This is a genomic window from Flavobacterium sp. GSB-24, assembly GCF_027924665.1.
Taxonomy (GTDB): domain Bacteria; phylum Bacteroidota; class Bacteroidia; order Flavobacteriales; family Flavobacteriaceae; genus Flavobacterium.
Genome location: NZ_AP027043.1, coordinates 2,421,581 through 2,536,923, shown reverse-complemented (window position 1 = coordinate 2,536,923; position 115,343 = coordinate 2,421,581). Strand labels below are relative to the sequence as shown.

The 115,343-nt window shown below is 32.4% G+C and carries 100 protein-coding genes (2 of these 100 running past the window's edge); 63 read left to right on the top strand and 37 right to left on the bottom strand.

Going from position 1 to position 115,343, the window contains the following annotated elements; genetic code table 11:
• Positions 1-635: the 3' portion of a glutamine synthetase beta-grasp domain-containing protein gene (locus QMG60_RS11125; protein ID WP_057118926.1), read on the top strand. The gene continues 382 nt to the left of window position 1, outside the view; only the last 635 of its 1,017 coding nucleotides appear in the window; its start codon lies off the left edge, out of view; the stop codon is at positions 633-635.
• 343 nt (positions 636-978) lie between these two features.
• A complete protein-coding gene (locus QMG60_RS11120; RefSeq protein WP_057118928.1) occupies positions 979-1,950 on the top strand; it encodes a TerC family protein in 972 nt (323 codons plus the stop codon).
• A gap of 66 nt (positions 1,951-2,016) precedes the next feature.
• Here the strand turns inward: QMG60_RS11120 and QMG60_RS11115 are convergent, their stop codons facing one another.
• From QMG60_RS11115 to QMG60_RS11105, 3 genes are all read right to left on the bottom strand, one after another.
• The gene (locus QMG60_RS11115; protein ID WP_134140786.1) at positions 2,017-2,535 is read right to left on the bottom strand and encodes a hypothetical protein; all 519 of its coding nucleotides are present in this window, start codon (positions 2,533-2,535) and stop codon (positions 2,017-2,019) included.
• Positions 2,536-2,625: 90 nt separating this feature from the next.
• The gene (locus QMG60_RS11110) at positions 2,626-3,495 is read right to left on the bottom strand and encodes an alpha/beta hydrolase family protein (RefSeq protein ID WP_281867863.1); all 870 of its coding nucleotides are present in this window, start codon (positions 3,493-3,495) and stop codon (positions 2,626-2,628) included.
• A gap of 329 nt (positions 3,496-3,824) precedes the next feature.
• Positions 3,825-4,697, bottom strand: a complete 873-nt coding sequence (locus tag QMG60_RS11105; RefSeq protein ID WP_057118937.1) for an AraC family transcriptional regulator — start codon at positions 4,695-4,697, stop codon at positions 3,825-3,827.
• Positions 4,698-5,146: 449 nt separating this feature from the next.
• Between QMG60_RS11105 and QMG60_RS11100 the strand changes: the two genes are divergently transcribed.
• The 4 genes from QMG60_RS11100 to QMG60_RS11085 all read left to right on the top strand — a co-directional run bounded on the left by QMG60_RS11100 (position 5,147) and on the right by QMG60_RS11085 (position 8,097).
• On the top strand, positions 5,147-5,512 hold the full coding sequence (locus QMG60_RS11100; protein ID WP_134140784.1) for a T9SS type A sorting domain-containing protein: 366 nt from the start codon (positions 5,147-5,149) through the stop codon (positions 5,510-5,512).
• Between the two features lie 550 nt (positions 5,513-6,062).
• Positions 6,063-6,467 (top strand): T9SS type A sorting domain-containing protein, encoded by a 405-nt coding sequence (locus QMG60_RS11095; RefSeq protein WP_281867862.1) that lies wholly within the window; start codon positions 6,063-6,065, stop codon positions 6,465-6,467.
• 468 nt (positions 6,468-6,935) lie between these two features.
• Entirely contained in the window at positions 6,936-7,337 is a 402-nt protein-coding gene (locus QMG60_RS11090; protein ID WP_281867861.1) for a DUF3244 domain-containing protein, read from the top strand.
• Between the two features lie 373 nt (positions 7,338-7,710).
• Positions 7,711-8,097 (top strand): hypothetical protein, encoded by a 387-nt coding sequence (locus QMG60_RS11085; protein WP_057118948.1) that lies wholly within the window; start codon positions 7,711-7,713, stop codon positions 8,095-8,097.
• 78 nt (positions 8,098-8,175) lie between these two features.
• Here the strand turns inward: QMG60_RS11085 and QMG60_RS11080 are convergent, their stop codons facing one another.
• Entirely contained in the window at positions 8,176-8,583 is a 408-nt protein-coding gene (locus tag QMG60_RS11080; protein WP_057118949.1) for a helix-turn-helix transcriptional regulator, read from the bottom strand.
• A gap of 192 nt (positions 8,584-8,775) precedes the next feature.
• On the opposite strand from QMG60_RS11080, the gene QMG60_RS11075 reads away from it, so the two are divergent.
• A complete protein-coding gene (locus QMG60_RS11075; RefSeq protein WP_281867860.1) occupies positions 8,776-9,090 on the top strand; it encodes a hypothetical protein in 315 nt (104 codons plus the stop codon).
• 223 nt (positions 9,091-9,313) lie between these two features.
• Here the strand turns inward: QMG60_RS11075 and QMG60_RS11070 are convergent, their stop codons facing one another.
• Entirely contained in the window at positions 9,314-10,864 is a 1,551-nt protein-coding gene (locus QMG60_RS11070; RefSeq protein WP_281867859.1) for a reverse transcriptase domain-containing protein, read from the bottom strand.
• Between the two features lie 510 nt (positions 10,865-11,374).
• Complete coding sequence (locus QMG60_RS11065; protein ID WP_281867858.1) at positions 11,375-14,815, bottom strand: methylmalonyl-CoA mutase family protein; 3,441 nt, start codon at positions 14,813-14,815, stop codon at positions 11,375-11,377.
• Between the two features lie 292 nt (positions 14,816-15,107).
• On the opposite strand from QMG60_RS11065, the gene QMG60_RS11060 reads away from it, so the two are divergent.
• From QMG60_RS11060 to purU, 6 genes are all read left to right on the top strand, one after another.
• A complete protein-coding gene (locus tag QMG60_RS11060) occupies positions 15,108-16,667 on the top strand; it encodes a L,D-transpeptidase family protein (RefSeq protein WP_281867857.1) in 1,560 nt (519 codons plus the stop codon).
• A gap of 196 nt (positions 16,668-16,863) precedes the next feature.
• Positions 16,864-17,205 (top strand): hypothetical protein, encoded by a 342-nt coding sequence (locus QMG60_RS11055; protein ID WP_057118966.1) that lies wholly within the window; start codon positions 16,864-16,866, stop codon positions 17,203-17,205.
• Between the two features lie 113 nt (positions 17,206-17,318).
• On the top strand, positions 17,319-18,188 hold the full coding sequence (locus QMG60_RS11050) for a hypothetical protein (RefSeq protein ID WP_281867856.1): 870 nt from the start codon (positions 17,319-17,321) through the stop codon (positions 18,186-18,188).
• A gap of 69 nt (positions 18,189-18,257) precedes the next feature.
• Positions 18,258-18,725, top strand: coding sequence for a DUF2004 domain-containing protein (locus QMG60_RS11045; protein ID WP_281867855.1), 468 nt, complete (start codon positions 18,258-18,260; stop codon positions 18,723-18,725).
• A gap of 176 nt (positions 18,726-18,901) precedes the next feature.
• Positions 18,902-19,621: a DUF4197 domain-containing protein gene (locus tag QMG60_RS11040; RefSeq protein ID WP_134140762.1), complete on the top strand. Its 720-nt coding sequence runs from the start codon at positions 18,902-18,904 to the stop codon at positions 19,619-19,621.
• A 101-nt stretch (positions 19,622-19,722) separates the two neighbouring features.
• On the top strand, positions 19,723-20,577 hold the full coding sequence (gene purU / locus QMG60_RS11035) for a formyltetrahydrofolate deformylase (protein WP_057118972.1): 855 nt from the start codon (positions 19,723-19,725) through the stop codon (positions 20,575-20,577).
• A 663-nt stretch (positions 20,578-21,240) separates the two neighbouring features.
• On the opposite strand, the gene QMG60_RS11030 is transcribed toward purU, so the two are convergent.
• Both QMG60_RS11030 and pyrF read right to left on the bottom strand, forming a co-directional pair.
• A complete protein-coding gene (locus tag QMG60_RS11030; RefSeq protein ID WP_281867854.1) occupies positions 21,241-22,041 on the bottom strand; it encodes a helical backbone metal receptor in 801 nt (266 codons plus the stop codon).
• A 160-nt stretch (positions 22,042-22,201) separates the two neighbouring features.
• Positions 22,202-23,029 carry an orotidine-5'-phosphate decarboxylase gene (pyrF, locus tag QMG60_RS11025; protein ID WP_281867853.1) on the bottom strand — a complete coding sequence of 276 codons (828 nt, stop codon included), beginning with the start codon at positions 23,027-23,029 and terminating at the stop codon, positions 22,202-22,204.
• Between the two features lie 156 nt (positions 23,030-23,185).
• On the opposite strand from pyrF, the gene QMG60_RS11020 reads away from it, so the two are divergent.
• From QMG60_RS11020 to QMG60_RS10970, 11 genes are all read left to right on the top strand, one after another.
• Entirely contained in the window at positions 23,186-23,659 is a 474-nt protein-coding gene (locus QMG60_RS11020) for a DNA starvation/stationary phase protection protein (RefSeq protein WP_281867852.1), read from the top strand.
• Between the two features lie 207 nt (positions 23,660-23,866).
• The gene (locus tag QMG60_RS11015; protein ID WP_057118980.1) at positions 23,867-24,052 is read left to right on the top strand and encodes a CsbD family protein; all 186 of its coding nucleotides are present in this window, start codon (positions 23,867-23,869) and stop codon (positions 24,050-24,052) included.
• Between the two features lie 157 nt (positions 24,053-24,209).
• On the top strand, positions 24,210-24,761 hold the full coding sequence (locus tag QMG60_RS11010) for an AraC family transcriptional regulator (protein WP_057118982.1): 552 nt from the start codon (positions 24,210-24,212) through the stop codon (positions 24,759-24,761).
• Positions 24,762-24,782: 21 nt separating this feature from the next.
• Positions 24,783-25,232, top strand: coding sequence for a response regulator (locus QMG60_RS11005; RefSeq protein ID WP_057118985.1), 450 nt, complete (start codon positions 24,783-24,785; stop codon positions 25,230-25,232).
• A gap of 12 nt (positions 25,233-25,244) precedes the next feature.
• Positions 25,245-27,029 (top strand): CHASE3 domain-containing protein, encoded by a 1,785-nt coding sequence (locus QMG60_RS11000; RefSeq protein WP_057118988.1) that lies wholly within the window; start codon positions 25,245-25,247, stop codon positions 27,027-27,029.
• Between the two features lie 327 nt (positions 27,030-27,356).
• A complete protein-coding gene (locus tag QMG60_RS10995) occupies positions 27,357-27,926 on the top strand; it encodes a DUF4142 domain-containing protein (protein ID WP_057118990.1) in 570 nt (189 codons plus the stop codon).
• Positions 27,927-27,964: 38 nt separating this feature from the next.
• Complete coding sequence (locus QMG60_RS10990) at positions 27,965-28,612, top strand: porin family protein (protein WP_057118993.1); 648 nt, start codon at positions 27,965-27,967, stop codon at positions 28,610-28,612.
• Between the two features lie 34 nt (positions 28,613-28,646).
• On the top strand, positions 28,647-28,799 hold the full coding sequence (locus QMG60_RS10985; protein WP_109192514.1) for a lmo0937 family membrane protein: 153 nt from the start codon (positions 28,647-28,649) through the stop codon (positions 28,797-28,799).
• 52 nt (positions 28,800-28,851) lie between these two features.
• Positions 28,852-29,136, top strand: coding sequence for a YtxH domain-containing protein (locus QMG60_RS10980; protein WP_057118996.1), 285 nt, complete (start codon positions 28,852-28,854; stop codon positions 29,134-29,136).
• Positions 29,137-29,185: 49 nt separating this feature from the next.
• Positions 29,186-29,545 (top strand): hypothetical protein, encoded by a 360-nt coding sequence (locus QMG60_RS10975; protein WP_134140755.1) that lies wholly within the window; start codon positions 29,186-29,188, stop codon positions 29,543-29,545.
• Between the two features lie 35 nt (positions 29,546-29,580).
• Positions 29,581-29,979, top strand: coding sequence for a hypothetical protein (locus QMG60_RS10970; protein ID WP_057118999.1), 399 nt, complete (start codon positions 29,581-29,583; stop codon positions 29,977-29,979).
• Between the two features lie 559 nt (positions 29,980-30,538).
• Here the strand turns inward: QMG60_RS10970 and prfA are convergent.
• Complete coding sequence (gene prfA / locus QMG60_RS10965; protein ID WP_113678025.1) at positions 30,539-31,615, bottom strand: peptide chain release factor 1; 1,077 nt, start codon at positions 31,613-31,615, stop codon at positions 30,539-30,541.
• Between the two features lie 324 nt (positions 31,616-31,939).
• On the opposite strand from prfA, the gene QMG60_RS10960 reads away from it, so the two are divergent.
• From QMG60_RS10960 to QMG60_RS10950, 3 genes are all read left to right on the top strand, one after another.
• Positions 31,940-34,390: an ATP-binding protein gene (locus tag QMG60_RS10960; protein ID WP_281867851.1), complete on the top strand. Its 2,451-nt coding sequence runs from the start codon at positions 31,940-31,942 to the stop codon at positions 34,388-34,390.
• Between the two features lie 99 nt (positions 34,391-34,489).
• A complete protein-coding gene (locus QMG60_RS10955; protein ID WP_281867850.1) occupies positions 34,490-35,656 on the top strand; it encodes a PD-(D/E)XK nuclease family protein in 1,167 nt (388 codons plus the stop codon).
• A gap of 37 nt (positions 35,657-35,693) precedes the next feature.
• Entirely contained in the window at positions 35,694-35,957 is a 264-nt protein-coding gene (locus QMG60_RS10950) for a hypothetical protein (protein ID WP_281867849.1), read from the top strand.
• An 86-nt stretch (positions 35,958-36,043) separates the two neighbouring features.
• On the opposite strand, the gene QMG60_RS10945 is transcribed toward QMG60_RS10950, so the two are convergent.
• Positions 36,044-36,373, bottom strand: coding sequence for a hypothetical protein (locus QMG60_RS10945; RefSeq protein ID WP_281867848.1), 330 nt, complete (start codon positions 36,371-36,373; stop codon positions 36,044-36,046).
• 152 nt (positions 36,374-36,525) lie between these two features.
• Between QMG60_RS10945 and QMG60_RS10940 the strand changes: the two genes are divergently transcribed.
• From QMG60_RS10940 to QMG60_RS10920, 5 genes are all read left to right on the top strand, one after another.
• Positions 36,526-37,002, top strand: coding sequence for a DUF3592 domain-containing protein (locus QMG60_RS10940; protein ID WP_281867847.1), 477 nt, complete (start codon positions 36,526-36,528; stop codon positions 37,000-37,002).
• Positions 37,003-37,052: 50 nt separating this feature from the next.
• Positions 37,053-37,547 carry an SRPBCC domain-containing protein gene (locus tag QMG60_RS10935; RefSeq protein WP_281867846.1) on the top strand — a complete coding sequence of 165 codons (495 nt, stop codon included), beginning with the start codon at positions 37,053-37,055 and terminating at the stop codon, positions 37,545-37,547.
• A gap of 266 nt (positions 37,548-37,813) precedes the next feature.
• The gene (locus QMG60_RS10930) at positions 37,814-40,117 is read left to right on the top strand and encodes a type IA DNA topoisomerase (protein ID WP_281867845.1); all 2,304 of its coding nucleotides are present in this window, start codon (positions 37,814-37,816) and stop codon (positions 40,115-40,117) included.
• Between the two features lie 400 nt (positions 40,118-40,517).
• Complete coding sequence (locus QMG60_RS10925; RefSeq protein ID WP_281867844.1) at positions 40,518-40,994, top strand: DUF6265 family protein; 477 nt, start codon at positions 40,518-40,520, stop codon at positions 40,992-40,994.
• Positions 40,995-41,085: 91 nt separating this feature from the next.
• Positions 41,086-41,589: a DUF6265 family protein gene (locus QMG60_RS10920; protein ID WP_057119021.1), complete on the top strand. Its 504-nt coding sequence runs from the start codon at positions 41,086-41,088 to the stop codon at positions 41,587-41,589.
• A 48-nt stretch (positions 41,590-41,637) separates the two neighbouring features.
• Here the strand turns inward: QMG60_RS10920 and QMG60_RS10915 are convergent, their stop codons facing one another.
• Positions 41,638-42,798: an MFS transporter gene (locus QMG60_RS10915; protein WP_057119023.1), complete on the bottom strand. Its 1,161-nt coding sequence runs from the start codon at positions 42,796-42,798 to the stop codon at positions 41,638-41,640.
• A 252-nt stretch (positions 42,799-43,050) separates the two neighbouring features.
• Here QMG60_RS10915 and QMG60_RS10910 point away from each other — a divergent pair, with 252 nt between their 5' ends.
• The 4 genes from QMG60_RS10910 to QMG60_RS10895 all read left to right on the top strand — a co-directional run bounded on the left by QMG60_RS10910 (position 43,051) and on the right by QMG60_RS10895 (position 50,414).
• Positions 43,051-45,372, top strand: coding sequence for a TonB-dependent receptor (locus QMG60_RS10910; RefSeq protein WP_281867843.1), 2,322 nt, complete (start codon positions 43,051-43,053; stop codon positions 45,370-45,372).
• A 295-nt stretch (positions 45,373-45,667) separates the two neighbouring features.
• On the top strand, positions 45,668-46,393 hold the full coding sequence (locus QMG60_RS10905) for a DUF4198 domain-containing protein (RefSeq protein WP_281867842.1): 726 nt from the start codon (positions 45,668-45,670) through the stop codon (positions 46,391-46,393).
• Between the two features lie 240 nt (positions 46,394-46,633).
• Complete coding sequence (locus tag QMG60_RS10900; RefSeq protein WP_281867841.1) at positions 46,634-48,949, top strand: TonB-dependent siderophore receptor; 2,316 nt, start codon at positions 46,634-46,636, stop codon at positions 48,947-48,949.
• 145 nt (positions 48,950-49,094) lie between these two features.
• Entirely contained in the window at positions 49,095-50,414 is a 1,320-nt protein-coding gene (locus QMG60_RS10895) for an APC family permease (RefSeq protein ID WP_281867840.1), read from the top strand.
• A 410-nt stretch (positions 50,415-50,824) separates the two neighbouring features.
• Here QMG60_RS10895 and QMG60_RS10890 read toward each other — a convergent pair whose 3' ends face one another.
• Complete coding sequence (locus tag QMG60_RS10890) at positions 50,825-53,458, bottom strand: valine--tRNA ligase (protein WP_281867839.1); 2,634 nt, start codon at positions 53,456-53,458, stop codon at positions 50,825-50,827.
• Between the two features lie 264 nt (positions 53,459-53,722).
• Here QMG60_RS10890 and QMG60_RS10885 point away from each other — a divergent pair, with 264 nt between their 5' ends.
• Positions 53,723-54,103: a DUF1573 domain-containing protein gene (locus QMG60_RS10885; protein WP_057119042.1), complete on the top strand. Its 381-nt coding sequence runs from the start codon at positions 53,723-53,725 to the stop codon at positions 54,101-54,103.
• Between the two features lie 116 nt (positions 54,104-54,219).
• Here the strand turns inward: QMG60_RS10885 and QMG60_RS10880 are convergent, their stop codons facing one another.
• The 5 genes from QMG60_RS10880 to QMG60_RS10860 all read right to left on the bottom strand — a co-directional run bounded on the left by QMG60_RS10880 (position 54,220) and on the right by QMG60_RS10860 (position 62,048).
• Complete coding sequence (locus QMG60_RS10880; RefSeq protein ID WP_057119044.1) at positions 54,220-54,705, bottom strand: hypothetical protein; 486 nt, start codon at positions 54,703-54,705, stop codon at positions 54,220-54,222.
• A 147-nt stretch (positions 54,706-54,852) separates the two neighbouring features.
• Positions 54,853-56,982 carry an OmpA family protein gene (locus QMG60_RS10875; RefSeq protein ID WP_281867838.1) on the bottom strand — a complete coding sequence of 710 codons (2,130 nt, stop codon included), beginning with the start codon at positions 56,980-56,982 and terminating at the stop codon, positions 54,853-54,855.
• A gap of 10 nt (positions 56,983-56,992) precedes the next feature.
• Positions 56,993-57,919 (bottom strand): type IX secretion system membrane protein PorP/SprF, encoded by a 927-nt coding sequence (locus QMG60_RS10870; protein ID WP_057119047.1) that lies wholly within the window; start codon positions 57,917-57,919, stop codon positions 56,993-56,995.
• A 32-nt stretch (positions 57,920-57,951) separates the two neighbouring features.
• A complete protein-coding gene (locus QMG60_RS10865; RefSeq protein WP_281867837.1) occupies positions 57,952-60,579 on the bottom strand; it encodes a gliding motility-associated C-terminal domain-containing protein in 2,628 nt (875 codons plus the stop codon).
• 143 nt (positions 60,580-60,722) lie between these two features.
• Positions 60,723-62,048: a PDZ domain-containing protein gene (locus QMG60_RS10860; protein WP_281867836.1), complete on the bottom strand. Its 1,326-nt coding sequence runs from the start codon at positions 62,046-62,048 to the stop codon at positions 60,723-60,725.
• Between the two features lie 123 nt (positions 62,049-62,171).
• Between QMG60_RS10860 and QMG60_RS10855 the strand changes: the two genes are divergently transcribed.
• The 5 genes from QMG60_RS10855 (at position 62,172) to lgt (ending at position 67,390) form a co-directional block, all read left to right on the top strand.
• Entirely contained in the window at positions 62,172-63,368 is a 1,197-nt protein-coding gene (locus QMG60_RS10855) for a pyridoxal phosphate-dependent aminotransferase (RefSeq protein WP_057119050.1), read from the top strand.
• 203 nt (positions 63,369-63,571) lie between these two features.
• The gene (gene folE, locus QMG60_RS10850; RefSeq protein WP_134140727.1) at positions 63,572-64,243 is read left to right on the top strand and encodes a GTP cyclohydrolase I FolE; all 672 of its coding nucleotides are present in this window, start codon (positions 63,572-63,574) and stop codon (positions 64,241-64,243) included.
• Positions 64,244-64,580: 337 nt separating this feature from the next.
• Positions 64,581-66,062, top strand: coding sequence for a cysteine--tRNA ligase (cysS, locus tag QMG60_RS10845; RefSeq protein ID WP_281867835.1), 1,482 nt, complete (start codon positions 64,581-64,583; stop codon positions 66,060-66,062).
• An 85-nt stretch (positions 66,063-66,147) separates the two neighbouring features.
• On the top strand, positions 66,148-66,396 hold the full coding sequence (gene yidD / locus QMG60_RS10840; RefSeq protein WP_113677999.1) for a membrane protein insertion efficiency factor YidD: 249 nt from the start codon (positions 66,148-66,150) through the stop codon (positions 66,394-66,396).
• Positions 66,397-66,457: 61 nt separating this feature from the next.
• Positions 66,458-67,390, top strand: coding sequence for a prolipoprotein diacylglyceryl transferase (lgt, locus tag QMG60_RS10835; protein WP_281867834.1), 933 nt, complete (start codon positions 66,458-66,460; stop codon positions 67,388-67,390).
• A 55-nt stretch (positions 67,391-67,445) separates the two neighbouring features.
• Here lgt and QMG60_RS10830 read toward each other — a convergent pair whose 3' ends face one another.
• The 10 genes from QMG60_RS10830 to QMG60_RS10785 all read right to left on the bottom strand — a co-directional run bounded on the left by QMG60_RS10830 (position 67,446) and on the right by QMG60_RS10785 (position 85,262).
• Entirely contained in the window at positions 67,446-68,060 is a 615-nt protein-coding gene (locus QMG60_RS10830; RefSeq protein WP_281867833.1) for an acyloxyacyl hydrolase, read from the bottom strand.
• Between the two features lie 84 nt (positions 68,061-68,144).
• Positions 68,145-71,135, bottom strand: a complete 2,991-nt coding sequence (gene secDF, locus QMG60_RS10825; RefSeq protein WP_281867832.1) for a protein translocase subunit SecDF — start codon at positions 71,133-71,135, stop codon at positions 68,145-68,147.
• Positions 71,136-71,360: 225 nt separating this feature from the next.
• Complete coding sequence (gene mdh, locus QMG60_RS10820) at positions 71,361-72,296, bottom strand: malate dehydrogenase (protein ID WP_057119067.1); 936 nt, start codon at positions 72,294-72,296, stop codon at positions 71,361-71,363.
• A gap of 112 nt (positions 72,297-72,408) precedes the next feature.
• Positions 72,409-74,349, bottom strand: a complete 1,941-nt coding sequence (gene gyrB, locus QMG60_RS10815) for a DNA topoisomerase (ATP-hydrolyzing) subunit B (RefSeq protein WP_057119070.1) — start codon at positions 74,347-74,349, stop codon at positions 72,409-72,411.
• 417 nt (positions 74,350-74,766) lie between these two features.
• Positions 74,767-76,383: an asparagine synthase B gene (asnB, locus tag QMG60_RS10810; RefSeq protein WP_281867831.1), complete on the bottom strand. Its 1,617-nt coding sequence runs from the start codon at positions 76,381-76,383 to the stop codon at positions 74,767-74,769.
• A gap of 314 nt (positions 76,384-76,697) precedes the next feature.
• Positions 76,698-78,374 carry an asparagine synthase B gene (gene asnB / locus QMG60_RS10805; RefSeq protein WP_281867830.1) on the bottom strand — a complete coding sequence of 559 codons (1,677 nt, stop codon included), beginning with the start codon at positions 78,372-78,374 and terminating at the stop codon, positions 76,698-76,700.
• A gap of 431 nt (positions 78,375-78,805) precedes the next feature.
• Positions 78,806-79,255, bottom strand: a complete 450-nt coding sequence (locus QMG60_RS10800) for a hypothetical protein (protein ID WP_281867829.1) — start codon at positions 79,253-79,255, stop codon at positions 78,806-78,808.
• A gap of 176 nt (positions 79,256-79,431) precedes the next feature.
• Positions 79,432-81,183, bottom strand: a complete 1,752-nt coding sequence (locus tag QMG60_RS10795) for a TonB-dependent receptor (RefSeq protein ID WP_281867828.1) — start codon at positions 81,181-81,183, stop codon at positions 79,432-79,434.
• 138 nt (positions 81,184-81,321) lie between these two features.
• Positions 81,322-82,185 carry a PhzF family phenazine biosynthesis protein gene (locus tag QMG60_RS10790; protein WP_281867827.1) on the bottom strand — a complete coding sequence of 288 codons (864 nt, stop codon included), beginning with the start codon at positions 82,183-82,185 and terminating at the stop codon, positions 81,322-81,324.
• A 62-nt stretch (positions 82,186-82,247) separates the two neighbouring features.
• The gene (locus tag QMG60_RS10785) at positions 82,248-85,262 is read right to left on the bottom strand and encodes a tetratricopeptide repeat protein (RefSeq protein WP_281867826.1); all 3,015 of its coding nucleotides are present in this window, start codon (positions 85,260-85,262) and stop codon (positions 82,248-82,250) included.
• Positions 85,263-85,584: 322 nt separating this feature from the next.
• On the opposite strand from QMG60_RS10785, the gene QMG60_RS10780 reads away from it, so the two are divergent.
• From QMG60_RS10780 to QMG60_RS10770, 3 genes are read left to right on the top strand one after another with little or no spacing between them, the layout of a single operon-like run.
• A complete protein-coding gene (locus tag QMG60_RS10780) occupies positions 85,585-86,268 on the top strand; it encodes an ATP-binding cassette domain-containing protein (RefSeq protein WP_057119081.1) in 684 nt (227 codons plus the stop codon).
• A complete protein-coding gene (locus tag QMG60_RS10775; RefSeq protein WP_281867825.1) occupies positions 86,268-87,155 on the top strand; it encodes a glycosyltransferase family 2 protein in 888 nt (295 codons plus the stop codon). Before QMG60_RS10780 ends, QMG60_RS10775 begins: the two co-directional genes overlap by 1 nt.
• Entirely contained in the window at positions 87,156-88,085 is a 930-nt protein-coding gene (locus QMG60_RS10770) for a glycosyltransferase family 2 protein (RefSeq protein WP_281867824.1), read from the top strand.
• On the opposite strand, the gene QMG60_RS10765 is transcribed toward QMG60_RS10770, so the two are convergent.
• Both QMG60_RS10765 and QMG60_RS10760 read right to left on the bottom strand, forming a co-directional pair.
• Entirely contained in the window at positions 88,068-88,502 is a 435-nt protein-coding gene (locus QMG60_RS10765; protein WP_166669293.1) for an FdtA/QdtA family cupin domain-containing protein, read from the bottom strand. The two genes, QMG60_RS10770 and QMG60_RS10765, sit on opposite strands and share 18 nt — an antisense overlap.
• Positions 88,472-89,557 carry a glycosyltransferase gene (locus tag QMG60_RS10760; protein WP_281867823.1) on the bottom strand — a complete coding sequence of 362 codons (1,086 nt, stop codon included), beginning with the start codon at positions 89,555-89,557 and terminating at the stop codon, positions 88,472-88,474. The genes QMG60_RS10765 and QMG60_RS10760 overlap by 31 nt, the downstream gene beginning before the upstream one ends.
• 45 nt (positions 89,558-89,602) lie before the next feature.
• On the opposite strand from QMG60_RS10760, the gene QMG60_RS10755 reads away from it, so the two are divergent.
• On the top strand, positions 89,603-90,739 hold the full coding sequence (locus QMG60_RS10755; RefSeq protein WP_281867822.1) for a glycosyltransferase: 1,137 nt from the start codon (positions 89,603-89,605) through the stop codon (positions 90,737-90,739).
• Here the strand turns inward: QMG60_RS10755 and QMG60_RS10750 are convergent.
• From QMG60_RS10750 to QMG60_RS10725, 6 genes are all read right to left on the bottom strand, one after another.
• A complete protein-coding gene (locus QMG60_RS10750; protein ID WP_281867821.1) occupies positions 90,736-92,010 on the bottom strand; it encodes an O-antigen translocase in 1,275 nt (424 codons plus the stop codon). The two genes, QMG60_RS10755 and QMG60_RS10750, sit on opposite strands and share 4 nt — an antisense overlap.
• A gap of 171 nt (positions 92,011-92,181) precedes the next feature.
• Positions 92,182-93,135 carry a FemAB family protein gene (locus tag QMG60_RS10745; RefSeq protein WP_281867820.1) on the bottom strand — a complete coding sequence of 318 codons (954 nt, stop codon included), beginning with the start codon at positions 93,133-93,135 and terminating at the stop codon, positions 92,182-92,184.
• A gap of 3 nt (positions 93,136-93,138) precedes the next feature.
• A complete protein-coding gene (locus QMG60_RS10740) occupies positions 93,139-93,741 on the bottom strand; it encodes a trimeric intracellular cation channel family protein (RefSeq protein ID WP_057119098.1) in 603 nt (200 codons plus the stop codon).
• Between the two features lie 59 nt (positions 93,742-93,800).
• On the bottom strand, positions 93,801-94,211 hold the full coding sequence (locus QMG60_RS10735; protein WP_281867819.1) for a PH domain-containing protein: 411 nt from the start codon (positions 94,209-94,211) through the stop codon (positions 93,801-93,803).
• A gap of 11 nt (positions 94,212-94,222) precedes the next feature.
• Positions 94,223-95,071 carry a hypothetical protein gene (locus tag QMG60_RS10730; protein ID WP_281867818.1) on the bottom strand — a complete coding sequence of 283 codons (849 nt, stop codon included), beginning with the start codon at positions 95,069-95,071 and terminating at the stop codon, positions 94,223-94,225.
• Positions 95,072-95,174: 103 nt separating this feature from the next.
• Complete coding sequence (locus tag QMG60_RS10725; protein ID WP_134140703.1) at positions 95,175-95,918, bottom strand: RDD family protein; 744 nt, start codon at positions 95,916-95,918, stop codon at positions 95,175-95,177.
• 20 nt (positions 95,919-95,938) lie between these two features.
• Between QMG60_RS10725 and QMG60_RS10720 the strand changes: the two genes are divergently transcribed.
• The 17 genes from QMG60_RS10720 to QMG60_RS10640 all read left to right on the top strand — a co-directional run bounded on the left by QMG60_RS10720 (position 95,939) and on the right by QMG60_RS10640 (position 112,530).
• Positions 95,939-96,919, top strand: a complete 981-nt coding sequence (locus tag QMG60_RS10720; RefSeq protein ID WP_057119107.1) for a stage II sporulation protein M — start codon at positions 95,939-95,941, stop codon at positions 96,917-96,919.
• A 9-nt stretch (positions 96,920-96,928) separates the two neighbouring features.
• Positions 96,929-97,702 (top strand): DUF4129 domain-containing protein, encoded by a 774-nt coding sequence (locus QMG60_RS10715; RefSeq protein ID WP_281867817.1) that lies wholly within the window; start codon positions 96,929-96,931, stop codon positions 97,700-97,702.
• Complete coding sequence (locus QMG60_RS10710) at positions 97,695-98,900, top strand: DUF4350 domain-containing protein (RefSeq protein WP_281867816.1); 1,206 nt, start codon at positions 97,695-97,697, stop codon at positions 98,898-98,900. The genes QMG60_RS10715 and QMG60_RS10710 overlap by 8 nt, the downstream gene beginning before the upstream one ends.
• 93 nt (positions 98,901-98,993) lie before the next feature.
• Positions 98,994-100,007: a MoxR family ATPase gene (locus QMG60_RS10705; protein WP_281867815.1), complete on the top strand. Its 1,014-nt coding sequence runs from the start codon at positions 98,994-98,996 to the stop codon at positions 100,005-100,007.
• Positions 100,008-100,099: 92 nt separating this feature from the next.
• Complete coding sequence (locus QMG60_RS10700) at positions 100,100-101,431, top strand: DUF58 domain-containing protein (protein WP_281867814.1); 1,332 nt, start codon at positions 100,100-100,102, stop codon at positions 101,429-101,431.
• Positions 101,432-101,546: 115 nt separating this feature from the next.
• A complete protein-coding gene (locus QMG60_RS10695) occupies positions 101,547-102,632 on the top strand; it encodes a phosphoglyceromutase (protein WP_281867813.1) in 1,086 nt (361 codons plus the stop codon).
• A 24-nt stretch (positions 102,633-102,656) separates the two neighbouring features.
• Positions 102,657-103,157 carry a hypothetical protein gene (locus tag QMG60_RS10690; protein WP_281867812.1) on the top strand — a complete coding sequence of 167 codons (501 nt, stop codon included), beginning with the start codon at positions 102,657-102,659 and terminating at the stop codon, positions 103,155-103,157.
• 131 nt (positions 103,158-103,288) lie between these two features.
• Positions 103,289-104,077, top strand: coding sequence for an RNA methyltransferase (locus QMG60_RS10685; protein ID WP_281867811.1), 789 nt, complete (start codon positions 103,289-103,291; stop codon positions 104,075-104,077).
• Between the two features lie 212 nt (positions 104,078-104,289).
• Positions 104,290-106,512: a RelA/SpoT family protein gene (locus QMG60_RS10680; protein WP_281867810.1), complete on the top strand. Its 2,223-nt coding sequence runs from the start codon at positions 104,290-104,292 to the stop codon at positions 106,510-106,512.
• Between the two features lie 88 nt (positions 106,513-106,600).
• Positions 106,601-107,059, top strand: a complete 459-nt coding sequence (locus QMG60_RS10675; protein ID WP_057119866.1) for a transcriptional repressor — start codon at positions 106,601-106,603, stop codon at positions 107,057-107,059.
• Between the two features lie 95 nt (positions 107,060-107,154).
• Positions 107,155-108,426, top strand: coding sequence for an adenylosuccinate synthase (locus tag QMG60_RS10670; RefSeq protein WP_057119127.1), 1,272 nt, complete (start codon positions 107,155-107,157; stop codon positions 108,424-108,426).
• A 52-nt stretch (positions 108,427-108,478) separates the two neighbouring features.
• The gene (locus tag QMG60_RS10665) at positions 108,479-109,063 is read left to right on the top strand and encodes an NUDIX domain-containing protein (protein ID WP_281867809.1); all 585 of its coding nucleotides are present in this window, start codon (positions 108,479-108,481) and stop codon (positions 109,061-109,063) included.
• 103 nt (positions 109,064-109,166) lie between these two features.
• Positions 109,167-110,054, top strand: a complete 888-nt coding sequence (locus QMG60_RS10660) for a L,D-transpeptidase (RefSeq protein ID WP_281867808.1) — start codon at positions 109,167-109,169, stop codon at positions 110,052-110,054.
• A 370-nt stretch (positions 110,055-110,424) separates the two neighbouring features.
• Positions 110,425-111,015 (top strand): TetR/AcrR family transcriptional regulator, encoded by a 591-nt coding sequence (locus tag QMG60_RS10655; RefSeq protein WP_281867807.1) that lies wholly within the window; start codon positions 110,425-110,427, stop codon positions 111,013-111,015.
• Between the two features lie 56 nt (positions 111,016-111,071).
• Entirely contained in the window at positions 111,072-111,497 is a 426-nt protein-coding gene (locus tag QMG60_RS10650) for an FAD-dependent oxidoreductase (RefSeq protein ID WP_281867806.1), read from the top strand.
• A complete protein-coding gene (locus QMG60_RS10645; protein ID WP_348773907.1) occupies positions 111,449-112,207 on the top strand; it encodes an FAD-dependent monooxygenase in 759 nt (252 codons plus the stop codon). The genes QMG60_RS10650 and QMG60_RS10645 overlap by 49 nt, the downstream gene beginning before the upstream one ends.
• A gap of 32 nt (positions 112,208-112,239) precedes the next feature.
• Positions 112,240-112,530: an RNA polymerase alpha subunit C-terminal domain-containing protein gene (locus tag QMG60_RS10640; RefSeq protein ID WP_281867805.1), complete on the top strand. Its 291-nt coding sequence runs from the start codon at positions 112,240-112,242 to the stop codon at positions 112,528-112,530.
• Positions 112,531-112,592: 62 nt separating this feature from the next.
• On the opposite strand, the gene guaB is transcribed toward QMG60_RS10640, so the two are convergent.
• Both guaB and QMG60_RS10630 read right to left on the bottom strand, forming a co-directional pair.
• Positions 112,593-114,065, bottom strand: a complete 1,473-nt coding sequence (gene guaB / locus QMG60_RS10635) for an IMP dehydrogenase (protein ID WP_057119143.1) — start codon at positions 114,063-114,065, stop codon at positions 112,593-112,595.
• A 212-nt stretch (positions 114,066-114,277) separates the two neighbouring features.
• Positions 114,278-115,343 carry the 3' portion of a DUF5723 family protein gene (locus tag QMG60_RS10630; RefSeq protein ID WP_281867804.1) on the bottom strand. Its footprint extends 335 nt past the window's final position, so only the last 1,066 of its 1,401 coding nucleotides appear in the window; its start codon lies beyond the right edge, outside the window; its stop codon occupies positions 114,278-114,280.

Genomic DNA, 115,343 nt, shown 5'->3' with positions numbered 1-115,343 from the left:
TTGGAGGTTATCCTGCTCCACAAGGTATGTACTACTGCTCTGTAGGTGGAAAAAACACTCACGGAAGAAAATTAGTAGAAGAGCATGCTGATTTATGTATCGCTGCTGGAATCAACTTTGAAGGTATTAACCAAGAGGTTGCCTGCGGACAATGGGAATTCCAATTATTCGCTAAAGGTGCTAAAAAAGCTGGAGACGAAATCTGGGTTGCTCGTTACCTATTAGATCGTTTGACTGAAAAATATGGTTACTATATTGAATACCACCCAAAACCTCTAGGAGACACAGACTGGAATGGTTCTGGAATGCACGCTAACTTCTCTAACAGTGTTTTAAGAACATGTGGAGATCAAGCAACTTACGAAAGAATCTGCGAAGCTTTCCGTCCTGTTACTGCTGAGCACATCGCTGTTTACGGAGCTTACAACGACCAACGTTTAACTGGTAAGCACGAAACTGCTTCTATCCACGATTTCTCTTATGGAGTTTCAGACAGAGGATGTTCTATCAGAATTCCTTTGATGACTGTTCAAAAAGGATGGAAAGGATGGTTGGAAGACAGAAGACCAGCTTCAAACGGAGATCCATACAAAATTGCTGCGAGAATTATCAAAACTGTTAACTCAGCGTTATAATTCTAAACTTACAATATATTCTAAAAAAGCCGGCATAATTGCCGGCTTTTTTTTCGTTGCCTTTATCATTCTGAGAAACGAGAATCACGCTAGAGAATCTACAAAGATTGGCGATTCATTGCGCAGAGTTACTCATATGATTCTCATTCCTCAAAATGACAAAACTAAAACCAAAAATTAATATATTTAATATCCAGACAGACAAAATCACCTTCGAAAACATCATAACTTTATAATAATTAACATTTTACAAATAACAAACATTACTTAATTTTAAGATTAAAATTAATTTTTAAGTTAAATTTCAAAACTTATCTTTGTAGATCAATTAAAAAAAATTATCATGATAGTCTGGACTCTCTTTTTACTTGCTGTAGTTTTTATTCTTGCCTTAGACCTAGGTGTCTTCAACAAAACACCACATATTATTAGTACTAAAGAAGCCAGCAAATGGACCTTAATATGGGTTACTTTATCCTTCCTTTTTTCTGGAGTAATTTATTGGCTGTATACCACAGATTATATTGCCAATCCCGATGGTTTAAAACCTGCAGTAGCTTCTATGAAGTTTATTACTGGTTACCTAATAGAACTTTCATTAAGCGTAGACAACATCTTTGTGATCGCTATAATCTTTGCTTCTTTTAAAATTCCGCAAAAATATCAGCACCGCGTTTTATTCTGGGGAATCCTAGGAGCGATTGTTTTCCGTGGATTAATGATTTTCTTCGGGGTAATGTTAATCAATAAATTTACCTGGACAACTTATGTATTTGGAATCTTCTTGATATTTACTGCTGTAAAAATGCTGTTTTCTGGTGAAGAAGAAGATTTTCACCCAAAAGATTCTTTTGTTTACAAAACATTGGGAAAAATTATTCCGATTACTTCACATATGGAGCATGAGAAATTTTTCGTTTTAACCGAAACAGGCAAAAAAGCCGCTACTCCACTTTTTGTTGCTTTGATTGTAATTGAAGTTATGGATGTTCTTTTTGCTGTAGACAGCGTTCCTGCAATTTTAGCTATTACGTCTGATCCGTTTTTAGTATTCAGTTCAAATATATTTGCGATTTTAGGATTACGTTCTATGTATTTCTTCTTAGCTAACATGCTGGCGAAATTTAGCTATTTAGAATATAGTTTAGTTGCTATTTTAGCATTTGTGGGATTAAAAATGTTATTACATGATTTCTTCCACGTTCCAGAATGGGCTTCTTTAGGATTTATTGCTTTATCGCTTTTAGTTGGTATTTTGGTTTCTTTAAAGTTTGGAGAAGAAAAAGTTTTAAATGATTCGTCAAGTGAAGAATAGTTATTCTTGAAACATATATTCATAAAAAAAGGAAATCTTACGATTTCCTTTTTTTATTATTGATAATTATAATTTTATTTTTTGAACATCACTTTCCTTAAGTTTCAAAACTGACATTACATCATTAAAATTATTTTTATTTACTGTTGTAGCTAAAGCAGAAGGAATTATAACAATTCGAAAAGATTGGTTATTTACATAACTTGGAGTCTCTGCAAGATCATAATTTGCTCCTGCATAAATTTGAAAATCTTTTCTACTAAAGTCATAATCATATGTTATTTCATCTCCATTATTAAAATACAGCGTAGTTGGAATTAATTGCCAAATTGGAGTTTGAGCATCTATTGTTCCTTTTAATCTATATATTAAAACTGTCTCATCATCAAATAAATCACCCCCAACTTTACTCTGAAAAGTTCCAGATATAAAATAACCGTCAGTAGCATTAAACGAAAAATTTGTGTTTAAAATCTCAAATGCTTCTCCAGTTAAACCATCTTGTCCTGGAGGCCCTTCTGGTCCTTCACAGCTTGAAAACGCTATTAAACCAACAACAGCGAATAAGGTAAGTATCTTTTTCATAATTTTATTTTTTTAAGGATTATACTATAAAGGTATTCCAAAAATTAAACCAAAAAAAGTAATTCGGCTTATTTTCGGTCAAAAAAACCTTTATTTTTTTGCAGTTACTTGATTTTTAAGCAATATTTTATTGAAAAATAATACATGGTATGGTAATGAGTTTTCCCAATAATCCCAAGTATGTGCTCCTGGGCGCTCTGTATAATCATGATCAACTTTATTGTAAACCAATCTTCTATGAAGTTCTCTGTTTGGTTCAATTAAAAAATCATCTACACCACAATCTATAATTAGTGGTAATTTGTTAGCTTTTAATTTATCAGCCATTCTTAAAACAGAGTTTTGTTCATACAATTCTGTACTACCGCTTTTATCTCCAAAAACAGGCTGCATTAATTTGACTACTTGAGCAGATGAATCTCTGTTAAGCATAGCACTCATATCTACCGCTCCGCTCATACTTCCGGCTGCACAAAATAAATCAGGATGCCTTCCAGATAAATACAAAGCGCCGTGTCCGCCCATAGAAAGACCAGTTATTACTCTTCCGTTTCTATTGCTAATTGTTCGGTAGGTTTTATCTACTTTTTGAATAACTTCTTGTGTAATGAATGTCTCAAACTGACTTTCTTTATTTACTGGACTGTCCAAATAAAAGCTAAACGTTTCTCCTTCAGGCATTACAATAATCATATTGTATTGATCTGCCAGATTGTGGACTAATTTTTTATTTGGTGTGTTTTTAAGCCAGTCACTAAAATGTCCGTAAGCTCCGTGTAACAAATACATAACCGGAAAAGCGGCTTTGCTTTTCGAATACGAATTGGGTAAAACGACCGCAGCTTTATAGGTTTTCCCCATAGCTGTGCTGGCAACTTGTAACGTATCTACTTTTGCTGCATATGTCATGGTGGTCATGCAAAGCAAAAATGCAGATAATAGCATTTTAAATTTCTTCATTTTGATATATTTTTTCTGATTAGGGTTTGTAAATATACCTTTTTTCAGAATAAAACATATGAAAAATCCGACTAGGTGTTTTTTTTTGTTTGCCGCGAATTTCACAAATTAGCACGAATTATTTTGACACAGATTAAAGGATTTCCACAGATTAATCTGCTTGATCTGCTGAATCTGCGGGAAAAATTTACTTTCAAAGATTTAGCAGATTATATAGATAAAAAAAATCATTTTAATCTGTGGCAAAAAAAAAAAAAAAAAATCCGATTGAAATCATCAATCGGATTTATTTATTTTATTTATTCTTGCTATTAATGGTAAATCAGAAACTAGCTAATTATAATCTTATGCTCGTGTCGGTATTGCGACGCGCTTTTTCCTGTGTATTGCTTAAACGATTTACTGAAGTGACTGAAATTATTAAAACCGCTTTCGTAGCAAACTTCGTTAATACTCATTGGCTGTTCTGCCAAAAGTTTAGAAGCATGAACCAGACGATATTCATTCACAAATTCAGTAAATGTTTTATTGGAGATCTTTTTAAAATAACGACAGAAAGAAGGTGTAGTCATACTCACCAAACTAGAAACTTCGTCTATTGAAATAGATTCCTGAAAATGATCTTTCACAAAATTAAAAACCACATTAATACGGTCGTTATCCTGCGTCTGCAATTCTAATGAAAATCCGTCAGCATTTAAAATGGTATAATCCTCAGCCGATTCTAATTCGTCCAACACACTCAAAAGCGTGATCAAACGCTGAAACGGAGGTTCATTCTCCATCATTTCAATTTTCTTTCCTATTCTTTTTTTTGTTTCACCGCCAAAAGCGATTCCGCCTTTCGCCTGATTCAAAATATTCTGCACTTTTTTCATTTCAGGAGCAACGAAAAAGTCACTTCCTAAAAATTCAGGTTTTATATGAATTACAGTTTCATTTGTATTACCTGTATTCTCATTTGTAAAACCGCAATGGGGCAAATTGGCTCCTATTAAAAGTAAACTACCATTGGTGTAATAAGAAACATGGCTTCCTATTTGTCTTTTTCCAGCCCCGCCATTAATATAAACCAACTCAATCTCTGGATGATAATGCCATAAATGAGCTTTGCTATTGGTCTTTTCGGCGTGTTTAGTGTAGGTAAAAGAACTTCCGTATGAGTTAGTTATCACTTCAAGAGCTGGGGCAATTGTCTTCATGATAATTTCTTTAAAAAATAATAGCAAATTTAACAAAAACACCTAAAATAATTTAAATTTTAACCTATAACGGTTTCGTAAATGCGAATTTTACATCAAAATCACATTTTTTATACTGAGAAATTAATACCAAAACTGCCTTTTTTTTCAGGTCTCATTTTTTTTATCGGTATTTTTTTCAATAATCTTATTTAAAAGGCTAATTAATGTAAATATATTAATTTTTGTAAGAAATATAGAAATTTTAAGAAGTATTCAATTTTTGCAAAACTTTGAAAAATAACAACCAAATTAACAGAAACATAACATTAAACTCAAATTTTAACCTATAACGGTTTCGTAAATGAGAATATAGCACATAAATTGGAAAATATAGTTGTTAAAATAACACACATGCTGCTATAACTTTGCCTCAGAGAAATGAACTAAAAATTTAAATACCACAGAATATGAAAAAGATTATGAAATTAAGTTTAGTATGTGCAGTGCTTTTAACTGGAATGAGTACTTATGCAATTGATGGAAATGAAGCTCTAAATCTTCATGTATTAAAAGGAAATGGCAAGGTAATTGCTTTTGGTATTAACCAACTTCAGAAAGCAGTTATTAGTATATATGATACAAACGGTAACTTAATCTATACTGAAAACGCTTCTGGTAAAGATGGTATTTTGAGAACTTTCAGCTTAGAAGAATTTCCACAAGGAAAATACATTTTAGAAGTTGCTGATACTTTCAAAAAAGTAAAATACGATATTACTGTAAATGCAAATAGTTCTGTTTTGTCTTCAAAAGGAACTACTTCAAATAACTAAGAAAATATTAAGGTTAAGTGCATACTTCACAGCACTTAAAAGTTTTATACTCTAATACAGTATAAAAAGTGAGGTTAGATAGTTAGTAAGTTAAAAACTTTCAAAAGTTTTAAAAACAGCTCTTTGTGGTTACTGAGCTGTTTTTTTTTTTTTTGCTCTTTACTTTCGGGTCGCATAGTTTCTTAACCGCAAAGAGCGCTAAGATTTACACAAAGTTCGCAAAGTTTTATTTTACAAAGCTTTGCGAATTTTGCGTTTTTATGACTAGCTATAAAAAATCTTTGGCCGCTTAACTGTTAACCTTTATTGTTCAATTCCTACAATTATTAAAGAAATCTTTAATTCAATGTAAACTAAAAATCATCAAAAACGTTGAAAAATAACAACTGAATTAACGAAAACGATAAAAATAATTCAAATTTTAACCTATAACGGTTTCGTAAATGAGAATACAGCATAGAAATAGGAAAATATAGTTGTGATTTTTTACTTACAACTGAAGTAATTTAGCATCAGAGAATTAGAACTATTAATTTTAAAACTAAATACTATGAAAAAGATTGTTAGATTGAGTTTAGTAGCTGCATTGCTTTTCACAGGAATTAGCACATATGCAATTGATGGAACAGCGGAGTTTAATCTTCACGTATTAAAAGCTAATGGAAAATTAATCACTTTCGGTCTTAATCAGACTCAGAAAGCTAATTTATCTATTTATGATAAAGATGGATCTCTTATATATTCTGAAACCGCTTCTGGTAAAGATGGAATCTTGAGAACTTTCAGCTTAGAAGAATTTCCAGAAGGAACTTATTTCTTAGAAGTTGAAGACAATATGAAAAAATCAAAATACGAAATTAAAGTAACTGATAATGTTTCTGTATTATCTCAAAATGCAGTTTCTTCAGTTTATAAACCAGGTTTCGAAAAAAATACAAGTGTGGCGACACGCTAAAAAAGTTTATACTCTCATAAAGTATAAAAGTGAGGTTAGATAGTTAGTAAAGTTTAAAAACTTTTAAAGTTTTAAAAACAGCTCTTTGTGGTTATAGAGCTGTTTTTTTTTGCTCTTTACTTTTAGCTTTTACCGCAGAGCTTCACAAAGTAAAGCACGAAGATTCGCAAAAGCTTAGTAAAAAAAACTTTGTGAATCTCTGTGAAAACTTTGCGAATCTCTGCGATAAAAACCAATTCTTTTTGTAAATAAATCCTTAATTCAACGTAAATAAAAAATCAAGCAAAACTTTGAATAAAAATAACCGAATTAACAAAAACGTTAAAAATAATTCAAGTTTTAACCTATAACGGTTTCGTAAATGAGAATATAGCATAGAAATTGGAAAACACAGTTGCGCTTTTTCATCTATTTCGTAAGTAATTTAGCATCGGAGAATTAGAACTATTAATTTAAAAACTAAGTACCATGAAAAAGATTGCAAAATTGAGTTTAGTAGCAGCGTTGCTATTCACAGGAATAAGCACTTACGCAATTGACGGAAATGGAGAATTTAATCTTCACGTATTAAAAGCTAATGGAAAACTGATCACTTTCGCACTTAACAAAGTACAGAAAGCCAATTTAGCTATTTATGACAAAGATGGGACACTTATTTATTCTGAAACAGCTTCAGGTAAAGAAGGAATCTTAAGAACTTTCAGCCTAGAAGAATTTCCAGAGGGAACTTATTTCTTAGAAGTTGAAGACAACGTAAAAAAAGCAAAATACGAAATTACAATAACTGAAAATGCAGCTTTATCAAGAACTGCGATTTCTTCTGTTTACAAAGCAGGTTTTGCTAAAAACACAAGCGTTGCAACACGTTAATATTTTATACTTTTTACAGGTATAAAATAAGGTTAGAAAAAATTAGAATATTTTATTGTTGAAGAAGAAAAACAGCTCGCGGTTGGTTACGGAGCTGTTTTTTTTGCGTTAAAATATAAATGTAATTTTTACACTAATTTCTTTCTGAAAAAATATTCTTATTAATTCAAATGTTTGATTTTCAAGCATTAAAAAAAAACATAAAAAAAGTAATCCGCGAGCCCAGTAATTACGTACATAGTTCAAACAAAACACAGATCTGATTACAATTCAGCAACTTAAGCATCGAAAAATGCTAAAATTTTGCTAAAAATTAAATTTGTATTTGTAGTTTTACGCGTTCCACATTTAGTAATTAACAATTAAAAAAAACATGACAAAATTTACCAAAGCCGGTTTAGTTGCTGCCTTTTTTTTAGCGACTGTGTTTACCTATGCCATTGATGGGAAAGGTGATTTTATTTTAAACATCAAAACAGGAAACGGAAAAGTAGTTAGCTTTACTTTAGACACTGTTGAGAATTCATCTTTCTCGATCTACGACGAGAATCACAATTTACTTTATGCAGGAGACGCTGCAGCAAATAAATTGGAAGTTTCAAAAACAATTAGTTTAGAAAGTTTTCCAGCTGGAACTTATGTTCTAGAAGTGAAAGCAAACGACAAAGTTGCGAAACATGAAATTAAAGTTGCTGCAAAAAAGGTAAAAGCAGTGAAACTAGACGAATCTGCTAATCATAGCCCAGGATTCCGCCGTTAATCACTCTTTTTGCCCAAAAAGTTAAAAAGCATCAGTCATTGGCTGGTGCTTTTTTTATGAATAAATAATTTAAGAAGATTATTTATTTTTTAATAGTTTCTCTAAATATTCGATTTTATCTTGTTCCGCTTTCAGCAAACGCTCATAAAGCTTTTTATTCTCTTCTACAGTTTCCATTAATTTATCTAATGGATTGAAAGTGCAATTGTTTAGACCAAAATAATTATTAGGACTTTCATTGAAAGTATTAAAATAATTAATTGCTGCTTCGTCTGAAAAATTCTTAATCGCTTCAACCGATACACCAAGCGCTTTTGCCACCTCAACAAGTCTTTCTTCTTCTATCGTTTCGCTGTTTTCCATAGCCGAAATTGCTTGCTGGTTTGTTCCTAACGCCTGCGCCAAAGCTTCTTGTTTCATATCTCGCAGTTCACGAATACGGCTTATTTTTCGCCCTATATGATTTGGTTTTGTTAGTGTGCTCATAATTCAAAGATAATAATAAAGTGTCAAAATTGGTAAAATGTAAAAAACAGATTTTACGCCGTGCGATACAGCAAAAAATGATTTCGTACAGCAAAATCTATTTCTTCCTTCGCCGAAACAAACAAAAGTACAATTTTTCTTATACAAAATTTATAAAAGTCAAATTGTAAACCAATTAAAAATATACGCCTTATGGAAAACAATGCAACTGAAACTTTACAAAAGCTACAAAAATTAACCGCTCAGTATTTTACGACACTAAAACCAACCAATGAAGCCCATTCTTATACCGCACAATTTAAAGTTGTCAATTATTTAGAGCTAGGCTGTCTTATTACTGATTTACTAAAATTATGCATTCTTGCGCTTGATAATGACATGCACAATTTTTCTAAAAAAGATAAAAGTGCAACTATTAATGTAAGTCTGATTTTGGAAACGATTCTGCATTTGTTTCCTATGGATGAAATGGAGTTTTTGGGGTATGTTGGGGAGGTTGTTAATTGATTTCTATTTGCAGAGTTCTAATGTTAAAAAATCTCGCAATCCCGATAGTTATCGGAAGCTAAGCCGCAAAGTTTTTACGCAATCTTGTCATTTCGACGGAGGAGAAATCTTCGCAAGTAGCTGCGCAGCAGTGCGTGCTCAGTGGACGAAGATTTCTCCTTTCGTCGAAATGACAAACTTTATGGATTTGTTGTTTTGCTACTGTGAGCGATTATCGCCTAAATTATTTAAGAAGTTTGTCTATTTTATTCCAATGCCTCTTAATTTGACTCTTTATCTTGTTTGGGAATTTTATAGCTTGCGCCTTGTATGCATATGATAAGAAATTTCCCCAATCAAAGTGTTCTGACACTTCGAAATATTTTTTATTAGCATTATAAACATATTTTTTTCTTCTGGTAGCGCCTTTATATGTAAAACTATTTAATAATCTTCGTTTGAAGAGTTCACCTGGATATTTGGTACTAGCAGAAGTAGAGAAATGTTTTGCTCTTTTAATCGTTCGCTTCATTTTTCTATAAAATCCAGATAAACTAGCTGATTTTATCTTTACATCAACACCGTCAAACTCTAATCCTAGATAAATGAAATTTTTATCAAAATTTATCAGTTTTTCAAATTCTTGACCACATTTTAATAAATTACCATCACGATGAAAATGAAATACTTGAGTTTTTTTAGCTTGTATGCTTAAATTAATATCATCAATCTTTTTGTTAAAAAGAGAAATCACTTCTTGTTTTTTATCTAATGGGCATATTACCACCATATCATCAGAATATCTCTTATATATACCGTTAATACCTTTTATGTGTTCATTTATTTCAAAGTCAAAATCCAACATATAGATATTTGCTAAAATTGCACTGATAGGTGACCCTTGTGGAATTCCAAAATCTTTCGTTTTAACTAAACCATTTTCATCTTTAATAAACCTATTCTTTTTTACAAGTTTTTTACATCTGGATATAAATTCTGTTTTTGTACAAAATGCAATAGCTTCAGATTTTTTCAAAAATTTAATTTTTGAAACTTTTTTTCTTGCGATGGCTTTCTTGTAATTTTTGGTTGTTTTAACAAAAATATTATCTTGAAATTCGTTAAAAATATCAACCAAATCAATATAACTAAATCTTGTAATATTTTTGAAAACGTTAAAATGATCTTTAGGCATATCTTTTTCAGAATTACCTATAACTTCATTCCACTTTATTCTAAGTTTTTTGTGGTTTAAGTTGTCGAAAAAACCGGTAATATCAAACGCAATAGCAATAAAATGTTTGTCAGGGTAATCTTCAATTGATTTGAAAACATCTATTGCAAAATCAATATTACATTTATTTTTTTTTGAATTTTCTTTCAACGGAATCTTTCTGTAAGCAGTAACTACTTCTGATAGTTTTCTTTCCGAAATTATATTCTCATAATCCTTGGTCAACTTTTCAGCGTAATAACTATAAACCAAAGAATCTAGATGACCTGCATAAAACAATTCACGTTCTTTATTACTTGCTACACGATATACTTTTTTACCATCTATAATAGTATATTTTAATATCCCTGTTTTTTTTGAATAAACTTTTCTGAATTTTCTAACTTTACTTTTTTTATGAATGAAAGGAAGAAAGTCATGTTTACTAATTTTTTCAGAATTCGTTACATAATTTTCAATCCAAACAGCACGATCGTGTGACTTCAACGGAAAACCAATATGTGGATACCTTTTTAATTTGAACCAATCTTTGCTTTTTTCTACTGGTATATTTACAGCCATATTAATTTTTAAAGTGAAAAAAGAGAAGGTGACTACGAAGCATTGCTTTTACAAATTTTATTATGTGAAAAATACATGCGTTATTGATGCCTAAACATCGCTCCTTCAAGTCGGGTAATTATTGTTGTAACTTTACAAATTAATTCAAATTCTATGAAAGAACCAGTCATCTATAAGTACATACCAGTCATATTATCCCTAAGCAATCTGTTATTAACAGCGCTGGGAATAACAGATTGCTTAGGAGATATTTATTCAATATTCTCTTGCATATCTGAAATTAGACCTCCTCAACAGCGTTTAATGTTGAGTTAGATTTACTCTATACCATAAAACGTATTTTTCGGCTCCCTCTCTTATTCACTATTATTTCTTACAATTTTCAAATTAATCAAATAATTTTCAAACTAAAGTACGGTTTTCCACATTTTAAAATAAAAAAACTACTAAGAATAAAAAAACCTCCCAAAATCTTGAGAGGTTTTCCATATATTAAAAAAAATAAAATCTTTACATATTCCTTCTATACTGCCCACCCACTTCAAACAAAGCCGAAGTAATCTGCCCTAACGAACAAACTTTTGTAGCTTCCATTAAATGATCGAATAAGTTTTCGTTTTTAATAGCGGCTTGCTGTAATGTATTTAAATGCTCGTTTACTTTTGCTTCGTGGAATTGATGCAGATTATCCAGCATCGTAATCTGGTATTGTTTTTCTTCTTCAGTTGCACGAATAACCTCAGCCGGAATTACTGTTGGTGAACCTTTTGAACTCAAGAAGGTATTTACACCCACAATTGGGAAATCTCCGTTGTGTTTTAAGGTTTCGTAATACAAACTTTCTTCCTGAATTTTAGATCTTTGGTACATAGTTTCCATTGCGCCTAGAACTCCTCCTCTTTCTGTAATTCTGTCGAATTCTTGTAGAACCGCTGCTTCGACTAAATCGGTTAATTCTTCGATGATGAACGAACCTTGAATTGGGTTTTCATTTTTCGCTAAACCTAATTCTTTATTGATAATCAACTGAATTGCCATGGCACGACGTACAGATTCTTCTGTTGGCGTTGTAATCGCTTCGTCGTATGCATTGGTGTGCAATGAATTACAGTTGTCATAAATGGCGTATAATGCCTGTAAAGTCGTTCTAATATCGTTGAAATCAATTTCCTGTGCGTGTAACGAACGTCCAGAAGTTTGAATATGATATTTCAGCATTTGTGCTCTTTCGTTGGCTCCGTATTTGTTTTTCATGGCTTTTGCCCAAATCTTGCGCGCCACACGACCAATAACCGAATATTCTGGATCTACTCCATTCGAGAAGAAGAACGATAAATTCGGTCCAAAATCGTTGATGTTCATGCCTCGGCTCAAATAATATTCCACGTAAGTGAAACCATTTGAAAGTGTAAATGCCAATTGCGTAATCGGGTTTGCTCCCGCCTCTGCAATATGATATCCTGAAATCGAAACCGAATAGAAATTACGAACGTTTTTGGTAATAAAATATTCCTGAACGTCGCCCATTAATCGCAAAGCAAATTCGGTTGAGAAAATACAAGTGTTTTGCGCCTGATCTTCTTTTAAAATATCGGCTTGAACCGTTCCACGAACTTGCGATAAAGTTTTGGCTTTTATTTCGTTATAAACATCCAAAGGTAAAACCTGATCTCCCGTAACGCCCAAAAGCATTAATCCTAAACCGTTGTTTCCTTCTGGTAGATCGCCTTGGTATTTTGGTCTTTCGATTCCTTTGTCTTTATATATTTTGTTGATTTTAGCTTCAACTTCTTTTTCTAATTCGTTGGCCTTGATGTACAATTCGCATTGCTGATCGATTGCGGCATTCATAAAGAAACCTAACAGCATAGGCGCTGGTCCGTTGATGGTCATACTTACCGAAGTTAAAGCGTGAACCAAATCGAAACCTGAATATAGTTTTTTCGCATCATCCAGACAGCAGATTGAAACTCCTGCATTTCCTATTTTTCCATAAATATCTGGACGTAAATCTGGATCGTTTCCGTATAAGGTTACGCTGTCAAAAGCAGTCGAAAGACGTTTTGCAGGCATTCCTGCACTTACGTAATGAAAACGTTTATTAGTTCTTTCTGGTCCGCCCTCGCCCGCAAACATTCTTGACGGATCTTCGCCTTCACGTTTAAACGGATATAATCCCGAAGCAAACGGAAATTCGCCAGGAACATTTTCCTGTAAATTCCAACGCAGAATATCGCCCCAGCCTTCGTATTTAGGCAAAGCAATTTTCGGAATCTGTAAATGCGATAAACTTTCAGAATGCGTGGCAATCTTGATTTCTTTATCACGGACTTTAAAACTATAAACCGGATTTTTGTATTTCGCTACTTTTTCATCCCAATTCAAGATAATCTCCCAATTATACGGATCTAAATCCATTTTTACTTTATCGAATTGATTCAGTAAAAGATTTAAAAAGATTCTATTTTCGTCGTGTTCTTGAAATCCTGCAGTTAAAACAGTCGAATCGTCAATTCCTGCTTTTGTGATCTGCGGCACTTTCCCAGAAACCGATTCGATGGTTTTGAAAATTCCGTATAATTTCTGCGCTACTTTTTGCTGCGAAAGTGCGATTTCATCATAACTTCTGTTATTCTCTGCAATTTCAGATAAATAACGTGTTCTTCCCGGCGGAATCACGAAGATCTTCTCGCTCATTTCTTTGGTGATTTCAAAAGTCGATTTCAAATCAGAATCGGTTTTCTCCACCACTTTATCCATAATCGCTTTGTAAAGCGTGTTCATTCCTGGATCGTTAAACTGAGAAGCGATTGTTCCGAAAACCGGCATTTCATCAGGATTTTTATCCCAAAGATTATGATTTCTCTGATATTGTTTTTTTACATCGCGCAAAGCATCAAGTGCGCCGCGTTTATCAAATTTGTTTAAAGCCACTAAATCGGCAAAATCAAGCATGTCGATTTTTTCCAATTGTGTTGCGGCTCCAAATTCTGGTGTCATTACATATAAGGACACATCAGAATGATCCATAATTTCAGTATCAGACTGACCAATACCCGAAGTTTCCAAAATAATCAAATCGTATTTTGCGGCTTTTAAAACCTGAATCGCCTCGGCTACATATTTAGACAAAGCCAAATTCGACTGGCGAGTTGCCAGCGAACGCATATAAACACGTGGATTATTTATGGCATTCATACGAATTCTGTCTCCTAAAAGTGCTCCTCCTGTTTTTCTCTTCGAAGGGTCGACAGAAATTAATCCGATTGTTTTTTCTGGGAAATCAATTAAAAAACGACGAACCAATTCATCTACCAAAGAAGATTTTCCTGCTCCACCAGTTCCTGTAATTCCTAAAACTGGAATTTTAGAACTCGTATTGTTTTCGTGAATTTTATCAAAAACAGGTTTTGCAATTTCTGGGAAGTTTTCTGCAGCAGAAATCAAACGTGCAATGGCTGTAGGCACTTTATTTTCGATGTGATCTACTTCTCCGTTCAATTGATCTCCGATAGGAAAATCAGAACGTTCAACCAAGTCATTAATCATTCCCTGCAAACCTAAAGAACGTCCGTCGTCTGGAGAATAAATTCTGGTAATACCATATTCATGCAATTCGGCAATTTCGCTTGGCAGAATTACACCGCCGCCGCCGCCGAATATTTTTATATGCCCCGCTCCTTTTTCATGAAGCAGATCATACATATATTTAAAGTATTCATTGTGCCCGCCTTGGTAAGATGTCATAGCAATAGCATTGGCATCTTCTTGAATAGCGGTATTTACCACTTCTTCAACGCTTCTGTCATGGCCTAGGTGAATTACTTCAACTCCTGTTGACTGAATAATACGACGCATAATATTTATGGCGGCATCATGTCCGTCGAAAAGCGAAGCAGCAGTGACAATTCTTACTTTATTTTTAGGAATATATGGTATTTGTTGTTCCATTTTATGAATATGATAATTTTATGAGGGCAATTTACAAAATATTTTAATATTCGATCCCTACTATAAGCTTATCTTAACAAAAATAAATCGATTTCGCAATCCAAAAGGGTAACATTTTACGTAACTAATTGATATAGTTAAAGAAAGCTTAAAGACATGGCAATTTCGCAACATTTAAACATAATCAGGAAACATGTTACAAGACGTTCTAGAGTAATTTAGCATTGTAGAAAAGCCCCAAATTTTTACCAAACAACTTAACATAAAAAGTAATAACGTAAAAATTTAAAAAATGAAAACATATTATTCATTCGCCGTAATTTTAGGTTTGAGTTTCTTTATATCTTCTTTTAATAGAATTGAAAAAAACACTCTTTCAGATAAAAAAACATCAAACGCTTTGGTTGTTTACAACAATGATGATGTAAACGATAAAGTTTCCAATGACTTCTTTAAAAGATATTCTGATTTGAAAAAATACAAATCTGATGTAATGTCATTGTACAAAAACAGAACTCTAGGAACTATTTGGTTTGACGAAGATGATATTAACGAATTTGGAACTGTTTTGTATGAAAAAGCAAAAAAAACAAATGATTTAGTTATTCCTTACCAAAAAGAAATTGATCAACTTTTTGACCGATCATCTGAAACAAAGCTATCTAAAACAGATGCAGATATGCTTTTAAGTTCTTTATATGTAGTGTATGCTAAAAAAAGTAATGCAGATAAGAAAAAATTGTCTTACGACGCAATGTTGAAAGATTTCTTAAACTACAGTACCATCGAAGAAGCTACTGCTTCAACAACAACAGAAGACGTTAAAGTAGAATATGACCAATATTATAAATTACAAGACGTTCTAAAAAAATACAAAAGATTAGAACGATCAAATAAATGGAAACCAATTGTTCCAGAAGAAACACCTTATAAAGAGTTACGTCCAGATGCTGTTTCGAGCACTATCGCTCAAGTTAGAACCCGTTTGTATTTATTAGGAGATTTAAAAAGTGATTCTAAAAGCAACGTGTACGATCGTGAATTAATGGATGCTGTGATGAAATACAAAGTTCGTAACGGATTTAAACCTAACTATATTCTTGCAGAAGAGCATATTAATGAAATGAATATTCCGCTGTCCGACAGAGTAGAGACTTTGAAATTAAACATGGAAAGATGCCGAGCAATTTCGGCTCAAATTGCAGCCAGCGATGAGTATGTTTTAGTAAATGTTCCTTCTTTTGAATTGGTTTATGTGAAAAACGGAAAAGTAGAATTGACTTCGAGTGTGTTTGTTGGAGCACCTTTGACAAAAACAACCATTTTTAATGGAGAAATTGACAGAATCGTTTTCAGCCCATATTGGACAGTTCCTCAAAGTATTGTACAAAACGAATTGAAATCTAAAATTGCTGCAGATCCTAATTATCTTGCAGAAAAAAATATGGAAATGGTAAATGGCCAAGTGAGACAAAAACCAGGACCAGACAACTCTTTAGGGTTAGTGAAATTTATGTTTCCAAACCAAGACGATATTTACATGCACGATACGCCATCTAAAACTTTATTCGATTTTGAAAAAAGAACTTTCAGCCACGGTTGTATAAATGTAAAAATGGCAAAAGAATTGGCTGTTGCAATGCTTAAAGATTATCCAGAATGGACACCTGCAAAAATTGATAAAGCTATGGCTGGAAAAACAGAAAATAGTTTTAAATTGACTAAAAAAGTACCCATTTATATTACCTATTTTACTTCATTAGTAAATGAAAATGGTGAAATTGGTTTCTTCCAGGATGTTTATGAAAAAGACAAAGAGTTAACTGGCGAAAATGCTGTTGTAGGTCAATAATATAAATTCTATTAAATTTTAGAGAGAAGTTATCATTTTTTGATAGTTTCTCTCTTTTTTAGTCTTTTTTAGTAACCCCAAAAAAAAACTTAAGTTATTACTATTAAAGCTTTTAGAGGCAATTTACTTCTATAAACTTCACGAATTTTGCCCTGTAATTATACCACTAATTTTATAATACTTAAAACTAATTATTATGAAAACAAATAATATCGAAGGTCTAACAATGTTTGAGATAAATGTATTAGTGCAGCAAGGCGGAAGATTTGTTATTTTTCCTAATACTATTTCAAAACTGATGAAAAAATTTAAAGGCTCAAATATTTATTTTGTTCGCCCAGAAGAAAAAACTTTTAAATATGCCTTAAAACATTTCTTTAAAAATTTAGCCTTAGGCTGGAGAGCTTTCCCGTGGGGGCCAGTTTATGTCATTAAATCTTTTTATTTTTTAATTAAAGGAGGAAAAGATTATACCCAAATCATTCTGGCAGAATTGAATAAAAATAATCCAGTTTACAATCCTGAGTTTACTATTTAATAAATACGCTCACTTTAATATTGTCTTAAAATGATACTTTAAAAGCATATAAGGGCTAAAAGTGGTTTTATTTAAAAAGAGATTTGCCGAAATTTTTTTTTAATTAAATCACAGTGAAAAAATACTTTTTTCTATTTACTGCAATATTAATGCTAATTTCTGGCTGCAATAATTCAAAAACACCTGAAAGTTTTATTGGAGCCCATAATATTCCCAGACCTAAAGCGCCTAAAGCTGTTGGCCCTCCGCGTATTTTATTTATGGGCAACAGCCAATTAGAATATTTTGTCAGCACTTCAACATTATTTCAAGAACTATGCAATGCCAATCAGCAGCATATTAATGTACAGCAGTTAGTGACAATGGGTGTTCCTCTTGACAAAGTTTACTACACCAATAAAACGGAAGCCAACCAAAATTTTTCTAATATAGACAAAGATGGAAATTACTACGATTATGTTGTGCTTCAAGAAGCAACACCAATTGCATTAAACGATCCTGAGAAGTATAAAAATAATTTAAAATTTATTGTTGAAAAAATACATAAAAACAGTCCAGATGCTGCTATATATGTATACCAAGCAATGTCTCCAGTACCTTACACAGACTCCAACTATAACAATTACTATAACGAACTACGTAAAAATGCGATGGGAGCGGCAACATTTTTAAAAAATGCAGGTTTATTGAGAATTGGTGACGCAGTTAAAGATGCTTACAATGGTAAAAGTGGTTACCAATACCTAAAAGACAATAAGGATCGTCTTCGTTTCGGAAGAGAAACACTGCATTTTTTAAATGATGGCGGATTTTTGCAGGCCGTTTTATTATATAGTTCTATTTTCGATGAAAAACCAATTATTCCTAAAAAACTTATTCTTAGTACAGGAACAAGTGATACTGATCATATGCGAAAACAAGAAGTCTATAAAGCCATCAGTAATCCAAAAGCTTTAGAAGAAATTGCTTTTAGTAATCGTTAAAACTTAATACTAATAAAATCATCTTATTATTCATAAGGTGATTTTTTTTTAATTTATTCAATTTATAAAATGACTATCAAAGACCCAATTTTTGGAGAACTTGAATACAATTATATTTGGTGCAAATATACTCAGATTCAATTCTTAGATAAAGAAGTTGAAATTTCAATAACTATTAATGGAGAAGAATCTGGAGAATTTGACAAACAGCAATATGAGTCGTATAATTTTTTAATGGCCGAATGGAAAAATATACAATATAAAATTCTACCATCAATATTAAATTATTATCAAGAAAAAAGAAAAGAACTTGGTTATCATCTTGAGTTTAATGCTTTTTACCCAGCCATTGAAACACTTGAAGAACTAATTGAAAACATAACTTTTGTTGGTATTAATATTCCTCATGCAGGAATTTTTGCAAGTCGATCAATTGGACTTGCATTTGATTGTACATGGGATGAAGAAAATGGAGTTGGTATACTTCTTTTAGATGAAAGAATTGAAAAATTAGGTTATCAGGATATTATTTGTTAAGTCAAATTTCTCTATACGTCTTCGAATCCAAACCAAAAAAATCGATCTATAAAATAATAAAAAACCTTAAAACTAGACTTTGTTATTTATCAAACAAATTGTTTACCCTCTCAGAATATTTTTATGGCTTTATTTTTGAATAAGTAGTATTTTTGAAACTTAATAATCCCCAACAAATGAAAAAGATTTTATTATTAGCCGTTACATTTTCTCTTACGTCTTGTGCGCAGGTACAACAGACCTTAAATCAATTACCTCAAATATCATCCCAGATTCCTGGAGTTGGTGGTGTAGACATTGCTTCGGGTCTAAAAGAAGCTTTAAACAAAGGAATTACCCTACAAGTAAGTAAATTAACTGCAGTAGATGGCTTTTATAAAAATGAAGCTGTAAAAATTTTAATGCCGCAAGAATTACAAAAAGTAGATGCTACTCTAAGAAAAGTAGGTTTAAGCTCTCTTGCAGATGAAGGAATAAAAATGCTGAACCGTGCTGCAGAAGATGCAGTGAAAGAAGCTACGCCAATATTTGTTTCGGCAGTAAAAAATATGTCTTTTACAGACGCTAAAAATATTTTACTAGGAAACGACAGCGCTGCTACAAGCTATTTGCAAGGAAGTACAACTTCTGCTTTATATGGAAAATTTAATCCTGTGATTAAAAGTTCTTTCGAAAAAGTAGGCGCTGATGTTGTTTGGACAAAAATCATAAACAAATACAACACGATTCCATTAGTTAAAAAAGTAAATCCAGATTTGACTGACTATACAACAACTCAAGCTTTATCTGGAGTTTTTAAAATGATTGCTGTAGAAGAAAAAGAAATCCGTAATAATATAAGTGCAAGAACAACTCCTTTATTAAAAAGTGTATTTGCAATGCAGGACGGAAAATAATTTTTTCTGAAGTTAAAAAGATTCAAAGGCACAAAGATACAAAGCAGCCTTTGCAACTTTGGACCTTTGCAACTTGTCACTAACCAAAATTAAATACCAAAATGCAAAAAATAACAATACTCATTCATTGTGGAGATCAAAAGAATATTATCGCCTCTGTGACTACTTTTATTGCTAAAGTAGAAGGAAATATCACCTATATTGATCAGCATGTTGATGTAGAGCAAAATGTATTTTTTATGCGATTGGAATGTGAATTTACCAATCCGCAAATTACTATTGAAAGTTTAAAAGAAGATTTTGATAAAACTCTCGCTGTCAAATTTAATATGTCTTGGGATTTGTACAGCCAGGAGCAAAAACCTAAAATGGCATTATTTGTTTCTAAATATGATCATTGTTTATTTGATATTTTAGGACGTTACAGTGCTGGAGAACTAAATGTCGAAATTCCGCTTATCATTAGTAATCATAATGATTTAAGGTCAATTGCTGAACGTTTTGATATTCCGTTTCACTATGTGCCTTTTACCAAAGAGAATAAAGAAGAAGGTGAAGCAAGACAAATTGAGCTATTAAAAAGATATGAAATCAATTTTATTGTTTTGGCCCGTTACATGCAAATTGTCACTCCAAAATTGATTTCGCTTTACGAAAATAAAATTATCAATATTCATCATTCGTTTTTACCTGCTTTTCCAGGAGCGAAACCGTATCATTCGGCATTTAAACGCGGTGTAAAAATTATTGGTGCAACAAGTCACTATGTTACAGAAGAACTAGACGAAGGTCCGATTATTGAACAAGATATTGCGAGAGTTTCTCACATTCATTCGGTAGAAGATTTTATCATGAAAGGACGCGATCTAGAAAGAATTGTTTTAGCAAGGGCAATTAAATTGCATGCAGAAAGAAAAACAATGGTTTACAGCAATAAAACAGTAGTTTTTTCTTAAGCATGAAATTCTGAGATTTAATAAAACAAAATAAAAACCCGACAGTTTATAACGCTGTCGGGTTTTATGTTTTTAATAACTCTTCATCTTTTAAAAACAACCTCAAAAAACCTCATTGTATGTATTTTGGCAGGTTGAAAAACAGCTTTTTACAAGCAGTTGTTAATTTTACTTTAAATGTATTTTTCTGATTTCTAATATTTTATCATTATATTAAATCAAAACCAACTGAATTAATAAACAAATTTGATAGTTATTATATTTTAATAATTAAAAATTATTCTATGCTGCAGAAAGCTCAAAACAATGATTTTATAAATCTTAACTTATGCTCAACAAAGTAATAACAAAACCTTAACAGCATAAGATTGATATATGTCGGACATTTGTAATGTAATAAACTGGTTATTTATTATTTTGGTTTTGGTTAGTTAAATGATGCCGGCGTCTTCGAGATGCCGGCATTCTTTTTTTATAGATTTTCGTTACAGGTTACTTATACTTTGAGCATAATTTCTACCGCAAAGAACGCAAAGGTTTTTTCGCAAAGTTCGCAAAGCTATAATACAAAACTTTGTAAACTTTATGTTTTCTATAAACCTTGCATAAAAAGAATCTTTGCGTTCTTTGCGTTAAAATCACGATCCAACAAAAAATGCAAAGCTAATTCTTCAACCTTTCGTGTAGTAATTTGAAATAAGCAAAAGCCTTAAATAATCGGCTTCCGTGCCAAGAGAACATTTCGCCGTCGACGAAAATAGTTTTAGCGTGATGCGTAAATCTTCCAATTTCAAAAGCATCTTCTTCTTTAAAAGGATACGGTTCTGAAGAAAGGAAAACAATATCTGGATCTCCTTCTAAACGCATCTTCTTTAATTCAATTTCTGGATAACGTCCTTTATCTTCGTATATATTTGTAAAATGATTCAGTTTTAATAATTCATTTATATAAGTATCGTTTCCAGCAACCATATATGGATTTTTCCAAATGAAATAAGCTGCTTTTTTAGACGGGATGTCTTTTACGTAATTCTTGAAATCGCTTAAAGCAAAAGTCAGTTTATCATTCCATTTTTGGGCTTCGGTTCTGCAATTGAACAATTGCCCGAAATCTGAAATCATCTGAAAGTTATCGTCAATAGAAACAATATTCGTAACCCAAACCGGACAAATTTCCTGTAACTGATTTACAATTTCTTCTGTGTTTTCTTCTTTATTGCAAATGATAATATCAGGCTGTAAAAGCTTTATTTTCTCGAAGTGAATTTTCTTTGTCCCACCAACAATCTTTTTAGTCGACTTAAAATGAAACGGATGTACACAAAACTTCGTAATTCCGATAATTTTATCTTCTAAACCTAGATCGTATAATAATTCGGTTTGAGAAGGAACTAGAGAAATTATACGCTTGGGAGCTGATTCAAAAGAATGTAAAGTGCCCAGCTGGTCTTTAAGTTGTTTCATGTTTCAAGTTTTATTTGTTTGAAGTTAATTGGATCGTGGTTTTAACGCAAAGGTTTTACATTTACTAGGTTTTGTATAAAACACAAAGTTCGCAAAGCTTTGTAAATAAAGCGTTGCGACTTTGCGATAAAATTATGTTCAAAGTAATAAACTTGAAACCTTAAACCTGAAACTTTGTATTAATAATCCCTTCCATTTCCTGCTGTACTTTCAAAGCTTCTTCCCTAGCCTTTTGAGCAAAGTCAGTTCCGTTTGAAGCGTAAATAATTGCTCTTGCAGAATTTACCAAAAGACCAATTTTATCATTCATTCCGTATTTGCAAACTTCTGACAAACTTCCGCCTTGAGCGCCAATTCCAGGAACTAGTAAAAAGCTGTCTGGAACAATTTTTCTAATTTCTGTAAAATATTCTGCTTTTGTTGCGCCTACAACATACATTAAGTTTTCGCTGTTTTTCCACGTTTTAGAAGTTTCCAAAACTTGTTTGTACAATTCTTTTCCGTTTGTGGTTAAAGTCTGAAAATCGAAAGCACCTTCATTTGATGTTAAAGCTAACATTATAGTGTGCTTGTTTTCGAAAGCCAAAAAAGGTTCAACAGAATCTTTTCCCATATATGGCGCAACGGTTACACTATCAAAATTTAAATCTTCAAAAAAAGCTTTTGCATACATACTTGAAGTATTCCCGATATCTCCGCGTTTTGCATCGGCGATCGTAAATATTTCAGGATAATTTTCGTTGATGTAATTAATTGTTTTCTGCAAAGACATCCATCCTTTTATTCCGTATGCTTCAAAAAATGCTGTATTTGGCTTATAACCAACAGTTAAATCGTGTGTAGCATCGATTATCGCTTTATTAAATTCAAAAATAGGATCTTCTGTTTCTAATAAATGCTGCGGTAATTTTGCTAGGTCTGGATCTAAACCAACGCATAAAAATGATTTTTTCTGAAGAATTTGTTCGTGTAGTTGTTGTGTAGTCATATTGTATTTTGCTAGTGCGGCAAAATTACAAATAATATAATTGGTTTACCAAATTAGCTACGACATTGAATTCCTGTAACATCTCGCAAAAATTGTGTAAGAAAAAACAAGTTCTGGAAAAGTATCTTTGGAAGAAACCTTTTAATACATACAAGTATGAGCCCAAATATCGGAATATCACCTAAAAATTTAAAAAAAAGCGCCACTATATTAGCCACGATTTTATCAAACGAAATGACACTGTATGTAAAAACTAGAAAATTTCACTGGAACATTTCTGGAAACAGCTTCATGGAATTACATAAGTTGTTTGAAGATCAGTACCGAATCCTAGAAGCTAACATTGATGAAGTTGCAGAACGCATCAGCCAGCTTGGAGAAAAAACAATTGGTACTATGAAAGAGTTTATTGAAAATTCTACTATAAAGGAATCACCAAAAGAATATGCCTCTCAAAAACATATGTTATCTGAACTTTTAGAAAACCACGAGCAGCTGGTAACAGAATTTAGAGATTATATTCCCGTTTTTGAAAATGAAACAAATGATGCAGGTTCTGCAGATTTTGTAACGGGACTTTTGCAAGAGCACGAAAAAATGGCTTGGATCTTGAGGAGGTATCAGGTTTAATTGTTAATTGTTAATTGTTAATTCTAATTTTTTAATTTTTAATTTTTAATTTTTTTAATTTTTAATTCTAGTTGTAATTAAAATTTAAGTTATTCAAATTATTAAATTGGGATGAAAATTATACAACAGTCTTAAAAATTAATGTAACGCAAACCTCTTTTAGAAGTTGCAACTTTACATTATTAATAATTTCAAACAAAAGACACCATGAATACTACCGAGATAAAAGGAAACTGGAATGAGTTAAAAGGAAAATTAAAGCAAAAATATGCTGAATTAACAGATGACGATTTGATGTTTGCTGAAGGAAAAGAAGACGAAATGTACGGAAGACTTCAGCAAAAATTAGGAAAAACGAAAGAAGAATTCCATCAAATGCTGTCTGATTTGTAAATCCTTGCAACTCAATCAGGAAATACCGTCTAGTAAAAAATATTAGACGGTATTTTTTTGAAAATTTTATTTTAAAATGCATTCAACTTGTAATTCTAAGTTATTTTTACGCAAAAACACCAAATAAATTAAGTATCTTTAACCAAATTTCCATAAAATGAAACTATTTATAAAGTTTGACATTAACACGATTTGCTCTCTTTATTTAAAACAAAACCTGGAACAAAATAATATTAATTTTACAACTCTGGGATTTGGAGAAATTGAGATTGAAGATAATCTTGATGCCGAAGCATTAGAGAATTTAAAAAATAAATTAACTCCGTGCGGTTTTGAAGTAGTTGAAAATCAAAAAAGTGTATTAGTCCAAAAAATAAAAGACGCGATTATCGAGCTTGTTTTTATGGATGACAGTAATAATTATAAAAGTTCTGTGTTTTTAGCAGAGAAGCTAAATCATAGTTACGGCTATTTATCAAATGTTTTCTCAGAAGTGACATATTCTTCTATTGAAAACTTTATTATTTTACAAAAAATCGAAAGAGCAAAACAGTTGATAATTATCAACGAAATGAGTTTGACAGAAATAGCTTTTTTACTAAATTACTCCAGTGTTGCGCACTTGAGTACGCAGTTTAAAAACACAACTGGAATTACTCCATCTGCTTTTCAGAGAATTATTAAGAAACGAAGAGAAAATTTAAAATAAAAACCCAAATACCACGATCAAATGCAGAAAAACGCATTACACATTTTACTAGCTGATGATGATGAAGATGACCGTCTTTTTTTTAAAGATGCTTTTGAGGAAATCAAAATACAAACGAATGTAAGTTTCGTTCATGACGGAATGCAGCTGATGGATCATTTAATGAACACAGACAATAAACTTCCAGATATTTTGTTTCTAGATTTGAACATGCCGAAAAAAACAGGTAAAGAATGTTTAATTGAAATCAAAAAAACAGATCGTCTAAAAGATATAATCATTGCTATTTACTCAACATCTTCTTCTGAAGAAGATATCGAAGATACATTTATTCAAGGCGCAAATATTTACATTAAAAAACCGAGCGATTTCAATACGCTTAAAAAAATAATTAATGAAGTCGTGACCGTAAACTGGCATTATCATACTTCAGGTTTAAACCGTGATAATTTCTTGCTGCGACTAAAATAAGAGCATACTATAATGAAGTGGATACCAAATTTTAATTCTTCAAACTCTTTGAGAGTTATTTTTGTAATCGCAGTTTTCATCCTGTTATTTCTTTCTTCAATTGCTTACAAACATAATCAAGACTTGAACGAATCAAGTAAATTGGTTATGCATACTTACGAAATTAACATCCAGCTAGAGCGTTTAATGTCGGCTATTAAAGATGCAGAAACGGGCCAGCGAGGGTATATCATCACTCGCAATGCCCGTTTTTTAACCCCTTACATTTATTCGCGCGATAAAGTGAATACTTCTTTTATCACTTTAAAAAAACTAACTGCCGATAATCCGCAGCAACAGCGCAATCTTCAAAAACTTTTTAAACTCATCACGCAGCGATTTGTTTCTTTTGAAAACTGTTTAAAATACAGCGATCCTAAAACATACGATAAAAGAAAATTAGATAATCATATGTTTGGCGGAAGAATCTTGATGGAAAACATTCGTTTTAAAGTAGATGAAATGAATGATATCGAAAAGACTTTTCTAAAAAAAAGACTTAAAATTTACGATTCAGAAATTTCATTAAGTCCTCTTTTTTCGATTTCCTTATTTTTAGCTGCATTGAGTTTCATTTTACTGGCTTACCGACAAATCAGCCGAGATTTTCAACGCCTAAAGATTTTCAACAAAAGACTTCTTATCTCAAATGGACTGATTGCAGAATCTGAAAGCATTGGTAATTTCAGTACTTGGCAATGGGATTTGGATGCCGATAAAATTGATTATTCAGACAATCAATATCGTTTGTTAGGTTTTGAACCAAAATCTTTTGTACCAAATAAAGCAACACTTTTAAAATTTGTTCATCCAGACGACAAAGAAACATTTGCTAAATATATGGATGGAGTTGTTGATAAAAAACAGCTTCCGTTTGTGTATTATAAAATTGTTCGATCAGATTATGAGGTTCGCTACTTCAAGACAACCGGTAAAATTGTAACTGACCAGCAAGGAAGTAAAATTTTACTGGGAATTAATTTTGATATTACTGATGAACATTTATTAAATATAGAACTTCAAGAACGAAATAAAGAATTAGAAAAAAGCAATAAAGAACTGGCTTCTTTTAATCATGTGGCAAGTCACGACTTACAGGAACCGCTTCGAAAAATCCAAACTTTTATTTCTAGAGTTTCTGATGCTGATAAGGATATAATGTCTGAAAGTGCTAAAAATTATATTTATAAAATCGAAAGCTCAGCAAAAAGAATGCGCGTTTTAATTGACGATCTACTTTTATTTTCGAGAACGAATACAACCAAAAAGGAGTTTATTAAAATGAATTTGAATGAACTGCTGGATAATGCCGAATCTGAATTGGCTGAAATTATTGAAGAAAAGAAAGCAGTTATTCAAAGTAATAAACTTCCTAAGCTGGCTGTAATTCCTTATCAGATAGAACAATTGTTTATTAATTTAATTGGAAACTCATTAAAGTACAGCCGACCAAATGTTGAACCTGTAATTTCTATTTCAAGCGAAAAAGTAAGCTCATCTGATTATCCTGAAATACTGGAACAATCTGTAAAGAAATTTCATAAAATATCTTTTACAGACAACGGAATGGGATTTGATCCGCAGTTTAAAGAAACGATTTTTATTCTTTTTCAACGTCTGCATTCTAAAACAGATTATCCTGGAACTGGAATCGGGTTAGCCATCTGTAAAAAAATTGTAGAGAACCATAAAGGACACATTATTGCCGACAGCACTATAGGCGAAGGATCTGTTTTTACTGTTTTTCTTCCAGACTAAAAATATAAAATTTTCAGTTTTCTTATACAATTATATAGGGCAATTAACAGTTGCAAAAACCTAATCTCAAAAACTGGTTGCGCAATTATACAATTGTAAGAAAAAAAATCAACGGTTTTAATTAAAATAAAAAAAGAAATCATAGAAAATTCTGTGATTTCTTTTTTTTTTTGCGTTCTACCAAACCCAACTAATCACCTGAATTTTAAAGGTTAAACTATAAAAATAATTCTACTATGGGAATTATATAAAGTTTCTTTTTTATGCTGTAAAGTAAAATGTTTCATTCGTTAGCATCTTTGTAATGTAATACTTTAAGAAGTGATAATGAAAGCAAAATCCCCCTTAAAAGCTTCAATTTTTAAAGTGTTTTTCTTACTGGTACTATTATTATGCATCACGTCTTGCAGAAAAATAAATCCGATAGAAAACACTTTTAAGAACCAAGCTTTAGCAATAACAGAAAGAGAAGAAACAGAAGCTTATTTCTTTATTTCAACGGCGAATGCTAGTAAGTCAATTATTTCTAAAAGTCAAATTGCACAACAAAAAAGTTCAGACACCATAGTTCAGGAATTGAGTAAGAGAATAGAAATTCATGAAAATCAAATCCTGGGCGAAATAACAAAAATGGCAACATTAAAGCTCATTGTTATTACTGAAATTAATGCCACACACAAAAGAGACCTGTACAACCTCATAGATGCAAATGGCAGTGAATTTAACGATGTTTATTTAAGCGCAATGAAAGATGCTTTAAGCGGCCAGATTAAGTTATTTGAAACTATATCTAGAGAAACAAAAGATAAAGAAATTCTAGAATTAGTATCAAGGTATTTACCTGAACAATATAAACTCTTAAGGGAAACCGAAAGAATAACAATACAAAACGTATAAGAGCCTATTTATCTATCAATTAACTAAATTTTTTAACTATGAAAATGCAAACAAATTTTTTATGCGCCTTAACACTTTTTTTATCAGCTTCATTTGGAATGCTGCACGCTCAAGACAATAATGTAAATACCGAGTTCGGTGTAAAAGGAGGATTCAACATGTCTAACCTATATGGCAGTGGAGACGATGTAGATGACAATAATATTTTATACGGTTTTAACGCCGGGGTTTATGCTACACTTCCTATTTCAGATTTTGTAGCGATTCAGCCAGAGCTTTTGTTTACTACAAAAGGTGCTGAATTTGAATACAACAATGCTTTTGCAAGCGGGAATACAAAATTCAAATTAAATTATATTGAACTTCCGCTTTTAGTTAGAGTAAATATTACAAAAAACTTTAATGTACATGCGGGTGGTTATGCTTCTTACTTAGTAAGTTCTAAAGTAACAGGAGACGGATCTTTTGATTTTGACCAAGAAATTGACAGAGATGATTTAAACAAATTTGATGCAGGTATTGCTGCAGGTGTTGGAGTTGATTTTGATCCTATCAGCATTGGAGTTCGTTACAATTATGGTTTAACAACTGTAGGTAAAGAAAGAACTGTTGCAGGAACAACTTACACAATTCCAGATGCAAAAAACAGCAATTTGACATTATACCTTTCGTATAAGTTAAATTAAGAGAACTAATTATAAACCACTAAAATAAAAAGCCATGTCAAATTTATTATATACAATCGCAGTGATTCTGGTAATTCTTTGGGCTTTAGGGTTCTTTGTTTACAGTTTCGGAAGTATTATTCACATTCTGTTAGTTATTGCCATTATCGCAGTACTGCTAAGACTTATTAAAGGTCGAGAAATTTAAATTAAATATTAAATCAACAAATTTTAAATATTAATCCATTAAATCAATTATTATGAAAACTAGTAGCACAATTTTAGGAATTTTAGGAGCCGCAGCGGCGGGAGCGTTTATAGGAGTATTGTTTGCACCAGATAAAGGTTCAAATACAAGAAAAAAAATCAAAGATAAATCGAAAGATTACGGAGATAACCTTAAAACAAAATTTGATGGTATTGTAAGCACAATTACTTCAAACGGTAAAGATATTATCGAAGAAGGAAAATCTAAACTTAATCAAGTGAAAGATGATTTCAATTCTATCAAAGATGAAGCTAAAACTGTAAAAACAAACTATTAATATAATAGCTATTAATAAGTGAATTTTTCAAACCATAAAACCCTATATCATGGAACCAAATGCAACAACAAACGAGAACTTAAATCTATATGAAAAAGCTGAAAACTATGCTAAAACAAGTTTAGAATTATTAAAACTAAAAACAGTATGTTCAGTTGCCGACGGTGTTTCATCGTTAGCATCTAAGATAGCAATCGGGATTGTTGTTGCATTTTTTACTTTGTTCCTTAATATAGGGATTAGTTTATGGGTTGGACAACTGCTTGGAGAATATTATTATGGATTTTTTATCATGGCACTTTTTTACTTAATTGTTGCTGTTGTTATTGTAAAATCACATCATAAATTGATAAAAACACCTATTGGAAATACTATTATTTCAAGTATTTTAAAAGAAACAAAGAATTAAGATTTAATTAATTAATAATTATAAAAGACTAATCTATGGAGGCTATATACACTATTGATCAATTAAATCAAAAAATTCAAGAATTAGAAGTCCGTCAAGATTCAGAATGGTGCGCCATCAAAGATCATATCGAGGATGTCAAAGAGAATTTGAAACCAATCAATTTAATTAGAAATACTGTTGAAGAAATTAACGAAACAGTTGGTTTTAAAAGTCACATGGCACAGTCTGCAATTAGTATTGGAATTGGATATCTGGCAAAAAGATTCATCGTCGGAAAAGGCGATTCAATGTTCAAAGGAGTATTGGGATCACTTGTACAGCTTATCGTAACCAATCTGGTTTCTAAACCACATCACGATCACGAATCAGACGAATTTTCAAGTGAAACTTCAGAAGAAGAATCATCACAATATGAACCATCCAGAGAGTAATTGTCAAACTTAAATTTTATATTATGGAAAAGTTAAGCGAAATAGTATTAAAAAATGGTGTATACGTTTACTCTAATCTATATAAATGTTTTGAATATACGAGAGTATTTCTAGGTATCTAACTTTCATCATACGCTTATTGGGGAAAGCGGTTGATGAAGATAAGACCTTCACTATATTTTTAGAGGTTCTGAGGTGCTAAGATTCTAAGTTATTAAGGTTTTTTATTTCGATTATCGAAATTTTGTAAAGTCTTTATAAATAATAGAAATTTAAATCTCAACCTTAACAAAAGAGACTGTTTACATTAGTAAGCAGTCTCTTTTACTTTATAGAATGAGCCAACGAAAAAAACGGTGACAATATTCAAAACAAAAAAATTGAATAAATTTAAAATTTATTAAACTTCAAAATAAAAAAGCCGAACAAAGTTCGGCTTAAATTTTATATATAAGTTCAAGAAAAAACCTCTGAACCTCTGCAACTTTGAACCTAAGATTAAAAACCTTAGAACCTAGAACCTTAGAACCTTAGCATCTTAGAATCTCAGCACCTCAGTTTAAAAAACTTCTGACGCCTCTTTCAATTTCTCCATATTGTTAACCAATTGAAGCTCGGCAACAATTTTCTGAATATCACCATTCATAATGTTTCCTAAGTCGTAAAGAGTCAAACCAACTCTGTGATCGGTTACACGACCTTGAGCATAGTTATAGGTACGAATTTTAGCAGAACGGTCACCAGAACTTACCTGAGAAGTACGTTTTGTAGCATCTTCAGCTTCTTTCTTTGCCAATTCCATTTCATATAAACGAGAACGTAAAACTGTTAACGCTTTATCTTTATTTTTATGCTGCGATTTCTGATCCTGACATTGTGCCACCAATCCTGTTGGAATGTGCGTTAAACGTACAGCCGATTTCGTAGTATTTACCGATTGTCCTCCAGGTCCAGACGAACAGAAGAAATCTACACGAACATCGTTCATATCGATCTGCACATCAAACTCCTCTGCTTCTGGTAAAACCATAACAGTAGCTGCCGATGTATGCACACGACCCTGCGTTTCAGTCTGCGGCACACGCTGTACACGGTGAACACCCGCTTCAAACTTCAAAGTACCGTAAACATCCTCTCCCGAAACCTCAAAAATAACCTCTTTGAAACCTCCAGAAGTACCTTCGTTCATATCCACAACAGATGTTCTCCATCCTTGTGCTTCACAATATTTAGTATACATTCTAAACAAATCCCCAGCAAAAATACTCGCTTCGTCCCCACCCGTTCCGGCGCGGATCTCCACCATAACATTTTTAGCATCTTCAGGATCTTTAGGAATCAACATAAATTTGATTTCCTCCTCTAGCTGCGGTAAACGTTCTTTTGCTTCATCCAACTGCATTTTGGCCATTTCAACCATATCTGCATCGCTTCCGTCAGCAATAATTTCGTTTGCTTCGTCAATATTGGCTAAAACAAGAATGTATTCTTCTCTCTTTTCAACCAAAGCTTTTATGCTTTTATATTCTTGGTTGAGTTGCACATAACGCTTTTGATCAGCAATAACATCCGGCTGAATAATCAAATCCGAAATCTCATCAAAACGCTGCTTTACATATTGAAGTCTATCTAACATTTTCTAATTCCTTTTATTGGACTGCAAAATTACGAAATATTTATTGATTATTCTAGTGTTGATTTTTTGTGTTTTTTGAGGAGAATTTTGAATGTTTTTGTTTTTGAAAAACAGGGGTTTTTACTTGGTGGGGAATTTGAATTTTATGCGATGTTTGTTATTTATACAGATAATATTTAGCACAAAAAAATAATTTAATAAGGAAACATAGACTTGTTTACGGTTTTCCGTAAGGAATTTTATTTTAAAGAAATTATGTTTGAAAGATTAAATAATAAATATCGAGATTAAAAAATTACCATTTCATATTATAGAACCTAAAATATGCTTGAACATTTAGAAAAAATTTCAGAACAACAGATTCTTAAAATCAAAAATTATAAAATAAATTCTGAATTCACAGATTTAGATTTTAAAGAAGTTTTCTCTATAAAAGAGACTAAAGATAAGGTTGAATTTGTTAAAGATATTCTTTCTTTTGCTAATTCAAAAGGCGGATACATAATTTATGGAGTCAACAACGATTCAGAATGGATTGGACTTGATGAAAGAAGTGACGATAAAATAGATGATGCCAATCTTTCAAATATTTTTGACAATTATATTGATGGAGAAATTAACATTTATTCAAATACAGTTGAAATTGAATCTAATTATTTCTTTGTCATCTATGTAGAACCAACAAAGCAACAAATTCTTTCATTTAAAAGAGATGGGCAATATGTAAAAAAAAGTTGGGGAAATAAATCAGATAAAAATATTACAACATTCAGAAAGGGTGATGTTTATTGTAGGCGTGGTAGTCGATCAATTAAAGCTGATAGTTTGTTCTATAAACAAAAAAGTGTAAACTTTAATATTATTGAAAATATAACTACACAGCCACTATTATACAATGAATTTATTGGAAGAACAGAATATTTAACTGATCTTGAAAATAAAATTAGTCATGCTAATAATAGAATAATTCAAATTGATGGTATTGGAGGCATCGGTAAAACAACATTTGTACACTATTATGCATCTCAGTTATTAAAAAATCAAGAAAATAGACAATTTGATTTTATCATTTGGACAAGTTCTAAAAGAAACAAATATACACCAAATGGAATAAAAGATTTAACTGAATTTATTGCAAGTTACAAAGAATTAATACTTGAAATATATGATTTCATCAGCAAAAATAATCTTTTAGATGAATGGGAATTTGAACAAGATTTAGAAATTGAAGAATATGTTGCTGACTTTTTATCTAAAAATAAAGTTTTATTGATTATAGACAATCTTGAAACTCTTAATGATTCACAGTTAGTTGAATTTTTGGAAAATTCGCCTGCTTCATTAAAAATAATATTAACCACAAGAGAAACACTAGGCGATTTTTACCTAACTCGAATTAACCTTCATGGTTTTGAAAAAGATAGTGAATTTCCAAAATTTTTAAATTCCCAATTTAAAATATTTACAGGAAAAGACAAACCTGAATTTACTGAGTTATTTAATAATAAAATTGATGAATTATATGATTACACTAAAGGAATGCCACTTGCTGGTCAATTAATATGCCATCAAATTGCAAATGGAACTCCTATAGAAAATGTTATTAATAACATTAAAAATGGAAAATCTTACGAAAGCATCTTAAATTTTTGCTTCAAAGGGTCAATAGATAAATTAAGCACCGTTGAAAAAACTTTATTGTACATATTTTCACTTCCAGAAAAAGAGGAATTTTTAAATCTAGACGATTTGGTATATATAAGTAATTTTACGTCAGACGAAATTGGAATTGAAGGCATACCTAATTTAACTAAAATGTCTCTCTGTTATCAAAAATTAGACTCAACTGCAAATATTGGATACTCAATTCCATTTTTAGCAAAATTATATTCCAAACAGTATTTAAATCTTGATAATGAATCAAATATTTTAGCTAATTACGAGAATTTTTTAATTGAGAAAAATAAATTTAATTCAAAAGATATTTCAATATTAAATTTAATTCATCGTTCCAAAGCAAAAAATTTAATTCAAAAAGTTGCAGCCCAGGAAGCTCTAAAAACACTCACATTAGCTAACTATGATTATGATACAGCAATTGAAAATATAGCTGAACTAATTGAAAACAATAAAAACTTTGCTTTTCTATATTTAATAAAGGGAAAAATAGAAGAAAACGGTATTTATAGCGATTCATATGAGAGATCAAAAAAAGAATTTAAATTAGCTACAGAAATTGATGACACCTTTTTAGAAGCCTATATTGAACTTGGTTATTTAGAATTTAAAAGCAGATTTGGTAAGCCAAAAAATGCTAAAGAAATCGTAAACAATAGTATAGCTTATTTTTTGAAAGCTTATCAATTAGATGATAAAGACCAAAGAGTTTGCTTAGGACTAGCACAAGCATATACATATAAAGCAACCAAAACAAGTTTTACATCAAGTAAACAAACACGAATTGAACTAGCAAAAATAGCAAATGAATATTTCGAAAAATCTTACCATCGAAATGAAGAACTAACATCTTCGCAAATCCATTCTAATTCTATAGCTGCATTTAATAATGCTATAAATTATCGAAATAATATTCGTGATAATAAAAAGGCTTTAGAAATTTGTTCTTTCGGGTTGAAATCTGACCCAGATAATTATAAATTATTAAGTTTAAAAAAGGAATTAGAAGAAAAAATAATTGGTGAAAAATATTATGAAGATCCAAAAAAATATATTAAAGATCAATTAGTTGACAAAGGATGGAAACTAAAATTATAGTTTATTTCTGGTAATGTGAGTATTCCAAATGTACAAAACCAAAAAAATACATAAGCAAGACGATCCCCTGCTGGCGCATGTGTCCCGCTCATGTACTCAATGCTTACAAATCAATATTATAATAAAAAGAAAATGCTACAATTATTAGAGAAAATAAAAATCCTTAATAAATATCAAAAAGAGATTTCTGTCCTATCATCAGAAGAAAGATTTAATATCTTTAGAATTTGTGGAGTTAATCATTACGAAGTAACGCATTCGGCAATTTTAACAGAGCTTTTAAGTAATAATTCATCTCATAATTTCGGCAATAAATTTTTCATAGCGTTTCTAAAAATTTTAAAAAAAGAAAATTTATTATCTGAAGATTATCACTTTTCTCTTAATAACATAAAAGTAATTCCCGAATTTTCAATTGGAGAGTTAGGAAGAATAGACATTCTAATTAAAAACAATGATCAATGTCTTGTAATCGAAAATAAAATTTATGCTAATGATCAAAAAGATCAATTAAAGAGATACGAAACATATGCTAAGAATAATTTCGAGGATTATAAACTCTTCTACCTAACATTATTTGGAGATGATGCCTCTGATAATAGTGCGCAAGACTCTAATTATACAACAGTTTCGTATAGTCATACTATAATAAGCTGGCTGGAAAGGTGTGTTGAAATTTCCGCGAAAAATCCAGTTATAAGAGAAACCTTAATACAATACATCAATCACCTAAAATTTTTAACAAATAATACTTCCCTTTCTAAGATGAATAATGAAATCATTGAGCTTTTAAGTCAAAGTGAGAATATTGAAGCGACGTTCACAATTGGAGAAAGATTAAATGATGTCAAAAATCATTTGATCAATAAAATTCTATTACCACAGTTAAATGACTTATGTAAAGAATTTAATCTCGTTAATGAGTCTGACGAATACGACAGAGTTAATACATCTTGGGCAGGTTTTCAAATTACAAATCCAGAATGGAATTTTTTCAAAATAGCTTTGGAATTTGAAGCACGCGGATTGAGAAATTCAATTATTGGACTGACATATATTAATCGCGACAATAGAAAAGATGAAACATTGGAAATATTAAAAGGAAAATTTAAAGGGAATAATAAAAACTGGGTCTGGAATGATTTCTCTAAATATAACTCTTGGAACAAAGATGCTATGATAGCAATTAAAAATGGTGAAATGAAAAATATTTTTAAAACAGAAATAGAAAATATTTTATCAAAAACAAAAGGTTTAGAAATGTAACTATTTTTATCTAACGTAAAATGAAGAATTAAAAAAAATGAACATAAATGATTTAGGTATTTGGAGAATTCTAGCAATAATATCAATAGCTGGATTACTTATTTTTTGGAAGAGAAAAAACGCCATTTGGGGAGGCTTGACATTAGGTTTAATCATTGGATTTATTATTGTGATAATTTATTTAATTATGGGTAATGGTTTTCAATTCAAAATTATAGGGAAATCAATTATAATAGGAACATTATTTGGTATGGCCGCAGAGGTTTTAGGATTACTTTCGGATAAACTTAAAAGAAAATAATAAATGAGATAATCAAAAAATGTTCTTTCGTTCACTGTCGTTAGCAAGTCTCTCTCTATTTCTCTATGTAGCCAAAACAAATCGCATTAACTCATCAAATGAAATTTATGCAAATCATCCAACAACTCCATTTCATCTTCTGGCAATAACTGCAAGGCGATTTCAAGCAAAGTCATTACATTGACATTATTGTCTTTTGTAAAACTTGACAAACCGTTTGCATCTGGATTAAGCAGAATAATACTTGCTTTTAGCAAATCTGAAACCATTAGATTTAATTCGTTATGAGAAGATACTTTTAGCGGTATGGTAAACGAGTTGGCTTCTTTAGGTACTGGTTTTAATTTGGTGAAATATCTTCCTTTATTTATTAATTCTAATAATTCTTCGGCTCTTTCTTTATTTTGTGTTTCCATGATTCTCTATTTTTATTTCAAAACAAAACTAGAAATAATAGATTATTTTTACATGATTGTATACAATCGGTCGTATACAACTGATATTAGAAAAAACTTAACCATGGGAAATTTCGACTGGGAAATCTTTCACAAAAAAAATAGTCATAAAAATGGATTTTAGCAAAAAGTATGGGATAATATATGTTGTCTTTTTTGTCTTCTTTATGTTTTACAAACCTGTAATTTGTTTCTTAATTCTCGGTATAACTGCATTAGCCTATACAGCTAATAACATATTACAATTAAATAATATTAGGAGAAATGGAATAGAAATTAATGGGAAAATTGTCTCTTATGAATCAGATACAGAAGGATATAAAACACCAATTATTGAGTTTCAAACTATTGAAGAAAAGATAATTACAGGAAAACCTTCTTTTCACACCTCACTGGATTTAGATAAAGTTAGGTCGTTTCGAGGAAATATCAATAAAACCGTAAAAATAATTTACAATTCAGAGAGTCCAGAAAAATTTATTTTAAAAGATAACTCCAATGGATTTGGTTTAATCATGTTAGTCATTGTGGGTTTGGTCTTTACCTATATTTCTGTTGGAAATTTGCTGGGTCTTAATACTATATTTTAAAATACTTTTATAAATTAAAATTTAGTTATAAACAATAAAAAACTTAGACCATGGAAAATTTCGACTGGACCTCTTTCACAAAAAAAATAGCCGTTAAAGCTAAAATCAGTGACATTTATAACGCCTGGACAAAGGCTGAGGAACTTGAAAAATGGTTTCTCGAAAAAGTATCTTTTTTTGATAGTAATCAAGAGCTGATAAGTAAGGACCAAAACGTTTCTGAAGGCAATACGTATGAATGGCTTTGGTATCTGTATGATGACACAATGAAAGGAAAAATAACTGCTGCAAACGGAAAAGACCAACTGCAGTTTACATTTGAGGGAGATTGCCTTGTAGATGTAAAATTGAGCGAAAGTAATGATTACACGATAGTAGAACTTCGTCATCATAATATTCCAACAGATGATTCTTCGAAACAATATATTAGACTGGGCTGTTCAAACGGCTGGCATTTTTATCTCATCAATCTTAAATCGGTTTACGAAGGTGGTTTGGATTTACGCAATAAAGATGAGAATTTGAATCCGATGATAAATAATTAAGCTGAATAGTATTTCAAAATTGATTTTTGTGAATCGGAAAAATTATAAAAAAACATCCCAAAAAGAAATCTCTTTTTAGGATGCTGCTGACTTAAAAGGAAAACGGATATTAAACCTCCTCTTCTACTTTTAAAATTTCTAATTTTAAATTGCCTTTTTTTGGCAGTCTTTGAAAACAAACATAAATCATAAAACTTAGCGCCTTCGCGCCTTTGTGGCAAACCAAAAAAAAATCCTAACTTCGCTCTTCAATAAGAAAAGAAAGAATGAAGGTCTGTATTGCTGAGAAACCAAGTGTAGCACGAGAAATCGCATCCGTTTTGGGCGCCAATACCAAACACGACGGCTATTATGAAGGAAACGGTTATGCCGTAACCTACACTTTTGGACATTTATGCACCTTAAAAGAACCCAACGATTACAAACCACACTGGAAAAGCTGGGATTTGAACAATTTACCAATGCTTCCTGAAAAATTTGAAACCAAAGTGGTTCAGAATTCAGGAATCCAAAAACAGTTTAAAATCATTAAAAGTCTTTTCGACAAAGCCGAATTGGTTATCAACTGCGGGGATGCCGGGCAGGAAGGAGAATTGATTCAGCGCTGGGTAATGAATGAAGCAAATTATAAAGGCGAAATAAAACGTCTTTGGATTTCGTCACTTACAACCGAAGCCATAAAAGAAGGTTTCGACAACTTAAAACCTTCTGAAAACTACGATAATTTATTTTATGCCGGATTCTCCAGAGCGATTGGCGACTGGCTTCTGGGAATGAATGCCACGCGTTTGTATACCGTAAAACACGGCGGTTACAAACAAGTTTTGTCTATCGGGCGCGTGCAGACACCAACATTGGCAATGGTTGTGGAAAGATTCAAAGAAATCGAAAACTTCAAACCGCAGCCGTATTGGGAATTACAGACTTTATACAGAGAAACGCTTTTCAGCTATGAAGAAGGTCGTTTTCTAAACAAGGAAGACGGTGAAGTTCTGGCTGAAAAAGTCAAAGAAAGTGATTTTGAAATTGTTTCTGTTGACAAAAAAAACGGAAATGAATACGCGCCCAAGTTATTCGACTTAACTGGTTTACAAGTTTACTGCAATCAGAAATTCGGATTTTCGGCAGAGGAAACGCTTAAAATTGCGCAGACTTTGTATGAGCAGAAAGCCATAACGTATCCGAGGGTTGATACGACTTTTCTTCCGGGAGACATTTACCCGAAAGTCCCTGGTATTCTGCAAAAACTAACGCATTATGCACCTTTAACAGAACCGCTTTTAGGAAAGAAAATTAAAAAATCGCCAAAGGTTTTTAACGATAAAAAAGTAACCGACCACCACGCGATTATTCCAACGGGAATTGAAATTAATCTGCCATACAATCAGCAGCAGGTTTATGATATTATCACCAAACGTTTTATTGCTGTTTTTTATGATGATTGTTTAGTTGCAAATACCACAGTTATCGGAAAAGCTGCGGATGTGACTTTTAAAGCCACTGGAAAAGAAATCTTGAAAAAAGGTTTCCGTGTGGTTTTTGAAGATCCGAATGCGAAAGAAAAAGAACCCGATTTACTGCCGAGTTTTGTTGTGGGCGAAAAAGGTCCGCACGAACCTTCTTTCCTTCAAAAAGAAACCAAACCGCCCAATCATTTTACCGAAGCAACTTTACTGCGTGCCATGGAAACGGCAGGAAAACAAGTCGATGACGAAGATTTACGCGAATTGATGAAAGAAAACGGAATCGGTCGTCCGTCAACGCGTGCGAATATTATCGAAACGCTTTTTAAGCGTCAATATATTGTCCGCAATAAAAAACAGGTTTTACCAACTGTAACTGGAATCCAGTTGATTGATACGATTCAGAATGAATTGATCAAATCGGCTGAACTTACGGGTTCTTGGGAAAAACAGCTGAAAGATATTGAAAAAGGAACTTTTACAGCCTCAGCGTTTATAAAAAACATGAAACGCATGGTTGAAGCTTTGGTTTATGAAGTAAGAAGTGAAACAAAACACGCCAATATTTCGCATGCTGCCACGGTGCAAAAACCAGTTGTAAAAGCAGAAAAAAAGAAAGCAGCAGGGATTTTAGCCGAAACCTGTCCGAAATGCCAAAAAGGAAATTTCATAAAAGGAAAATCGGCTTTTGGCTGCAGCGAATATAAATCGGGCTGTGATTTTGTGCTTCCTTATGTTTTTGCCGATAAAAAAATAACCGAAAGTCAGTATTTACGATTGATTCAAAAAGGTTCAACTGTGAATATAAAAGGATTTAAAACCGAGGCTGGAACGGTTGAAGGTTTAATTCGTTTTGAAGAAAATTATAAACTGAAATTAGAACCTAAAAAAACAGCTCCAAAAACTGCAGCCACTCCAACATCAGATTCTCTAATATGTCCGAAATGTAAAAAAGGAACAATCTTAAAAGGAAAAACCGCTTACGGATGCGCAGCATACAAATCAGGATGCGATTTTAAAGTAACTTTTGATGAAGTTCGAGCTAAACTAAAAGATCAAAAGCCTACGAAAGAGTTGGTTTATTCGATTTTAGAGGAAAGCGTTTAATTTTTTTTTAGCCACAGATTAAAAGGATTAAAACGATTTTTTTTTTGAACTGTGCTTTTTGCCGCGAATTACACTAATTTTCACTAATTTTTTTTTCACGCAGATTTAATCTGATAATAACAGATTTAATAATTCAAAAAATATGCTGGAGAAAAATCACTTTTAATCCTTTTAATCTGTGGCAAAGTAAACAATTCCAATTTTAAAAATAATTCGTGAAAATTAGTGTAATTCGTGGCAGCTTTAAAATCCGCTTTAATTATGCGGGAGAAAAATCATTTGAATCCTTTTAATCTGTGGCAAGTAAACAATTCCAATTTTAAAAATAATTCGTGAAAATTAGTGCAATTCGTGGCAACAAAATTTTTCATACTTTAGTACAATCAAAACCTTATAAATTATGTTTCAGAAAATTACTCTTATTACACTTATAATAGCTTTTGTTTCCTGCCAGAAAAAAGAAACCGTTGAGAAAGACAAAATCAAAATAGCAGATTGGTTAATTGGAAATTGGGAAAACACAACTCCTGACGGTGTATTATCTGAAAATTGGCAAAAATTAAACGACAGTACTTTCAGCGCATCTTCTTATTTCATAAAAGGAAAAGATACTCTACATTTTGAAACTATTGTTTTAGCGCAATTAGGAGAAACTTTAACGTATAAAGCAACTGTAAAAGGACAAAATAACGATCAGCCTGTTTTCTTCCCTTCTACTTCAGAATCAGAGAAACAATTGGTTTTCGAAAATCCGAAACACGATTATCCTCAAAAAATCACTTATACAAAAGGCGCAAATAATACTTTAACTGCTGAAATTTCTGGAAAATTGAATGGGAAGCCTAGTTCTGAAAAGTTTGTTATGACGAAGAAGTAATTTTACGCACTGACTTATTAGAATTTTAGAAGTAAAACGTTTAAATCCAAAATATTAATTTGATTGATTAAAACAAAAATCATAATGTATCATGAAACTAAACAGCATTTTATTTCCATTAATAGTAGTTTTAGGAATTTTCTCTTCCTGCAAAAAAGAAACCAAAACAGAAGCTCCTATAAAAACCTACCCTAAACTTGCAAAAGCAGAATGGTTTATTGGAGAATGGGGAAATAAATCGGCTGAAGGTGAACTTACCGAACGCTGGAAAAAAGAAAATGATTCGGTTTATCTAGGTGAATCATATTTTGTTGTCGGGCAAAACGACACTGTTTTTGCAGAGCATGTTCGTTTAGTAGAAGCGAATGGTAAACTGGCTTATATTGTAACGGTTCCTGGACAAAATAAGGAATTACCGGTAAGTTTTGAAATGACCTCAGCAACAGATAATCAAATAACTTTTGAAAACCCTAAACATGATTTTCCCAATAAAATTATTTATAATCTCGTAGAAAAAGATTCATTAATTGCAGAAATTTCGGGGATAAAAAACGGCAAACCCAATACCGAGAGATTTGTTATGAAGAAACGCTAAAAAAACTTAGAACCTCAGCATCTTAGCGCCTCAGCACCTTAAAAAAATCTACTCATTCTCCCCAATCTTATTCACCATAAAAATCATCAGGATTCCTAAAAGTGCCATAATAAGAAAAGCCCATTTCATACTTAGATATTCAGAGATAAAACCAACCATTGGCGGAACCAGTAAAAAGCCAAGATAACCAATTGTAGATATAGAAGTTAAGGCAGAACCACTGCTTAATTTAGATGATCGTCCTGCAATACTAAATACTAGCGGAACAACGCAGGAAACCCCAAATCCGATTAAAACGTAGCCAAAAATAGTTGGATATGCATACGGAAGTACAAAACAGATTCCGAAACCTATTGTAATTAATATACCGCTGTACATGAGGATTTTTTTAGTTCCAAATTTCATTACCCCATAATCACCAAATATACGTCCTAAGGTTACTGCAGATGCGAAAAATACAAATGCTGCACTGGTTAATTTTGGAGAAGCTTTTAAGATGTTTTCGAAGTAAATTCCGCTCCAATCGTACATCGTATTTTCGCAAGCCATAGAAACAAAACAAATTAAGGCAAACTTAATTAAGTTTTTCTCGGGCATAGAAAAGAACTTCTTTTTAACTGGTACGGGTTCGTTATGAATACTCATTGGATAAAAACAAGCCGTCAGCGCCAGCATGAAAACACTCACTCCCAGTAAATGATGCGATGGTGCAATTTTCTGCGTTACCATTACATATCCTAAACCAGCTCCAGAAAAAACGGCAATACTCCAAACCGCATGAAAACGAGTAATAATAGATTTTGGATATAATTTCTGTACTTCAAGTGATTGCGCATTAATCGATAAATTGAAAATATTGCGAGAGGCTCCAAAAATCAAAAGTACAATAACCAGCTGCCATACAAATGCAACTAAACCTGGTAAAGACAATACAATATTGAACATTATAGCTCCTAACAGCATAATGTAACGGCTGCTGTATTTATTTAAAAGTTTTCCGGTGAAAGGCATTGTCAGCATTAAACCAATCGGAAAAGCAAATAAAACTGCTCCAAATTGTGCTTCGGATAAATGCAATTGTGCTTGTATATGCGGAATTCTTGAGACCCAAGAAGAATATCCAAAACCAGAAAGAAAAAAGAAAACAGTATTAGCTATACGGTATCCTCTTGGTGTATTTTGAATTTTTTTGAAGAAAGATAAAATCATGAAGTCATTTTTCAGACTGCAAAATTAAGGCTTTTCAAACAAATTATTGGTTGTTTTAGCTTTAATAAATACATACAATTTTCAGCTTTTATTTTAAAAAAAATTAAAGACTTTTCTTCGCTTTAAAACTTATTGCATTAAAAAACTAAAATGAACTTTAATATTATTTGTTAAAAAAACAATAATCTCTACATTTGCACTGTTTTTATTTATTCTAAATAAAATTTAATTACAAACCAATTTTAAAAACCAATGAAATATTTTAATCCGAAAACATCACGTTTTCTATTGGCAATTAGTTTTGTCTTTTCGTTCTTTATCATGTCTGCCCAGCAAAATGGAAAAGTTAGAGGCACCATCACAACTTCAGATGGTGAACAGGCAGCGGGAGTCAATATCATCTTAAAAAACTCAAAATACTGGACCGTTTCTGATGAAAATGGAAACTTTGAATTCAACAGAGTAAAGCCAGGCAGCTATATTTTACAAGTGTCCTTAACAGGTTATGAAACTTCAGAAAGAGAAGTAATCGTTTCAGAAAGTGAAACCGCAGCTGTGGATTTGCAGTTAAAAGTTTCAAATAAAGAACTTAAAGAAGTTGTGGTAAATAGTAAAAAAAGCATCTTATCAAAAAAAACAGATTATGTTGCCAGAATGCCATTGACAAATCTTGAGAACCCACAGGTTTACAGTGTTATTCAGAAAGAACTTTTACAGGAACAAATTGCTGTAGATATTAAAAGCGCAGTTCAAAATTCGCCTGGTGTTGTTTCTATCAGCTTTCCTTCTGGAGGCGTTGGTGTAATTTTTAGAGGTTTTTCTACAGGAGTTAATGCAAGAAACGGAATGGAAACAGCTTCCGGCCGTTCTTCTGTTGATCTTGGTAACGTAGAGCGTATCGAAATCATGAAAGGGCCTTCTGGAACTTTATTTGGTTCGTCTGTTTCTTCATTTGGAGGTGTTGTAAACCTTGTTACGAAAAAACCTTTTGAAACTACCGCTGCCGAAGTATCTTACACAACAGGAAGTTTCAATTTAAACCGTCTTACAGCAGATGTGAATACGCCGCTAAATCAAGATAAAACAGTTCTATTCAGAATTAATCTTGCTGTAAATAGAGAGAAGAGTTTTCTGGATTATGGTTTTAACAACACTCTTCTTTTTGCACCGAGTCTTACTTATAAAGCTTCTGAAAAACTGACTTTTAATTTTGATGCAGAACTTTATAACGTTAACAATACAAGACGTACTTACAATACGTATGCTGCAACTTCTGGAATTACCAATCCGAACGATTTGAAAATCGATTATAAAAAATCGATGTTTCATGATGATAACGATGCGAAATCAACTGCAACAAAATTTTTCGCTCAGGCCGAATATGAAATATCAGAGAACTGGAAATCTACAACTGTTTTTTCATTTGTAGGAGAAGATGTAGAACGCAGTTATCAGAGTTATGCTGTTTGGAGTTCTCCAACACAAACGGCAAGAAGAGTTGGTTTGTGGGGACCAATTTTTAATAACTATACCAACATTCAAGAAAATATCAACGGAAAATTTTCTACAGGAAGTATCAAACATAAATTCTTAACTGGTGTAAACTACCGCCTTTACAGCTCTAATTTCTCAGGTGGATCTACTTTTACGCTTGACAATATAGATGTAACAGCTCCTTTCTCACCAATTAGAAGAAAAGCAGTAGATGCAGGCCTTGTATTAACAACGTCACCAGTTGCAGATCAAAAAACTTTTAGTGTTTATGCCTGCGATGTAGTAAATTTTACAGACAAACTTTCTGTAATGTTGAGCTTACGTTTGGATAATTTTGAACGTGCGAAAGTAGGAACTGTAGAAGGTTACAGCCAGACTGCTCTTTCTCCAAAATTAGGATTAGTGTATGAAGTTGTAAAAGATCAAGTTTCTGTATTTGGAAATTATATGAACGGTTTCCAAAACATGCAGCCGGTCACGCAACCAGATGCAACACAATTAGTTTTAGATCCAATTTATGCAGTTCAGTATGAAGGAGGAATTAAGGCTGACGCATTCAACAAAAAATTAAGCGGATCTGTAAGCTATTACAACATTACGATTGATAATGCTACAAGAACTGATGCTGCCGGTTTTACTGTACAAGATGGTAAGCAAGTTAGTAAAGGTGTAGATTTTGAATTAATGGCTACTCCATTTAATGGATTAAGTATTGTTTCGGGTTATGCTTACAATGATAACCGAATTGTAAAAGCTTCTGTTGCCGCAATTGAAGGAAATAAAGCAACATCTTCTCCAGAAAATGTAGTTAACTTTTGGACAACTTATACTTTTCAAAATAAATTAAAAGGTTTAGGACTTGGTGCGGGTGCTAACTATGTTGACAAAAATTATTTTACAGCCGAAAACACGTTTTATATGCCATCTTATACTGTTTACAATGCAACAGTATATTACGAAAAACCGTCATGGAGATTAGGTTTAAAGTTTAATAATTTAACCAATAAAAAATACTGGGATTTCTGGGGTTCATCACAGGCACCAACCAGCATATTAGCAAATTTAACAGTCAAATTTTAAAAACTTGATATACTAAACCAGCGCCTCAATTCAAAAAATTGAGGCGCTTTTTAATTATAATCTTTTCAGAATATCTCATCTGGCCTTTAAAAAAACTCATTCTTAAATTCATGGCTTAGCTTATCTGGTCTAACTGACCTAGAAAAATTCGTTTGAGTTTAAACAAGAATAATATTTACGACTAAAGATTATTTCAATGGGATTCTAGCTTTTTTATGATTTTTTATTTTTAATTATTCTAAATAAGAGTTATGTTTGTAAAAAATATCATTCTAATAATTTTAAACTTGATCTTATGAAATCAAATACTTTAAAAACATTAACCTTTTTATTCCTAATGTTATTGGCAGCACCACAAATATTTGCTCACGCACTTTGGATCGAAACTAAAGCAACTGGAACAAAAGGAAAAGCTCAGGAAATCTCTGTTTACTTTGGAGAATTCTCTGATAATGACATTACAAAAGCAGATAAATGGTTTTCGGATTTAAAGGATTTCACTTTGATAGTAATTTCACCTTCAAAAAAAGAAACTAAACTTACTTCTAAAGCTCTAGATAATAAATATCAAGCATTCTTTACACCAGACGAAGATGGAGTTTATACTATTGTAATGCAGCATACAGTAAAAGATGTTTACGGTACAATGAAGTTAGATTACAATTCAAGTGCAACTGTGGTAGTTGGAAACAAAGCTTCGGGAAACTATGCGACAGCAAACAAAAATCAAATTGGTTTATTTTCTGAAAATGCTGACGCTGCTAAAAAGAATGAAAAAGTAACTGGATTTGCTATCTATGATGGTGCCTCTGCAAAAGAAACAAAAATTAAAGTAATCGCTCCAAACGGATGGGAGAAAGAGCTGTGGACAAATGATAAAGGAGAATTCTCTTTTACACCAATCTGGTCTGGAAATTACATGGTAGAATATGCTCATACTGAAAAAGCTTCTGGAGATCATAATGGGAAAAAATACGACGAAATCTGGAAAATGGCTACTTACCAAATTACAGTAAAATAATTCTAGAAAAATTCATTCTTAGATTAATCTCAATTCAAGAAACCTTGCTTAACGGCGAGGTTTTTTTGTATTTATAATTCGATTAATACAAAATTAAAACATCATTATAAAACTCTTAAGCTAATCTTAAGAAAAAAATAAGCAAAATTTAAGCAATAAAATCACTTCTTAATTTCCTGTTAAAGATGCTGACTCTTTATATTTGCATTCGATAATTTTTATTGAATCTAAATAAATACCATGAAATATAATTTACTGTTAGCACTAGGATTATTGAGTTTTGCCTCTTACGGTCAAGATTATTCAAGTAACGAAACGAGTTCTTCAATAACTGATACTGTAAAAAATAAAAAAGGACAAATTTTAAATGAAGTTGTAGTTACTAAAAGCAAGGAACCAAAACCTATAACAGCAGTTCGCTCTGGATTAAAACCAATGGATAATCCGCAGACAATACAAGTTATCGGGTCTGAAGTTATCGAACAGCAGCAAGCCATCAGATTAAGTGAGGTTTTAAAAAATGCTAATGGTGTATATGTAAGTTCATCTCGTGGTGGTGCTACAGAATCTTTTTACTCAAGAGGATATGATATGTCTAACAACAACATGTTTAAAAACGGATTCCGTTACAATTCTGGATCAATTCCAGATGTTTCTGGTTTAGACAAAGTAGAATTTCTTAAAGGAGGTTCTGCCCTATTATTTGGAAATGTAGCTCCTGGAGGAATCTTAAATTTGGTAACAAAAACTCCTCAATTTAAAAGTGGAGGAGAAATCTCAATACAAATAGGAAGCTATGCATATTACAAACCAGCATTTGATTTTTATGGAGGTTTAACGAAATCAATCGCATTTAGAATTAATGGTTCTTACGAGAATTCAGAAAGCTTTAGAGATGTTGTAAAAAACGAACGTTTGTATATTAATCCATCTTTACTTTTTGTTATTAATCCAAAAACACAAATTACAGTTCAGGGAGATTATTTAAGTGCAGACTGGACTCCAGATTTTGGAACTGGAATTATTGGAAAAGAAATTTTAGACTTGCCTCGCAATGCCTTCTACGGATCGCTTTGGTCAAATGGTACAACTAAATCTTCAAGCGCTTCTGTGTTGTTAAGTCATGATTTCAATAAAAACTGGAAACTGAATTTCAACTCTTCTTTTCAAAATTATGACAGAGGAAGCTACTCTACAGCTCAATTGTCAAGTCTTGACACTTATCCAACTCCTGGTGACTGGAACAGAGGTTTAACAAAAAACAAAAACTTGGAACAAATTCTTGGAGATCAATTGAGTCTACAAGGAACTTTTAATACAGGATCTGTAAAACATCAAATCTTTACGGGTGTTGATTGGGAAAACTCATTCGCAACGGCATACACTTTTACATTTGATGAAAAGTATGTAGAAATTGGAAAAAAACCAGATGGTACACCAATTTATGGCCCAACACTTTATGATCATATAAATTTATTCACTTTTGATCCTGCAGATCAAAGAATGGATATTCCAACATCAGACAGAGCAACTCAAATAGGAAAAACGGAAACCAATCGTTTCGGGGTTTATTTTCAGGATTTAATTTCAATCACTAATAAATTCAAAGTTTTAGCAGGTCTAAGATGGTCTTGGCAGGAAGCAGAAGCTACTACTTACAAAGAAACATATGTAAATAATAAACAGACTGTAGCTCCGCAAGATGCAATACCAACTGTAGCTCCAAAACGCTTAGACAATGCATTTTCTCCGAAAATAGGAGTAGTTTATCAGCCACTTAAAGACATGTCTTTGTTTGCAAGTTATTCAAGCTCGTTTACGCCAAACACAGGCACAACAACCGATTTACAACCATTAGAAGCTTCAATTATCGATCAATACGAAGCTGGTATTAAAAAAGATTTCTGGAATGGGGCTTTAAGCACAGGCGTGACCGTTTATCAAATTAACAACAGTAATTTAGCGCAAACTGCAGAATTTCAAGCAGACGGCACTACTCTAAATACAGACACAAACATAAAAACTTTAGGCGGGGGAACAAAAAGTAAAGGTGTAGAAATCGACATTACTGCAAGGCCAGTTGAAGGCTTAAGTGTTATTGCAGGCTATAGCTATAATGATATGCGCTATGTAAACACATCTGGAACAAACGGAAGTTTTGTTGAAGGGGATCGTGTTGCAAGAACTCCAATAAATACAGCAAATTTGAGTTTCTTCTATACATTACCTTCTGGAGCTTTAAAAGGCCTTTCTTTCGGTGCAATCGGAAATTATGTTGGAGACCGTTTAGGTGGATGGAATGATGATTACGTTTGGACAGAAAACAAACCTTCAACAAATCCGAAGACGTATACTGTAACCATTAGAGACCGTGACATTCCGTTAGAAGGCTATGTTACAATTGATGCATCTGTTGGATATACTTGGAGAAAAATTTCAATTCTTTGCAAATTATCAAACATTACAAACGAATTAAATTATACCGTTCACGAAAATTACAGTGTCAATCCTATTGCGCCGCGTCAGATAATGACTAGTTTACGTTATAAATTCTAAAATTTTTGAATTAGATTTCTCTTTTTGAGTTTTCGAGAATTTAAACCTCATCTTACAAAAGGTGAGGTTTTTTATTTTGTTAAAAATGTGTCTTTATTTATAAGTACTTTTGTCATCAAATACCATTTAAATTTAAAATTCATATATGTCAGATTCCACCAAAAACCAATTAAAGAAAAGTTTAGGCCTTAGTTTTAACATTGCCGTATTAATTGGAGGAACAATCGGCGTTGGAATTTTACGAACTCCAGGAACAATCGCAGAAATGCTTAATAATTACTGGCTCATAATCGCTTCATGGCTTTTTGGCGGTTTTTATGTTTTGCTTGGTGCTAATTCTTATGCAGAACTGGCTACAATGTTACCAAAAGCCGGAGGATCTTATAATTATATTAAAAGAGCTTTTGGCGAATATGCAGGTTTTCTATCCGGCTGGTTTGATTATATAACAAATGTTATTCCGCCTGCATTTTATTGCATCGTAATCAGTGAATATCTTATCATTTTATTTCCAGCATTGGCTAGTTATTCAACAGTAATAGCGATTTCACTTTTGACTGCTTTTGTATTAATTCATTTAAGTGGCGTCAAAAACGGAAGTGTTATCCAACAGATTACCAGTTTTTTAAAAGTGATTTGTTTTGTGGCTTTAGTCGTAGCTTGTTTCATGTATTCTGGTGTTGAAGTGCCAGCGATTCAAACAGACAGCAGCTTCTTTCAAATCGGATTAATCTTTGGATTTTTTAAATCATTACAACTTATTATCGGAACTTATAATGGCTGGAACAGCGCTTGTTTTTTTGCCGAAGAAAATGATGATCCAAGTAAAAATATTCCGAAGTCACTATATAGTGGAGTTTTACTCGTTATGGCAATTTATGTTTTGGTAAATGCTGCATTTTTCCACGTACTGCCAATCGAAACTTTAGCTCAATCAAATCTCGCAGCGGCCGATGTGGCGAAAATTCTTTTTGGAGAAAATGGCGCTGTAATCGTTACTGTAATTTCTATCTTTTCACTAATTAGTATTTTGAATGCTTTTATGATGATTCCGCCCCGAATTCTTTACGGATTAAGCCGTGACGGATTTTTTATCGAAAAAGGAACACAAATCAATAAAGGAGGAACGCCAATTGTTGCATTGTTAGTTTCATCTTTCGTAAGTTTATTTTTGATCTGCATCGGTTCTTTTGAAGTGCTGTTTTCATTTGCTGCTTTTATCTCGATTATCGTTTGGGGACTTGCCTACTTTTCTCTTTTAAAACTAAGAACATCAGAGCCCAATTTGCCAAGACCTTACCGTTCATTTTGGTATCCATGGACAACGATAATAGCCATTATTGCTTCTATCGCTTTATTGGCAGGTTTTATTTACAGCGATCCTAAGAGTTTTATAATCATTGTTGGAATTACCATTGTATCTTATCCTTTGTTTTTGGCTTTGAGGAAAACTAAAAAGGGTTAATTTGAAATTTTCAAACGTCCCGAAGGGACGATACGATTATGAATTTATTTTTTTTTACCGATGAAATGTTCCCACGGAACATATATTGAATCCTTAGATATTCCGATGAAACAGTAGTACTTTAGTCTTTTTTCTGCCAATTATTACTCTGTTCTATCGGAACATTTCGTCGGTAGAAAAAGGTTAAACAAAACGTATTTACGTTCCGTAGGAACGTCTGATTATTTTAATTATTTATATTTTTTTAGACCTTTACGAAGTTAGCCGATGAAGGAATAGATGAATTCCAAACATTAGGTTTTCATAATAATAGAAGTATAGAAAAGTGGGTAGAAAATACTTTAAAACAAAACCCGACAGGTTTTTGAAAACTGTCGGATTTATCTTCTAGATTAAGAAAAATTTAAATCTTACTTCAAACCAGCTAAACTCTGCTCAATTGTAGCAATTTTTGCTAAAGCATCTGCTTGTTTTTGTTTTTCTATATTTAAAACTTTTTCTGGAGCTCCGTTTACGAATTTCTCGTTTGAAAGTTTTGCCTCAACAGATTTCAAGAATCCTTTGGTATAGTTTAATTCTTCTGTCAGCTTTTTAATTTCTGCTTCAACGTCAATGTTTCCTGTAATCGGGATGAAATATTCGTTTGATTTTACACGGAAAGATAATGCCCCGTCAACTTTTGCAGTAACATATTCGAAAGCAGAAACGTTTCCTAATTTCGTCACAATTGAATCAAAATGCGTTGTCAGGTTCTCGCTGTTGATTGCTTTTAATTCGATTGCATCTTTAAACGGAATATTTTTATCTTTTCTGATCGTTCTAATTCCAGAAATTACTTCTGTAATATTATCAAAATCAGTAATTAAATCTGCATTGAATGGTTTTAATTCTGGCCAAGTCGAAACAATTAAAGCTTCTTCTGGAGTTCTCTCTGCAATAAACTGCCAAATTTCCTCTGTTAAGAAAGGCATGAAAGGATGTAACAACTTCAAGTTGCTTTCTAACATTTCAATTGCTTTGTCAAACGTTGCTTTATCAATTGGCTGTTGATACGCCGGTTTGATCATCTCTAAAAACCAAGAACAGAAATCATCCCAAACCAATTTATAAATTGCCATAAGAGAATCTGAAATTCTGTATTTCTCAAAATTATCTTCAATTTCAACTAAAGTCTGTTGTAATTTCGCTTCATACCATTCGATTGCTACTTTTGATGATTCAGGCTGAGCGATAGTTTCTGAAACTTCCCATCCTTTAATCAATTTGAAGGCATTCCATATTTTATTAGAGAACGCTTTTCCTTGATTACATAATTCTTCATCAAACATAATATCGTTTCCTGCAGAAGCGCTTAAAAGCAACCCTACACGAACACCGTCGGCTCCGAATTTATCGATCAAGTCTAAAGGATCAGGAGAATTTCCTAATGATTTAGACATTTTACGACGTTGTTTGTCACGAACTAAACCAGTCAAATATACATTTGTAAATGGTTTTTCACCTGCATATTCATAACCTGCAATGATCATTCTCGCAACCCAGAAAAATAAAATGTCCGGACCTGTAACCAAGTCATTTGTTGGATAATAATATTTAAAGTCTTCACTTTCCGGATCCATTATTCCACCAAAAACTGACATTGGCCACAACCAAGATGAAAACCAAGTATCTAGAGCATCAACATCTTGTTTTAAGTCAGCTGTTGTAAGTGAGTTGTTAGATGTTTTTTCTTTTGCTAAAGCTAAAGCATCTTCGATATTTTCAGCCACTACAAAATCTTCTTTTCCGTCTCCGTAATAATAAGCTGGGATTTGTTGTCCCCACCATAATTGACGAGAAATGTTCCAATCACGAATATTATTTAACCAGTGCGCATAAGTGTTTTCAAAACGTTTTGGATGTAATTTAATATCTCCTGTTTCTAAAACTGACTTAATTGCCGGTTTTACCAATTCTTCCATTTTCAAGAACCATTGATCCGATAATCTTGGTTCGATTACGGCTTTTGTTCTTTCAGAAGTTCCTAGTTTATTTAAATGGATTTCGGTCTTCGCTAAAGCTCCAATTTCTTCTAATTCTTTTGCAATTTCAGTACGAACTACGAAACGATCTTTTCCTTGATAATGCAATCCGAAACTATTTAATGTCGCATCTTCATTAAAAATATCAACGATTTCTAGATTGTGTTTTTCACCCAGCGTTTTATCGTTCATATCATGAGCAGGCGTTACTTTTAAACATCCTGTTCCGAATTCTACATCTACATATTCGTCTTCAATAATTGGAATTACTCTGCCACAAATTGGAACGATTGCTTTTTTACCTTTTAAATGTGTAAAACGCTCATCGTTCGGGTTGATGCAAATTGCAGTATCTCCGAAGATAGTCTCTGGACGTGTTGTTGCAATCGTCAAGAAATCTTCTGAACCTTCAATTTTATATTTTAAGAAAAATAATTTTCCTTGTTGTTCTTCGTAAATAACTTCTTCGTCTGACAAAGTTGTTTTAGCTTCTGGATCCCAGTTAACCATTCGATAACCTCTATAAATTAATCCTTTGTTGTATAAATCAACAAAGGATTTAATTACAGATGCAGACATATCTGGATCCATCGTAAATTTAGTACGTTCCCAATCGCATGAGGCACCTAATTTTTTAAGCTGCTCAAGGATTGTTCCGCCGTATTTATCTGTCCATTCCCAAGCATGTTTTAGGAATTCTTCACGCGTTAAATCATTTTTATTGATTCCTTCTGCTTTCAATTTAGCCACAACTTTTGCTTCAGTTGCAATAGATGCGTGATCCGTTCCTGGAACCCAGCAGGCATTGAAACCTTTAAGTCTTGCACGGCGAATTAAAACATCCTGAATTGTATTGTTCAGCATATGTCCCATATGAAGGACTCCAGTGACGTTTGGCGGCGGAATTACAATTGTATAAGGTGTTCTATGATCTGGCTCAGAATGAAAATAGTTATTTTTCATCCAGTAATCATACCATTTGTTCTCGATCGTCTTAGCGTCAAATTGTGCTGGAATTGTCATTTATATAGGTTGTTTATTCGTTTAACTGTTTAATCGTTTATTTGGCTAACTGTTTAATTGTTAATTGGTCTTCGGATCAATTATTAATCCTCATTCGATTAAACGAATTAACGATTAAACAATTAAACACCAAAATTGGTTCAATTTTTGTAATTATAACTGAGAGCAAAAGTAAATAATTAAGTACACTATAAAAAGAGAAATAATAATTTGTGTGTTAATTAAAAGAATGTATATTTACTTACAATTAAAAACTAATTTCATATGAAAAATGCAGCCACTTTTATTGCAGTTTTATTGTTTAGTGCAATAAGTTATGCACAAAACGGCCCAAAAATTGAATTTGCAGCCCCTGACAATACAATTGATTATGGAAAAATTTCTAAAGGTGATAATGGGCTTCGCTCTTTTGAATTTACAAATACAGGAGATGCTCCTTTATTAATTACTGGTGCAGAATCAACAGTAAGTTCAATTATAGTAACAAAACCTTCGGCAGCAATTATGCCGGGTAAAAAAGGAAAAATCGATGTAAAATACAACATGGCTTCTGGACCAATTCGTAAAACAATTACTGTTGAAACAAATGCAGTAAATTATCCTGACGGAAGAGTCGCCCTTAAAATTAAAGGTGAAGTTTTATAAAATTTAATCTTATAAATAACAAAAGCCGTTTCTATTTAAAGAAACGGCTTTTTTTTATTATAAATCTTGTCATTTCGAAGAAGGAGAAATGACAAAATTGTGTAATTACTTTGATATTATTTTTTCTCAGCACATTCTGCACTATCAAATTTATATTTTACGCGTTCAAAATCGATTGGTTTGTCTTTTACTAAATAGGTAACACCCATCGTAGTCTGCATTGTTCCGTTTCCTAAAATAAGTTGTTTGTCACGTTTTAAAAGTGCCATTGGATTTTTGAAAATTTTGTCCTTAGTGGCTGCTTCTTTAAAAGTATAATCTATAAACAAAGTATCTCCGTGAAATTCTCCTGCAACCTCACCAGTTCTTACTGTTACAGGCGCAACTTTCATTATCATGTTACCCGATACTTTTCCGTTTTTTAAATTATTTAATTTTAAATCGACTGTATCCTTTTCGTATATCGCTCTATAACATTCAGTACTTACAATCTTTTCTCCATCAGCTTTTGCTGCTTCGGCTTCTTTTTGTTTTTCTTCATTTTTACAACTTTGTAATCCAATACAGATTACAAGCATACAAGGCAAAATTAGGTTTTTCATATTTTAAATATTTTGTTTCGAGGTTATTCCATAAAATTAAATAAAAAAGAAATCAACAGAAAGTATTTTGCAAAAATTTCAGTAAAAAAACAAAACCCGACAGATTTAAAAAAACCTGTCGGGCTGTATGATTTCTTTATAAAATGCTTACAAATTCTTAATTACAAATTCAGACCTTCTGTTTAATTCGTGTTCTTCCTCAGAACAAGATTCGTCTGTTTTACATTTTACAATTGGCACAGATTCTCCGTAACCTTTTGCAGAAACTCTCTTGGCATCAATTCCAGATTGAATTATAAATTCTCGTGTAGAATTGGCTCTTTTTTGAGATAGATCTTCATTGAATTTGGCATTTCCGCGAGAATCGGTATGTGATCCAATCTCGATTACCATTCCTGGATATTTCTTCATTAAATCGACAACTCGCCCTAAAACAACTTTTGATTCTTTACGAATGTACCACATGTTGTAATCAAAATAAATTGGATCAGTTTTGATGATTAATCTGTCTTTATCGCGTACAACATCTTTTTCTGTCGCTAAAATTTCTTTTACTTTTTCCTGTTTTTTAACTTCTGCCGCAGCTATTGCAGCTTCTTTGGCTTTTTTCTCTTTTTGTTTTAATTCTATTGCAGCAAGTTCAGCTTTTTTCTTGTTTTCTTCTTCGATAATGATTTCCTGCTTTCTCTTGTTTTCTGCAATTTGTTTTTCTTCCTGCTTAATGGCTTCTAAAGATTTTAATGCTAAAGATGCATCGCTTACAGCATCTCTAGTTTTTCCTAAAGTCAACGATTTAGATTCATTAGTATACTTCTCCTTAAAAGCCGAAACTTTATAAGAAGCTTCGCAGGCCACTGTAAAACTGAATTTTCCGTCGGCTGCAGTTGTTATTGTATTTAAAGTTTTATTCTCTGCATCTTGTAAAATTACCGTTGCATTTTCTAAAGCCAATTTCGTATCAACATCTGTAATTATTCCTGTGATAAATTGTTTACAATCTTCTACAATTAAATCTTTAATTTCTTTGAATTGATAAATATCGTCACTGCCCTTTCCTCCTTCTCTATTCGATGCAAAAAAACCTTCTTTGGTATTGGAATCAATATTAAATGCAAAATCATCTAGATTTGAATTTAATGGCAAACCGATATTAACTGGTTTTGAATATTCATTTCCGTTGATTTCAGATACAAAAACATCTAAAGATCCGTAACCTAAATGTCCATCCGAAGAAAAATAAAGTTTATTATCTGCAGATGCAAAAGGAAATTGTTCTCTTTTATCTGTATTTACTAATGGACCTAAATTTTTTGGCGTATCAAATGCCCCTTTATTTACATTTACAGCATAAATATCAAACGAACCAAGAGAACCCGGCATATCAGAAGCAAAATACAATACTTTTTCGTCGGCACTTAAAGCTGGATGTTCAACAGAATAGTTCGGACTATTGAAAGGAAGCGATGTAATATTGGTCCATTTCCCGTTCACTAATTCAGCTTTAAAAATCTGAAGATTAGAGATTTTTTTGTCGTCTTTCTTTTTCTTTCCGTTTTTAGAATTGTTTCGGGTAAAATACATTGTTTTACCATCTTTGGTAAAAACAGCATTTGATTCGTGCATTCCTGTTTTTAATTCTTTAGCAAAATAGTGTACAATAGAATCCGACGCATTAATATTTTTTAACGGAATGGTAACTAAATTCAAATAGGTTTCATTGTCCCATTTGTATTTTTTATCAAACCAGCCCGGCTTTAATTTGACTCCTGCAAAAACAAGATTCTCTTTATATTTTACGGCTCCAAATTCAGAGTTGGGAGTATTTATGGGCAAGTTTTTAATCTCGAAACGCTTTCCTATTGCGGTAACATTTTCTAATGTTTTAAGCTCTTTTTCGAAATTAATAATGTCTTCTGCATTAGTAGATTTAGAATAATATTCTTTTAAGGCTGCATTGGCATCATCAGCACTATTGGTTGCTTTTAGAGTTTGTGCATATCTAAAATAATAAGCTCTATCTAAATTATTACCATAATTATTAATTAGTAGACGATAATAGCGTTGTGCTTTTACCAAGTCGTTGGTATAGAAATAAGAATCGGCTAGATTTTTTATTACTTCTTGCGAAGGTTTTTCGTCAGCTAATTTTTGGTATAAAACAATTGCTTCGCTGTAATATGTTTTATCAAAAAATCGTTTTGCACGAGCTAATTCCTGATCTTGGGCATTTATAAACTGTATTGAAAATACGAATATAATAACGAGTAGTTTTTTCATATTTTTCATTTTAAAAGAATCTTGGTGATTTATCAAATCCTTTTCCTAGTAAATCTAAATCGAATAACAGCATAATTTCGTGCGTTCCTGAATTAAACTGACCGAAGTTCGTAAGTGTATAATCGTAAGCATAACCCACTCTTAGTGTTGGTGTAACATTTATATTGAACAGTGCACTTACCGAATCGTCAATTCTATAAGCTGCACCAAATTCAAACTTTTCGTTGTACAAAACATTTGCTGTAACATCTAAAGTTATTGGTGAACCTTTTACAAATTTGGACATAAATGCCGGTTTTAATTTCAACACATCATTTAGCTGAAAAACATAACCTGCCGTTAAAAAAGTGTGTATTTCTTCAGAACCAAAAGCATTTACTCCTGATTTTTCTTCGATATATTTAGATTTTAGCAAATTAGGAACAGATAATCCAACATACAAATTGTCTCTAAAATAGTAAGCTCCAACTCCAATATTGGGTTTAGTGGCATTTATGTTTTCTGAAAAAGCAAAATCAGTTTGCGGGTCTGTGAAACGAAAACCGTTAAAATTACTTTGCATAGATGAAAATCCAGCTTTTAAACCTAGTGAAAGTTTATTTTGTCCGCCTAATTTTAAGACATATGCAAAATCAGCGTAGACATTATTTTCTTTTTTGGCACCATCTCCAATATCATCTGAGATGAATGAGATTCCTGCTTCTATTTTATCTGTAATAGCAGTGTGTCCGAAAAATGTAAAAGTTTTTGGAGCTCCAACTGCACCAACCCATTGTGTTCTATATAGTCCGCCAAAATTCATCATTGCGGGAACTCCTGTTGCATACGCTGGATTTATCACACTCATATTATACATATAATGTGTATATTCTGGATCCTGCTGTGCAGAAACTGATAAGTAGAAAAGGAAATTTATAAAGAGTAGTATTTTTTTCATTTGAAAATTATATTAGAAATATAAAAAGAGATTTATCGATTTAAATAAAGACGGCCTTGCTGCGGCGGTTTATTATCTTTATTAAAATGAAGCACATAAAAATAAACTCCGTTGGGTGCAACTCCGCCAGCGATACCGCTCTTTTCATAGTTCATTCCGTCCCAGGCTGGTTTATTTTTATCTCCTTTATACATTCCGTTTCCGTATCTATTATAAATTTCAAGTGTGTAATTTGGGTATAAGAATTCAATATCTTTTATCACAAATGAGTCGTTTGTGCCATCTCCATTTGGAGAAAATCCATCGGGAACAAAAAAGTCATTTGGGACATTATTGCATTCTGTTAATGTGACTGTGACTTCAATATATTCTGAAGAGAAACAGTCTGTACTTGGAAAATTAAATCCATAATATCTGCCTTGTTCAATCAGATGAGTTGTACTAGATAATAAATTTCCATTATTCGGAGCATCATACCAAACCACACTTGAAGGAACATTGGTATTATTGGATAAATCTGAAATCGTTGGATTATTTAATCCGCAGAAGTTTTGCCCATCTGAATTTAATACTGGAGCAGGTGAATCGTTTATGGTAACTACAACCGTGGCAGCTTCTGAAGTACATCCCGCGGGCGAAGTTTCTCTTACATAATAATTACCAGATTCTAAAATCAAAGTACCTGCCAATGGCGTGGTTGATGTTGCTGAATTGTACCATTTATATTGATTCCCGTTGGGAACTAAATTAGCAACCGTAGCTTCATCAACTTTACAAAAAGATTGAGGATTTACTGTTGGCGGAACTGGTATTGGGTTTATAATAAAACTGTCTAAAACATTAGTTAAGTTAATATCACAACCGGTAATATCGTTCTTTAAATTTGTTAATGAAATAATTGTTGAGCCAGTATTTAAAAGTAAACCTGCAGGAATCTGAAATTCTGCTTTTCCATTTACAGCCGTCAAAGTAATTGTTTCTGAAGCAATATTATCTCCAAGAAGCATATAATTAATTGTAATATTAGTTAGGTTTCCTAATCCTGAAATTGTTGCTGAAACGGGATCATTTAAACAATGATCGCTTACTGCTACACTAACTGCGGCAGCATTTGGGAGCGGATTAATAATTAAATTTCCTCTTACATTTGCTGTATTGGTACAACCGGTTACTGTATTTGTAATATTAGTTATTACTATAGATGAGGCTCCGCTGTTTCTATTTAAATTCCCTGGAATTACAAAATTTGCTTGTCCCCCAGATATCGTTATATTGCGGGTCTGTCCTAATGCAAAATTATCTCCTGTAACATTATATACTATATTATAATTGCCATCTGGCAGCAGAGCAGCATTCGTTAAATGAGCTGATGCATCTTTATTCTGGCATGTTGGATCAAGCGTAAGTACTGCGCCATCTAATCGTGGAATTGGATGAACTTCAAGAACATCAGATAAATTATTAATAATATTTACACAGGCCCTTTTACTTGTAGTTGCTACAATATTGGTAATAGTCAGTGTAAATTTTCCTACTTGCCTAAAATAAGAAGAGGAAACTGGAAAATTAAGAACTCCATTTACAAAACTAGAAGTAATCGTTTCGCTTCCTGCGTTTGGTCCTGATACATTAAAGGTTACTTCATATTGCCCGTTTGGAATAGGCTGAGCCCCTTGTGTCAATGTTGCAGAATAAACCGCTGTCGGAATTTCAGGTTCGCATATATCCTTAATTACATCAACTTTTGCTGCTGTAAAATCAAGTCGTTTTTCTATCGTTACCTTAACGGTTGCAGTTTTATCTGGACAAACCTTATTATTTGGAGTAGCATAAACAGTGTAGTTAAATTGATATTCTCCTGGTCCGCTTAAATTGTACAAATCCTCTAAATTCACATTATGATCTGTTGGAGAAGTAATTCCATGACCGCTCCATTCACCGCCACTGTCTTGACCAGAAAGTCTTGTATTTAAATCTAAGTCTATATATTGTGATATTTCGGTATCGGCACAAATTAATAAATCGTTCGGAGTTCCTTCTTTTGGTGCTCTAACTACAGTTATAATAACTGTTGAAGAAGGCGAAGCTGTAGAACAAGCAAGTACAGGCGGAACGGTATAGGTGTATTGATAAGCTCCATTTTTATCACTTATAGGAATAGAAGATTCTGGCAACGGCTGTCCGCTGCTGTCTGTCCAAACTCCATTAGTATGCGGAGCCATAACGGTACCATTGAAAGCGGTAAAGAGATTAAAAAAATTTTCGTCGCTACACACGGTTGCATAAGGAGCTGGTACACCAGCATACGCGCCAATTCTTATCGTGATCTTAGCGGTTCTGTTGGTACATCCTGCTGTAACTGGGGCAGTATAAGTGTATACATAAGTACCTCCACTGCTTATAACTTGAGCATTCAGCGTTCCATTTACTGCGTCTAATCCTCGAGGGTTAGTATTTGCAGTCCATGTCCCTCCTGGCACTGGAGTTCCTCCTAATAAAGAAAACAAAGAAATATTTTGATTTACTGGATCTGCAATAGTAGTACATAAATCTAATTGTGCATCAGATCCTGCACATTGTGCAGCAACTTTTGTGGGTAAAACCAATAAACAAGTAAAAACAAATAGTATTTGTAAGAAATTAAAGTAGTTTTTGGCCATAGATTAAATTTTTGTTAAACATAATAAAATATCTAGGCAAAAATCTAATTTTAACAAACATTTTTTCACAAAAAATAAAAATTTCTTTAAAATAATATTATAAAAACCAATTTTACTTAACGTTAAGTTATTCTTTGTCAATTTTAAAGTTCATCTTCTAATTTGAATCTGAATTTGAGTACTACACTATTTCTTTCTATTTCTAAATTTATCCAAATATCATCTTCAGATTTTAAAAGATTGTTTATCTGCTGTAAGCTGTATCTGTATGGCTGCGTATTATTTATGCTTATTATGATATCACCTTTGCGTAAACCACATTTTTCTGCGGCTGAGTTCTTGCGCACGTTCACTATTTCATAAACCGGCTTAAGGGCAAATTTGTATTTAAAATTGTTATTATTCTTGTCTTTTTCCTGTAATTCATCAATGGTCGAGGCCACTTGTACAGTTTCAAGATGAACGGTCTCCTGTACCCACTGCAAGCCGTTATGCTGAACCGTGATCCCACTTTTATTATAAGTAAACGGTTCGTTAAATTTGCTGTTTTTCTTTAAGTATAACTTTTTCTCCTTATAATCAAGTACAACGGTAAAACGTTTTAGAACCTCTCCTCCAACAGAACCAATACGTCCTGGAACCATCTTCACATTTCGGATAGAAACTGAATCGGGAAATGAAACAATTGGTTTTCTAAAATCAAATTCGTCAATCGAAAATTTATCGATTTTAGCGCGATGTCCTTCAATATCACCGCTGAAGCCTTTTCCTAAGAAATCAGGAAAGTTTTTGTCTGGAAGTCTGATTGTATTATTCTCAAAAATCCAAAAAGCATCACTATTTCCAATATCAATTAAAAGTTTTGCCGGAATATCAACATTATTTACTGTAGCTGTAGTTAGAATATAAGGTTTTGATCTTTCTATAGTTATCGGGATTTGTTTGAATTTCTTATCCAATTTGTCCTGAAATTTATTATTTCTGGTATAAACTATAATTTTCTTTTTTTGATAATTAATTTCAACTACATTATTTCGGAAGAATTTATGACCAATGATTCCGTTAACAGGGATTCCGATATGAGAAGATAAATTGAAACTTTGATCCAAAATAATAAAAACCATATGGTCGTCTGATCTTAAACCATGTGTTTCTAAAATATTTTTTGTTGATTTTAAACCCTCAATTTCTTCTTCACTTCCAAGACCCCTAAGTTTTATTTTTTCGACATTATTAAAGCTTACTTCCTGCTTGTCTTCCATACTGAACAAAATAGTTTCTTCAACACCCGAATCCAATAGAAAATTTAGTTCTACTCCGTTTACTTTAATGGGAATAAAAATAAGATTATTAATCAATTTAAAAGGGACTGTAGCCTTTGCTGCATTGTTTTGTAATAAAAAATCGCCTTGTCCAAAAAGCAAAAAAGGTAATAATAACCCAAAAAACAATACTATATATTTTTTCATTGGCAATATTTTATTATAAAATTAGTAAATATATTTATTATTGTTACATTTTTGCAAGTACCCTTATTGTTTACGTTAAATTCGAAAAAAAAATGCAAATTTGCACTTCAATAATTTATACTCATGCCTACAATTTCACACAAGGGAAGAAACATGCCCGAATCTCCGATACGTAAGCTTGCTCCTTTTGCAGATCTAGCAAAGAAAAAAGGACACAAGGTGTATCACTTAAACATTGGTCAACCGGATATCAAGACACCGGAAGTGGCCATCGAGGCGGTAAAAAATATTGATTTAACTCTTATAGAATACAGTCCGTCTGCCGGATATGAAAGCTATAGAAAGAAATTAGCTCATTTTTACCAGCGCCAAAATGTAAACGTTAACACAGAAGACATCATTGTAACTACTGGTGGTTCTGAAGCCTTACTATTTGCGCTGGCCACAATAACAGATCCTGGAGATGAAATTATTATCCCAGAACCTTTTTATGCTAATTATCACGCATTTGCATCGTCTACGAGCGCAACTGTAGTACCACTTGTTTCTACTATTGAAACTGCATTTGCTTTACCAAGTATAGACGAAGTTGAAAAATTAATAACACCCAAAACAAAAGCCATTCTGATTTGCAACCCTGGAAATCCGACTGGATATTTATATTCTGAAGCTGAAATTAAGCAATTGGCTGGTTTGATTAAAAAACACGACTTGTACTTAATTGCTGATGAAGTGTATCGTGAATTTTTATACGACGGAGATGATGTACATTTTTCTGTAATGAATTTAGAAGATGTGCAGCAAAACGTAATTATGGTCGATTCTGTTTCTAAACGTTACAGTATGTGCGGGGCAAGAATTGGCTGTTTGGTTACTAAAAACAAAGATGTTTTAGCAACGGTAATGAAATTTGCTCAAGCGCGTTTGAGTCCGCCTACAATTGAACAGATTGCCTGCGAAGCTGCTATTGATACGCCTCAAAGTTATTTTGATGAAGTAATTGCAGAATACAAAGAACGCCGCAACACGCTAATTGCCGAATTAAATAAAATTGAAGGAGTTATTGTTACAAAACCTAAAGGCGCTTTTTATTGTATTGCTGAGCTTCCAATAAAAGATTCTGATGATTTTGCACAATGGCTTTTAGAAAGCTATAATTTAAACGGTGAAACTGTAATGATTGCTCCTGCCAAAGGTTTTTATTCAACCCCTGGCATGGGATTAAATCAAGTGAGAATTGCATATGTATTGAATAAGCAAGATTTAATTACTGCCGTAAATATTTTAAAAGAAGCATTATTGGTTTATAATAACAGATAATCAAGATTTTAAAAACAAAATTCAAAAAGACAATAACCCTTTCGTTATTGTCTTTTGTGTTTTAAATTAGAATATTATGATCGTTAATTTAGATTATATCCAAAAAGGAACAATTAAATCGTAAAAACCATAGAAAAGGTTTCCTATTTATTAATTATCTTTACCGCCTTAAAAAGATATACCCATTATAATAGTAGTTTTTAATGATAAATAACGAAGATTTTTTAGACGAAATAGGTGACAGTCATTTCAGCAGTAATGCCAAAAACCCTTTAAGAGAAGATGCTTTTGACTTAACTGATGAAGAAAAAATAGAAAAAATAAAAAAAGATGTCGAAAACATTCTACAAACTCTTGGAATGGATTTGACAGACGACAGTATTAAAGGAACTCCAAATCGAGTTGCAAAGATGTTTGTAAAAGAGATTTTTGGAGGTCTTAATCCTGCAAAACAGCCAAAAGCTTCTACTTTTGACAACAATTACAAATACGGTGAAATGTTAGTAGAAAAAAACATTACTGTTTATTCTACCTGCGAACACCATTTACTTCCAATTATCGGACGCGCTCACGTGGCTTACATCTCAAGCGGAAGAGTTATTGGTCTCTCTAAAATGAATCGTATTGTTGAATATTATGCTAAAAGACCTCAGGTTCAAGAGCGTTTAACAATGCAGATTGTACAAGAACTTCAAAAAGCTTTAGGAACCGAAGATGTTGCCTGCGTTATAGATGCAAAACATCTTTGTGTAAATTCACGCGGAATCAAAGATATCGAAAGCAGTACTGTAACTTCTGAATTCGGCGGAAAATTCAAAGACCCTCAAACGAAAAGAGAATTTTTGGACTATATTAAATTAGAAACACAGTTTTAAAAGTTCATTGTTTTTAGTTAATAGTTTGTTACTCTGATGGCGAAAGTAGAAAAATTGAGGATTTGAATTGAGATTAGCTAGATAAATCTGTCAGTTAATTGAATTTTAATTCAAAAAGCCCATTTAAAAACAAACCTTTTTCTTAGAGACCAAAGTAATAGAAGTTCAAAATTGATTGCAACTAAAATGCAATCATATAAATAGTTTAAAAAAATACTATCTTTCTAAAGAATAAAAAAAGTTATTAGAAACGATTAAACGTTTTACATAATCAAAAAAAACCAACATTTAAACGATTAAACAAATTAACGGTTAAACGATTAAACAATAAAAAAATATGCCACTATATAGCAGTCAGCCCTTAAAAATATACAATTCACTTTCGGGTGAAAAAGAAGATTTCAAACCAATCCATGATGGAAATGTTGGAATGTATGTTTGTGGACCTACAGTATATAGTAATGTTCATTTGGGAAATGTGAGAACTTTTATGTCTTTTGATGTAATCTTTAGATATTTTCTGCACTTAGATTATAAAGTGCGTTATGTTCGAAATATTACCGATGTAGGACATATTGTTGACGATGTCGATGAAGGTGAAGATAAAATTGCAAAAAAAGCCCGTTTAGAACAATTAGAACCAATGGAGGTTGTACAGCGCTATACTGTAGATTTCCATAACATTCTAAAAGCTTTTAACTTTTTACCGCCAAGTATTGAGCCTACAGCGACGGGACATATTATTGAACAGATTGAAATCATCAAAAAAATTATTGATAAAGGTATTGGTTATGTTGCCAACGGATCGGTATATTTTGATGTAGTAAAATACAATGAAACCAATAATTACGGCATTCTAAGCGGTAGAAATATCGATGATATGCTGGCAAACACGAGAGATCTCGACGGACAATCTGACAAAAGAAATCCGCAGGATTTTGCACTTTGGAAGAAAGCAGAACCAGAACATATCATGAGATGGCCTTCACCTTGGAGTGATGGTTTTCCAGGCTGGCATCTTGAATGTACTGCTATGAGTACCAAATATCTTGGAAATCATTTTGACATTCACGGAGGCGGAATGGATTTAAAATTCCCTCACCACGAATGTGAAATTGCTCAAAATGAAGCTTGTACTGGCCAATCTCCTGTAAATTACTGGATGCATGCTAATATGCTGACTTTAAACGGAAAGAAAATGGCTAAATCGACTGGAAATAATATTTTACCAGGCGAAATTCTTAGCGGAGACAATAACATTCTAAGCAAACCATTTTCTGCTTCTGTAACTCGTTTTTTCATGCTTCAGGCACATTACAGAAGTATTTTAGATTTTTCTGATGATGCGATTGTTGCTGCAGAAAAAGGATATAAAAGATTGATGGAAGCAGTAGATGCTTTACCAAATATTACTGCAGGAAACACAAGTTCTATAGATTTTGCAGCATGGAAACAGCTTTGCTATGACGCAATGAATGACGATTTCAATACACCAATTTTAATCGCTCAGTTGTTTGAAGCTGTTCGTTATATCAACTTATTAAAAGACGGAAAAGAAACTATTTCTGCAAATGATTTAGCAGATTTTACAACAGCTGTAAATGCTTTTGTGTTTGATGTTTTAGGACTTAGCGATGAGAAAAGTGCTGAAGGAGACAATGATAAATTAGAAGGAGTAGTTAATATGCTTATCGGAATGAGAAATCAGGCGAGAGCAGATAAAAACTTTGCCCTTTCTGACCAGATTAGAGACCAATTAATTGCTCTAGGAATTCAACTAAAAGACGGAAAAGAAGGAACATCTTTTAGCATTCAGTAAAGAAATTAAAACTTTGGATGTAACAAAATTCTTTTAAAGACAACAAATAGAAGTCTGGAAAAACTAGACAATAAGTATTGATAAAATGTTATCCAAAATTCTAATATATCCATTTGTACTCTTGGTTCGTTTTTATCAAACGGCAATTTCTCCGTTTACACCAGCGTCCTGCAGATTTGAACCTACATGTTCGACTTACATGATCCAAGCTTTGCAGACTCATGGATTATTCTACGGCGGATTTTTAGGAGTAAAACGTATTTTAAGCTGTCATCCTTGGGGAAGAAGCGGTTACGATCCTGTACCAGAAAAGAAATGCAGTCATAAACATTAACCTTTTATAAAACAGCACTTTACATTAAATATTTATTTTTACAATATATAAAACATTTTACATGACACACGCCTTAAATTTTGTTTGGAATCCCTCAGAAGGAATCAATTTAGGATTTTTTATGATTCGCTATTACAGCTTAATGTTTGTAATTGCTTTTCTTTTAGGATGGTTCTTAATGAAAAAGATTTTCGAAAGAGAAAACGAATCACTAGAAAAATTAGATTCATTATTTGTTTGGACTGTTCTTGCAACTTTAATTGGTGCGCGTTTAGGACATGTTTTCTTTTACGATTGGGAATATTTCAGAAACCATTTACTGGAAATTTTCCTTCCTTTTAGATTCGAACCAAAATTCGAATTCACCGGTTTCCAAGGATTAGCGAGTCATGGTGCAGCAATTGCTATTATTGTTGCTATGTATTATTATAGTAAAAAGATTCTAAAACGTCCTTTATTATGGATTTTAGACCGTATAGTAATTCCTGTTGCCAGTGGAGCTATTTTTGTTCGTTTAGGTAATTTCTTCAACTCAGAAATTATTGGTAACGAAACTACATCTGCATTTGGGATCCGTTTTTTACATGATAAATTCAGTAAAAATGAAGCTGTACAAAAAACTGGAATTGCAGATCCTGTAGAAGCCTACAATGCAATTGCTACAAATCCAAAATTTGCTGATTTATTAGCTCAGGTTCCAGCAAGACATCCTGCACAATTATACGAAGGGTTCTCTTATATTTTTGTCTTTGCAATTTTGTACTTCTTATACTGGAAAACAAATACTAGACTGAAATCTGGTTATTTATTCGGATTGTTTTTAGTTCTTTTATTTGTTGTTCGATTTGTTGTTGAATTTGTAAAACAAAGCCAAGGCGGTATAGAAGAAGATTTAGGCTATTTTTCAACAGGACAATGGCTGAGTATCCCATTTATAATCATCGGACTTTTCTTTGTTATTAGAGCACAAAGAAATCCACTTGCAGAATCATAATAATTTTACATTATATCAAAACGCCCAATATCTTTAGATATTGGGCGTTTATTTTTTATAATTGATACGAAATAACAAACTCAACATTCTTTGTATTATAGCCCGCATTTGAGCTTCCTAAACCTGCATTTGATACATGTCGCAAACTCGGACGAATATCAAGCTGGAATTGATCATAAGCTGCCGTAAAACCAACCGCCAAAACATCTGCAAACGCAAAACCTTTAGACATACGCTCAGTTTCTGTATCTGTTATCATTGGTCCAATACTTCCTAATACGTAACAGGAGAATACTTTTCCTATTGGTTTTCTCACCATAAAGCCCAAATTAAGAACATATTCGTGAACGTTTTTCAATTGCATATACTCCACTCTTTTCTGTTCAAAATTTGGCGTCTCAGGTTTTACGAAGTATAAATTCAATAACTGATGTTTTCCAAAATTTATTTCTGGCTGTACTAAAATATCATATTCAAAATTTCGAGTTTTCTTCAGTCTATAATATAACTGCGCTTTATAAAAATGATTGGTAAAAGTATAATCAGTATTATTGAATTCGCTTCCGAAACCATAACTCATTCCTATTCTAAAGTCACTGCTTTTCTGCTGAGCATTGATATTCAGTACTGCAAACAGAAGAACTACCGTGAATATTCTTTTTCTACTCATAAATAGGATTTGGATCTGAGATACAAACATAAAAAAAAGATCCAGTTTTCACTGGATCTTTCTTATTTTAAAAACAAAGTTTAATTACGCTTTGTTGTGTTTGTCTTCGATTGTATGCTTCTCATCTTTAGAAATCGTATCAACCAATACTGGAGTAGCAATAAATAATGAAGAATAAGTACCTACAATAATACCAATTAACATAGCAAAGATAAATCCTCTAATTGATTCTCCACCAAAAATAAACATTGTTAATAATACAATGATCATCATTAATGAAGTATTCAACGTTCTTGATAATGTAGTATTAATAGAAGCGTTTACGATATCTTCGAAACTACCTTTACGGTTTCCAATGATAAACTCTCTCACCCTGTCAAATACAATTACAGTATCATTCATAGAATAACCGATTACAGTTAAAATCGCAGCGATAAAGTGCTGATCCATTTCCATGTGGAATGGCATGAATTTGTAGCATAAAGAGTAAATTCCTAATACGAAGATCACGTCATGCGCAACAGCTGCAATCGCACCTAATGAATACTGCCATTTACGGAAAGAAACCATTAAGTATAAGAAAATAACTGCCATCGCACCAAGAACTGCCCAGTATGAGTTAGTTTTAATATCCTCAGAGATAGAAGCTCCAACTTTAGAAGCTTGTAATACACCTACTCTTTTTCCATCAAATGAATTGATGAATTTATCGTAAGTAGTATTTGGGAAATATTTCTGTAAAGAAGCATATAATTTTTGGTTCACTTCTTCATCAATAGCAACACCATCTTCTTTAATTTTATATTTAGTAGTGATTTTCAATTGATCATCATCACCTAAAATTTTAGCCTCAACCGGAGTTCCAAAAGCAGCAGATAGTTCATCTGAAACTGCAGTAGCATCTACAGGTTTTTCAAATTTAACTTGGAAAGTTCTACCTCCAACAAAATCAACACCTTCATCTAATCCGTTCACGAAGAAGATAGAAATTAAACTTACTACAACTACAATTGAAGAGAAGATGTAAGTGAATTTTTTAATCTTGATAAAGTCAAAATGGAAATTAGTAAACCAGTTTTTAGTAATATTTGTAGAGAAAGTTAAATCTCCTTTTCCTGCAATATTTCTATCAATAAAGATTCTAGCAATAAAGATTGATGTAAACAATGAAGTTACAATACCAATTAATAATGTTAAAGCGAAACCTTTAATAGGACCTGTTCCAAAAATGAATAAGATAGCTCCAGTTAAAACGTGAGTAACGTTAGCATCAATAATAGAACGCATTGCACCGTGCCATCCGTAAGAAGCTGCAACTGCTTCAGAAAGTGATTTTCCTTCACGTAATTCCTCTTTTGCTCTTTCGTATATAATAATGTTAGCATCTACCGCTGTACCTAATGTTAACACGATACCTGCAATACCTGGTAATGTCAATACAAAACCAAAACTTGCCATAATTCCGAATAAGAAAAGTAAGTTTAATAATAAAGCAAGGTTTGCATACCATCCAGCTTTACCATAATAGAATACCATCCAAACGCAAACTAATAAGAATCCTAATATAGAAGAAATTGTACCTGCATCAATAGCTGCCTGTCCTAAAGATGGACCAACAACAGTTGATTGAATAATATCTGCAGAAGCTGGTAATTTACCTGCGTTTAATACGTTAGCTAAATCTTTAGTTTCAGCAACATCAAATGAACCTGTAATTTCAGATCTTCCTCCAGCAATAGGACCACTTGTTACACCTGGAGCAGAATATACGATATCATCTAAAACAATAGCGATATAACTTTTTTGAGCGAATGCTCTACCTGTTAACTCTTCCCAAACTTTAGCACCTTGACTGTTCATCTGCATAGAAACTGCAGGTTTACCCATCTGGTCAAAAGTATCTTTTGCATCAGTAACAACACCACCGCTCATTGCTGGGTTATTGTCTCTGTTTCCTTTTAAAGCATATAATTCAACAACTTCAATATCTTTAGCACTTGCTAAATCTTTTGCTTTTTGATCTTTTATAGTAGTTGGTTTACTCCAAACAAATTTTGCATAATGTTGGTCAGCAGCCAATAAAACTCTAATCTCTGGTCTTTTAAAATAAGCATTGATAGTAGCAGTATCTTTTGGTGCGAAGTAACCTAAAACTGGTCCACCACCTTGACCTACAATTTTATCAAATAAAGGATTGTTTCCTTTTTTAGTATCAGCAGAATCTTTAGCATCTGTTAATAAAGCATTCAATGAATCTTTAGCAACAGTTTTAGTTTCAGTTTTCTTAACTTCAGTTTTCTTCAAAGCTTCGTTAGCTGCAACTAAGAAATTACCAATTTCTTCAACTTTATAAGTTTCCCAGAACTCTAATTGAGCTTTTCCACCTAATAATTTCTTAATTCTATCAACATCTTTAGCACCTGGAAGCTCTACTAAGATTCTTCCTGTTTCTCCTAATTTTTGGATGTTTGGCTGTGTTACACCAAATTTGTCAATACGCTCTCTTAATACTTTGAAAGCACTTTCTACAGACTCATCAACTTTTCTTTTGATAACTTTTTGAACCTGTGCGTCAGACATTTGAAAATCTACACCACCTTCTCCTTGAAGACTTCTGTTGGCAAAAATATCTGGAGAAGCTAATTTTACGCTTCCTTTTGAGTTTGCATCAAAAGCTTCAAAAAACTTATTTAAATATGTTTTGTTACCTTCTAAATTTGCAGATGCATCAGCTAATGATTTATTAAAAACTGGATTTTTAGAATTATTAGCTAAACCTTTTAAAACATCTTTAATAGAAATTTGAAGAATAACGTTGATTCCTCCTTCTAAGTCGAGACCTTTATTAAGCTGCTTGTTTTTCACTTCGTTATAAGTGAAATCAGTAAAACCAAGATTTAATACTTTCTCTTTACCAATAGAATCTAAATATTTCAGCTCCTTATCAGGATTATCTCCTGCAAAAGCTTTAGCTTCACTTTTGACACCATTTGCCACAAAAGTGAATGATAGTTGGTAAATACTCACCAATGCAAATAGAATTGCGAAAAATTTAATAAGTCCTTTATTCTGCATTATTACTAAAAATTAATTATGTTTTATTTTTGTTTTTGTTTTAAAGTCCCATAAAATAAGCCCTGACATGATTTTTTAAAACAAAAATACGAGATCACGAATTACCAATTTTTTTTTAAACCGAGCAAATATATAATTAACGAAAATATTAACCAATTTATTTATTAATTAATCTCAAAAAAAAAGCTGCAAAAGTGCAGCCTTTTCTCTTTTTTGCCGTTTTTATTATACTAAAATCGTTTTTAGAGCATCATTCATGCTTCGAACTGCATCTGCACTTTTAGCAAATAATGCTTTTTCCTGATCGTTTAGGTTAATATCTAAAATTTCTTCTACTCCGTTTTTACCAATTATACATGGCACTCCTATACATATATCGTTTTGACCATATTCTCCTTCTACGAAAACAGAACATGCAATCATTTTCTTTTGATCGTTCAAAATACTATCTACTAAATAGGCTACAGAAGCTCCTGGCGCGTACCAAGCAGATGTCCCCAATAAACCTGTAAGAGTTGCACCTCCTACCATAGTGTCTGCTGCTACTTTTTGCAATACTTCTTCTGAAAGAAATTCTGATACTGGAATTCCATTATAAGATGCCAAACGAGTTAGCGGAATCATAGTTGTATCACCATGCCCTCCAATTACCATTGCTGAAATATCATTTGCAGGTTTATCTAAAGCTAATGAAAGATATGTTCTAAAACGAGAACTATCCAAAGCCCCGCCCATTCCTATAATTCTATTTTTTGGAAGACCAGTCGCTTTTAAAGCCAAATACGTCATAGTATCCATCGGATTCGAAACTACAACAATTATTGTATCTGGAGAATATTTTAATACATTTTCAGCAACTGTTTTAACAATTCCTGCATTTATACCAATTAATTCTTCTCTTGTCATTCCTGGTTTTCTTGGAATTCCTGATGTAATAACTACAACATCACTTCCAGCAGTTTTAGAATAATCGTTGGTAACGCCAGATACTTTAGTATTAAAACCAGTATTTGTCGCGCATTGTGTAATATCCAATGCTTTACCTTCGGCAAAACCTTCTTTAATATCCAACAATACTACTTCGCTGGCAATTCCTCTATAAGAAATAACATCAGCACATGTAGCTCCAACATTTCCTGCTCCTACAATGGTAACTTTCATATTTTATACTTTATCGTTTATTAATTATTTGTCTATCCCTAAAAAAGACAATTCGTTTAATTGTCTAGTAAATTTAAACAATTAAACGAATTGAAATTATTAATTTTTTATTTTATGCGTCGATATTTGCGTAAACTGCATTTTTCTCGATAAATTCTCTACGAGGCGGTACTTCGTCACCCATTAACATAGAGAAAACTCTATCTGCTTCTGCTAAACTATCAATGGTTACCTGACGTAGTGTTCTGAAGTTTGGATCCATTGTAGTTTCCCACAATTGCTCCGCATTCATCTCTCCAAGACCTTTATAACGCTGAATAGCTGCGCTTCCACCCATTCTTTCGTTAGCTTGATCACGCTGCACATCATTCCAAGCATATTCTTTTTTGTTTCCTTTCTTAACTAAATACAAAGGAGGCGCTGCAATGTAAACGTGGCCTTCTTCGATTAGCTCTTTCATGAAACGGAAGAAGAACGTTAATATTAAGGTAGAAATGTGACTACCATCGACATCGGCATCACACATGATGATTACTTTGTGGTAGCGTAATTTTTCAATATTAAGAGCTTTACTATCTTCTGCAGTTCCTACAGTTACTCCTAAAGCAGTAAATATATTTCTGATCTCTTCGTTTTCGAATACTTTATGATGCATTGCTTTTTCAACATTCAAAATCTTACCACGTAATGGCAGAATTGCTTGAAAGTTACGATCACGTCCTTGTTTTGCTGTTCCACCAGCCGAATCTCCCTCGACTAAGTAAACCTCACATCTTGCAGGATCCTGCTCAGAACAATCTGATAATTTTCCTGGAAGTCCACCGCCGCCCATAACGGTTTTACGCTGCACCATTTCACGAGCTTTTTTCGCTGCGTGACGTGCCTGAGCCGCTAAAATTACTTTTTGGATGATTACACGAGCATCATTTGGATTTTCCTCCAAATAATTCTCAAGCATTTCTCCAACAGCCTGTGAAACTGGAGAAACTACTTCTCTGTTTCCAAGTTTTGTTTTAGTTTGTCCTTCGAATTGCGGTTCTGCAACTTTTACCGAAATAATAGCTGTTAATCCTTCACGGAAGTCATCTCCTGCAATTTCGAATTTCAATTTATCCAACATTCCAGATGCATCTGCGTATTTTTTAAGTGTTCTTGTCAAACCACTTCTAAAACCTTGTAAATGCGTTCCTCCTTCGTGTGTATTAATATTATTTACGTAAGAAAAAATATTCTCTGTATAACTTGTATTGTAAATCAAGGCAACCTCAACTGGAATTTCACCTTTATCGTGATCCATGCTGATTACGTGAGAGATAATTGGCTCACGGTTTCCATCTAAATAACGAATATATTCTTTAAGACCTTCGTCTGAATGGAATACTTCACTTTTAAATTCACCTTTTTCGTCAACTTCTCTTTTATCTGTAAAAGTAATTGTGATTCCTTTATTCAAGAAAGAAAGCTCACGCATACGTGCTGAAAGCGTATCGTATGAAAACTCAGTAGTCTGAGTAAAAATAGTGTTATCTGGATAAAAAGTCTGGCGTGTACCTCTCTTATCTGTTTCTCCAATTTGTTTTACAGGATACAAAGACTTTCCTCTTTCATACTCCTGCTCATAAATCTTACCATCTCTAAATACAGTAGATTTCATGTGAACTGAAAGGGCATTTACAACCGAAACCCCTACCCCGTGTAAACCTCCAGAAACTTTATATGAATCTTTGTCGAATTTACCACCGGCTCCAATTTTCGTCATTACAACTTCAAGTGCCGAAACACCTTCTTTTTTATGTAAATCAACTGGAATACCACGTCCATTATCTTCAACTGTAATCGAACCATCTTCGTTAATTGCAACACCAATGGTATCACAATGCCCTCCCATGGCCTCATCAATAGAGTTATCAACAACCTCATAAACTAAATGATGCAGTCCTCGAACTCCTACATCTCCAATATACATCGATGGACGCATTCTTACGTGCTCCATTCCTTCTAATGCCTGAATACTATCTGCTGAATAATTGTTCTTCTTGATTTCTTCGCTCATATAATTTATTCTAATAAATGTATTTACTGTCTAACACGCAAATATATAAAAACGCAGGCTATATACCCATTAAAATACGACTTAAAGCACTTAAGTTATTAACACAATTGTCTGAAAAACCTAAAAATAACTTCAAAAATGAATTTAAATTCAAATTTTCTTTAATTCCAAATTCCAAAAATGGAAATAACGTAAAATATGGCTCTTTTTAAATTCCAATCTCTTAAATCCCAAATTCCAAAAATTAGAAATAAAAAAATCAATTTTGAAATTCCAAATTCCAAATTCCAAAAATTAAAACATAGAACATAAAAAAATAAAAAAAACCGAAACTACAATGGATTGCATTTCGGTTTTGTTTGCTAATCCCAAATTGGAATTTGGAATTTATTTATTTGAGATTTAAAAGTTTGGGATTTAAACTGCAACTCCAGATTTTACGCTCTCAAAGTTTCCTTGTAAGTGTGCAGCATTTGCTCTTCCACTTGGATCAAGGTTTTCCTGCCATTTTGGAATCCATTTACGCACTGTTTGCGCGGCACTTACCTGCGGATAGAATTTATGGAAAATTGATCGATATAAATACGCTTCTTTTGTCGTTGGTGAATTGTATGGAAATTCTGCGCTTGCACCAGCCAATTGTTCATCTGTAACTTGTGAAGCACAATATTCAATTAATTCATCAACCCAATTATACCCAACTCCATCTGAAAATTGTTCTTTTTGGCGCCATAATACATCTGCCGGCAAATAAGGATCTTCGGGAGTATCAAAGGCTTTTCTTAAAATGTATTTTTCAACTCCATCATAAGTCTTAGGCTGTTTTTCTTCTGTTTTAATACGGATATTTACATCTAAGAATTCTGTATCTAAAAACGGAAATCTCACTTCTAGTCCGTGGGCCATTGTCGTTTTATCTGCACGAAGTAAATCTGCCGTAAACAACTTCTGAACTCTTTCTATTGTTTCATCCTGGAATTCTTCTGCTGATGGTGCATTTCTAAAATACAAATGTCCTCCAAAAACCTCATCTGCTCCTTCTCCTGATAAAATGACTTTAACACCTTGATCAGCAATCGCTTTAGACAACAAATACATCGGAACACCAGATCTTACACAAATAATATCATAAGTTTCGATATGATAGATTACTTTTTCTAAAATTTGAACACCTTCTTCTACAGAAAAATGAACTTCATGATGTTCTGTTCCTAAAAATTCTGCTGCTTTTCTTGCTGCAATATTATCTGGCGAATCTGCATCTAATCCGATTGAAAACGAATGCAGTTTTTCTGCGTTTCCTTTTAATAAACGAGAAGTTATAGCAGATGTCAAAGAAGAGTCTAATCCTCCTGAAAGTATAACTCCAACAGGAACATTAGCCAGCAAACGTTTGCTTGTTGCGTTTATTAAACTTTGGCGGATTGAATCTAAATCTAAAGAATGATCTGCTTTTTTATGATCTTCATATTCTGGATGGTAATATTTTACAAAACCAGTTTTTGCTGTATAATAATGTCCTGGAGGAAAAGTAGAAAATGATTTACATTGATCTGCAATTGATTTCATTTCTGAAGAAAAATAAATTCTCCCTCTTTCATCTAAACCATAATATAAAGGCTTAACTCCAATTGGGTCACGGCCTGCAATATATTTATCGCCATCAATTACCACAAAAGCAAAATCACCATCAAGTTTGTTACAAAAATCATAACCAAACTCTTCATAAAGATGTACAATAACCTCAGAATCTGATTCTGTCCTAAAAGTATGATCCTTTAAAACCGTTTCCTTCAGTTCTTTATAATTATAAATCTCTCCATCATGAACCATCCAAGCTTTTTGAGTTCCTTGAATAGGCTGTTTTCCGGAATTAAGATCAATAATAGACAGACTTTCATGACAAAGTATACTGCCATTTTCCATAATATGAATATCACTTTCATCAGGACCGCGATGCGACATTCTCTCTGAAAGTTCTTTTACAAGCTTTGGGTCTTTTCCTTTACCAATAACGGCCAATAATCCAGACATATTATTCTATTTTTTATTTTTATTCTTATGTACCCAACTCTAAAGTAAGCTGTACATTAAAAAATCATTAAAATTTCTGTTGAAAGCAAAACTAAATATTATTTTTTGCTTTCCTACATTTTCTATATTAAAATTTCGGGGATTTAACTTTATTCGGGGAATGTCAAATATAAAAAAAGTAAGTTAAATAAATGCCAAAAACTTTTTCCAAAGAACTGAAATAGAGAATTTAACAATTTTAGACAAGAAAGACGTCCTAATGAGGACGTCTCTTTCTGCAATATATATACTAATTCTAAAAATTAAACTCGTTTTTAAGCTTTAACGTAAGCGTCATCGTGAACACTTGCTACAGCTCTACCAGAAGGATCATTCATGTTTTTGAAAGCTTCATCCCACTCCAAAGCAATTTTTGTACTACAAGCCACACTTGCTTCTTGAGGCACGCATAAAGCTGCTGCATCACTTGGAAAATGTTCTGTAAAAATCGAACGATAGTAATATTCTTCTTTTGAAGTTGGTGTCTGCAATGGGAATTTAAATCTAGCGTTTGCCAATTGCTCGTCTGAAACTTCTCTTGCTACCACTTCTTTCAAAGTATCGATCCAGCTGTATCCTACTCCATCAGAAAATTGCTCTTTTTGTCTCCAAGCTACACTTTCCGGAAGCATATCTTCAAAAGCTTTACGAACTACCCATTTTTCCATCGGATGTTCCTTGTTGATCATTTTATCTTGCGGGTTGATGCGCATTGCAACATCCATAAATTCTTTGTCTAAGAAAGGAACACGTCCTTCGATTCCCCACGCTGCCAAACTTTTGTTGGCACGTAAACAATCGTACATATGAAGTTTTCCTAATTTACGAACGTTTTCTTCGTGAAATTCTCTAGCATTTGGTGCTTTATGGAAATATAAATATCCTCCAAACAACTCATCAGCACCTTCACCAGAAAGAACCATTTTGATTCCCATTGATTTGATAACTCTCGCCATTAACCACATTGGAGTCGAAGCTCTAACTGTAGTTACATCATATGTTTCTAAGTTGTAAATTACATCACGAACAGCATCTAAACCTTCTTGGATTGTAAATTTAATTTCGTGGTGAATGGTTCCGATATGATCTGCCACTTTACGCGCAGCAACTAAATCTGGAGAACCTTCTAAACCTACTGAGAAAGAGTGTAATTGTGGATACCAAGCATCTGTCGTATCATCTGACTCAATACGTTTTTGTGCAAATTTTTTGGCTACAGCCGAAGTAATAGAAGAATCTAAACCTCCTGAAAGTAAAACTCCGTAAGGTACATCACTCATTAATTGTCTGTGAACCGCAGCTTCTAACGCTTTTTTGATTTCTGGAATGCTTGTTTCGTTGTCTTTTACAGCATCATATTCTGTCCAGTCTCTTTTGTACCATTGTACAAATTCACCATCTTTACTTGATAAATAATGTCCTGGAGGGAATAATTCAATTTTGGTGCAATATCCTTCTAAGGCTTTTAATTCAGAAGCTACATAGAAAGTCCCATGTTGATCCCATCCAATGTATAAGGGAATAATTCCCATATGGTCGCGAGCAACAAAATACTCATCTTTATCAACATCGTAAATAGCAAATCCGAAGATTCCGTTTAATTCGTCAACGAAGCTTACGCCTTTTTCTTTATATAAAGCTAAAATAACTTCGCAGTCACTTTCAGTTTGAAAGTTATATTTTCCTTCAAATTGTTTGCGCAGGTCTCTGTGATTGTAAATTTCACCATTTGCAGCCAAAACCAATTTTTTATCTTCTGTAAATAAAGGTTGTTTTCCTGAAGCTGGATCTACAATTGCCAAACGCTCGTGAGAAAGAATCGCTTTATCATTGCTGTAAATACCGCTCCAGTCTGGTCCGCGGTGACGAATGATTTTAGACATTTCTAATACTTGAGGTCTTAACGCTTCGGCTTTTTGTTTTAGATCAAAGGCACATACAATTCCACACATAATTCTATATTTTTATTTTTAAATTTTATTTTGATAGGGCAAAGATGCGGTATTGGTTACAATTGAAAAACACAAATAGTCATTTCAATTACAAATTTCAATCATATTTGTATTTTTACATACAAAATGTAAAATTTAGAAGTAAAAATTAGCTCCAAACTTGAAAATTTTAATTTGGAACAAAAAAAAGGTTTAAAACTGAAAGTTTGATGTAATTCTTTGAATTAAATTATGAGATTTTAAAGAAACCTTAAAATATCTTCAATAACTAATTTAAATTATGTTTTAAGATTATCATATAGTTAGTAATTCACATTCGTTTGTCATTCCAAAGAATGAGGAATGACAAGATTAAGGAGAATACTTTTTGGTTAATTCAACTTTGTCAAAGTTTAAAACTTTGACAAAGTTCTTCGTAAACTTAAAACAGATTATTCAACGCTTTCAATTGTATAATGGGTTTTATTAATCTCAAACTGAAATCCAGCTTTATTTCCCATTAAATGATTTCCAAGCGGAGACTGCGGCGAAAGCGCAATAACATTAATTCCGTCAATTGTTATTTTAGGAAGTGCAACACTCACGTACAAATAGATTCCGTTTGCTTTTACTAAACTTCCTAAAACTATATTTTCAGTAGTTTTAAGCGGATCTATTTTGTCTAAAATTGCTTTTTGTTCAATCGCCTCTTTTAGTTTAGTAGTCAGCTTTTCTTGTTCAATATGCATCATCGACAAAGCAGTTTCGTGTTTATCTCCCGCAGAACCTTTGGCATCGTTTTTAGAATCTTCGGTTAAGTTCGTAATCATGTCTCTAAAAACATCCATTCGGTCTTGAACCATTTGTGTATAATGGGAATATATTTTTTCTTTAAAAGTCATTTTTTTGAGGTACTGTGGTTCTAAGGTACAAAGATGCAAAGGTTTTTCCTTTATTAAAAAAAACAGCCACGAATTCACGAATCTACTCCAAAAAATTCATGAGTTCATGGCTGAAAAAAAAAGGCACTTTTATATTATATATAATTTTTGTGCCTTGGTGTCTTTGTGGTTATGCTTTAAAAATCAAATTTATAATTTGCACCTCCTAAAACTTGGAATCCTTGTACAGGATAATTTAACCATTTTTCGTAAGCTTGATTTCCGATATTGTTTAGTTTTAGGAAAAATGTTAAACGTTCGTTGAACTTGTAACCTAAATGAGCATTTGCATCAAAATAACTTTTTAAAGTAATTGGCTCAGCATTTACTCCTAAAGAGGTATTCGTCTGCATATCTTTTCTTTCTCCTACGTAAAATACATTTAATCCTGCATACCATTGCTTAGTAATATTAACGTCTAAAGTCGAACTTAATTTCATTGTTGGTAAATTCCATGCTTCAACTGCGTTATCTGTATTATAACTATTGAATGTTCCATTGATTCCGAAAGTAACATTCTGCGAAAAATCGGCTTTTAATTCTCCGTAGAAACGGAAAGTTCTAATATCCTCATAAACTACCCCAAATGAATTTCCAAAAGCGTAATCTTCATTTGTAATTACTTCTGTGTAATCATTTGCTTTAAATAATGCTTTATCTTTTTCATTCATATAAGAACCTGTCAAGTTATAATTGACATTATTTGCCAGCTTTCCTTTCAAACCTGCAAAAACATTGTATTGTGTGCTAGACGGACGCATGTTTAAAGTTGGAGACAAAAATGGATTTTCATTCACAAAATCGGCGTAAGAATTCTGAGTTAAACCTCCATTTACTCCCGTGTAGAAAATCATTAGATCACCAACCAATTTATAAGAAGCATTTACTTTTGGATAAATGTAGAATTTGTTTCCGCTGTTTTCAGAATCTGCGCTGTAGAAAACTCCAGCTCCTAATTCTAATGTCCAGTCATTTTCATTAATTACAAAACTCGGTTCAATTCCAACATTAGTAAAACTGTATTTTAAAGCTTCTGTATTATCTTGTAAATAATTATTTTTAAAAGAACCGCTTACATGATCTACAATTACATTTGTTTTGATTGCCTGATCCATTACATCAACAGTAAACGTAGGTTTTACAAAAAATCTATTTTCTGATGAAGAATAGCTGTCTGAAAAATGAGTGAATTTTGCGGCAAGATTGCTAAAAATACTTTCTGTAAATTCAGCATTTCCTCCCAACCAAATTGTATTATAAGAATGATCTGGATTTATACTATTCACTAAATCATAACGCTGATCTGGAATTGTAAAACCAAAATCTGACGGAAGCCCGTACCAATTGTAAATCTGATTTTGATATCCTAAATCAACATTCCACGAATTATCTCTATTGTTTTGGCCGTAACCAACATTAATTGCGGTATCGTAAAATTCATCATTTAACTCGACATCTTTTATTCCGCCCTGCGAAGAATGATGACGGAACATTCCTGCCAGATAATCATTATTCCCTAAATCCTGATTTACGAATAATTCTGCGTTTAAAGTACTGTAATTTCCAAGTCCTAAAGTGGCATAATTATTAAACAATCTTTCTTTTTTAGCTTTTTCAACACCTTCTGCTTTTCCTTTAGACGGCGTAAAAGTCGAAGCAACAGGAACAGATAAAATACTATATTTAATAACTTCTTTCGGCTGATTACCGCTGTCGTCAAGCGAAGGAGTTTCTTTTACTTTAAAAGCATCAGAAATAGTCGGCGAATAAGGTTTTACTACGTTTACAGTCTCCGTTCCGATACTTTCATTTTTCTTCTGCGCATTCGAAAACTGAGCTGTAAATAACACTAACAAAATGATTATTTTATGTCGGCAGTTTAATTTCATATTTCTTTCTTTTTTAGAGAAAAGAATATAGAAGAAAGAACATAGACTTCTTCTTTTTCTAATTTCCTCTATATACTATTTTTTATTTCTTGATTTTATAAATCTATCTTCTTTACTCTTTATTCTATTATCTTAAAGCTAAGCTTCCCACTCTCCTTTAGCAATAAATTGAGCTTTTCCGCCAATGTTTATATCGAACTGGTCGTCAATTAATTTCCCTTTAAAATAAATTTGAGACGGACGCCCTATATAATCTCCTTGATAATTAATCAATTCAAATTCAGGCTTATGATACTTTAATAGAAAAGCCTGAAGACAAGTACTTGCACTTCCAGTTGCTGCATCTTCCACCAATTGGTTATATTCAACACACAGCATTCTGCTAAACAATTTTGAACCTTCTAAATAATAAAAATACAGACCTCTATGTGTTGTTTTACAATTCTTTTTCAGCCAATCATCTGTTTTATCTTTATCTAGAACTAAATTTTCCAGCGCTCTTTTACTGCTTAATCCAACCATTACAAAAGCACTTCCGGTTGTTACTTCTTGAATTGGAAATTGATTTTCAAAATCGTTTACTTGTAAATTGCTGAAAAGTGTAAAATCTTCTTTTGAAAAAATATCCCAAAATTTTGGCTGAGCTGCTTTTAACCAAATTAAATCTTCTGTTTGGTGAATCGGAATTTCTCCAATGGGAACTTTAAGCTTGATTTCGTTTGGCGAATTTTCGAATATTTTATTTATCAAAACCCATGAAGTTCCAACAATTGGATGTCCGGCAAATTGCATTTCATTAGCGGGAGTAAAAATTTTAATCTCAGCTTTGTTGTTTTCTCTGTCCAATTTGGTTACAAATGTGCTTTCTGCGAAATTAATTTCACGAGCAATTTGCTGCATTTGTTCAGAACTTAGATTCTCTGCGTCCATAAAAACTGCCAGCTGATTTCCAGCATATTTTTTATCGGCAAAAACATCAACTATATAAAAGGGTAAACTCATAACTTGTAAAATGTGTTTTGTGAGATGTAAAATGTAAAGACATTTATCGTTTCACTTCTAACTTATTTATTAATCGACGAATTTGTTTTAGATTCTTCTAATTTTATCGCGCTCAATTCTTTTTTAGCTTCTTCAACTACATCTGGATAATCGGTAAAATTATTTATTACGTTATCTAAAATGTAAGTTGCTTGATAACTGTCTTTTAATCCGTAGAAGTTTTTCGCCATCAACACCAAACCTTTTGCGCCATAATATTTATAAGCAGAATAGCTTTTTGCTAATTTTTGAACGGCAGTGTTTGAGGCATCAAATTTTCCTTCTTTTGTTTTAAAATAAGCATCGTAATACAACGCTTCTGCCGCTAATTCTCCTTTAGAAGTTGTCGCTAATTTTGCATAAGCTGTTTTTGCTTTATCCTCATTTCCAGTTTGTATTGCTGCTCTGGCAACTATAATTTGTGCATCTGCTTTTACACCTGCATCTGCTTTTGGATTTTCTAATACTTTCTCTGCAGAAACAACTGAATTATCATAATCTTTTTTATCATAATAACACTTCATTAAATTCGCTTGTGCAAAGTTTTTATTCTGAGGGAAATCTGCTTCACTTTCTAAACGCACTAAAACTGGAATTGCTTTATCGCAGTCTTTGGCTTTTAAATAAATTTGAGCTAATCTGTTTAATGCCTGTTCTGTAAATTCATTTCTTGGCTGATCAATTACAAATTGATAATTCGCAATAGATTTAGTTTCCGAACCTTCTGTGTAGTACAATTGTGCCAAATAGAAGTTAGCTTCAAGCGCATGCATTCCGTTCGGGAATTTACTCACATAACCAGCAAAACCAGTTATTGCATTTTTAGCATTGTTTTGGCTGTATTGTTTAAAAGCAGCATCGTATGTATCATTGTCTAAGTCAGCATCTGTCACGGCAACAAAATCAAGAGTGCGGACCCAAGTTGCGTATTCATCTACTTTTCCTGAATCAACATAAATTAATCTTGCTGTAGAAACTGCTTCTAAAGCCTCTGGAGTTTTTGGAAATTCTGCAGCAACTTTTTTGAACTTTGTTAAAGCCTGCTCATCACGATCAGAATTATAATAAATTAAACCTTGTTTTAAAATTGCTTTTGAAGTAAATGATCCGTTTTTAAATTCAGAAATCAATTGATCGTAAGCTTTTAAAGCCTGGTCATTTTTCTTTTCTGCAACATACGTATTTCCTAATTCGTACAAGGCATCGTCACGGTAAGATGATTTGTTGTACATCTTAACAAAATTGTTCAGTTCATCAATTTTTTTCGCATTATTTGACATGAATCCGTAAGAAAGTGCTTTTTGAAATTGAGCATAATCCGCATCCACACCTTTTGCTGCAATTGCTTTTCCATAAGCTTCATTTGCTGCACTGTATTTTGAAGTCACAAAACGGCAGTCTCCCAAACGTAAGTAAGAATCGTTTAAACGAACTTTATCTGAAGGAGAATTATCAATTTGCGCTTGAAAAGAATTAGCCGCCTGATCGTATTCTTTTAGTTTAAAATACGTATAACCAATATTATAATTGATGTTTTTATACTCATCTGTAGATTTTGCCGCTGCCATTCCTGCAAACTGTTTGTAAGTCAGCAAAGCATTTTGCATATCATCATTAAGATATTCTGTTTCTGCTTTCCAGAAAGTAGCACGGGCTGTAAATTCTGGAGTTTTTTGCTCACTTACAGCGCTTTTGAACATTTTGCCAGCTTCTTGATAATTGGACTCATTATACAACTCTAATCCGCGGTAAAACAATACTTTTTGGTACGCAGCTTTATTTTCTGCAGTTCTATTTTTCTCTAATAAAGTCAGCGCTTCTTTGTAGTTTTTAGAAGAAATGTAAGAATCAACCAATAATTTCTCTACTTCTGAGCGGCTTGAATTGTTTGGATATTTTTTCAAGAAATCAAGTAAAATTCCAGGAACAGCCTGATATGCATTTCCGATATCATAACTCAATTTAGCATAATTTAAAGCCGCATCTTCTTGAATCTGCGCATTGAAATCCATTTCAGAAGCATTTTTAAAAGCGTTTAAAGCTTCCTGTTTTTTACCTATATTTAAATAACTCAGCCCTAAATGGTAATAAGCATTTTGTGCGACGAAATCTCTTCCTTCAATAATTTTATTGAATTGAGAAATTGCTTTTTCGTAGTTTTTCTGCTCGTAATATGCGTAACCTAACTGATAAAAATCGGTATTATTCCACTTCCCTTTTTTACCTTCATATTTTTCTAAAAACGGAATCGCTTTGTCGTATTGTTTTAAATTGAAATAACTTTCTCCAATAATTTTATTCAATTCAGATTGTTCTAAGGCATTCGATTTAGCCATTGCGGTCTGCCCTAAATCAATTGCTTTTTGGAAATTTCCAAGTTTGAAATTCATATCAGCCTGATAATAGGAAAGCTTTTCTTTGTATTTTTCTTCGCCAGAAACTTCGTCAAAATATTTAGTCGCTTCTTTATAATCGTCGCCTTCATAAGCCATAAATCCTAAATAATATTTGGCTTGAGAACCGTATTCTTTAGAATTCACTACTTTATTAAAATAATTGGTGGCTTCTTTTTTCTTTTTTGCATTAAAATAGCTGTAACCTTTCATGAAATTAAACTTATCCGACTCAGTTTTACTCATGTAACTTTCGTCTACTTTGTCAAACCACTGCAGAGCTTTTGGATAATTTCCCTGATCGAAAAAATACTGCGCTGCTTCTATATATGCCTGATTTTGTTTGGTGCTCGTTGGATAATCGCTGACAAATTTTTCTACTAAAGCATCAGCATTTGCCTGATTGGTTCTTATCGCACAATTAGCAATGTAAAATGCGCAGTCTGACTCTACTTCCTCGGTCGTCGCATTGCTCTTTACGTGTTGAAAAATAAGTTGTGCCGAAGCATATTGTTTGTCATTATATAAAGCCAGTGCTTTGTCAAAATCCTTTAAATCGTAGGTATATATAGCTGATTTTTGTGCCGAAACTATGGTCGAAATAAGGATAATTTGGAATAAAAAGAACCAGGAAAGTTTACGCATTTTTGTAATATTTAGTATTCAAATGTATCATTTTATAACGTTTATAACGAAACGTTTTGAGGTTTTATTATGAACAAATTATTAAACGGCTGTGATTTTTTGCGTTACAAAACTTCAAAATATTGGTTCTCAAACTTTCTAAAAAACAAATAAATCAAAACCGTCTAAGCAATATAAGCATTAAAAACTTTACTTGGCATTTATTAAAATGAACTTATGGCACTGATGGTTTAATTTTTTAAACTTTTTCTTAAGAAATGATTGAAATTTATTTTGAATACAAGCGTTATCTTATTACTTTTACGATTCAAATCAATTTATTATGTCACAAACCGTACTATCTCTTAAAGAAGTCACTATATATCAAGAAGGAAGAAAAATTATCTCTCATATTAATTTAGACGTTAACCACGGTGAATTTATCTACATCATCGGAAAAACTGGCTCTGGAAAAAGTAGTTTCTTAAAAACTTTATACGCTGATTTACCATTAGTTGAAGGAGAAGGACATATCGTTGAATTTGATTTGGCAGGGATAAAAGAAAACGACATTCCATTCTTAAGACGTAAAATCGGAATTGTTTTTCAAGACTTTAAATTGCTTCCTGACCGTTCTATCAAAGACAATATGCTTTTTGTTTTAAGAGCAACCGGCTGGCACGAAAAAGATGCAATGCTGCACAAAATTGATGAAGTTTTGGATAAAGTTGGCATGAAAGATTTCGTGAACAAAATGCCGCATCAGCTTTCTGGAGGAGAACAACAGCGTGTTGCAATTGCAAGAGCACTTCTTAATGATCCAGAATTTATTTTGGCCGATGAGCCAACAGGAAATCTTGATCCGCAGACAAGTTCTGAAGTTTTAGAAGTATTAAAAGCAATTAATGCAACTGGAAAAACCATCATTATGGCAACACACGATTATGCTTTATTGATGAAATTCCCTTCTAAAACACTAAAATGTGAAGATGAAAGAATCTTCGAAGTGGTACAAAGAAGCGTGTAATGCTTTCGATTTTAATTCCGGTTTACAATTACAACATTTTTACTCTCGTAGAAACGCTGCGTAAACAAACTTTGGAATGTAATATTCCTTTTGAAATTATTTGTTTAGACGACGCTTCGCAGGATTTTATAATTGAAAACCAACGAATTAATCAATTTAACAACAGCTCTTTTTCTATTTTAGAAAAAAATATTGGCCGTAGTGCCATTCGAAATTTATTAGCACAAAAAGCAGTTTATGAAAATTTGCTTTTTTTGGATGCTGATACATTTCCTGTTCATAATCAATTCATTTCTAATTATATTGAAGCAATAAAAAAGAATGAAAAAGTTGTTTTTGGAGGGATTTTATACGAAAATAAAAAACCTGCAAAAGAGCTGCTTTTACGATGGATATATGGCAGAAAAAGAGAAGCTTTAAGCTTAGCTGACAGAATTCAGAATCCATCTGATTTTGCATTGGTTTCTAATTTATTAATTAAAAAAGAAATCGTTGTTCGTTTTCCTTTTGATGAAAATCTGAAAAAATACGGTTATGAAGATTTACTTTTTTTCTCCGTTTTAAAATCCAATCTTATTGCGATTACACATATTGAAAATCCTGTTTTTCATTTAAATCTAGAATCCTCTGCCCTATTTTTAAGTAAAACAAAAACGGCATTACAAAATCTGGTATTTTTAGATGCTTCAAATAAAATTTCAAAAAAGGAAAGTAAAATTATTGCATCATTTGAATTTTTAAACAGATTAAAACTAATCTCTGTTTTTAATTTTGTTTTTAGAAAATTGGAAACCAAAATTGAGCGAAATCTAGTTTCAGAAAAACCGTCACTTTTTCTGTTTGACATCTATAAATTAGGCTGTTATTGCTTTTTAAAATCAAAATAAATGGCTTTTTTTTCTATCATAATTCCGCTTTACAACAAAGAAAATTTTATCGAAAACACGATACAAAGTGTCTTGAATCAAACTTTTCAGGATTTTGAAATTATTGTTGTAAATGACGGATCAACAGATAAAAGCGAAGAAAAATTATTGCAGTTTAATGATACTAGAATTAATTATTACAGCAAAAAAAAAGAAGGTGCTTCTGCCGCAAGAAATTACGGAATCGAGAAAGCAGCTGCCGATTTTATAACTTTTCTAGATGCAGACGATTTTTGGTATCCGACGTTTTTAGAAACGATGTTTAATCTCATTTCCAAGGTTCCAGATCAAAAAGTATTTTCTGCTGCAATTGAATTTGATACTTCAAAAAAAATAATTCCAGTACAATATTCGATTTCAAAATCTAATGGCGAATTTGAAATTGTAAACTACTTTCAAGCCAGTTTAAAAGAAACTGTTCTTTGTACTTCCTGCGCTGTTTTCCATAAAACTGTTTTCTCTGAAGCTGGAAATTTTGATACAAAAATTAAAAGCGGTCAAGACACCGATTTATGGATTAGAATTGGTCTTATTTATCCTGTAGTTTTTTCTTGGAAAATATTAGCCCGATACGTTTACGATCCTGAAAGTCTTTCGAAAAATAACAAACTGATTCACGAAAAAATGGATTTTTCTAAATATGAGAAAATAGAAAAAACCAATTTAGATTTGAAAAAGTTTCTCGATTTGAATCGGTTTTCATTGGCTGTAAAAAGTAAAATAGCTGGAGAAAAAGCACTTTTTACTAAATATTCTCAACCAATTGATATGAAGAATTTAGGTTTGAAAAAACAAATTTTATTGTTTCTTCCTTCTTTTGCTTTAGTTTTTTTAACCAAAGTAAAAACTTCATTAGCCAATTTAGGTTTAGGCTCATCTGTTTTTAAATAACTTGAATTTTTTATATTCTCGAATATAATCTTCTTCATTAAATTCCGCTGAAGAAAGAACCAAACAAACACTTCCTGAAGAAAAATTCTGAAGTTCTCTCCAAATTCCTGAAACAATAAGCAAACCAACATTTGGCTTATTAAGGGTAATGATTTCTTTATTCTTCCCGTCTTTTAAAATCACATCAAAACTGCCGCTTAAAGGAATCAAAAATTCCTGCTGCTCTATATGTGCATGTCCGCCTCTTTTGCTTCCGCTTGGGACATCGTATAAATAATACACTCTTTTGGAAACAAACGGAATCGTATTTCCTTCAACAACTGAAAGATTCCCTCTTCTGTCCTGAATTTTAGGAATTTCGATTAATTGAATATCTGAAATACTGGTCATTTTTGATTGGCTAGAAGATTTTTCCATTGTTCAGAAATATTTTTTAAAGACAAATGTTTAACGCTTTCTGAGGCGTTCTTTTTGCAAAAATGATACAATTCGTTGTCATCTGCAAACCGTTTTATGGCTTTGGATAAAGCTTTAATATTGTTGTTTTCAACCAATAAACCATTAAATTCATTCTGAATAATTTCTCGTGGCCCAGAATTACAATCAACAGCCACAACAGGCGTCCCTAAAGCTAATGATTCTATTATCGAAAGTGGAAACCCTTCGTAATGACTTGTCAGAATGGTAAATTTAGCTTTACGAACTTCATCAAATGGATTTTGTTTGAACGAAAATATTTTAACGTAATTATCTAAATCTAAACTTTCAATTTTTTGTTTTATGAAATTCAAATCATTTCCATTCCCTAAAAGATGTAATTCATATCCTTTCAAAAAAATTTGAGACATAGAAAAAGCTTCCAGCATTAGTGTAAAATTTTTTACTTTTTCATCAAATCGTCCAAAAAACAAAATCACTTTTTGAGTTTCAGAAACTTCTTTTCCGATTTCTTCATCAGCAATAAAAAAAGGATTGTAAATTGTAATGGTGTTTTTAAGCTTATAAAGCTCATTTACTTTTTCTTCAATTGCTTTTGAGACACAAATTAAAGCCTCAGTGTTTTTATAAATTATTCTCGACCAAAATACCGACGAAGGAAAATAATTTTTAAAATTATAACTGTGCACAACGTAATAGATTTTGGTGTTTCGATAAATTAATCTTGTAATTAATTCTCTCAGCAATACATTTCTAGTTCTGCTGTCTATGACAATTTCTATATTATTTTTGGTTAAATAGCGGCGTAGTAAAATTCCTTTTTTTAATTTTCTGAGGAAAGAAAAAGAGCCTAAGCTTTCTTTTTCCAAATTGTATAAAGTTCCTGCATATGAATAATCTACAACATCATTTACAACAAAAGAATGGACTTCAAACCCAGATTCTGCTAACATAAAAGTCAGTAAAGCTGCGAAACGTTCTGCTCCTCCTTTTCCTAAAGAATTTGAAACAATTGCAACTTTCTTTTTATTCATGTTTTTAACCAAAAAAGTAAATATATTTGTCAAATATACACATAAATGAAAGTTTTACTGGTAGGCGAATACAGTCATTTGCACAATTCATTGAAGGATGGTTTGCAAAAATTAGGACATGATGTTTTTATTATTGGTCAGAGCGACGGTTTTAAAAATTTTCCAGTCGACTTTCCTATTCAGAAAAAATGGGATTCTGGTTTTCTAAAAAAAGTAAAAATTGCAGTGTATAAACTTTCTGGATTCAATATTACCTCTTATTTAACGTATCGACAGTTTCTAAAATTCGAAAAACGATGTTCGGGTTTTGATGTCGTGCAGTTAATCAACGAAAACAGTTTTCATTGCACGTATTATTTCGAAAAGAAGATCATTTCGAGCCTTTTAAAAAACAATAAGAAATTGTTTTTACTGAGTTGTGGCTACGACTATTTAAATGTGAAATATTGTTTTGAAAATCCTGATTTTAAATCTGTAATTGCTCTCTATCAAAATCATACAATTGATCAAAAATCATTTGCTAATGTTTTGAAATTCCGCAAGAAAGAGTTCCTCAAACTACATCAATTTATCTACAAAAACTGCAACGGCATTATTGCTTCCGATCTAGATTATCATCTTCCATTAATAGGAAACAGTAAATATCTGGGAATAATTCCAAACCCCATTAATATTAACAAACTTCAATTTGAATCGTTAAATATTTCTAATAAAATCATCATTTTCCATGGCATCAACAATGATAATTATTTAAAAAAAGGAAATGATTATTTTGAAAAAGCTCTGGAAATAATTGAGAAAAAATACGGTTCAAAAGTTGAAATAATCACTGTTAGAAGTGTTCCTTATTCTCAATATATCGATTTGTATAATAGATCACATATTTTATTGGATCAAATTTATGGATATGATCAGGGCTACAATGCACTTGAAGCAATGGCAAAAGGAAAAGTCGTTTTTACCAACGCCGAAACTGAGTTTACGGAATATTACAATCTTACTGAAAAAGTGTGCATAAACGCTATTCCAAATGTAGATTACCTAGTAAATGAATTGTCTTTTTTAATTGAAAATCCTGAAGGAATTACGGCAATAGGAAAACGCGCTAGAGCTTTTATAGAAGAGCATCATAATTATGTGAATATTGCACAAAAATACGTGCAGAAATGGAACGAAAATTAAAACAAACTTTTTCTAAAATAGATCGCAAGGACTATCAAATAACTCAAATTTTGAAAAGCGTAAGCTATTACAACTCCTTCTATTTGAAATATTTGAATATAATAAACACTAGCCGTATACAGAATAAATAAAGAAAATAATTCTGTAAGTATAAAAGCCAAAGTCAATTTTTTGGCAAAAAACTGGTAGCCTAATATAAGCGAACAAACTTTAAAAATATCTCCGAGAAACTGCCAAAAAAACAAATCTGTTACAGGTAAAAATTCTTTACTAAAAAGCAGTTTAACCACAAAAAATCTAGCCAAATAAAGCACAATTAAACCCAAAACAAAAACAGGAAGAATGAACTTATAAAACTCCCAAAAAACACTTTTTGTTTCCTGATTAGTGGATGCTTTTGATTGTTTAGGCAAAAAATAAACGGTTAGAATAGTACTGATAAATAAAAGATAATAAGACGAAATTCTTGTTATGGTTTCCCAATATCCAGCTTGTTCAATTCCTAAATCATGAATAATATGATTTCTAATTGCTAAGAACACAAAAGGCCCTAGAACCGAAGAAACCAAAGCCATTAAGGAATACGAGGAAAGATTTTTTATGATTTTAAAGTCAAATAAATCAAGTTTTATAATTTGAAAAAAGTTAATTTCTTTTTGAACTAGATAAAAAGTAACGAAAAACAAAAGCGCGGGCGCAATTACAATAGCCATTAAAGCTCCAATCGTTTCGTATTGTAAAATCAAGAAGAGAGAAACCGCTAAACCCATGATGTTTCCGATGATATTGATCCATATTACCTTTTGAAATTTTCCTAAACCATTAATTAATGCAACAAAAAAAATTGAAACAGCATAAAAAGGCAAAGACAAAGCCAAAACTTTAAAAACTGGTAAATATTCGGTGTTATTTCCAAAAATTCTGGTATTCCAATATTGGACTGTAAAAAATAAAACAAAACCCAGAATAACGGCTATGAATGAGAGACTTATAAAAACAGTTGTAATTATTTTTTGAAGTTCAACTTTGTTTTTCTCATTTTCGGCGGTGTATTTTACGATGCCATTTTGAAATCCTAAAGTAGAAATATTTTCTAATGAAGTTAAAAAATTACGAAGATTTCCAACCAAGGCCATGCCGCTTGGCCCGACAAAAACGGCAAGTATTTTTGATGTAATTAATCCAATTCCGATTTTTAGAACAACGCTGAAACTGTTTAAAGAAGTTATCTTAAACAAACTTGTTTGACCTATTTTTTTATAGAAATTCAATTTAGAAGTGATTTAATTTTTTTTTAATACTAAATCATAATTTAATTAGATTTTTCGCCGATGTTACTTCTTCTTTTCTTAAAACATCCCAGAAATTATGTAAGACTGCTTTCCATTTTTTCTGAAACATAATTTCATTTGATCAATTTATTTTTTGATTAAAAAACAGTATCATTTTATACTAATTTTATAGAATTCCTGTCCATAAACAGAACACCCTAATTCTTCTTTTTGCTTCAAAAGCCCTTCATTATAACCTGATTCATTATCTTCATCAACAATACCCATATCGAAAAAGCACTTCCCATTTTGATTATACATCTGTATTAGATTAATGAATAAAAAATCGAGTGCTCTAAATTCTTCTCCTGTTTTTGAAGTTGCACCATACTGTGATTTAACGACATTTTTGGTTTCAAAAATCGTTATTCCGGCAATTATTTGATCATTTTTATATGCAGAAAACTGTTTGATATTTTCAGGAAATTTAGATTTTAAAAGTGTAATTTCTTCTTTAGAATGAACAGGTTTTACGCCAAATTTTTTTAGTAATCGTGGCGCTAAAATTTTTTCCCAAAAAGGATAAAAATTTTGTTCTTCAACAATATATAAATCATTTTTTTTTTCAATTCTTCTAAAGTGCTTTAATTTACTTTTCGAAATCTTTAAAGGCACAGACAAATTAACCGCCAGATTCATTTCCTTTCGTTCTAAAACAGCGCCTCTTTTGATTAGAAAAAACTCGATTTCTTTATTTCCTTCCGAAAAATAAAAATCTGGAATCGGTTTATAATAGAAAGTTTGTATTTTATTTTCTTTCAAAAAAAGTAAAATTTCGTCTAAAATCAATGATACTTTTTCCGCTTTCAGTTTAGATAAATACACCAAACCACCGTAAGTAAGTCCTTGATGAGAATAAACGGCATTTTCTCGTTTATTGGCTGGAAGAATGGCACGTAGTTTTTCTTCTTCAAAAATTAAAAGAGAGAAGTCTTCAAAACGATCGCGATGATATTCCATAAAGTCACGATGAAATAGAAACGTAGCATTTTTGGCCTGAGCAACAAAATCGTTCCAAATGGCAAAATCATTTTGATTGTATTTTTTTACGGTATATTTTGTCATCAATTATTTATGATCAAATGCTTTTAAATGCCATTTGTATTTTACTGCCAGCAGTCTAATTACAATAATTACAAGTGAAGTAACTAAATATAAAACATCGACGTTTAAATTTAGTGCTCTTAAACCAAAGAATACGAATCCGCCAAAAATACAGATTGTAGCATATATTTCTTCTCTAAAAACGTTCGGAATTTCGTTGCATAGAATATCTCTAATTACGCCTCCAAAACAAGCGGTCATTGTTCCTAAAGCAATACAAATTCCGGGATGAAGTCCAATCACAATTCCTTTTTCGAGACCAATTAAAGTAAAAACTCCCAAACCAATTGTATCAAACAAAAATAATGAAGTTCTGAGTCTATCGAATTTTTTTCTAAAAATAATGGCTAGAAAAAATCCTAAAATAATCACGTAGACATACTGCATATCGCGCATCCAGCCTACTGGAGTTCGTCCAATAAGAACATCACGGAGTGTTCCTCCTCCTACCGCGGTGACAAATGCAATGATAAAAACCCCAAACGGATCTAGTTTTTTATGCATTGCTGTTAAAGCGCCAGACATAGCAAACGCCATTGTCCCAATAATATCTAGTAAGTGAAACATTTTTTCTTAAGCTACAAAGATTTAAAGGTACAAAGGTGCAGAGATTTTTATAATTGTTTCTATTTTTTTAGTACTATTTTTATTTCAGGATTTATTCTCTTGATTGCTTCTAAAAATCTGTTTTTATCCTTTGGAGAAATTAAAAGCGTATCATATTTATTATATAAAATTTCTAATCGGTTAAAAGAAAGTGCAGGCGAACTTATAATATTAAAAGTCTCCGATATTGTTTTTATCTTCTTAACTTCAATTAAAAAATTAAAGAAATAGCCGCATTTTATTTTCAGTTTATCGCCTTCAATACTATACATCGTTGTTGAAAATGAATAGATGACATAACTAATTACAAAAATTATGAAAATAAAACCAATCCAATTTTGATCATACGCTAATCGTATTAGAATCAGCGTAAATAATATGCTTACCAGAATTACAAACCATAAATCAATTTTAGATTTGAATTTTTCCATCTATTATTCTATTATTTTTTAACGTAAATCGGACTTCTTTTTAGTAAATAAGTAACAGAATCCATCCAGCTGTCTTTTACTGCTAAAAGCGGTTTACGAGTTTGAGAATAAATTTTGGTCGTATTTCTATACATGTCAAAATAAACAGTATAGTAATAATAAACCTGTGTGTTTGCTGTAGTTGTAGAAATATCGTTTGTTTTTATTTTTTTGTTATTGTCGCTTACTTTTGCATTTCCGCTATTATAAGTAGTGGCTGTAGTACCAGAATTTATAGTGTAAGAAACTTTTGCAGCAACAATATTATCAACTCCCAATATTTTCTCAAGATCTTCAATTGGAGTTTCATCAATATTATTATGATCTATTCCAGCTTTATGAAGCAAACTATTTGTGGTTCTTAAGTCTTGAACTGTTAGCGGAAAAATATTTGATGATTTGTCCAGCAGTTTATTGTAAAGATCATTTTGAGCAAATTTAGCCATGTCTCCTGAGCTTTCCTGCGTATCTGAATTCACGTAAGGAACTGGCAGCACCGCAATTGTATTGGGTTTCATCTCTGATGCTGTAATTGTTGACGAACCTGAAGACGGCGAACTATTTACAGAACTTACATCAAAAGTTTGTGATCTTCCGCTGGCAAAATCAATTCTTGCAATCTGCGAAATGTCAAGCGAAATTACTAATGTTTCGCCTGGAAGTGAATATTCTACGGTTTTATCAGACATTTTTGAAATCGTACATTCAATAATCTGATAATCTCTTTTTATTATTTTATCCAATTTTTTTCCGCCTTGAGCGAAACTAAAAGCAACGGCAAATAACATTAATATAATGAGGAGTGGCTTTTTACTTTTCATGTTCAGAGTTTTTAATTAAAAATATCATAACTAAATAATCAGTTAAATATAAAAAATTAAAATCTAAAGATTCAAAATAATTCTAATTCCTTAAAGAAAATTTTTACATATGCTGTGTGTAGAAATTGTAGTCTTTTAAAATTACTCGGATAAAATCGCTGTTATTTCCAGATTGATTTTTAATTCCGGTTACACTTTCTATTTTTGCTACCAATTTATAAATGATTTCATGATCATTTTTGGCTTCGGCTTTTTGGTATGTTTCCTTGATGATTCGCATATCATTGTCTGAAAGTTTTATCACTAAAGGATAAGTGGGAACATACGAATCTCCTATTTCTTCTAAAATTGTGTGGCTAATATTAATTTTATTTTTTAACGTTATAACTGCCGTACCCGCAGCCATATCACCCAGGCGCTGAGATTTCTGACTGGTAATTACTGCAATCATTCCTGGTAAACCAAAAAGACTGAAAAAGTCTATTACTCTAAAAAACCATCTCACTAAATAATCGCCAAAACCAGCTTGATAACCGTCAATTTTTACCACTTTAATTTTTACTAATTTTTTGCCAAGTGATTGTCCTTCAAAAATACTTTCAAGAACTAAGGAGTAAACTATAATTGGTGAATACAAGATTAAATATACTGCGCCGCGAGACCAGCTGTCTAAACTAGCCATCAATCGATCTAACTGAAGCCAGTCAAATAAAACTACTGAAATTGCCGTAGAATAACAGATTATAATGAACAAGTCGATGAAAAAAGCACCTAATCTTTCGCCTACAGAAGCAGCAATAAAATTTATTTTGACATTTTGTGTCGTATTAATAGATAATTCTGACATATTTTATATTTTAGCCAACAATGAGAGAAATCGCCTTTATAAAACAAAACAAAGAAAAATGGCTCGAATTTGAGCTGGCAATTTTTGGTAAAGCTAAAAAAAATCCTGATGAATTAGCTAATTTATACATTCAAATGATGAATGATTTGTCGTACGCTCAAACGTATTATCCTAAAAGTAAAACGGTTGTCTACTTAAATCATCTTGCCTCTCAAATTTATCAGAAGATCTACAAAACCAAACGAACAGACAGAAATCAGATTATTGATTTTTTTAAAATTGATGTTCCGCTTTTGGTTTACGAGTACAAAAGGTATTTGCTTTATGCATTTGCTTTATTTTTTGTGACAGTTTCTATTGGAGTACTTTCTGCCCGTTACGATCAAGATTTTGTTCGTTTAATTTTAGGAGACGAATATGTCAATATGACGTTGGAGAATATCAAAAAAGGCAATCCAATGGCCGTATACGGTTCGGGAAGCAATTGGGGAAGTTTTATTGGCATTACTGTCAACAATCTTTTTGTTGGTGCTCGATGCTATTTTTACGGAATTTTTGCTGGTATCGGAACTTTTAATATTTTCCTTCAAAACTGTATTATGCTGGGTTCATTCCAGTATTTCTTTTATGAGCAAGGCGTTTTCTGGAAAAGCGTTCGAGGAATTTGGATTCATGGTTCTATGGAAATTTTTGCCATTGTGATAGAAACTACTGCTGGATTTATTTTAGGTGCCTCTATCCTATTTCCTAAAACCTTCTCGAGAATAAATTCATTTAAGATTGGATTTAAAAACAGTTTTAAAATATTTTTGAGTACTTTTCCATTCACGATAAGCGCTGGATTTTTAGAAGGTTTTATTACCAGATATTCTATCGATATGCCCAATTGGTTAAGCGTTTTTATTATTCTGGTTACGCTTGCGATTATCTCATTCTATTACTTGATTTATCCTTTTATTGTGCACAAAAAAATACATTCTTTAACCGCCAAAAATCTTTAAGACCAAGTAATGACAAGATTATTATTTATTTTATCTTTTCTTTTTTGCTGCGTTTCTAAGGCTCAGGATTCAATTGTTATACCTCAGGATCCACCAAAAATTGCTGGAATTCAATATACTGAAAAGGACATTCAAATTGATTCGAATTCTGTCGAAGCGAAACATTTTGAGAAAAATTTCAAAAAAAAATACACTGATCCAGAATTTATCTACGAATATAAAGCGCCAGAAAAAAGCTGGTGGGATCATTTTATGCATTGGCTGGCAGGAGTATTTGCCAGTCTTTTCAATTTCAAAAGCGTTAAAACCTCACTGACTTTTGTTGGTATTTTATTTCGGATTTTAGCCGTTTTAATAGTTATTGTATTGATTTACTTGATAGCAAGGAGTCTGACAAAACAAGATGGGAGATGGATTTTTGGAAAAAATGCCAATAAGAAAACAATCTTTTATTCTGATGCCGAAAAAAATATACATCTTTTAGATTTCGAAAAATTAATAAAAGAGAGTATCGAAGCTGGCGAAAGAAGAATTGCTGTACGATATTATTATCTGTGGCTTTTAAAAGTAATGGCGCAGCATAATTATATTGAATGGGATATCGAAAAAACAAATTCAGATTACTTATACGAGTTACAGCAGCCTGCCCACAAAGAAGAGTTTACCTATCTTTCTTATTTGTATAATTACATTTGGTACGGCGAATTTGAAATTGATGATGCAATATTCCAAAAAACTGAAAACAGATTTAAAAAAGCTTTAAAAACCTTCGGCAATGGATAAAAACATGAAAATCTACATTGCGATTCTGGTTTTAATATTAGGCATCGTATTATTAACAGACAAGGGACAGCAAAAACCAATTGACTGGACTCCTACTTATTCTGTCAATGATAAAATTCCGTTTGGATTATACATTTTTGATCATGAAGTTAACGGCTTTTTTAAGAAACAAAAAATCCAAAAAATTTCAACCGAAACGCCTTATGAGTATCTAGATTCTCAATATGATGAAAATGAAAATGTAGAGAATTATAAAATTAAAGGTACTTTCATCAATATTTCTGAAGCCAATAATATTGACGATCAATCTATGAAAGAGATTTTATATTTTGTTTCGCACGGAAATAAGGCTTTTTTAAGCATGAGGGCATTTCCAAAATTATTACTAGATTCTTTAAAAGTAGAATTAAAAACAGATTTTATGCCATCTGAAAATGTTTCAATCTGGATGGCTAATAAAAAGGTAAGTACAAAAAAATATACTTTTAATACTGGCTTAAGCGATTATTTTTCTAAAATAGATACTTTAAATACAAAAGTTCTTGGTTATCAGAACAGTAATAAAAATAAAAGACAAATTAATTTTATTGAAGTTCCTTACAAAAATGGATATGTCTATTTACACACACAGCCGGTAGCGTTTACGAATTATAATCTGCTCAAAAAAGATCATTACCTATATGCCGAAAATGTATTGTCTTACTTTACAAAAGGAAATATTTTTTGGTATACTAAAAGTTTCAATGATAAAAGAATTTCAAATTCTCCGATGCGCTATATTTTATCGCAGCCAGCTTTAAAATGGGCATGGTATTTAGCCTTAATTGGTATTTTGATTTTTATGATCTTTAATGCAAAACGTAAGCAGCGTATTGTGCCGATTATAAAACCGTTAGAGAATTTAACGGTGGATTTCACCAAAACCATCGGAAATTTATATTATCAGGAAGGAGATCATGCTAATATTATTGACAAAAAGATTATTTATTTCCTAGAGAAAATCAGAACCGATTATTTGATTGATACGTCAAAATTAGACGATGATTTTATCAAAAAACTGCATTATAAAACAGGCAAAGATGAAAAAGATATTCAAGAACTTGTCGATTTAATAAACGATCATAGAAAGAGTTATCACGGAAGTGTGGAAGAAGATTTAATCCGAATAAATACAGCAATAGAAAAGATTTTACATTAATTATTTTAGCCACAGATTATTAAGATTAATACAGATTAAAATCATTTCAATTCTTTAGTGGCAAGAAAAAACAAATAAAAAACAGACCAAATTATGGACGATATCAATACAACATCAAACGAAATCATAAATGAAAATGTGAATTTTGAAACCAGAATTAATTTAGGACCTCTTTTAGAGCACGTAAATACAATCAAAAAAGAGATTGAAACTGTAATTGTCGGGCAGCATAAAATGGTGGACCAGCTTTTGGTTGCAATTTTGTCAAACGGGCATGTTCTTTTGGAAGGTGTTCCTGGAGTTGCGAAAACTATCACAGCCAAATTATTATCAAAAACATTAAATATTGGTTTCAGCAGAATTCAATTTACGCCAGATTTAATGCCTTCTGATATTTTAGGAACTTCAATTTTTAATCTAAAAACTTCAGAATTTGAATTCAAAAAAGGACCAATTTTCTCTAATTTAATTTTAATTGATGAGATAAATCGTGCTCCTGCCAAAACACAAGCGGCGCTTTTTGAAGTTATGGAAGAACGTCAAATTACAATCGACGGATCTGGTTATCAATTAGAAACGCCGTTTTTGGTAATTGCAACCCAAAACCCAATCGAGCAAGAAGGAACTTATCGTCTTCCAGAAGCGCAATTAGACCGTTTTCTTTTCAAAATCACTATCGATTATCCAAAATTAAATGAAGAGATTTTGATCATTCAAAGAGAACATTCTTTACAAGATCATGGAAAACTAGATGCGATAAAAACAATTCTTTCTTCTGATGAAATCAAAGAATATCAAGGTTTGGTAAAACAAATTAGAGTAGAACAAAATTTACTGGAATACATTGCCAGAATCGTGGTTAATACACGCGAAAACGCCTTTTTATATTTAGGAGCTTCTCCTCGTGCTTCAATCGCTATTTTGAATGCTGCTAAAGGTTTTGCTGCCATTCGCGGACGTGATTTTGTTACGCCAGAAGATATTAAAGAAGCTGCCATTCCTGTTTTACAGCACCGTGTTATTGTAACGCCAGAACGTGAAATGGAAGGTATTACAAGTTCAGAAATTATTAAACAGATTATCGAAACTGTAGAAATTCCACGATAATTATTAATTATAAATTGTTAATGGTTAATGTTGGGATAAACTTGAAACCTGAAACTTGAAACTTGAAACTTGAAACTTGAAACATCGAACAAATGAAGTTCATAAAAAGTCTATATCTGAATAATTTCTTCTTCTATTTGCTTTTAGGCATAATAGGATTGTTTATTTGTGCTTTTATTTTTCCGAATCTTTATAATGCGGTTTGGCTTATTGTTTTGGGTTTGGTGACTTTTTTAGGTCTTGATATCCTGATTTTATATTTGGCAAGAACTGGACTTGAAGCAGAAAGAATTACGCCGGAAAAACTATCTAATGGAGATTTAAATCCCATTCGAATCAACTTGAAAAATCATTATAATTTTCCTGTTTCGGTTAAGATAATTGATGAAATTCCATTTCAGTTTCAAGTTCGTGATTTCAAGATTGTAAAATCGATCAAAGCATCAACGCAAAAAGAAATTAGTTATGAACTCCGCCCGACAGAACGCGGCGAATATCATTTTGGAGCTTTAAATATCTATGTATCTTCGCCTTTAAAACTAATTGCTAGAAGATTTGCTTTTGACAAAGACCAAATGGTTCCGACGTACCCATCTTATATTCAGTTAAGAAAATACGATTTAATTGCTTTTTCTAATAATCTTTTTCAATACGGAATTAAAAAAATCCGCCGAATTGGACACACAATGGAATTTGAACAGATTAAAGAATATGTACAAGGCGATGATTTAAGAACATTAAACTGGAAAGCTACTGCCAAAAGAAATTCTCTGATGGTCAATCAGTTTCAAGACGAAAAATCACAAACTGTTTATATGGCAATTGACAAAGGCCGTGTCATGCAAATGCCTTTTGACGGCTTAAGTTTATTAGATTATGCGATAAATTCGGCTTTAGTTTTATCCAATGTCATTCTGAAAAAACAAGATAAGGCAGGACTTTTTTCATTTTCTAAAAAGGTAGAAAACAGAGTTTTTGCTGAAAGAAGAGGTTCTCAAATGCAGAAAATCCTAGAAACTTTATACAATGTAAAGACTGATTTTTTCGAAAGCGATTACAGCCGATTATATGTTGATATTAAGAAAAATATCAATCAAAGAAGTTTAATAATTCTGTATACCAATTTTGAAACAATGGACGGATTGAATCGCCAATTACCTTATTTAAAAGGAATTGCTAAAAGTCATTTATTGGTTGTTGTGTTCTTCCAAAACACTGAATTGAATTCAATCATTAACAAAAAAACAGCCACGATTCAGGAAGTTTATGACAAAGTGATTGCAGAAAAATTTATGTTCGAAAAACGATTAATCGTAAACGAACTTAAAAAATACGGAATCCATTCGGTTTTGACACAGCCTGAGAATCTTACGCTTGACGCCATTAATAAATATTTGGAAATTAAGTCGAGAGGGATTTTGTAAATTTCTCTTCTATTAATTTAAAGTTACCTTACGTTATCCCGTAAAAACTAATTGATTAAATTACTTAGTTTTGAAAAAAATCAAAACGATTCAATGTAATTTCAATTAATAAAAAATGAAAAAAATCATCCCAATTCTGTTCATTTTATTAAGCTTTAAATCTCTGGCACAAAAAACAGAAAACATAATCATCATTACTACAGATGGTTTTAGATGGCAGGAAGTTTTTAAAGGACTTGACCCTGCGATTGCCAATGACAAAAAATTCAATCAGGGAGACAGCGCCTATATTTATAAAAGATATTCCAATCCCGATATCAAAGAAGCACGTAAAAAATTAATGCCTTTTTTCTGGTCCGAAATAGCTTCAAAAGGTCAAATTTATGGAAATCGAGATTTAGGAAACAAAGTTGATGTTGCCAATCCGTATTGGTTTAGTTATCCTGGCTACAGCGAAATTATGACCGGAAATGTTGACCTGAAAGTGAATTCAAACAGCTATAAAGCCAATCCTAATGTAAATGTATTAGAGTTCTTGAACCAGCAGTCTAAACTCAAAGGAAAAGTTGCGGCTTTTGGTGCTTGGGATGCTTTCGATAGAATTCTGAATGAAGAAAGAAGCGGGTTTACTGTCATTTCTGCCTTTGATAAAGTTGGCGGTAATAAACCTACATCGGCTCAAAAATTACTAAATGAAATGCGTGACAACTCTTATAAGCCTTTCCATCAGGATGAATGTCTCGATGTTTTTACGCATTATCAGGCAAAGGATGAACTTAAAACGAAAAAGCCAAAAGTATTGTACATCGCGTATGGCGAAACCGATGAATGGGCACATCATGCACAATATCGTTCGTATTTAGACGCTGCAAACCAAGTCGATAAATGGATCGAGGAAATCTGGAATTTTGTTCAAAACGATCCGCAATATAAAAACAAAACAACCTTATTTATAACAGTAGATCATGGACGAGGAGACAAAGTAAAAGCGCAATGGACCGATCACGGCTCGGATGTAGCAGGTGCATCTGAAATTTGGTTTGCTGTAATGGGACCCGAAATTGCTCCAAAAGGCGAAATCAAAACAGAATCGCAATTGTATCAAAAACAAGTCGCACAAACCATTGCCAAAATTATGGGTTACAGTTTTACAGCTCAACACCCTGTTGCCAAAGAAATTAAAGAAGTGTTTGAGAAATAATACTAAAAATCAATCAAGAATCAAATGTGTAATATCTGGGAAGAAATAGAATGGATTTTTGAATTTGACGGTTCATTAAGAGATATTTATGTCGAAAATGTGACTATTGAAGACTGGAAAATTTTAATAGATTTTTTAAATTTGAATCACCTCACTCAATATGGCGTAACAGGAGAAAATGAAATCAAAAATGAAATTGATAAAGAATATTTAATATTAATGATGAATGATGAAACGGATACAATGGAATGCAAAACCGTTTCTATAATTATTGACGATATTATAATAAATACTCATTTTTTCTCTGCAGATGAAATTGAATTTGACATTGATCCAAGAGAAATAAAATCTTTTGAAGATTACATTAAGGTTGTGAACTTTATGAATCAAATTAGTAAAATTTTGAACAAGCCTCTAATTCTAACTGGCGAAAATCAAAAAGATTTTCCACTTATTAAGGTAGATTTCTCCAAAAACCTAATCAAAACATTGACAAAAAAGGAAGCCATAAAATTGTGGAAATAAGCAGAAATATGCAAGATTTCAAAAACATGACTGGAATAAAAACCTTTACTGCTTTGTAACTCTGAACCTTTGCCTCTTTTAAAAAAAAACTCTGTACCTTTGCCACTCTGCAACTTTGAGCCTTAAAAAAAATGAAACAAATCACTTCAATTCAAAATCCGTTTATCAAATCTTTGGTTTTACTTCAAGAAAAAGCAAAAGCCAGAAAACAAACTGGAACATTTTTGATTGAAGGGCAACGTGAAATTTCATTGGCCATAAAAGGCGGTTACGAAATCGAAACGGTTTTGTTTTTACCCGAATTAGTTTCTGAAAGCGAAATCAATAAACTGATTCAAAATTCTTTTCAAATTATAGAAATTAATAAAGAGGTCTACCAAAAATTGGCGTATCGTGATACAACGGAAGGGATTTTAGCTGTTGCGAAAACCAAATCATTGAAATTATCAGATTTAAAATTATCTGACAATCCATTAATTTTAGTGGTAGAATCTTTAGAAAAACCAGGCAATATCGGTGCTGTTTTACGTACTGCAGATGCTGCCAATTTAGACGCTGTTTTAATTGCTAACCCAAAAAGCGATTTATACAATCCGAATATTGTGCGTTCTAGCGTTGGCTGTTTGTTTACCAATCAAATTGCATCAGGAACAACTTCTGAAATTATTGCTTTTTTAAAAGAAAAAAAGATTAATTTCTATAGCGCAACGCTACAAAATTCAACTTCTTATCATACTCAAGATTTTACTGCTCCAACCGCTTTGGTTGTTGGCACAGAAGCAACTGGTCTAACGCAGGAATGGCGAGAAGCTGCTACTCAAAATATTATTATTCCGATGCAGGGCGAAATTGACAGTATGAATGTTTCTGTAGCTGCCGCGATTTTAATTTTTGAAGCGAAGCGCCAGAGAGGATTCTGATTTTAGATTTTAGTCCCGAAGCCTTGGGATAGATTTTAGATTTTCTAAAAGTCGCTTCGCTCCTTTTTGGAATTTGGGATTTAAAAAATTTGGAATTTTACCCCTTCAAAAATCTACAATCTTTCCCGAAACTTCGGGACTAAAATCTACAACCGCAAAACCTTGTGTATATAGAAACTAATTCTTATTTTTAGTACTTGAACTATGCCGTTATGACAGAATTAGATATTGAAAAAGAAAATAAAGCTATTGCGCAGGAATACAAGGAATTACTTCGAATAAGTTACCAAACTTTAAGCCCAGCTGATAAAAAATTAATTCGGAAAGCTTTTGATGTTGCCGTTGATGCCCACAAAGAGCAGAGACGCAAATCGGGAGAAGCCTATATCTTTCATCCTATTGCAGTTGCAAAAATTGTTGCCTCAGAAATTGGTCTGGGAGCGACCTCTATCGCCGCGGCCTTATTACACGATGTTGTAGAAGATACTCCAATTACAGTTGAAGATATTGAGCGATTATTTAATCCGAAAGTAGCACAATTGGTTGAAGGTCTTACTAAGATTTCGTTAGTTCAAAAAAACTTAAATGCTTCAATGCAGGCTGAGAATTTCAGAAAAATGATTCTGACATTGAATGATGATGTCCGCGTAATTTTGATCAAATTGGCCGATCGTCTTCATAATATGCAGACAATGGATTCGATGGCGGAATATAAACAAACCAAAATCGCATCTGAAACTTTATATATTTATGCTCCTTTAGCCCACCGTTTGGGACTTTACAATATTAAAACTAAACTTGAAGATTTAGGTTTAAAATATACCGAACCAGCTGTTTACAATGATATTGTCAGTAAAATTCGTGAAACCAAGGAAGAACAAGATGCTTACATCAAAGATATTTCAGATGTTTTAAAGAAATCTCTAGACAATGAAGGTATTGATTATATCATCAAAGGCCGACCAAAATCTATTTATTCTATCCGTAGAAAAATGCGTGCTCAAAATGTAAGCTTTGATGAAGTTTACGACAAATTTGCACTTAGAATCGTTTATAAATCGGATGCCCACGATGAAAAATTTGTGGCATGGAAAATCTATTCAATCGTAACCGATCATTACAGACCAAGCCCGAGCCGTTTGCGTGATTGGATTTCGTCACCAAAATCTACTGGTTACGAAGCACTTCACATTACAGTAATGGGTCCAAAAGGACGCTGGGTTGAAGTTCAGGTTCGAAGCGAACGTATGGACGAAATTGCTGAGAAAGGATATGCTGCACATTATAAATATAAAAATGGAGCAACAGAAGAAAGTGGCTTAGATGTTTGGCTGAATCTTTTGAGAGAAGCACTAGAAAACCCTGAAACCAATGCAGTAGATTTTGTAGAAGATTTCAAAATGAATTTATATTCAAAAGAAATTTTCATTTTTACGCCAAAAGGAGAAATCAAATCACTGCCTAAAGGAGCGACTTCTTTGGATTTTGCTTTTAGCATTCACTCTGAAATCGGAATTAAGACTCGAGGAACGCGCGTAAACGGAAGATTAGTTCCTTTGAATTACGAACTTAAAAGTGGTGATCAGGTTGAAGTAATTACTTCTCCAAATCAGAAACCAACGGTAAACTGGCTGGAATACGTAACGACTTCTAGAGCAAAAAATAAGATCAAGAATGTTCTGAACGAGAACACTAAAAAGATCGCAGAAGAAGGAAAAGAGTTGCTTGTTAGAAAACTGAAACATTTAAAAATTACTTTTAATGAACAGGTTACAAACGAGTTAGTTAACTTTTTTAAACTCAAAACGAGCTTAGATTTATTTTATAGAGTCGGAATCGGCGCGATTGAAAATCAGCAGTTAAAAGATTATGCTGCGCAAAAAAGCAATTCGTTTATCAATTTCTTTAAAAATAAAATCAAAAGAAATAAAGATACGACTGCAGCTGAGGATATTCATAAACCAGTTATCAGCAGCAATTATGACATGCTGGTTTTTGGAACTGAACATGACAAACTCGATTACAAACTTTCACAATGCTGTAACCCTATTCCTGGTGATGATGTTTTTGGTTTTGTTACTATTAACGAAGGAATTAAAGTACATAAAAAAGATTGTCCAAATGCAATTGGAATGCAGTCTAATTATGCGTATCGAATCATGAGCGCCAAATGGATTGACTCTTCGCAAGAGGAATTCAAAGCGATTATCAATATTACGGGAATGGATGTTTTAGGACTTACCAACCAATTGACAAGAGTAATTTCGAACAATATGAGCGTAAATATCCAAAGTATTTCGCTGAGTACAGATGCAGGAATTTTTCACGGTCAGATTGCTGTAATTGTAAAAAATAACACCATTTTGAAGAAAATGATTAATGCAATTAAGAAAATTGACGGAGTTGATAAAGTTACCAGAGAATACAGAACCTAACTTTTTAACCTATCTATAAGGGTTTTATAACTAAACTTTAAACCCGAAACTTTTATTGATTAAAAATAAAAATTTATCTTTGCCGGATATGACACTCATTTCAACTGACAACACTAAAAATCAAGAAATTGTAAAAAACGTATTTACAATGTATCTTGAACAAAAAGGGCATCGCAAAACTCCTGAGCGTTATGCTATACTTCAGGAAATTTACGACAGCGAGGAACATTTTGACATAGAAAATCTTTATATCAAAATGAAAAACAAAAACTATCGTGTGAGTAGAGCTACTTTGTACAACACGATTGAGTTATTGTTAGACTGTGCTTTGGTTAGAAAACATCAATTTGGGCAAAATCAAGCTTACTACGAAAAATCATATTTCGACAAACAGCACGATCACATTATCATGACTGATTCTGGCGAAGTAATTGAATTTTGTGACCCAAGAATTCAAACCATCAAAAAAACAATCGAAGAAATATTTGATATCGAAATTACGAATCACTCACTTTATTTCTACGGAAACAAAAAAGAAAAACAATAATCCAGAAAGGAATTATTCAAAAAAATAAAAAAAAGAAAAATTAACTACATAATCAGTAGGACAACTTAGATTGTCCCAACGCAAATTAAAACAGAATGACCGTAGATTTATTACTAGGATTACAATGGGGAGATGAAGGTAAAGGAAAAATTGTTGACGTTCTTACCTCAAATTATGATATTATTGCACGTTTTCAAGGAGGACCAAATGCAGGACATACATTAGAATTTGACGGAATCAAACACGTACTTAGAACAATTCCTTCTGGAATTTTTCATAAAAATTCAGTAAATATCATCGGAAATGGTGTTGTAATTGACCCAGTAGTTTTTCAAAAAGAAATTGAAGGTTTAGAGAAATTCAATCTTGATATCAAAAGCAAATTGATCATTTCTAGAAAAGCGCATTTAATTTTACCAACACACCGTTTGCTTGACGCTGCTTCTGAAGCATCAAAAGGAAAGGCAAAAATTGGTTCTACACTTAAAGGTATTGGACCAACTTACATGGACAAAACTGGTAGAAATGGTTTGCGTGTTGGAGATATCGAATTAGAAGACTTCAAAGAGCGTTACAGAGCATTAGCAGACAAACACGAAGCTATGATTGCTTTTTACGACGTTAATATTCAATATAATTTAGCTGAATTAGAAAAAGAATTCTTCGAAGCTATTGAAGAGCTTAAAAAATTAGATTTTATTGATAGTGAAGAATACATGCACCAAGCTCAAAAAGCTGGTAAATCTATTCTTTGTGAAGGTGCTCAGGGATCTTTATTAGATGTTGATTTCGGAACTTATCCTTTCGTAACTTCATCAAACACTACTGCAGCTGGAGCTTGTACAGGTTTAGGAATTGCTCCTAACAAAATCAAAGAGGTTTACGGAATTTTCAAAGCTTACGTTACACGTGTAGGAAGCGGACCTTTCCCAACTGAACTTTTTGACGAAGTTGGTGCTACAATGGCAAGAGTGGGTAACGAATTTGGATCTGTAACAGGAAGACAAAGACGTTGCGGATGGTTAGATTTAGTAGCTTTAAAATATGCTGTACAAGTAAATGGAGTTACTCAATTAATGATGATGAAAGGTGATGTACTTTCTGGTTTTGAAACTTTAAAAGTTTGTACTGAATACAACTACAAAGGACAAAATATCTCTCACTTCCCTTACAACATTGAACCAGAAAATGTTACTCCAATTTACAAAGAGTTTAAAGGATGGAAGCAAGATTTAACAGGACTTACAACTTACGATCAATTACCTGTTGAGCTAAAAGAATATATTGAGTTTATTGAGAAAGAAATCGAAGTGCCAATCAAAATTGTATCGGTTGGACCTGATAGAAAACAAACAATAACAAAATAATACATTTAAAAACGCTCTGATAATCAGGGCGTTTTTTTTGAATAATATTGATATGAGAAAAAATCCAGAAATTGAGATTACCGAAACCAAGTTATTATCAGATAACTGGTATATATTAAATAAAGTTACTTTTAACTATAAAAAGGAAAACGAAAAAATAGAATCGCACATACGAGAAGTATATGACCGTGGCAATGGTGCTGGTATCTTATTATATAATTCTGCTAAAAAAACAGTTATACTAACCAGACAATTTCGTTTACCAACTTATCTTAACGGAAACAAAACCGGAATGATGATTGAGGTTTGCGCTGGACTTTTGGATAAAGATAATGCTGAACAAGCTATAATTCGTGAAACAGAAGAAGAAACAGGATATCGCTTAAAAAAAGTCCAAAAAGTGATCGAAACTTATATGTCACCTGGATCTGTAACTGAGATTTTATATCTTTTCGTTGGAGAATATGACGAAAGTATGAAAGTAAGTTCTGGAGGAGGATTAGATGCCGAACAGGAAAATATCGAAGTTTTAGAATATACTTTTGATGAAGCTTACAAAATGATTGAATCTGGAGAAATTACAGATGCTAAGACTATTTTGCTTTTACAACATGCTAAAATAAAAGGTTTGATTTAATTATAGGTTTCACTCAAATGTAAATCAAACAAACAATTCACAAAATTATGTAACCCTTTTCAGCTATCACATTTATAACTTTACAATCATAAAAATACAACCTATGAAAAAGTTATATTACACAGCAAACGCGTTACTTATTTTGATATTGACTTTAGCAGTTTCCTGCAAAAAAAGCGACACAATCAATTTAACAGAAAATAATAAAACTACTAAAAAAGCAATTGAGTATAAAAAACCCAAATCTGCTATTACATATAAAGTTGAAAACACTAAAGACTGGCTGAAAATTAATGAAGCTGACAGCAGTAAAATGGATATTGTATATGCACTAAACAGGACTGATAAAGCCAACTTTAAAAAGCTAGATTCTGTTGTAATTCCTAGAGATTTTACTGGCGATTTAGTATATTATCTTCCATTTCCATTGCATGTTTCAGCTTTACAGGAAGTTTCAAAGATTATTCTTTTTTCATATCCGACACAAACTTTTGCCGCTTACGAAAATGGCGAGTTAGTTTACACAGGGCCAACAAATATGGGAAGAAAAAAAGATCCTACGCCAACTGGACTATTTTTCACGAATTGGAAAGCAGAAAAAACTACCAGTACATTTAATGACGAATGGGATTTAAAATGGAATTTCAATATCGAAAATAAACTTGGAGTTGGTTTTCACCAATATGAACTGCCAGGTTATCCTGCCTCGCATTCTTGTTTAAGATTATTAGAGAAAGATGCTAAATACCTTTACAAATTTGCTGATGAATGGATTTTAAAAGACAAAGAAAATGTAAAAGTAAAAGGAACTCCAGTTGTAGTTTTTGGAAGCTATGATTTTGACGGGCCAAAACCTTGGCTAAAATTAGCCTCTGATCCCGAAGCTTTAAAAATATCAGAATCGGAAATTGAAACTCAGGTAAAACCATTTCTAAAAGAGATCCTAGAAAATCAAAATCTAAGAGAAGCCGAGCCAACAAAAACTATGTAAAATATATTTATTTAGTAAAAAAGTCAGCTGAAACGATTAAATATTGTTTCAGCTGACTTTTTTATGCCTTTCAAAATTACAAAGTATTCGGCTAAAGCCTTTCCCCTATTCTTTACAAAATCTCCAGCTAAAGCTGGAGCCTATTCAATTGATTATAGCCAATCGCACAAAACCTCAAACAAAATCATCAACCACGAACAAATCAACCTTTAATAATCAATAAACAATCATTACCATTATCCACTAACCACCAATAAAACCTCAGTCCCTCAGCACATTTGTCTCTCTGCACCTATAAAAATAATAAATAAGCGATCGTTCATTTATTATTTATTTATTTATATCTTTGCATCATAATTAATTTAGAATTATGAGGACAAGAGATATTAACAAAGAAGAAATTGTAAAACAGAAAGCAATAGAAATGATTGTTAAGCAAGGCGTTGAAGGTTTTGGAATGAACCGTTTAGCAAAAGAATGTGGGGTTTCTGTTGCTACGCTTTACATTTACTACTCTGATAAAGAAGATTTGATCCGGAAGATTGGAATTGAAATTGGCAGTAATCTTTTCAATAAAATGCTTAACGGGTTTTCTCCAGAAATGTCTTTTAAAGACGGATTGAGAAATCAATGGGAAAATCGGATTGACTTCCTGCTTAATTTTACTTTAGAAGCAACTTGTTTTGAACTCTTGAAACACTCTACTTACGGTGATGCAATTTTAGCAGAAATTAACGGCGAATTTAAACAAACTATGTCACAATTTATGCTTTCTTCAATTGAAAAAAAAGAACTTGTTCCCGTCACTTTTGAAGTTTTTTGGAGCATTGCTTACGGTTCACTTTATTCTCTTTTAGAACTTCATAGAGAGGGAAAATCGATGTCTGGAAAATCTTTTGTACTTAATGACGATCTAAAAAATGAAACTTTTAATTTGGTTTTAAAAGCACTGACACCTTAAAATTATCAAAATGCAATTTTAAATTTCAATATCATATTAAATTCAATTTTAATAAAATGAAAACTTCAATTATAGAAAATAAAAAAATAGCCATTATTGGTGGCGGTCCTGTTGGGCTTACAACTGCCCGAATTTTACAAATAAATGGTGCTAATGTTACGGTTTATGAAAGAGATATAAATGCTCAAGCTCGAACTTCGGGCGGAACGCTTGATATACATTCAAATTCTGGTCAGTCTGCAATTCAAAAAGCAGGCTTAATGGACGAATTTCTTAAATATGCCCGACCGACTGGCGAGAAAATGGCCGATATGGACGGAAATATAACATCTGACGAAATGCCAGATGAAACAAATGCTTTTTCACGCCCAGAAATTGACCGAAATGATCTCCGAAAAATAATGCTGGATAATCTTGAAGAAAATACAGTTGTCTGGAACAGTCAATTAATATTGAAAAAACTGAAAATCAATATTTTCTAGAATTCAAAAATGGAAAAACTGCAGTCGCTGATTTCGTAATTGTAGCAAACGGAGGAAGATCGAATGCTAGAAAATTTGTGAGCGACCACGAACCCCAGCTTTCGGGAACTTATATCATTCAAGGAGAAATCTCAAATCCAGATCAAGATTATCCAGAGTTTAAGCCTAAATATGGAAACGGAAATGTGATGGCAATGGGTGATCATAAAATGTTTTACACCCATACCATGCGAGATGGATCAGTACATTTCGGGGTTTCTTTTAAAGCCGATGAAAACTGGATTCTGAACAACGGAATTGATTTTGAAGATGATCAAGCTGTGATCTCATTTTTAAACGAAAAGTTTAAAAACTGGGGAGACGATTATAAAAAATTCTTTACTGCTTCTAGTGAATTTTCAGGTTTACCTTTAAGATTGTTTTCTCTAGAAGAACCTTGGAAACAACATTCTAACATTACTCTTGTCGGCGATGCAGCGCATTTAATGCCGCCGTTTGCAGGTGAAGGTGTAAACATGGGATTATTTGATGCTTTCCATTTAACCGAAAATTTAACTAATGGAAAATTTGAAACCATAGATGAAGCAATCGCTGATTACGAGAAAAAGATGTTTGGTTATGCTCTAGAAGCACAGCGTATGACGAAGAAAATGGAAGATTTACTGCATTCTGATATTGTTGCACAAGATATATTAGATAGCAGGTTTTAATGTTAAATTTCGTAGTTTAGTTAAAAAACAAAATGACTTCTTTAGAAAATAATAGAACTTGCAAAAAAGGGCACCATTATTCCAAAACTAGTGACTGCCCTACTTGTCCTATTTGCGAAGCGCAGAGAAAACCAAAATCAGGACTTTTATCTGTTCTATCAGCTCCCGCTCGAAGAGCTTTAGAACGTAAAAATATAAATACGGTCGAAGATTTATCTAAGTATAGTCAAGCAGAAATTTTATCTTGGCATGGAATTGGTCCAAGCAGCATTCCAAAATTATTAGAAGAATTAAAAAAGAATGGTCTTAGTTTTAAAGATTAACAACTAAAAAAGGCGTAAGAACTAAATCTTACGCCTTTTGCTTTTATATAAAAAACTAAAAATTATCTAGAATAATTTGGAGCTTCTTTTGTAATAGTTACGTTATGTGGGTGACTTTCAGTGATTCCGCTTGATGTGATTCTAACAAAACGTCCAGATTCTTGTAAAGTTGGAATATCTTTTGAACCACAGTATCCCATTCCAGCACGAAGACCTCCAATGAATTGAAGCATACTTTCGTTTAATTCACCTTTGTAAGGAACACGTCCAACAATTCCTTCTGGAACTAATTTTTTAACATCGTCTTCAACATCTTGGAAATAACGATCTTTAGAACCTGTCTGCATAGCTTCAACAGACCCCATTCCGCGGTAAGATTTGAATTTTCTTCCTTCGAAAATGATAGTTTCACCTGGAGATTCTTTTGTTCCTGCTAATAATGACCCTAACATTACACAGTCAGCACCGGCAGCGATTGCTTTAGGAATATCACCTGTATAACGAATTCCACCATCAGCAATAACTGGAACTCCAGTTCCTTTGATAGCTGCAGCAACTTCTAAAACTGCTGAGAATTGAGGAAAACCAACACCTGCAACGATACGAGTTGTACAGATAGAACCAGGCCCGATTCCAACTTTCACACCGTCAGCACCGTTTTCTACTAAATATTTAGCAGCTTCTGGTGTTGCGATGTTTCCAACAATAACATCTATTTGAGGGAATTTTGATTTTACTTCTTTTAATGTGTTTACCACACCTTCTGTATGTCCGTGCGCTGTATCGATAATGATTGCATCTACACCTGCATTTACCAAAGCTTCAGCTCTTTGAACTGCATCTCCAGTAACTCCAATAGCAGCAGCAACTCTTAAACGACCAAAAGAATCTTTGTTAGCGATTGGTTTTTGAGTCAGTTTTGTAATATCTCTAAACGTAATTAAACCAACTAATTCGTTTTTCTCGTTTACAACTGGTAATTTTTCGATTTTATGACCTTGTAAAACCACTTCTGCCTGCTCTAATGAAGTTCCTTCAGAAACAGTTACTAAGTTTTGGCTTGTCATAACCTCAGCGATTGGTCTTGCCCCGTTTTTCTCGAAACGTAAGTCACGATTGGTAACAATTCCTTTCAGGATTTTGTTTTCGTCAACGATTGGAATACCACCGATTCCGAATTCTTTCATAGCATTTTTAGCGTCAGCGATTGTAGAGTTCATTGGTAATGTTACCGGATCGATAATCATTCCTGCTTCAGCACGTTTTACTTTTCGAACTTTTCCTGCTTGTTGTTCGATAGTCATATTTTTATGTAAAACACCTATTCCGCCTTCTTGCGCCATAGCAATTGCCATTGCACTTTCTGTAACAGTATCCATAGCAGCAGATACAATCGGAACGTTTAATGTGATGTTTCTTGAGAATTTTGATTTGATACTCACTTCGCGGGGAAGCACATTCGAGTAGTTAGGTACTAATAATACATCGTCGTAAGTTAAACCTTCGCCGATAATCTTGGAGTTGTGTGCTATCATGTTGCAATTTCTAGTTGAATTGCGTGCAAATATAGTGAATAAATTGGAAACTTGAATACTAACTTATTCATAAATTTAACTTTACAAGAATAGTTTTACAAATTTTCAATTTGAAATATTCAATTCTTTTAAATTTCAAATTCCAATCTTTTTGAATCCCAAATCCCAATCTAATTGGAATTTGGAATTTAAAAAATTGAAAGTTTTTTGAATTAATCCTCTCGATCTTGGAATACAAAATTGATTCCGATCTGAAATGCCGCGCTTCTAGCTTTGGACAAATCTTTGTATTCGAGAATATTATTTACCAAAGCATAAAGATTGACTGAACCAATTGTTCCTGCGAGCCCGAGTCCAATATTTTTGTTTGAAAATGTGTCAAAAGTATAAGTGGCCTTTACATCTAGTTTTCTAAAAATATTTCTTCTATAAAAAGCGGTCAAAGCAACTAAAGGTTCGCGTGGTGTTGTCATGGCAAAAAACTGCGCTCCTACTGCATTTTTATAATATTTTTCGACTTGCCCTCTGCAATTACATTCGTCATCTGGACGCGCTTCTCCAAATGAATATTGAATAGAGGAATAAAATTTTGTAGGACGCCAAGTTGTATATTTATTGTAAAGTGTCTCCTCTGGTATAGCTTCTTCAAATTCGTCAAAAACATTTTCTGGATTATCAGTACCCATAAAATCGGGATTTACACCATCGTATTGATACGTTCCCTTGTAGGTGCGTGTTTCAATATCTTTTGTCTGCCTTATAAAACCTAGATCGACTATACTTGCTGCAAGCTGTAAATTTTCTTTTATATAATAGGTAATTCCAGCATCTAATCCGAGTCCTAAACTTCCATTAAAGAAGGTATTATGCGCAATGTCTTTGGCTACATTTCCTTCGTATTCATCTTTTGTGAATTTAGAAATTCCAGAAGTTTTTAATTCTAAATTTGAAGAAATGATTTGATTGTACAAATTTGGAGTTCCAGCATTCTGTCCTGTATAGATATAACCGGAATTTTTAGTTGAAGTAGCATTTGCACCACTTGAATAGATTTTGGCTCGTCCTCCATAAACAAATTTGTCACTTACTTTTTTATGATATCCGACATGAAATACAGAAAGCACCTCAGCTTTAGCACTTATATCTCCCAGATTGAATGATTTCCCGATATAATCTCTATTTCCGTTTAACGCCAATAAAGCCGGGTCTTTTGGAACATACATGAAAAAATCAAATTCCTGATACAATCCGAACGAAACATACGATCGGCTTTCTCTG

What these genes read in the sequence shown, in the direction of transcription:
- QMG60_RS11120 (WP_057118928.1), top strand. Translation starts at nt 979, where the DNA reads ATGATAGTCTGGACTCTCTTTTTACTTGCTGTAGTTTTTATTCTTGCC.
- QMG60_RS11115 (WP_134140786.1), bottom strand. Translation starts at nt 2,535, where the DNA reads ATGAAAAAGATACTTACCTTATTCGCTGTTGTTGGTTTAATAGCGTTT.
- QMG60_RS11110 (WP_281867863.1), bottom strand. Translation starts at nt 3,495, where the DNA reads ATGAAGAAATTTAAAATGCTATTATCTGCATTTTTGCTTTGCATGACC.
- QMG60_RS11105 (WP_057118937.1), bottom strand. Translation starts at nt 4,697, where the DNA reads ATGAAGACAATTGCCCCAGCTCTTGAAGTGATAACTAACTCATACGGA.
- QMG60_RS11100 (WP_134140784.1), top strand. Translation starts at nt 5,147, where the DNA reads ATGAAAAAGATTATGAAATTAAGTTTAGTATGTGCAGTGCTTTTAACT.
- QMG60_RS11095 (WP_281867862.1), top strand. Translation starts at nt 6,063, where the DNA reads ATGAAAAAGATTGTTAGATTGAGTTTAGTAGCTGCATTGCTTTTCACA.
- QMG60_RS11090 (WP_281867861.1), top strand. Translation starts at nt 6,936, where the DNA reads ATGAAAAAGATTGCAAAATTGAGTTTAGTAGCAGCGTTGCTATTCACA.
- QMG60_RS11085 (WP_057118948.1), top strand. Translation starts at nt 7,711, where the DNA reads ATGACAAAATTTACCAAAGCCGGTTTAGTTGCTGCCTTTTTTTTAGCG.
- QMG60_RS11080 (WP_057118949.1), bottom strand. Translation starts at nt 8,583, where the DNA reads ATGAGCACACTAACAAAACCAAATCATATAGGGCGAAAAATAAGCCGT.
- QMG60_RS11075 (WP_281867860.1), top strand. Translation starts at nt 8,776, where the DNA reads ATGGAAAACAATGCAACTGAAACTTTACAAAAGCTACAAAAATTAACC.
- QMG60_RS11070 (WP_281867859.1), bottom strand. Translation starts at nt 10,864, where the DNA reads ATGGCTGTAAATATACCAGTAGAAAAAAGCAAAGATTGGTTCAAATTA.
- QMG60_RS11065 (WP_281867858.1), bottom strand. Translation starts at nt 14,815, where the DNA reads ATGGAACAACAAATACCATATATTCCTAAAAATAAAGTAAGAATTGTC.
- QMG60_RS11060 (WP_281867857.1), top strand. Translation starts at nt 15,108, where the DNA reads ATGAAAACATATTATTCATTCGCCGTAATTTTAGGTTTGAGTTTCTTT.
- QMG60_RS11055 (WP_057118966.1), top strand. Translation starts at nt 16,864, where the DNA reads ATGAAAACAAATAATATCGAAGGTCTAACAATGTTTGAGATAAATGTA.
- QMG60_RS11045 (WP_281867855.1), top strand. Translation starts at nt 18,258, where the DNA reads ATGACTATCAAAGACCCAATTTTTGGAGAACTTGAATACAATTATATT.
- QMG60_RS11040 (WP_134140762.1), top strand. Translation starts at nt 18,902, where the DNA reads ATGAAAAAGATTTTATTATTAGCCGTTACATTTTCTCTTACGTCTTGT.
- purU (WP_057118972.1), top strand. Translation starts at nt 19,723, where the DNA reads ATGCAAAAAATAACAATACTCATTCATTGTGGAGATCAAAAGAATATT.
- QMG60_RS11030 (WP_281867854.1), bottom strand. Translation starts at nt 22,041, where the DNA reads ATGAAACAACTTAAAGACCAGCTGGGCACTTTACATTCTTTTGAATCA.
- pyrF (WP_281867853.1), bottom strand. Translation starts at nt 23,029, where the DNA reads ATGACTACACAACAACTACACGAACAAATTCTTCAGAAAAAATCATTT.
- QMG60_RS11020 (WP_281867852.1), top strand. Translation starts at nt 23,186, where the DNA reads ATGAGCCCAAATATCGGAATATCACCTAAAAATTTAAAAAAAAGCGCC.
- QMG60_RS11015 (WP_057118980.1), top strand. Translation starts at nt 23,867, where the DNA reads ATGAATACTACCGAGATAAAAGGAAACTGGAATGAGTTAAAAGGAAAA.
- QMG60_RS11010 (WP_057118982.1), top strand. Translation starts at nt 24,210, where the DNA reads ATGAAACTATTTATAAAGTTTGACATTAACACGATTTGCTCTCTTTAT.
- QMG60_RS11005 (WP_057118985.1), top strand. Translation starts at nt 24,783, where the DNA reads ATGCAGAAAAACGCATTACACATTTTACTAGCTGATGATGATGAAGAT.
- QMG60_RS11000 (WP_057118988.1), top strand. Translation starts at nt 25,245, where the DNA reads ATGAAGTGGATACCAAATTTTAATTCTTCAAACTCTTTGAGAGTTATT.
- QMG60_RS10995 (WP_057118990.1), top strand. Translation starts at nt 27,357, where the DNA reads ATGAAAGCAAAATCCCCCTTAAAAGCTTCAATTTTTAAAGTGTTTTTC.
- QMG60_RS10990 (WP_057118993.1), top strand. Translation starts at nt 27,965, where the DNA reads ATGAAAATGCAAACAAATTTTTTATGCGCCTTAACACTTTTTTTATCA.
- QMG60_RS10985 (WP_109192514.1), top strand. Translation starts at nt 28,647, where the DNA reads ATGTCAAATTTATTATATACAATCGCAGTGATTCTGGTAATTCTTTGG.
- QMG60_RS10980 (WP_057118996.1), top strand. Translation starts at nt 28,852, where the DNA reads ATGAAAACTAGTAGCACAATTTTAGGAATTTTAGGAGCCGCAGCGGCG.
- QMG60_RS10975 (WP_134140755.1), top strand. Translation starts at nt 29,186, where the DNA reads ATGGAACCAAATGCAACAACAAACGAGAACTTAAATCTATATGAAAAA.
- QMG60_RS10970 (WP_057118999.1), top strand. Translation starts at nt 29,581, where the DNA reads ATGGAGGCTATATACACTATTGATCAATTAAATCAAAAAATTCAAGAA.
- prfA (WP_113678025.1), bottom strand. Translation starts at nt 31,615, where the DNA reads ATGTTAGATAGACTTCAATATGTAAAGCAGCGTTTTGATGAGATTTCG.
- QMG60_RS10960 (WP_281867851.1), top strand. Translation starts at nt 31,940, where the DNA reads ATGCTTGAACATTTAGAAAAAATTTCAGAACAACAGATTCTTAAAATC.
- QMG60_RS10955 (WP_281867850.1), top strand. Translation starts at nt 34,490, where the DNA reads ATGCTTACAAATCAATATTATAATAAAAAGAAAATGCTACAATTATTA.
- QMG60_RS10950 (WP_281867849.1), top strand. Translation starts at nt 35,694, where the DNA reads ATGAACATAAATGATTTAGGTATTTGGAGAATTCTAGCAATAATATCA.
- QMG60_RS10945 (WP_281867848.1), bottom strand. Translation starts at nt 36,373, where the DNA reads ATGGAAACACAAAATAAAGAAAGAGCCGAAGAATTATTAGAATTAATA.
- QMG60_RS10940 (WP_281867847.1), top strand. Translation starts at nt 36,526, where the DNA reads ATGGATTTTAGCAAAAAGTATGGGATAATATATGTTGTCTTTTTTGTC.
- QMG60_RS10935 (WP_281867846.1), top strand. Translation starts at nt 37,053, where the DNA reads ATGGAAAATTTCGACTGGACCTCTTTCACAAAAAAAATAGCCGTTAAA.
- QMG60_RS10930 (WP_281867845.1), top strand. Translation starts at nt 37,814, where the DNA reads ATGAAGGTCTGTATTGCTGAGAAACCAAGTGTAGCACGAGAAATCGCA.
- QMG60_RS10925 (WP_281867844.1), top strand. Translation starts at nt 40,518, where the DNA reads ATGTTTCAGAAAATTACTCTTATTACACTTATAATAGCTTTTGTTTCC.
- QMG60_RS10920 (WP_057119021.1), top strand. Translation starts at nt 41,086, where the DNA reads ATGAAACTAAACAGCATTTTATTTCCATTAATAGTAGTTTTAGGAATT.
- QMG60_RS10915 (WP_057119023.1), bottom strand. Translation starts at nt 42,798, where the DNA reads ATGATTTTATCTTTCTTCAAAAAAATTCAAAATACACCAAGAGGATAC.
- QMG60_RS10910 (WP_281867843.1), top strand. Translation starts at nt 43,051, where the DNA reads ATGAAATATTTTAATCCGAAAACATCACGTTTTCTATTGGCAATTAGT.
- QMG60_RS10905 (WP_281867842.1), top strand. Translation starts at nt 45,668, where the DNA reads ATGAAATCAAATACTTTAAAAACATTAACCTTTTTATTCCTAATGTTA.
- QMG60_RS10900 (WP_281867841.1), top strand. Translation starts at nt 46,634, where the DNA reads ATGAAATATAATTTACTGTTAGCACTAGGATTATTGAGTTTTGCCTCT.
- QMG60_RS10895 (WP_281867840.1), top strand. Translation starts at nt 49,095, where the DNA reads ATGTCAGATTCCACCAAAAACCAATTAAAGAAAAGTTTAGGCCTTAGT.
- QMG60_RS10890 (WP_281867839.1), bottom strand. Translation starts at nt 53,458, where the DNA reads ATGACAATTCCAGCACAATTTGACGCTAAGACGATCGAGAACAAATGG.
- QMG60_RS10885 (WP_057119042.1), top strand. Translation starts at nt 53,723, where the DNA reads ATGAAAAATGCAGCCACTTTTATTGCAGTTTTATTGTTTAGTGCAATA.
- QMG60_RS10880 (WP_057119044.1), bottom strand. Translation starts at nt 54,705, where the DNA reads ATGAAAAACCTAATTTTGCCTTGTATGCTTGTAATCTGTATTGGATTA.
- QMG60_RS10875 (WP_281867838.1), bottom strand. Translation starts at nt 56,982, where the DNA reads ATGAAAAAACTACTCGTTATTATATTCGTATTTTCAATACAGTTTATA.
- QMG60_RS10870 (WP_057119047.1), bottom strand. Translation starts at nt 57,919, where the DNA reads ATGAAAAAAATACTACTCTTTATAAATTTCCTTTTCTACTTATCAGTT.
- QMG60_RS10865 (WP_281867837.1), bottom strand. Translation starts at nt 60,579, where the DNA reads ATGGCCAAAAACTACTTTAATTTCTTACAAATACTATTTGTTTTTACT.
- QMG60_RS10860 (WP_281867836.1), bottom strand. Translation starts at nt 62,048, where the DNA reads ATGAAAAAATATATAGTATTGTTTTTTGGGTTATTATTACCTTTTTTG.
- QMG60_RS10855 (WP_057119050.1), top strand. Translation starts at nt 62,172, where the DNA reads ATGCCTACAATTTCACACAAGGGAAGAAACATGCCCGAATCTCCGATA.
- folE (WP_134140727.1), top strand. Translation starts at nt 63,572, where the DNA reads ATGATAAATAACGAAGATTTTTTAGACGAAATAGGTGACAGTCATTTC.
- cysS (WP_281867835.1), top strand. Translation starts at nt 64,581, where the DNA reads ATGCCACTATATAGCAGTCAGCCCTTAAAAATATACAATTCACTTTCG.
- yidD (WP_113677999.1), top strand. Translation starts at nt 66,148, where the DNA reads ATGTTATCCAAAATTCTAATATATCCATTTGTACTCTTGGTTCGTTTT.
- lgt (WP_281867834.1), top strand. Translation starts at nt 66,458, where the DNA reads ATGACACACGCCTTAAATTTTGTTTGGAATCCCTCAGAAGGAATCAAT.
- QMG60_RS10830 (WP_281867833.1), bottom strand. Translation starts at nt 68,060, where the DNA reads ATGAGTAGAAAAAGAATATTCACGGTAGTTCTTCTGTTTGCAGTACTG.
- secDF (WP_281867832.1), bottom strand. Translation starts at nt 71,135, where the DNA reads ATGCAGAATAAAGGACTTATTAAATTTTTCGCAATTCTATTTGCATTG.
- mdh (WP_057119067.1), bottom strand. Translation starts at nt 72,296, where the DNA reads ATGAAAGTTACCATTGTAGGAGCAGGAAATGTTGGAGCTACATGTGCT.
- gyrB (WP_057119070.1), bottom strand. Translation starts at nt 74,349, where the DNA reads ATGAGCGAAGAAATCAAGAAGAACAATTATTCAGCAGATAGTATTCAG.
- asnB (WP_281867831.1), bottom strand. Translation starts at nt 76,383, where the DNA reads ATGTCTGGATTATTGGCCGTTATTGGTAAAGGAAAAGACCCAAAGCTT.
- asnB (WP_281867830.1), bottom strand. Translation starts at nt 78,374, where the DNA reads ATGTGTGGAATTGTATGTGCCTTTGATCTAAAACAAAAAGCCGAAGCG.
- QMG60_RS10800 (WP_281867829.1), bottom strand. Translation starts at nt 79,255, where the DNA reads ATGACTTTTAAAGAAAAAATATATTCCCATTATACACAAATGGTTCAA.
- QMG60_RS10795 (WP_281867828.1), bottom strand. Translation starts at nt 81,183, where the DNA reads ATGAAATTAAACTGCCGACATAAAATAATCATTTTGTTAGTGTTATTT.
- QMG60_RS10790 (WP_281867827.1), bottom strand. Translation starts at nt 82,185, where the DNA reads ATGAGTTTACCCTTTTATATAGTTGATGTTTTTGCCGATAAAAAATAT.
- QMG60_RS10785 (WP_281867826.1), bottom strand. Translation starts at nt 85,262, where the DNA reads ATGCGTAAACTTTCCTGGTTCTTTTTATTCCAAATTATCCTTATTTCG.
- QMG60_RS10780 (WP_057119081.1), top strand. Translation starts at nt 85,585, where the DNA reads ATGTCACAAACCGTACTATCTCTTAAAGAAGTCACTATATATCAAGAA.
- QMG60_RS10775 (WP_281867825.1), top strand. Translation starts at nt 86,268, where the DNA reads ATGCTTTCGATTTTAATTCCGGTTTACAATTACAACATTTTTACTCTC.
- QMG60_RS10770 (WP_281867824.1), top strand. Translation starts at nt 87,156, where the DNA reads ATGGCTTTTTTTTCTATCATAATTCCGCTTTACAACAAAGAAAATTTT.
- QMG60_RS10765 (WP_166669293.1), bottom strand. Translation starts at nt 88,502, where the DNA reads ATGGAAAAATCTTCTAGCCAATCAAAAATGACCAGTATTTCAGATATT.
- QMG60_RS10760 (WP_281867823.1), bottom strand. Translation starts at nt 89,557, where the DNA reads ATGAATAAAAAGAAAGTTGCAATTGTTTCAAATTCTTTAGGAAAAGGA.
- QMG60_RS10755 (WP_281867822.1), top strand. Translation starts at nt 89,603, where the DNA reads ATGAAAGTTTTACTGGTAGGCGAATACAGTCATTTGCACAATTCATTG.
- QMG60_RS10745 (WP_281867820.1), bottom strand. Translation starts at nt 93,135, where the DNA reads ATGACAAAATATACCGTAAAAAAATACAATCAAAATGATTTTGCCATT.
- QMG60_RS10740 (WP_057119098.1), bottom strand. Translation starts at nt 93,741, where the DNA reads ATGTTTCACTTACTAGATATTATTGGGACAATGGCGTTTGCTATGTCT.
- QMG60_RS10735 (WP_281867819.1), bottom strand. Translation starts at nt 94,211, where the DNA reads ATGGAAAAATTCAAATCTAAAATTGATTTATGGTTTGTAATTCTGGTA.
- QMG60_RS10730 (WP_281867818.1), bottom strand. Translation starts at nt 95,071, where the DNA reads ATGAAAAGTAAAAAGCCACTCCTCATTATATTAATGTTATTTGCCGTT.
- QMG60_RS10725 (WP_134140703.1), bottom strand. Translation starts at nt 95,918, where the DNA reads ATGTCAGAATTATCTATTAATACGACACAAAATGTCAAAATAAATTTT.
- QMG60_RS10720 (WP_057119107.1), top strand. Translation starts at nt 95,939, where the DNA reads ATGAGAGAAATCGCCTTTATAAAACAAAACAAAGAAAAATGGCTCGAA.
- QMG60_RS10715 (WP_281867817.1), top strand. Translation starts at nt 96,929, where the DNA reads ATGACAAGATTATTATTTATTTTATCTTTTCTTTTTTGCTGCGTTTCT.
- QMG60_RS10710 (WP_281867816.1), top strand. Translation starts at nt 97,695, where the DNA reads ATGGATAAAAACATGAAAATCTACATTGCGATTCTGGTTTTAATATTA.
- QMG60_RS10705 (WP_281867815.1), top strand. Translation starts at nt 98,994, where the DNA reads ATGGACGATATCAATACAACATCAAACGAAATCATAAATGAAAATGTG.
- QMG60_RS10700 (WP_281867814.1), top strand. Translation starts at nt 100,100, where the DNA reads ATGAAGTTCATAAAAAGTCTATATCTGAATAATTTCTTCTTCTATTTG.
- QMG60_RS10695 (WP_281867813.1), top strand. Translation starts at nt 101,547, where the DNA reads ATGAAAAAAATCATCCCAATTCTGTTCATTTTATTAAGCTTTAAATCT.
- QMG60_RS10690 (WP_281867812.1), top strand. Translation starts at nt 102,657, where the DNA reads ATGTGTAATATCTGGGAAGAAATAGAATGGATTTTTGAATTTGACGGT.
- QMG60_RS10685 (WP_281867811.1), top strand. Translation starts at nt 103,289, where the DNA reads ATGAAACAAATCACTTCAATTCAAAATCCGTTTATCAAATCTTTGGTT.
- QMG60_RS10680 (WP_281867810.1), top strand. Translation starts at nt 104,290, where the DNA reads ATGACAGAATTAGATATTGAAAAAGAAAATAAAGCTATTGCGCAGGAA.
- QMG60_RS10675 (WP_057119866.1), top strand. Translation starts at nt 106,601, where the DNA reads ATGACACTCATTTCAACTGACAACACTAAAAATCAAGAAATTGTAAAA.
- QMG60_RS10670 (WP_057119127.1), top strand. Translation starts at nt 107,155, where the DNA reads ATGACCGTAGATTTATTACTAGGATTACAATGGGGAGATGAAGGTAAA.
- QMG60_RS10665 (WP_281867809.1), top strand. Translation starts at nt 108,479, where the DNA reads ATGAGAAAAAATCCAGAAATTGAGATTACCGAAACCAAGTTATTATCA.
- QMG60_RS10660 (WP_281867808.1), top strand. Translation starts at nt 109,167, where the DNA reads ATGAAAAAGTTATATTACACAGCAAACGCGTTACTTATTTTGATATTG.
- QMG60_RS10655 (WP_281867807.1), top strand. Translation starts at nt 110,425, where the DNA reads ATGAGGACAAGAGATATTAACAAAGAAGAAATTGTAAAACAGAAAGCA.
- QMG60_RS10650 (WP_281867806.1), top strand. Translation starts at nt 111,072, where the DNA reads ATGAAAACTTCAATTATAGAAAATAAAAAAATAGCCATTATTGGTGGC.
- QMG60_RS10640 (WP_281867805.1), top strand. Translation starts at nt 112,240, where the DNA reads ATGACTTCTTTAGAAAATAATAGAACTTGCAAAAAAGGGCACCATTAT.
- guaB (WP_057119143.1), bottom strand. Translation starts at nt 114,065, where the DNA reads ATGATAGCACACAACTCCAAGATTATCGGCGAAGGTTTAACTTACGAC.